Source organism: Hymenobacter terrenus, assembly GCF_000972495.1.
GTDB lineage: Bacteria > Bacteroidota > Bacteroidia > Cytophagales > Hymenobacteraceae > Hymenobacter > Hymenobacter terrenus.
In genome coordinates, this window is record NZ_LATM01000018.1 from 1 (window position 1) to 104,087 (window position 104,087).

The 104,087-nt window shown below is 58.5% G+C and carries 75 protein-coding genes and 3 pseudogenes; 47 read left to right on the forward strand and 31 right to left on the reverse strand.

Translation table 11 applies throughout. The annotated features are described in order from the left end of the window. Window positions 1-554 precede the first annotated feature (554 nt). Complete coding sequence (locus WX88_RS18460; protein ID WP_046245890.1) at window positions 555-914, reverse strand: hypothetical protein; 360 nt, start codon at window positions 912-914, stop codon at window positions 555-557. Window positions 915-1,089: 175 nt separating this feature from the next. On the opposite strand from WX88_RS18460, the gene WX88_RS27975 reads away from it, so the two are divergent. Then, a complete protein-coding gene (locus tag WX88_RS27975) occupies window positions 1,090-2,064 on the forward strand; it encodes a sensor histidine kinase (RefSeq protein ID WP_052732846.1) in 975 nt (324 codons plus the stop codon). Continuing rightward, window positions 2,064-2,816 carry a LytR/AlgR family response regulator transcription factor gene (locus WX88_RS18470; protein ID WP_046245891.1) on the forward strand — a complete coding sequence of 251 codons (753 nt, stop codon included), beginning with the start codon at window positions 2,064-2,066 and terminating at the stop codon, window positions 2,814-2,816. Before WX88_RS27975 ends, WX88_RS18470 begins: the two co-directional genes overlap by 1 nt. Window positions 2,817-2,842: 26 nt before the next feature. On the opposite strand, the gene WX88_RS18475 is transcribed toward WX88_RS18470, so the two are convergent. Both WX88_RS18475 and WX88_RS18480 read right to left on the reverse strand, forming a co-directional pair. Further along, the gene (locus tag WX88_RS18475) at window positions 2,843-3,106 is read right to left on the reverse strand and encodes a 4a-hydroxytetrahydrobiopterin dehydratase (protein ID WP_046245892.1); all 264 of its coding nucleotides are present in this window, start codon (window positions 3,104-3,106) and stop codon (window positions 2,843-2,845) included. 165 nt (window positions 3,107-3,271) lie between these two features. Then, on the reverse strand, window positions 3,272-3,838 hold the full coding sequence (locus WX88_RS18480) for an NADAR family protein (protein WP_046245893.1): 567 nt from the start codon (window positions 3,836-3,838) through the stop codon (window positions 3,272-3,274). A 114-nt stretch (window positions 3,839-3,952) separates the two neighbouring features. Between WX88_RS18480 and WX88_RS18485 the strand changes: the two genes are divergently transcribed. The 7 genes from WX88_RS18485 to WX88_RS18515 all read left to right on the forward strand — a co-directional run bounded on the left by WX88_RS18485 (window position 3,953) and on the right by WX88_RS18515 (window position 14,140). After that, a complete protein-coding gene (locus WX88_RS18485; RefSeq protein WP_046245894.1) occupies window positions 3,953-4,459 on the forward strand; it encodes a hypothetical protein in 507 nt (168 codons plus the stop codon). 73 nt (window positions 4,460-4,532) lie between these two features. After that, window positions 4,533-4,757, forward strand: coding sequence for a hypothetical protein (locus WX88_RS18490; RefSeq protein ID WP_046245895.1), 225 nt, complete (start codon window positions 4,533-4,535; stop codon window positions 4,755-4,757). Between the two features lie 136 nt (window positions 4,758-4,893). After that, a complete protein-coding gene (locus tag WX88_RS18495) occupies window positions 4,894-5,592 on the forward strand; it encodes a metallophosphoesterase family protein (protein WP_046245896.1) in 699 nt (232 codons plus the stop codon). 629 nt (window positions 5,593-6,221) lie between these two features. Continuing rightward, on the forward strand, window positions 6,222-8,756 hold the full coding sequence (locus WX88_RS27980; protein WP_197076843.1) for an autotransporter outer membrane beta-barrel domain-containing protein: 2,535 nt from the start codon (window positions 6,222-6,224) through the stop codon (window positions 8,754-8,756). Between the two features lie 500 nt (window positions 8,757-9,256). Continuing rightward, on the forward strand, window positions 9,257-10,549 hold the full coding sequence (locus WX88_RS18505) for a serine hydroxymethyltransferase (protein WP_046245897.1): 1,293 nt from the start codon (window positions 9,257-9,259) through the stop codon (window positions 10,547-10,549). Between the two features lie 173 nt (window positions 10,550-10,722). Continuing rightward, on the forward strand, window positions 10,723-11,580 hold the full coding sequence (tatC, locus tag WX88_RS18510) for a twin-arginine translocase subunit TatC (protein ID WP_316932337.1): 858 nt from the start codon (window positions 10,723-10,725) through the stop codon (window positions 11,578-11,580). Window positions 11,581-12,160: 580 nt separating this feature from the next. Beyond that, entirely contained in the window at window positions 12,161-14,140 is a 1,980-nt protein-coding gene (locus tag WX88_RS18515) for a sensor histidine kinase (protein WP_046245898.1), read from the forward strand. Window positions 14,141-14,197: 57 nt separating this feature from the next. On the opposite strand, the gene WX88_RS18520 is transcribed toward WX88_RS18515, so the two are convergent. Together WX88_RS18520 and WX88_RS18525 are read right to left on the reverse strand one after the other, a co-directional pair. Further along, entirely contained in the window at window positions 14,198-16,246 is a 2,049-nt protein-coding gene (locus WX88_RS18520; protein WP_046245899.1) for a M13 family metallopeptidase, read from the reverse strand. A 189-nt stretch (window positions 16,247-16,435) separates the two neighbouring features. Continuing rightward, window positions 16,436-18,070 (reverse strand): NADP-dependent glyceraldehyde-3-phosphate dehydrogenase, encoded by a 1,635-nt coding sequence (locus WX88_RS18525; RefSeq protein ID WP_046245900.1) that lies wholly within the window; start codon window positions 18,068-18,070, stop codon window positions 16,436-16,438. A 157-nt stretch (window positions 18,071-18,227) separates the two neighbouring features. On the opposite strand from WX88_RS18525, the gene WX88_RS18530 reads away from it, so the two are divergent. Continuing rightward, complete coding sequence (locus WX88_RS18530; protein WP_046245901.1) at window positions 18,228-18,659, forward strand: hypothetical protein; 432 nt, start codon at window positions 18,228-18,230, stop codon at window positions 18,657-18,659. 342 nt (window positions 18,660-19,001) lie between these two features. On the opposite strand, the gene WX88_RS18535 is transcribed toward WX88_RS18530, so the two are convergent. The 6 genes and pseudogenes from WX88_RS18535 to WX88_RS18560 form a co-directional block, all read right to left on the reverse strand. Continuing rightward, window positions 19,002-19,682: a carotenoid biosynthesis protein gene (locus WX88_RS18535; protein ID WP_046245902.1), complete on the reverse strand. Its 681-nt coding sequence runs from the start codon at window positions 19,680-19,682 to the stop codon at window positions 19,002-19,004. Window positions 19,683-19,745: 63 nt separating this feature from the next. Next, window positions 19,746-21,251 (reverse strand): 1-hydroxycarotenoid 3,4-desaturase CrtD, encoded by a 1,506-nt coding sequence (crtD, locus tag WX88_RS18540; protein ID WP_046245903.1) that lies wholly within the window; start codon window positions 21,249-21,251, stop codon window positions 19,746-19,748. Window positions 21,252-21,380: 129 nt separating this feature from the next. Beyond that, window positions 21,381-21,848 (reverse strand): annotated as a pseudogene (gene tnpA / locus WX88_RS18545) (IS200/IS605 family transposase). Window positions 21,849-22,022: 174 nt separating this feature from the next. Beyond that, window positions 22,023-23,219, reverse strand: a complete 1,197-nt coding sequence (locus tag WX88_RS18550; protein WP_156176269.1) for a class I SAM-dependent rRNA methyltransferase — start codon at window positions 23,217-23,219, stop codon at window positions 22,023-22,025. A gap of 190 nt (window positions 23,220-23,409) precedes the next feature. Beyond that, a complete protein-coding gene (locus tag WX88_RS18555) occupies window positions 23,410-23,850 on the reverse strand; it encodes an SRPBCC family protein (RefSeq protein ID WP_046245905.1) in 441 nt (146 codons plus the stop codon). A gap of 87 nt (window positions 23,851-23,937) precedes the next feature. Further along, entirely contained in the window at window positions 23,938-24,627 is a 690-nt protein-coding gene (locus WX88_RS18560; protein ID WP_046245906.1) for a hypothetical protein, read from the reverse strand. Here WX88_RS18560 and WX88_RS30255 point away from each other — a divergent pair. Continuing rightward, window positions 24,626-25,000 (forward strand): hypothetical protein, encoded by a 375-nt coding sequence (locus tag WX88_RS30255; protein ID WP_156176263.1) that lies wholly within the window; start codon window positions 24,626-24,628, stop codon window positions 24,998-25,000. The genes WX88_RS18560 and WX88_RS30255 overlap by 2 nt on opposite strands. Here the strand turns inward: WX88_RS30255 and WX88_RS18565 are convergent. The 7 genes from WX88_RS18565 to WX88_RS18595 form a co-directional block, all read right to left on the reverse strand. Further along, entirely contained in the window at window positions 24,986-25,210 is a 225-nt protein-coding gene (locus WX88_RS18565; RefSeq protein WP_156176264.1) for a hypothetical protein, read from the reverse strand. The two genes, WX88_RS30255 and WX88_RS18565, sit on opposite strands and share 15 nt — an antisense overlap. A gap of 148 nt (window positions 25,211-25,358) precedes the next feature. Beyond that, a complete protein-coding gene (locus WX88_RS18570; RefSeq protein WP_046245908.1) occupies window positions 25,359-25,706 on the reverse strand; it encodes a hypothetical protein in 348 nt (115 codons plus the stop codon). Between the two features lie 62 nt (window positions 25,707-25,768). Beyond that, a complete protein-coding gene (locus WX88_RS18575) occupies window positions 25,769-28,747 on the reverse strand; it encodes a DEAD/DEAH box helicase (protein ID WP_046245909.1) in 2,979 nt (992 codons plus the stop codon). A gap of 120 nt (window positions 28,748-28,867) precedes the next feature. Continuing rightward, complete coding sequence (locus WX88_RS18580; protein ID WP_046245910.1) at window positions 28,868-30,100, reverse strand: ABC transporter permease; 1,233 nt, start codon at window positions 30,098-30,100, stop codon at window positions 28,868-28,870. Window positions 30,101-30,128: 28 nt separating this feature from the next. Further along, window positions 30,129-30,569 (reverse strand): hypothetical protein, encoded by a 441-nt coding sequence (locus WX88_RS18585; protein WP_046245911.1) that lies wholly within the window; start codon window positions 30,567-30,569, stop codon window positions 30,129-30,131. A 72-nt stretch (window positions 30,570-30,641) separates the two neighbouring features. Next, complete coding sequence (locus WX88_RS18590) at window positions 30,642-31,514, reverse strand: class I SAM-dependent methyltransferase (RefSeq protein WP_231590742.1); 873 nt, start codon at window positions 31,512-31,514, stop codon at window positions 30,642-30,644. A gap of 37 nt (window positions 31,515-31,551) precedes the next feature. Further along, entirely contained in the window at window positions 31,552-31,950 is a 399-nt protein-coding gene (locus WX88_RS18595) for a ribosome-binding factor A (protein ID WP_316932339.1), read from the reverse strand. A 218-nt stretch (window positions 31,951-32,168) separates the two neighbouring features. Between WX88_RS18595 and WX88_RS18600 the strand changes: the two genes are divergently transcribed. The 3 genes from WX88_RS18600 to WX88_RS18610 all read left to right on the forward strand — a co-directional run bounded on the left by WX88_RS18600 (window position 32,169) and on the right by WX88_RS18610 (window position 35,130). Then, window positions 32,169-32,711 carry an RNA polymerase sigma factor gene (locus tag WX88_RS18600; RefSeq protein WP_046245913.1) on the forward strand — a complete coding sequence of 181 codons (543 nt, stop codon included), beginning with the start codon at window positions 32,169-32,171 and terminating at the stop codon, window positions 32,709-32,711. Next, window positions 32,708-33,499, forward strand: a complete 792-nt coding sequence (locus WX88_RS18605) for a hypothetical protein (RefSeq protein ID WP_046245914.1) — start codon at window positions 32,708-32,710, stop codon at window positions 33,497-33,499. Before WX88_RS18600 ends, WX88_RS18605 begins: the two co-directional genes overlap by 4 nt. 191 nt (window positions 33,500-33,690) lie before the next feature. Beyond that, window positions 33,691-35,130: a hypothetical protein gene (locus WX88_RS18610; RefSeq protein WP_046245915.1), complete on the forward strand. Its 1,440-nt coding sequence runs from the start codon at window positions 33,691-33,693 to the stop codon at window positions 35,128-35,130. Between the two features lie 17 nt (window positions 35,131-35,147). Here the strand turns inward: WX88_RS18610 and WX88_RS18615 are convergent, their stop codons facing one another. From WX88_RS18615 to WX88_RS18625, 3 genes are all read right to left on the reverse strand, one after another. Beyond that, window positions 35,148-35,741, reverse strand: coding sequence for a hypothetical protein (locus WX88_RS18615; protein WP_046245916.1), 594 nt, complete (start codon window positions 35,739-35,741; stop codon window positions 35,148-35,150). Window positions 35,742-35,764: 23 nt separating this feature from the next. Further along, entirely contained in the window at window positions 35,765-36,814 is a 1,050-nt protein-coding gene (gene selD, locus WX88_RS18620) for a selenide, water dikinase SelD (RefSeq protein WP_046245917.1), read from the reverse strand. 189 nt (window positions 36,815-37,003) lie between these two features. Next, entirely contained in the window at window positions 37,004-37,537 is a 534-nt protein-coding gene (locus tag WX88_RS18625; RefSeq protein WP_052732848.1) for a DUF2911 domain-containing protein, read from the reverse strand. A gap of 486 nt (window positions 37,538-38,023) precedes the next feature. Between WX88_RS18625 and WX88_RS18630 the strand changes: the two genes are divergently transcribed. From WX88_RS18630 to infB, 3 genes and pseudogenes are all read left to right on the forward strand, one after another. Then, window positions 38,024-38,494: a ribosome maturation factor RimP gene (locus WX88_RS18630; protein WP_231590743.1), complete on the forward strand. Its 471-nt coding sequence runs from the start codon at window positions 38,024-38,026 to the stop codon at window positions 38,492-38,494. 105 nt (window positions 38,495-38,599) lie between these two features. After that, window positions 38,600-39,832: pseudogene (nusA, locus tag WX88_RS18635) on the forward strand (transcription termination factor NusA); the annotation flags it as partial. Between the two features lie 358 nt (window positions 39,833-40,190). Continuing rightward, entirely contained in the window at window positions 40,191-43,271 is a 3,081-nt protein-coding gene (infB, locus tag WX88_RS18640) for a translation initiation factor IF-2 (RefSeq protein ID WP_046245918.1), read from the forward strand. A 190-nt stretch (window positions 43,272-43,461) separates the two neighbouring features. Here infB and WX88_RS18645 read toward each other — a convergent pair whose 3' ends face one another. Further along, on the reverse strand, window positions 43,462-43,908 hold the full coding sequence (locus WX88_RS18645; protein ID WP_046245919.1) for a hypothetical protein: 447 nt from the start codon (window positions 43,906-43,908) through the stop codon (window positions 43,462-43,464). A 224-nt stretch (window positions 43,909-44,132) separates the two neighbouring features. Next, window positions 44,133-44,528, reverse strand: coding sequence for a large conductance mechanosensitive channel protein MscL (gene mscL, locus WX88_RS18650; RefSeq protein WP_046245920.1), 396 nt, complete (start codon window positions 44,526-44,528; stop codon window positions 44,133-44,135). A gap of 240 nt (window positions 44,529-44,768) precedes the next feature. Between mscL and WX88_RS18655 the strand changes: the two genes are divergently transcribed. The 11 genes from WX88_RS18655 to WX88_RS31505 all read left to right on the forward strand — a co-directional run bounded on the left by WX88_RS18655 (window position 44,769) and on the right by WX88_RS31505 (window position 56,356). Beyond that, window positions 44,769-45,560, forward strand: a complete 792-nt coding sequence (locus WX88_RS18655) for an enoyl-CoA hydratase/isomerase family protein (RefSeq protein WP_046245956.1) — start codon at window positions 44,769-44,771, stop codon at window positions 45,558-45,560. A 210-nt stretch (window positions 45,561-45,770) separates the two neighbouring features. Next, entirely contained in the window at window positions 45,771-47,279 is a 1,509-nt protein-coding gene (locus WX88_RS18660) for an oligosaccharide flippase family protein (protein WP_046245921.1), read from the forward strand. A gap of 95 nt (window positions 47,280-47,374) precedes the next feature. After that, entirely contained in the window at window positions 47,375-48,136 is a 762-nt protein-coding gene (locus WX88_RS18665) for a hypothetical protein (RefSeq protein ID WP_046245922.1), read from the forward strand. Window positions 48,137-48,463: 327 nt separating this feature from the next. Then, window positions 48,464-48,718, forward strand: a complete 255-nt coding sequence (locus WX88_RS30260) for a hypothetical protein (RefSeq protein ID WP_156176265.1) — start codon at window positions 48,464-48,466, stop codon at window positions 48,716-48,718. Between the two features lie 178 nt (window positions 48,719-48,896). Further along, complete coding sequence (locus tag WX88_RS18675) at window positions 48,897-49,643, forward strand: hypothetical protein (RefSeq protein ID WP_046245924.1); 747 nt, start codon at window positions 48,897-48,899, stop codon at window positions 49,641-49,643. Between the two features lie 11 nt (window positions 49,644-49,654). Next, window positions 49,655-50,143 carry a hypothetical protein gene (locus WX88_RS18680; RefSeq protein ID WP_156176266.1) on the forward strand — a complete coding sequence of 163 codons (489 nt, stop codon included), beginning with the start codon at window positions 49,655-49,657 and terminating at the stop codon, window positions 50,141-50,143. 297 nt (window positions 50,144-50,440) lie between these two features. Next, entirely contained in the window at window positions 50,441-50,875 is a 435-nt protein-coding gene (gene dut / locus WX88_RS18685) for a dUTP diphosphatase (protein ID WP_046245926.1), read from the forward strand. Between the two features lie 134 nt (window positions 50,876-51,009). Then, window positions 51,010-52,020, forward strand: coding sequence for a sugar phosphate nucleotidyltransferase (locus tag WX88_RS18690; protein WP_046245927.1), 1,011 nt, complete (start codon window positions 51,010-51,012; stop codon window positions 52,018-52,020). A gap of 114 nt (window positions 52,021-52,134) precedes the next feature. Further along, window positions 52,135-53,970, forward strand: coding sequence for a tetratricopeptide repeat protein (locus tag WX88_RS18695; RefSeq protein WP_052732849.1), 1,836 nt, complete (start codon window positions 52,135-52,137; stop codon window positions 53,968-53,970). Next, on the forward strand, window positions 53,963-54,739 hold the full coding sequence (locus tag WX88_RS18700; protein ID WP_046245928.1) for a DUF4292 domain-containing protein: 777 nt from the start codon (window positions 53,963-53,965) through the stop codon (window positions 54,737-54,739). Before WX88_RS18695 ends, WX88_RS18700 begins: the two co-directional genes overlap by 8 nt. Before the next feature lie 24 nt (window positions 54,740-54,763). Continuing rightward, window positions 54,764-56,356, forward strand: coding sequence for a murein hydrolase activator EnvC family protein (locus WX88_RS31505; protein WP_231590744.1), 1,593 nt, complete (start codon window positions 54,764-54,766; stop codon window positions 56,354-56,356). Between the two features lie 283 nt (window positions 56,357-56,639). Here WX88_RS31505 and WX88_RS27985 read toward each other — a convergent pair whose 3' ends face one another. Further along, the gene (locus WX88_RS27985; protein ID WP_052732851.1) at window positions 56,640-57,584 is read right to left on the reverse strand and encodes a GAF domain-containing DNA-binding protein; all 945 of its coding nucleotides are present in this window, start codon (window positions 57,582-57,584) and stop codon (window positions 56,640-56,642) included. A 277-nt stretch (window positions 57,585-57,861) separates the two neighbouring features. Here WX88_RS27985 and WX88_RS32015 point away from each other — a divergent pair, with 277 nt between their 5' ends. The 9 genes from WX88_RS32015 to WX88_RS18755 all read left to right on the forward strand — a co-directional run bounded on the left by WX88_RS32015 (window position 57,862) and on the right by WX88_RS18755 (window position 75,934). After that, window positions 57,862-58,209, forward strand: a complete 348-nt coding sequence (locus WX88_RS32015; protein ID WP_046245929.1) for a Sec-independent protein translocase subunit TatA/TatB — start codon at window positions 57,862-57,864, stop codon at window positions 58,207-58,209. Between the two features lie 17 nt (window positions 58,210-58,226). After that, on the forward strand, window positions 58,227-58,685 hold the full coding sequence (locus WX88_RS32020; RefSeq protein WP_082116143.1) for a Sec-independent protein translocase subunit TatA/TatB: 459 nt from the start codon (window positions 58,227-58,229) through the stop codon (window positions 58,683-58,685). A gap of 27 nt (window positions 58,686-58,712) precedes the next feature. Beyond that, window positions 58,713-60,140, forward strand: coding sequence for an Asp-tRNA(Asn)/Glu-tRNA(Gln) amidotransferase subunit GatA (gatA, locus tag WX88_RS18725; protein ID WP_046245930.1), 1,428 nt, complete (start codon window positions 58,713-58,715; stop codon window positions 60,138-60,140). 360 nt (window positions 60,141-60,500) lie between these two features. Further along, the gene (locus tag WX88_RS27990) at window positions 60,501-62,696 is read left to right on the forward strand and encodes a LysM peptidoglycan-binding domain-containing protein (protein WP_052732852.1); all 2,196 of its coding nucleotides are present in this window, start codon (window positions 60,501-60,503) and stop codon (window positions 62,694-62,696) included. A gap of 116 nt (window positions 62,697-62,812) precedes the next feature. Then, a complete protein-coding gene (locus WX88_RS18735) occupies window positions 62,813-65,083 on the forward strand; it encodes an NADP-dependent malic enzyme (RefSeq protein WP_197076846.1) in 2,271 nt (756 codons plus the stop codon). 253 nt (window positions 65,084-65,336) lie between these two features. Then, window positions 65,337-65,942 (forward strand): Holliday junction branch migration protein RuvA, encoded by a 606-nt coding sequence (gene ruvA, locus WX88_RS18740; RefSeq protein WP_046245931.1) that lies wholly within the window; start codon window positions 65,337-65,339, stop codon window positions 65,940-65,942. 125 nt (window positions 65,943-66,067) lie between these two features. After that, a complete protein-coding gene (sov, locus tag WX88_RS18745) occupies window positions 66,068-73,582 on the forward strand; it encodes a T9SS outer membrane translocon Sov/SprA (RefSeq protein ID WP_231590745.1) in 7,515 nt (2,504 codons plus the stop codon). A gap of 159 nt (window positions 73,583-73,741) precedes the next feature. After that, on the forward strand, window positions 73,742-74,122 hold the full coding sequence (gcvH, locus tag WX88_RS18750; protein ID WP_046245964.1) for a glycine cleavage system protein GcvH: 381 nt from the start codon (window positions 73,742-73,744) through the stop codon (window positions 74,120-74,122). A gap of 33 nt (window positions 74,123-74,155) precedes the next feature. Then, on the forward strand, window positions 74,156-75,934 hold the full coding sequence (locus WX88_RS18755) for a VanZ family protein (RefSeq protein ID WP_082116144.1): 1,779 nt from the start codon (window positions 74,156-74,158) through the stop codon (window positions 75,932-75,934). A gap of 57 nt (window positions 75,935-75,991) precedes the next feature. Here WX88_RS18755 and WX88_RS18760 read toward each other — a convergent pair whose 3' ends face one another. Both WX88_RS18760 and WX88_RS18765 read right to left on the reverse strand, forming a co-directional pair. Continuing rightward, entirely contained in the window at window positions 75,992-76,486 is a 495-nt protein-coding gene (locus WX88_RS18760; RefSeq protein ID WP_046245932.1) for a hypothetical protein, read from the reverse strand. 375 nt (window positions 76,487-76,861) lie between these two features. After that, window positions 76,862-77,761, reverse strand: a complete 900-nt coding sequence (locus WX88_RS18765) for a YicC/YloC family endoribonuclease (protein WP_046245933.1) — start codon at window positions 77,759-77,761, stop codon at window positions 76,862-76,864. Window positions 77,762-78,231: 470 nt separating this feature from the next. On the opposite strand from WX88_RS18765, the gene WX88_RS18770 reads away from it, so the two are divergent. Then, window positions 78,232-81,048 (forward strand): TonB-dependent receptor, encoded by a 2,817-nt coding sequence (locus tag WX88_RS18770; protein ID WP_046245934.1) that lies wholly within the window; start codon window positions 78,232-78,234, stop codon window positions 81,046-81,048. A 93-nt stretch (window positions 81,049-81,141) separates the two neighbouring features. Then, entirely contained in the window at window positions 81,142-82,851 is a 1,710-nt protein-coding gene (locus tag WX88_RS18775; protein ID WP_046245935.1) for a T9SS type A sorting domain-containing protein, read from the forward strand. 418 nt (window positions 82,852-83,269) lie between these two features. On the opposite strand, the gene WX88_RS18780 is transcribed toward WX88_RS18775, so the two are convergent. Next, on the reverse strand, window positions 83,270-84,160 hold the full coding sequence (locus WX88_RS18780; RefSeq protein ID WP_046245936.1) for an IS3 family transposase: 891 nt from the start codon (window positions 84,158-84,160) through the stop codon (window positions 83,270-83,272). Beyond that, window positions 84,157-84,465 (reverse strand): transposase, encoded by a 309-nt coding sequence (locus WX88_RS18785; protein ID WP_046245937.1) that lies wholly within the window; start codon window positions 84,463-84,465, stop codon window positions 84,157-84,159. The genes WX88_RS18780 and WX88_RS18785 overlap by 4 nt, the downstream gene beginning before the upstream one ends. Before the next feature lie 501 nt (window positions 84,466-84,966). On the opposite strand from WX88_RS18785, the gene WX88_RS18790 reads away from it, so the two are divergent. Together WX88_RS18790 and WX88_RS18795 are read left to right on the forward strand one after the other, a co-directional pair. Continuing rightward, window positions 84,967-86,166 carry a glycosyltransferase gene (locus tag WX88_RS18790; RefSeq protein WP_156176267.1) on the forward strand — a complete coding sequence of 400 codons (1,200 nt, stop codon included), beginning with the start codon at window positions 84,967-84,969 and terminating at the stop codon, window positions 86,164-86,166. Between the two features lie 25 nt (window positions 86,167-86,191). Further along, complete coding sequence (locus tag WX88_RS18795; protein WP_046245939.1) at window positions 86,192-87,487, forward strand: lipopolysaccharide biosynthesis protein; 1,296 nt, start codon at window positions 86,192-86,194, stop codon at window positions 87,485-87,487. A gap of 126 nt (window positions 87,488-87,613) precedes the next feature. Here WX88_RS18795 and WX88_RS18800 read toward each other — a convergent pair whose 3' ends face one another. Continuing rightward, window positions 87,614-91,210 carry a DUF7948 domain-containing protein gene (locus tag WX88_RS18800; protein ID WP_046245940.1) on the reverse strand — a complete coding sequence of 1,199 codons (3,597 nt, stop codon included), beginning with the start codon at window positions 91,208-91,210 and terminating at the stop codon, window positions 87,614-87,616. 578 nt (window positions 91,211-91,788) lie between these two features. On the opposite strand from WX88_RS18800, the gene WX88_RS18805 reads away from it, so the two are divergent. Beyond that, entirely contained in the window at window positions 91,789-92,490 is a 702-nt protein-coding gene (locus WX88_RS18805) for a hypothetical protein (protein ID WP_046245941.1), read from the forward strand. 321 nt (window positions 92,491-92,811) lie between these two features. Here the strand turns inward: WX88_RS18805 and WX88_RS18810 are convergent, their stop codons facing one another. Further along, window positions 92,812-96,342 (reverse strand): DUF7948 domain-containing protein, encoded by a 3,531-nt coding sequence (locus tag WX88_RS18810; RefSeq protein WP_082116145.1) that lies wholly within the window; start codon window positions 96,340-96,342, stop codon window positions 92,812-92,814. A gap of 287 nt (window positions 96,343-96,629) precedes the next feature. On the opposite strand from WX88_RS18810, the gene WX88_RS18815 reads away from it, so the two are divergent. The 4 genes from WX88_RS18815 to tssD all read left to right on the forward strand — a co-directional run bounded on the left by WX88_RS18815 (window position 96,630) and on the right by tssD (window position 101,213). Continuing rightward, on the forward strand, window positions 96,630-97,811 hold the full coding sequence (locus WX88_RS18815) for an endonuclease/exonuclease/phosphatase family protein (protein WP_046245943.1): 1,182 nt from the start codon (window positions 96,630-96,632) through the stop codon (window positions 97,809-97,811). Between the two features lie 209 nt (window positions 97,812-98,020). After that, window positions 98,021-99,526 (forward strand): cysteine--tRNA ligase, encoded by a 1,506-nt coding sequence (cysS, locus tag WX88_RS18820; RefSeq protein ID WP_046245944.1) that lies wholly within the window; start codon window positions 98,021-98,023, stop codon window positions 99,524-99,526. A 121-nt stretch (window positions 99,527-99,647) separates the two neighbouring features. Further along, entirely contained in the window at window positions 99,648-100,667 is a 1,020-nt protein-coding gene (locus tag WX88_RS18825; RefSeq protein WP_046245945.1) for a M28 family peptidase, read from the forward strand. A 291-nt stretch (window positions 100,668-100,958) separates the two neighbouring features. Further along, entirely contained in the window at window positions 100,959-101,213 is a 255-nt protein-coding gene (gene tssD / locus WX88_RS18830) for a type VI secretion system tube protein TssD (protein WP_046245946.1), read from the forward strand. 243 nt (window positions 101,214-101,456) lie between these two features. Here the strand turns inward: tssD and WX88_RS18840 are convergent. Next, window positions 101,457-102,344 (reverse strand): annotated as a pseudogene (locus tag WX88_RS18840) (integrase core domain-containing protein). 241 nt (window positions 102,345-102,585) lie between these two features. On the opposite strand from WX88_RS18840, the gene WX88_RS18845 reads away from it, so the two are divergent. Next, window positions 102,586-103,764, forward strand: a complete 1,179-nt coding sequence (locus tag WX88_RS18845; protein ID WP_197076847.1) for an acyltransferase family protein — start codon at window positions 102,586-102,588, stop codon at window positions 103,762-103,764. Window positions 103,765-104,087 lie beyond the last annotated feature (323 nt).

Consider the following 104,087-nt stretch of genomic DNA (forward strand, 5'->3'; position numbering starts at 1 on the left):
AGGTTGTGCTCGAATTCAAGCTCGAAATAGCTCGCCTGACCCAGGTCGAAGCCAGCGCCTTGGTCGCCGCTATTGAGGCCCGCCAGCCCACGCTGCCCAGCTAGCGCCGCCCGCTTACTCCTAACAAAACGCCCCCGTCGTTGCTACGACGGGGGCGTTTTTAGTCCTGGGGTAGCTACCCTTTTTTTCAACAGAATTACCTCATCCTTGGCCAAGTTCAGGTTAGTTGTATCAATAGCACCTTTATAGACAACTATTCGGTGAGTTGGCCCTCTTGGGGAGTTGTTCGCCGATAGCCTCCAGTTCTGTTATCTGCTGCCCATTGACAAAAAGCTTCCAGCGGCTTGGACGCACCAGCTCGTCCTGACCTTCTAAGTGGCCCACAACGAATACTTGCCCGAAGGACATGTTAAAAATGTCAGCGACTTTGAGGGAAATAGTGTTTATATAGGGCTTATAACAAGATTTTTCAAATAATATAGTTGCAAAGCTTCTCTAATGCCCTCTGCTGGTCGATGGTACGCTGAAACTACTAATCAAAGGATGAGCTTGCGCTAGGACAGGATTTCGCACAAGCACTGAAAGAATGAGAAAAGCGTCGCTGAATAGTTCGGGCTCATCTTTTTTTCTGTCCACTGCACGGCTCCACCCAGAATGCTGTGGGTTTCATAGCCGGAATGCGCCTGCCCGAGGCGTTGGTGTGGCCTACGCACCTTGGCGGGCCGGACCAGCCCTGCTTTGATAGGCCGGACATGCTCGTCTTGGCTACGGAAAAGACCCCAGAAAAGGGAGTAGTAAACCTTGGGTGCCGCCGAAGTATCGGCCGGAGTCGGGGCAGGTTGGGCGGTGGCCGGGCGAGCTGCCAGGGTAGCCGCAAAGGAGCCGGCGAACAGAAATAGACGAATAATTCTCATAAGGTTGACTGAGCGAGGGTTGAAACCATGTCCCAAAATTCGACTGGGGCTTACCCGCGTTCTTTTTTCAAATGACCAATGCCCTCCAACTCGTGACCAACGTGCCGCCCTGGCTGTTCAACCGCGTTCGTCATTCTTGTTTGGGGCCCCCGGAGCACTCCCGTAGCTTTACAGTATGAAAATCTCGGACCTTGGGCGGCGGGTGTTGCGCCATGTCGGCGGGTGGCTGCTGTTCTGGGCGCTGTTTTGCCTGGTGCTGTGGCAATCGCAACTCAGCATCGGCGTTGCGATGCGGTTTAGCGCTGGCATCACGCTGGTTAACATTCTGGTTGCCTATGCTCATTTCTACCTACTCGACCGCTTTTTCGCGCTGCGTCGCTACGGCTTTTATGCAGTTGGGCTGGTGCTGACGGTGCTCGGCGGCGGTACGCTCGCATACTTCTGGTTTGCTCATGCTTTCGGTGACCATACTTCCTTCGTGCAGAGTGTCGTCAATACGGGTTCTCTGCTCGCTATGTCCACCACGGCCCGCTACCTGCGCCGCGGCGTGCTGACCCAGCAGGAGCTGCGCGCCCGGCAGCTCGAAACCGAGTTGAGCCTGCTCAAAGCCCAGGTGAATCAGCATTTTCTCTTTAATACCCTCAACAACCTGTACGGCTTGAGCCTAGCCGCTCCCGACCAGATACCCGAGGCCCTGCTCCAGCTGGCCGACCTGATGCGCTACCAGCTTGATAGCTCCCGTCAAAGCACTGTTACGGTAGGCACCGAGGCCGAATACCTGGCCAACTACATCGGCCTGGAAAAGCTGCGCCTGCGGGCCAATACACAGGTGGAGTTTACGGTAGACCTGCCGCGCCCCGAACAGCCGTTGGCCCCGCTGCTGCTGCTGCCCCTAGTTGAAAACTGCTTCAAGCACGCCATTGGCCCGGCGGGCGTCAATACCATCCGCATTCATCTTGCCCAAACCGCCGCGGGCCTCATCCTGCGTACCGACAACAGCATTCCCCCGTCCTTCCGGCCGGCACCGTCGGGCCTGGGGCTGCCCAACCTCCGAACGCGGTTGGCGCAGTTTTATCCCGCCCCGCGCCACCAGCTGGTGGTAGAATCCACTCCTGCTCACTACGCCGCCACCCTATTTCTTGCGCCCTGATGCTGCGTGCCCCAAGCCCCGCGCCCCTGCGCTGTCTGCTGGTTGATGATGAGCCGCTGGCCCACACGGTGCTGTGCGCCTACCTCAGCCGTTTGCCCAACCTGGCCGTCTGGGCCGGTAGCTGCTACGGAGCCGTCGAGGCCCTTACTTTCCTCCACAGCACGCCGGTCGACGTACTATTTCTGGATGTTGACATGCCCGAGCTGACGGGCCTGGAGCTGTTGCGGGCTTTGCCACAGGCGCCAGCCGTGGTGCTGTGTACCGCCCACGCGGCTCACGCACTCGATGCCTTCGACTTAGGTGTGGTAGACTACCTGCTCAAACCCATTCGCTTCGAGCGCTTCGTGAAAACCATGGGGCGGCTGCACGCGGGTGCTAGCGCCGCCCACCACGCGCCGACGGCATCTCCCGCCGCGCTGGCCACCACTGGCCGCCCCACCGATTCCATTTTTCTCAAAACCGACGCGGGCACCGAGCGAGTGCGCTTTACCGACTTGCTGTTTGTGGAAGGCTACGGCAATTTCGTGAAATGCCACCTGGTTTCTGGCTGGACGCTACTCACGGCCGAAACCATGAAGCACCTGGAAAGCCAGCTGCCCGCCGCCCAGTTTCTGCGCGTCCACAAATCCTATCTAGTTAATCTAGCCTCTATCGAGCGCCTCAGTGGCAATGTCCTACTGGTTGGGGCGCGTGAGCTACCGGTGGGCAGCACCTATCGACAAGAAGTGTTGCGGCGCCTGCATTTGCGGTAAAAGACGCGCTGCTGAAGCGCCATTTCTCAGGCTGGAGTGGCCTCTTGAGCCCCGTGTCGCCCTGCCACGGCATCAATAGCCTCCGCCAGCCGATAGTCGCGCTTGGTCACGGTGTTGCCCGCATCGTGGGTCCGCAGCCGGAATTCGACCACGTTATATTCATTGCTGAACCACGGGTGGTGGTCAAGTTGCTCGGCTTCGGCGGCTACGTCGGTGAGGAAGGCGAAGGCAGTTTTGAAGTCCGCGAAGCGGAAGCTGCGGCAGAGGCTGTTGTCGGTTTCAGTCCACATGGTTTAATAGATTACTTGTTTGAGAGCCGTTTCGAGGTCTGCGTACCGTAGCGCGGACTTCTAGTCCGCGACTCCGTCTGACCAACTGACGAGCGGACGCGTGGACTAAAAGTCCGCGCTACGGTACACCAACTTCAAAACTGCTCTGATAAAAACGTACGTGCATTAGGACAATTGGTCGCGCACTTCCATCAGGGCAAACCCCAACAGATTTAAGCCACGCCATTCGGTGGGCTGGGCCGCGTGTGGGGAATCCTGCGCCAGGCCAATGCCCCAAATGCTATCCACCGGGCTGGCTTCTACCAGCACGCGGGCGCCGGTTTGGCGCAGAAAAGTGGCCAAAGCAGGATGTTGCCCAAACTTTAAAGCATTGCCGCGTACGACAATTGCCATCCGGGCGGCGGTCCAGGTTGCTTCATCAAATGGCGCGATTTTGCGGCCCAGCCGCTTGGCGTCGTTGGGGTGCGTGGTGCGAAGAATGGCCGCCCGCGTGTCGTCGTCGCCAAAGAGCCGGGCTTTTTCGGCCATCATATAGTGTTCGGCGGTCGGGTAGCGGGTGCCGTTTTCCTCAAAAGTCGCCGGGTACCACTGGCTGAAACATTCCTTGCCAACGGCGCCGTGCGCTGGCGTGGTATGACCCCAGAAAAACAAGTATTCCGGCTGATGCCCTTGCGCAACAGCCGTTTGCAAGTCGCTTACGGAGCGGATAGGAGGTAAAACTGGGAGGGCCATGAAGACAGGAAAAAGGAGTTTTTAAGCAAACTACGGTCGGGTATGTAAACCCAAAAGGCCAAACTAAAGTACACCTTTCTCTAGTCGCTTCATCACCTCCACCTCCCTGTTCCCATGGCCATCGACCCGAACAATCGCCCCATCCGTGTCATCAACGACGACACCACCAACGAAGAAATGGAGGCCGGCCACCACATTCCCAACGCCGACCCACCCAAGAACGAAGAGCAGCGCGGCGGCTTTGGCAACCGCGACGGCAAAGAAGGCTTCGGCACCGACTCCGCCAACGGTGATACCGCCATTTCCGTAAATGCCAACGCCGACCGCCTGAGCCAAGGCCTCGTTCCCGATAATATCCGCTTTCCCGACGGCCCTCTGGCCGACCGGCCCAACCAAGACCTGCCCGACGAGGACGACCGCGAATTGATACCCCCAAACGGCGGTCCAGTCGACGAGCTTGACGCCCACGACCGGCGCCCGGGCGTGGACGAAATGCTGAACCCTAATTCCCGCGTGGGCATGGGCCAAATGGAGCCCCGGCCCATTCAGCCCATCACCGGCACCGATACCAACGCCGAGCTAACCGACCCCGGTGCCATCGATACCGCCATCGACCAGTAGCAACAGGCTGTTGGTACGGGCATACGAAAGCAAATCCTTATTCCTTCCATCCACATTCTAACCTTTCTTTATCATGCCGTACAAAAGCAATAACACCAACCAGCAATCCGGCGAAAACAAAGGCGGCCCCACGGTAACGGAGCAGCCCAAAGCCGTTGGCAACATGCCCGCCATTGAGCACGACCCCGAGACCGAAGCCCGGCTCGAACAAGAAGCCCTCGATGCCGGCCTACGCCACCCGAACCGCAATCTCGAAAAGCCCGAGACGGGCCGCCCTGCCTACGGTGGTGGCCACTAAGGCGATTAAGCTCTGACCGAAAGAACGTCATGCTGCGCTTGCCGGAGCATCTTTGCCGCAAACTATTTGTGCCGCATAGATGCCTCAGCAAGCGCGGCATGACGTTCTTTTTTCTGATTATCGCTCCCTATTGCTCATGAGCCGCTACGCTACCACCGACCTGCACGGTTGCCTGCACACTTTCCGCTATCTGGTAGAGGAAGAGTTGCGCCTCACTCTGCAGGATGAGTTATACCTGCTCGGCGATTATGTGAACAAAGGCCCTGACAGCCGCGGTGTGCTCGACTATCTCATGCAACTGCAAGCAATGGGCTACCAGGTGCAATGCCTCCGGGGCAACCACGACCATGCCTTGCTTGAAGCCGCCCGGCATCGCTGGTGTTGGGATTGGCTGGGCCCCCGCGGCCGGCTGCCCACCCTGCGCAGCTTTGGCGTGCAGCGCCTGGCCGACATTCCGGCGCCCTACCTCGACTGGTTGGCGGCGCTGCCTTATGAAATTGAGCTGCCCGATTTCGTGCTCGTACACGCCGGTTATGACTTTGCGTTGCCGCCACTCGAAATGCGCCGGGACTATGCCACCATGCTCAACACTAAAAAGTTCGTCTTCGACCCCTCGCGACTCGAAGGCAAGCGACTCCTGCACGGGCACGTGCCTACGCCCACTGCCCAGGTACGCACTAGGGCCGCCACCCACCCCGGCGTGCTGGGCCTTGATACGGGCTGTGTGTATCGGCAAAATCCCGAATTGGGACATTTAGCAGCTCTCAACCTCGATACTTGGGAGTTGAAATTAGTCGCCAATCGTGAGCCTCTATACTCCATTAGCAAGCGTTAAGCACACTTAATCTCACTCATAGTTTTTGAGTTGCTCCGGTCCTTATAGCGTCGGGTTTTTTTTGCATTATGGTAATAATACAGCAGGCGTTTTTTAGCTTTAAACAGACGGGTTTATTATTTAATTTAATTTTATTGCAAGAATAATTATGCTAACAGTATGGCTGCTTATAGCTTGTTTACTTAAAAAAACCATGCTTCTGAGCAAGGTAAAATCAGTTAGTTAAATTGAGAGGATAAAAAAAATAATAGAAGGATTGCTCGAAAAATACGGTAAGTCTGTAATAATGTTGGCCCGAAATTGTATTATCTTATTTGTGAATTGGCTCTCCTATTGTGCGTGGCAAAAACCGCAAGTAGGTTTGATAAATGCTATTCCGTCACATCTACCGCTACCCAAATAAACAGGTGCCCAGAGTTACGACAACTTATATGATTAGCATTATGGGGGGCTGACGCCTTCTGGCAGTGCCTCCCAATAACTCCCTACCTCTACCGAAATCCCTTTTACACAGCGTTCGCAAAAGCGGACACTGATAAACTTTTGATGCGTTTCGTCTCACTTTAAGAATTCCGTTTATTATGAAACACGTTGTACATGCGCCCAGCGAACCTATTGGGCCTTTGCCTATGCATGCATGGTGGGTAAGCCGTCGCGGGCAAGTGATGGGCCTGTTGCTGGCAGCAATGTTACTATTAGGCAGCCGGGCACAAGCCGCAATTATCTATACTGTAGACGCGGGCACTACGCCTACTCTCACTAACTTTCCAACTATTGCGGCCGCCCTCGCGGCTGTGCCCTCGCCCCTCACCGATTCCTACGAGTTACGGTTGCTGGACGCCAGCTATACCGAAAATGTGCTGCTAACCAAAACGGGCTCAGCAGTGAATACGCTCACTATTAAACCGGGTGCTGGCGTTAGTCCGGTTATCATCGGTACGCTCACCTTCGGAGCCGGCAGTGCTTATAATAAGCTGGATGGCAACAACGGCACCGTTCTCCGCGCCTTGAAGCTTGAGCAGCCCAACACGGCGCTACCAACCGTCCTTTTTACGGCGGACGCGTCGAATAACGAGATTCGCAGTGTTGAGGTGCTGGGTTCGAATACGTTGACGAGCAGTGGTGTTATCGTGCTTGGCAATGGCACCGTCAGTGGTAATGATAATAATACGATTACGCAAAGCTTCGTAGGCAACCTCGACCCTATTCAGCTGCCTACTAACCTGGTTTACGCGGCCAACTCAGGTGGTGGTGCCAACGACAACTTCTCCTTGACCAACAACCAGCTGTTCAACTTCACCCGCACCGGCGTGCTGGTAGGTGTTGGTAACGGTAATGAGTGGATTATCTCTGGTAATAGCTTGTACTACAATGCCGTATCCGTACCTACTACCGCCCAGACTGGTGTCGACTTCCGCCCCGGCGCCGGGGCCAACGCCGCTACCATAAGTGGCAACTTCATTGGCGGCCGGGCCGACAAAGCCACCGGCGGCATTTGGACCAATACTGGTAACCAAGACTTTCAAGGTGTCGTGGTTAGCTGTGGTAACAGTGTTTCGCAGACCAATAAGCTGATAGGAAATACGGTGAGCCAAATAAATTTGCCCTCTTCCGGTGGCCAAGCCTTCACGGCACTGAACATAATCGCGGGTCGTTCGGAGCTTACTGGTAATGTCGTGACCAACGTTAGCAATACTGGCGCCGGTGCTGTGAACAGCCTTGTGAGCCAGGCAACCACCATCCTTAAAGGCTTTTCAGTGAGCACCAGCCAACTAATGGTCGTAGCCAATGGCCTAACTACGGTAGAGGGAAACCTGAATATCGCGACCGCTGGCAAGGTTAACCTCACTGGTGGTAATATGCTCGTTAAAGGCAATTTTATCAGTACTGGCGGCTTGTTCACTCAGACTCTCGGCGACATTGAAATCACGGGCGACATGCTGAACAGCGGAAGCTTTGTCTGCACAACGGGCAAGGTAAGGCTGACTGGTGCAGGCGCCCAGAAAGTGAGCGGTGGCATCTACTTTAACTTAGAAGTAGACGGCGGTGGCACAAAGACTCTTACCGGCAATATATTAGTCTTCAATGGAGTGCAGATGATAAACGGCATTCTGGACACGCGTGAGTCTAGTCCTAGTGCGCCTAGTATTGGGTGGACTCTCGAACTCGCGGAGTTAGCTACTCTCAGCGAAACCGACAATAACTATGTATTAGGCCGTGTGGCTGCATTTCGTGAGCCGAAAGCAGGTTTAATAGAAGATTTTGGCGGCATGGGCTTGCTACTGCAACCCGCAGCGGGCTCGACGCTGCCCGGCAAGACCCGCGTGGAGCGCACAACGGGTGATGCTCCGAAAGGCGTTGGAGGGCGCACTGGCATTCTGCGCTATTTTGACATTTCGTCTGAGAACCCCACTGGCTTGAACATCGCCATGACCATCAACTATCTGCCTCATGAACTAAATGGCATTGCCCCCGCTAACCTCATCTTCTTTCAGTCGATAAATAATGGTGCCTCCTGGCAGAACAAGAACATCAGTTCCTCCGGTGCCAATTTTGCCAAGCTGAACAAGGTGACAGAATTTGGACGTTGGACGCTGGGCGACATCGCCAAGCCGCTGCCAGTGGGCCTCACAGCCTTCAAAGCTGAGCGCCAGGGGCGCAACGCTTTCCTCACCTGGTCTACCGCCACGGAGCAGGACAACCGCGGCTTTGGCATCGAAGTCTCACTGGACGGCAAGACGTTCAAGGAAATCGGCTTTGTAGCCGCTGAAGGCAACAGCAGCACTCCCCGCAGCTATAGCTTCGTGGATGTTACCGAAGGCAAAACGGGCGCCCGTTACTACCGCCTCCGCCAGGACGACCGCAGTGGCCCGTCCCACTACTTCAGCCCTCAGAAGCTAACCTTTGATGGTGTACCGGCAACGCTGGCCGCCTACCCCACCCAGTTTGGCGCCGACCTGACGGTGGCTCTGAACCACCCCACCGCCACCACGGCCACCCTGCGCTTGCTCGATGGGATGGGTCGCGAAGTGTGGCGGCAGGAGCAGGCCCTCGTGCCCGGCGCCGCCCCACTGCATGTGCACCCCACTTGCGCCGCCGGCAGCTACATCTTTACGGCTACAATAGATGGGCAGGTGCTGCGCCAGCGCGTTGTGCGGGAGTAATTAGTTAGGCGAATAGTTAGGCGAAAGTCCCGCCAAAATTTCTTTACTGGTAAAAAAGCCTCAGCTATCAAAAGTTGAGGCTTTTTTTATTATGACCAAGGCTCATTCATACTGTAGAAGACCATCGAATTAGTTTTGAGGAGAAACTGACAAATAGGCAAAAGGACCAATTCATACAGAGGGGCTCATAGTCCGCAAGACAATTTAAACTCTGTTTGACTACTTCCCTCTTAGCGCACTGACGGCCACCACCCGTCGGGCTGAAGACCGGTAAGGATTCAAAAGTGGCGACCTCGCCGTGCTAGGATTGGCTTCAGTCGCCGCTCGTTGGGCGTCATTTGCCCATCGGCAACGCATTCGGGCATGTTGAAAATGGCGGTGTAGGTCTGACGACGGCGGGCAGGGGCTGCTGGGCGGGTGCGGCGGCCAGTCGCGCTTGCGCCACAACATTCGGCCGCTGCCTAATTCACCAACTCCGCTCACCTGTTACCTTTGGACTTATGCAAACAGTCGCCCCCGTCCGCCTCACCGACACCGCCGTTTTCGACCTCATCGCCCAGGAGAAAACCCGCCAAACTCACGGAATAGAGCTTATTGCCTCCGAAAACTATGTTTCGGAACAGGTGATGGCCGCCCAAGGCTCCGTGCTCACTAACAAGTACGCCGAAGGCCTGCCCGGCAAGCGCTACTACGGCGGCTGCGAAATCGTGGACCAGGTGGAGCAATTGGCCATCGACCGCGTGAAAGAGCTGTTCGGCGTGGCCTGGGCCAATGTGCAGCCCCATTCCGGCGCTCAGGCCAACGCCGCCGTGTTCCTGGCCTGCCTCAAGCCCGGCGATAAAATCCTGGGTTTCGACCTCAGCCACGGCGGCCACCTCACCCACGGCTCGCCAGTGAATTTCTCGGGCAAATACTTCGTGCCCAGCTTTTATGGCGTAGAAAAAGAAACAGGACTCATTGACTGGGACAAGGTGAAGGAAACCGCCCGCCGCGAGCGCCCCAAGATGATTATCTGCGGCGCTTCGGCCTACTCGCGCGACTGGAACTACGCCGCCCTGCGCGAAGCCGCCGACGAAGTAGGCGCCCTGCTGCTGGCCGACATCTCGCACCCCTCGGCCCTCATCGCCACCGGCCTGCTGAGCTCGCCCTTCGAGCACTGCCACATCGTGACTACCACCACCCACAAAACCCTGCGCGGCCCCCGCGGCGGCCTCATTATGCTGGGGAAAGATTTTGAAAACCCCTTCGGCCTGAAAACGCCGAAAGGGGAAATTCGGCCTATGTCGGCCGTGCTCGATGGCGCCGTGTTCCCCGGCACCCAGGGCGGGCCGCTGGAGCACGTTATCGCCGCCAAGGCTGTGGCTTTCGGCGAGGCCCTGACCGACGATTTCAAAGCCTACACCCAACAGGTAGCGCGCAACGCCCAGGCGCTAGCCGCCGGCTTCGTGGGGCTTGGCTACGACATCATCTCGGGAGGAACCGACAACCACCTCATGCTGATTGACCTGCGTTCGAAAGGCATCAGTGGCAAGCTGGCCGAAAACACGCTGGTGCGGGCCGATATTACCATCAACAAAAACATGGTGCCCTTCGACGACAAGTCGCCTTTCGTGACCAGCGGCATCCGCATTGGCTCGGCGGCCGTAACTACCCGCGGGCTGGGCGAATCGGATATGGCCCGCATCGTGGAGCTGATTGACGAAACCCTGATCCATCACGACAATGACACTCGCATCGGACAGGTGCGGGCCCGGGTGAATTCCTGGCTGCAGGACTACCCACTGTTTGCGTAGGCAGGGCTGAACATTCAGGGGCCGTCATGTCGAGCTTGCCGAGACATCTCGCCCGAAGTGGTAATCAATTGGTTCGAACGATTGAATTATTACTTCGGGCGAGATGTCTCGGCAAGCTCGACATGACGTTCTGATTTTTGCTCTTCAACATTTATCCATACTTATTCTTTTCCGTGCAACCTCAACCGCAACAAGACAAACCGCTGGGCGAACAGCACGAGATGTCCTTCATTGACCACCTGGAGGCACTGCGGTGGCACATTATTCGGGCGGCTATTTCGGTGGTGGTGTTTGCTACCGGGGCCTTTTTTGCCAAAGACTTTCTGTTTCACGACCTGATTCTGGGCCCCTCGCGGCCTGATTTCTGGACGTACCGCATGTTTTGCAAGTTTGGGCAGCTGGTGCACGCCCCCGATTTGTGCATCGACAAAATCGGGTTTGTCATTCAAAACCGCGAGATGAGTGGGCAGCTCACCATGCACATCAGCACCTCATTCATGGTGGGCATCGTGCTGGCTTTTCCCTATCTGTTCTGGGAAATCTGGCGGTTCGTGAAGCCCGGCCTCTACCCGCACGAGCGGCAGAATTCCCGGGGGGCAGTATTTTTCGTGTCGGTGCTGTTCATGCTGGGCCTGTTGTTTGGCTACTACATTGCCGCCCCGCTCAGTATCAATTTTCTGGCTGGCTACGTGGTGGACCCCACCATCGAAAACCAGATTGACATGCAAAGCTACCTGAGCACGCTCACCACTATGAGCCTGTCGTGCGCTTTCGTGTTTGAGTTGCCCATGATTGTGTTTTTCCTGGCTAAAGCTGGTTTGGTGTCACCGGAGCTTATGCAGTTGTATCGCAAGCATGCCATTGTGGTCATCCTGATTGTAGCGGCCGTCATCACGCCCCCTGATATCTCGGCTCAGATTATTGTCACCATCCCCATTTTGCTGCTTTACGAACTTAGCATCCACATTGCTCGCGTAGTGCGGCGCAGTGACACTGCTCGCCTCAATGCCACGCTGAATAATAATGCGTAGGACGTAGCAGCTGATGTATTCATCAGACCCTACAATCCTCAACTCAAACTATGAAACATGCCCTCGGCTCGGCTTTGCCCACAAGGAAATGTTCCGTATTGAGCCCAGCGACCGGGGTTGCGAAGTTCAAGGCGTATTCTGCGGATCCGCTGGATTATTCTGACGTAACGCTCTCAATGACGGCGGCTGCGGCCGCTGATCAGTTCGCGGCCGGAGTTCTTCTTTGTGAGTCGGCTACTGGCGTTTGAGTTGCTGTCAATAAGCACGTCGGGTTGCGCGTTGTCATTGCGTGGCTGCCTGGGCTTACCGCCTTAGCACAGCCGCATAGCGAAGCCAATGTGTTGTGTATTAAAGCGAATTGTATTGACAAAGTGTCTTTCTGAGAAATTGTATCAGCTTTTCTGAAGGCAGAGTTCGAAGGCGGGCTACATCAGCACCATGTATCTAAAATAAATTGCTGAGGGCGCTTTCGTGAAGCTTTGAATAAGAGGTAAGCAGGTAATAATAAATATTATATTTCCCCTGAAATAGTATTAAAGCGTGAAAATTGGTTTTGCATGGCTTATCTTTGAATAGCATTATGCAGCTAATTATGACGCGGTCCGGATTTTTGCTGTTATGGCTTACGGCTGTGGGGTTGCTACTAGGACGTGCAAATCCAGTGGTGGCGGGCCGGCCATCGCCCATTGGTACGGAGGTGTTGCGCCAGAAACTGGCCACGCGCCTACCCGACACGACGCGCCTACGCCTACTGACTGCCATGTGCTACACTCTGCACACCGAACAGCCGGTTCGCGCCCTGCCGTATGGCGAGGCCGCTGTAGCTCTGGCCCGCACGTTTCCCACCGATGAGCAAGGACCGGGCCTGTTGCCCAGTTTGTTGGTTCTGGCCAGTTGCTACGCTAATCTGTCGAACGGTCCGGAGGCTCTGACTCTGCTTTCCGAAGCCCAGGTGCTGGCCCGTCGCCTGCACAACTCCGATGCCTTAACTCGTGCTTACACCGCTCAGGGCAGTATTTATCACGAGCGGGGTGACTCTACTACTGCTTGGCGCCACTACTACCAGGCCCTACGACTAACCTCGTCGGCTAGCGTGACGGTCCGGACCCGCATGAAGCTGTTGGGTAACATGGGCAGCCTGCTGTACTTCCGTCAACAGTATCAGCAGGCCATGCATTTCGATTCGCTGGCGCTGGCGCTGGCCCGCCGCGAGCGCGACTCAACGGCTCAGTCAACCTACCTTTCCAGCCTGGCCACTTCTCAGCTCCGGGTAGGAAACTTGCCCCGGGTAAAACGGCTGCTCACGCAGGCGCTGGCCATTAGCCGCCGCCAGAACGCAGCGCGCAATCAGGCCGACCAACTGGTGATGTTTGCCTTATACTACATCCAAACCGACCAAACGGAGCGCGCCGATGCCGCAGCGCGCGAAGCCCTGCGCTTGGCACGCCAAAGCAACTACTTGGAGCGGGTGCTCGATACCTACAGCATTCTGGCTGCCGAGGCTGCCGAACACAACAATTATCGCCAGGCCTACGAATGGAATCAGCGCTACGTGGAGCTGAACGATACACTCAACAGTCGCCAAACCACCCAGACCCTGGCGGCGGCCCAAGTCAGCTACGAAACCCAGGACCGGGCCCGGCGCCTGCGGCAGCTCACCAAGCAGCACGACGAGCAAGTGTGGCACAGCCAGGTGCTCGGCACAGCCGTAGCAGTGCTGGCCTTGGGCCTGCTGGTATCCGCTTACTTCTACCGCGACCTGCGCCGCAGCCGCGCCGCCCTGGCCGCCAACAACCAGGCACTGGAGAAGGTATCGGCGGAGCTGCGCAGCGTGGCCGTGTTCAAAGACCGGCTGTACGCCATTGTCGCGCACGACCTACGCGGGCCCGTGACGGCGTTTGCGGGCGTCACCAGTCTGATTGATTCCTACATCGCCCAGAATGACCAGGATGGCCTCGCCAGCTTGCCCGCGATGGTCCGGCAAGCGGCGGATAGCCTCAACCAACTGCTCGACAACGTTCTGAACTGGGCCGTGAGCCAGACCGGCGAATTGGACTGTCGCCCCGCTCCGTTGCGGGTGTCCGACTTATTCGCTGAGTGTCATGCCTTGTATCAAACCACGGCCGCTGCCAGCTGGCAGCATATTACTATGGCCGCCCCCGCCGACTTATACCTGATGGCCGACCACAACATGGCTCGGACCATACTGCGCAATTTGGTGGGCAATGCACTCAAATTCATGCCATCAGGTGGGCACGTGCACCTGGATGCCACCGTCGACCCGGACGACCCTTATACGGTGCTACTCAGCTGCACCGACACCGGGCCGGGCATGAGTGTTACCACTGTTGCTTCGCTTATGAGCGGTCCGGCGCTGCCCGAGCCCAGCGCTGCCTCCGCACCGCGGGCTACGGGCCTAGGACTGGGCTTGGCGCTGTGCCGGGCTTTCGCGCATCGGCACGGCGGCACGCTGGTTATTCAAAGTCGCCCCGGTGCTGGCACTAACATAACGGTGAGTCTGCCAGCCGTAAGGAAAGGGGGTAGTTTAGTTCGGCGATAAAAGCAGCCCGACCAACTCCCTTCCTCAGATGAAGCGGAAGTTGGTCGGGGTCCAGACTTACCAAATTACCACGCGGGTCGAATCTGGCCGGTAGAGCTTTTGGCCGGGCTTGACGCCAAAGGCTTCATAGAAAGCCGGCACGTCGGCCATGGGGCCGTTCACACGGTATTGGGCGGGTGAGTGCACGTCGGTGAGCAGCTGCGAGGCCAGGCTTTCGTCGCGCACGTGCATCTGCCAGCCTAAGGCGTAGCCCAGGAAATAGCGCTGCACGGGCGTCAGGCCGTTAATTTTCTTGCCCTCTTTGTACTGCTTGGTTTTCTTGAAGGCATCGAGCCCAATGACGATGCCCCCGAGGTCGGCAATGTTTTCACCAGCCGTGGCTTTGCCGTTGATGTGCAGGGAGTCGAGCAAAGTATAGCCATTGAACTGCTTCACAATGCCATTTACGCGCTGGTTGAAGCGCTGGCGGTCTTCCTTGCTCCACCATTCGTGCAGGTTGCCGTGGGCGTCGTACTGGCTGCCTTCGTCGTCGAAGCCGTGGGTCAGTTCGTGGCCGATGGTGCTGGCGCCCGCGTAGCCGTACACTAGGGCATCGTCGGCATCAGCGTCAAGCAGGCCGGGCACGGCGAAGGCTGCGGCGGGCAGCACAATCTCGTTGTTTGAGCCGTTATAGTAGGCGTTGTAGGTCTGCGGGGTCATGCCCCACTCGGTGCGGTCCACGGGCTTGCCCAGCTTGTTTAGCTCGTAGCGGTACTGCCACTGGTTGGCGCGCATTACATTTTCGGCCAGGGAGCTGCGGTCAATTTTCAGGGCCGAATAATCCTTCCACTTATCGGGGTAGCCCACTTTGGGGGTGATTTTGTGGAGCTTGTCGATGGCCACCTTTTTGGTGGGTGCGCTCATCCAGTCCACTTTCTGAATGTGGTCGGCGAAGGCCGCTACCACGTTTTTTACCAGCGTGTCGTAGCGAGCTTTGGCTTCGGGTTTGAAATATTCTTTCACGAAGAGCTGGCCCAGAGCTTCGCCTAGGGCATCTTCCTGCATGTCGAGCACGCGTTTCCAGCGCGGGCGAATGGCCTTAGCGCCGCGTAGCACTGTGCCGTAGAAATGGAAATTTTCATCTACGAACGGCCGGCTGAGTGTGGGCGCGAACGTGCGGGTCACCTGCCAGGTGAGGTAGGCCTTCCAATCGTCCAGCGGAGCGGTTTTCAGCAGCTTGCCCGCCATTTGATAAAACTCCGGCTGGCCCACGATGACCGTATCCACATTCGAAAATTCCATCTGGTTAAACCAGGTTTTCCAGTTGAGGCCCGGCGTGAGCTTGTTGAGCTGCGTGATGCTCATTTTATGGTAGTTGGCATACGGGTCGCGCAGGTCTTCGAGCTTGCGGGAGGACTTCGCCAGTGTGGTTTCCAGTGCCATTACCCGGGCGGCGTTGGCCTGGGCCGTGCTGAAGTCCTGGCCCAGCAGCTTGAAGGTGTTGGCCACGTGCTTCAGGTATTCGCGGCGGATGTTCTTGGTGCGCGAATCGGTGTTGAAGTAGTAGTCGCGGTTGGGCAGGCCCAGGCCTTCTTGGTTCAGGTAAAGGGCCATTTTCTCACTGTTCTTGGCATCCTGATATACGCCGGGGCCAATGAGCGCGCGCACGCCCAGCGGAATTTCGTGGGCAATAACACCCGGCACCTCGGCCACCGTTTTCATGGCCGTGATGCGGTCCAGCTCTGGCTTGATGGGTGCGGTGCCCAGCTTGTCCGCTTTCACCGAGTCGAGCCCGACGGCCCAGAAATCCCCGATTTTCTGCTGGTTGCTGCCGGGCGTTGCCTTAGCTTGGGCCGCTTCCAGGCTGGTTTGGCGCAGGCGGGCATAAATCTCATTCTGCACCTCTTTGCCAATGCCCCAGTTGCTTTCCGACGCCGGGATGGGGTGATTCTTCAACCAAGTGCCGTTGGCGTAGGTGAAGAAGTCGTCGCCGGGGGCTACGGTGGTATCCAGGGCGGCGTGCAAAATATCGGGCTTGCCGCCGGTGCTGGCCGTCTTCAGCGAATTGGATGGGCAACCGGTGACGAAAGCCGCCAGCAGCGGCAACAGAAAGAGAGGTTTTTTCATGAAAAAGAAGCTGGATATTTTAAAATAAAGAGCGTCATACTGAGCTGGCTGAACCGAAGGTCGGCGTAGCCAAGAATCTCTACCACGATAGTAACCCAATGATAGGATTAGTTGCGCGGCAGAACTACTTGGCTACGCTAACCTTCAGTTCGGCCAGCTCAGCATGACGTTCTTTACATGTCCGGTTTCCTACAGAATAAACCGCGTGCTCAGGAAGCTGCTCTCCTGTCCGTCCACAATCTCATTGAGAAGGTGCTTGTTAGCGTCGGTTTGCTTGGTGGCCACCACCGTGCGAATGCTGAACGAGCGCAGCGCGTCGTAGACTGACAGCGTGCCCTCGGCCGAGTCTTTGCGGCCGGTGAAGGGGAAGGTATCGGGCCCGCGCTGGCACTGGGCGTTGATGTTGACGCGGCTCACCTGGTTCACGAGCTGGTCGATGAGGTCGGCCACTTCCCGCGACTCGGAGCCGAAAATGCTCACTTGCTGGCCGTGGTCGGAGTCGATGATATATTGGATGGCTTCGTCGACGTGGGCGAACGAGGCCACCGGCACCACCGGCCCGAACTGCTCTTCGCGCCACAGCTTCATGCCTTCTTTCACGGGGTACACCAGCGCGGGGTACACCAGCGGACCCGCCGCCGTGCCACCGCCTTCGTTCAGGATGCGGGCGCCCTTCGACTGGGCATCGACCAAGCATTCGGAGAGGTAACTGGGCTTGTGCGGCTCGGGCAGGGGCGTGATGTTGACGCCCGCCTCCCAGGGCATGCCGGGCTTGAGCTTATTGATTTCGGCCCCGAGGCGCTGCACAAAGTCCTCGGCAATATGCTCGTGCACCATGAACAGCTTGAGAGCGGTGCAGCGCTGGCCGTTGAAGCTCAGCGAGCCCAGCAAGGCCTCCTTCACGGCCACTTCCAGGTCGGCATCGGGCATGACGATGCCCACGTTCTTGGCATCGAGCCCCAGAATAGCCCGCAGGCGGTTGGATTTGGGGTGCAGCTTCTTGAGCGAGTCGGCCACGCGGCTGCTGCCGATAAGGCCCAGCGCGTCAATCTTGCCCGACGACATGAGGGCCGGCACCACGGCATTGCCCCGGCCGTACACGGTATTTACCACACCCTTGGGAAAGGCTTCGGTGAATGCCTGGAGCAGCGGAAAGTGCAGCAGCGTACCGTGTTTCGGCGGTTTGAAGAGCACCGTGTTGCCCATAATCAGGGCCGGAATCAGCATGCAAAAGGTCTCGTTCAGTGGATAGTTGAAGGGGCCCATGCAGAGCACCACGCCCAGTGGCGAGCGCCGAATCTGGCCAATAATGCCTTCCTCAATGGTGAAGCGCGACGAGTCGCGGTCCAGGTCCTTGAGGGAGTTGATGGTGTTGCGGATGTAGTCGACGGTGCGGTCAAACTCCTTCTCCGAGTCGGCGGCCGACTTGCCGATTTCCCAGAGTAGCAGCCGCACGATTTCGGCCTTGCGGGCCACGATTAGGCGGGTGAATTTCTCCACGGCCGCAATGCGGTCGGCCACGCTCATGGTCGGCCATTCGCCGCGGCCGTGGTCGTAGGCGCGCACGGCGGCATCGAGGGCCTTGAGGCTTTCGGCCTCGTCGAGCAGCGGGTAGGAGCCAATGATGCGGGGCTTGAGGCTGCCGTCGGGCTGGCGCTCGGCCATGGGCGATACCACTTCCTGGGTGGGGCCGGCCCACTCGCGCAGCTCGCCGTCGAGCAGGTACTGGCGCTGGTGCAGGGGTTCGGGCAGCCGCCAGGCTTCAGGAATGGCCGCCTCATTGGGCGGGAAAAGTTGGGTCAGGCTTTCGGTGGTGACGGGCATAGTCGGGGACAGAATGTGCGGTGCGAACCTACGCACAAGTGCATGGGTACGGAAATGTTCGGTGGCCGGTCTGGTGCCGGGCGAGGCGGGACGGCACCGTTTGGGCGGCCCGAATGCCCATAAAAAGCTATGTTGCCACTGCATTAACTTTCCGCTCATGCCGCTTCGCCTCCTGCTCTTGCTCAATTTCGCCGCCGCCGCCTACCTCACCGGTCTCATCTGGACGGTGCAGGTGGTGCATTATCCGAGCTTTGGGCTGGTGCCCAAAACTGCCTGGACGGCCTTCCACGCGGCCCATACCCGCCGCATGAGCTACGTGGTGATGGCGCCCATGGTGCTGGAACTAGGCTTGGCCATCTGGCTGGCCTGGGCCGGGCGCAGCGTGCTGCCGGGCGGCGCCGGTTGGTGGAGCCTCGGCTTGGTGCTGCTGATTTGGGCGGCCACTTTCTTCATCTCTGTGCCCTTCCACAACCGCCTCGAAGGCGGGTTCGACTACATTGCCATCGACGGCCTCACGCGCACCAACTGGCTGCGCACGCTGGCCTGGACGGCGCGGGCCATGTTGCTGGGCTGTCTACTGGTGCGGTAGAGAGCGGGGCGCCTGTCGCATATTAGGGGCTATTAATTCCCACTGTCAGAGATGAAAGTTCAGGCAATGTCACCATCTAGCGGGTGAATGCAGAGGCATGTCGACTACTGGCGTGGTAGCGGAAGCAAGAAGCGGTGCTACTTGTGGCACCATGTAAGAAAAGAGGGTGTAAGATTTATTTTTCTTACGCCCTCTTTTCTTACACCCCCTAATAATGGTTGTCAACGCTGAGACTGTTACGATGCGTGCGTACTCCCACTAGGCGTTTAGGCGTTGGGTTGCAGGCAGACGTAGTGCTTGAGCATGCCCGCATCCACACTGGATACCCTGCTAATTGCTATCCTATTTAATCGTGCCGAGCAGGAAGAAAAAGAGTAGCTGCGTAAGGTAAACCAGCGGTACCAGGGGGTTCACCTTGGGAAAGGTGGTCCGGTTGAACAGCATTTGCAGCACGCAGGCCACGATGAACCAGTCGCGGAAGTTTTGGAACGGAATCACATTGGCCGACCAGTGCCAGAAGTCGTACTGGCTGGCTACCGGCTCCAGACACAGATCGAGCCCTACCATGAGCAGGGCCGCCAGGAGGATGCGGGGTAGCTCGGGCAGAGGCAGGTACCGGGCCAGCATACCGCAGACATACGTCAAGACCAGCCAGTTGAGACCGATGAGGGGTGGCACGCCCACGAAGGGCTGGGCATCGAAGAGCTTAAACCCAAGGGTGTCGCCGTAGGAATAGTGCCCAAAAATCCGCCCGGTATTCACGCCGATAAATTCCACCCCAATCCCGAGCAGCACGACGGTGATGCAGAAGCCCCAAAAGCTGGCGTTGCGCTCCCGCTGAAACAGCAGCAGCAGCAGCGCCGTGAGCAGCAGCGTGAGCGGCGTAAAGCGCAGGTAGAAATCTGGATTTTTGGTAAAAGCCAGTCCCATGAAGCCGGTGACGTGAAACAGCAGCACCAGCCCCTGGGCCACGCGCAGCCGGCGGGTTTTCGCGGCCGGTAGCGGCTCGGTGTAATCAACCATATTGGAGAATGAAGAAGAAGCAGGGGAAGAAGGAAAACTTATTCATTCTTTATCCCGGCTTGCTCATTCTTCATTAATTAAAGACGAAACGATTTTGGCCGATAGCAGGCACAGCGGAATGCCGCCGCCCGGATGCACCGACCCGCCGCAAAAGTACAGCCCCTCCAGCCGCCCCGAAAAATTGGGGTGTCGTAAGAACGCCGCCAGTGCATTGTTCGAGGAGCTGCCGTAGAGTGCCCCGCCAAACGACGACGTATCGGCGGCGATGCCGGGGGGCGTCCACGCCTTTTCGGCAGCAATCATTGGCTCGATGGCCGTGCCCAGTGCCTGGCTCAGCTTACGGAGTACTACGCGGCGGGTTTTCGCGGTCAAGGCGTCCCAATCCTGGCCCTGGTCGTGGGGCACGTTCACCATCACAAACCAGTTTTCGTGGCCGGGCGGTGCGTCGGTGGGCGTTTTTTTGGAGGTGACGTTGACGTACACCGTCATGTCGTCACCCACGGTTTTTTCCTGAAAAATGGCTTGGAACTCGCGCTCATAATCAGCGGAGAAGAAGATGTTGTGCAAATCCAGCTCGGGAAACTCGCGGGCGATGCCCCAGTAAAAAATCAGGGCCGAGGAGGAGCGGGGCTGGGCCAGCGTGCGCTCGGGGGCCGGCTGGCCCGGCAGCAGGCGGCGATAAGTGGGCATCACGTCCATGTTGCTCACCACCCGGCCAAAATCATACACGTCCAGGGCCGTGCGCAGGCCCGTTACGCGGCTATCAGCTACGATAATCTCCTCCACCGGCTCATTGTAGCGAAATTTCACCCCGAACTCTTCGGCCAGCCGCGCCAAGCTTTCGGCAATGGCATAGATGCCGCCTTCGGGATAAAACGCGCCGATGCCGTGCTCCAGGTGCGGAATCATGCTCAGCGTGGCTGGCGCCTGGTAGGGGTCCGAGCCGTTGTAGGTGGCGTAGCGGTCGAACAATTGCACGAGGCGTGGGTCGTTGCCAAAGGCTTTGGCGTGGCGCTGGTGCATGGTGCCCAGCAGCCCCAGCTGTGGCAGCGCGGCCACGGCCTTTAGAGTTTCGGGGCTGAGGTAGGTGCCAGCCTTGTGCAGGGACTTGTGCAGAAAGGTGCCGGCCGTGGCGTCGTACGCTTTGCCGCTGCGGGCTAGAAACTGCGTCACAGCCGCGGCGGGGGCACCGAGTTTGGTTTCTACTTCCGCGGCGAACTTTTGCGCGTCGGCCCAAGCGGTAAGGAGCGTGCCATCGGCAAAAAAATAGTTGGTGATGGGGTCGAGGCGCTCGTAGCGGAAGTACTCGGCCGGCTCGCGGTGGGCCAGGCGGAAAATATCGTCGACCAGCTGCGGGAGGGTGAAGAGCGACGGACCGGCATCGAACCGGTAGCCGCCGGGCAGGCTGAACTGGTGCATCTTGCCCCCAAACGTGCCGCTGGCCTCGAATACGGTAACCGCGTTTCCCGCCACTGCCAGCCGTACTGCCGCCGCCAGGCCGGCAATGCCCGCGCCGATGATGGCCACGGGTTGTTTGGGAGTGTATTTTTTATTCTTAGCTGATTTCATGCGCTGCTAACAGCCAATGCGAAAAGAGGCATCAAAATGAGTCCCGGAGGGGCAGCCCGTCGGTACCTAACCGAACGCTTCGAAAGAACATAGCCCCAGCGGGGCGACCCAACTGTTGGTACGATTTGCTCAATCCTCTAACTCACGAAACAGGTATTTGTCTTCGTATGAAACCTGAAACTTATCCAGCAGGAGCTGATATTCCTACCGGAAGCTTCGGATAGTATGATGTTCCTGCTGCCGTTCGATGTACGTGATAACGGCGGGGAGCTGCGAGGCGGAATACGAGAAAGCACCAAATCCTGCCTGCCAGGCGAAATTGCCTGGGAGCCACCGTTGCTCGTTGATGAATTTCGACGAAACGGCTTTTACGTCACGTATCAAGTCAGACAAGGCCGCCATGTCAGGTCGCAGGCCGATGAGCAAATGAACATAGTCTGGCATGCCATTGATGGCTAGTAATTTTTGTCCGCGCTCGGTGATGATGCCGGTGATGTAGCGGTACAGCCGTTCCGCGTGCACGACCGGAATGCAGGCCGCCCGGTATTTCACGGCGAACACAACGTGCAGGTGAATTTGCGTGTAGGTGTTGGACATGGCGCGGGCGGGTTGGGGCGCCCCTCCGGGGCTTTTGTTCTTTTGGAACGCTGGCTTGGCTACCGATGGGGCGCCCCGCTGGGGCTTTTGTTCTTTTGGAACGTCGGGGTTAGCTACCGATAGGGCGCCCCTCCGGGGCTTTTGCGCAGAATATCTATCTGCTGCTTTGGGGTTCTACTCCACGGCTAATACTAGCCCCTTCAGGTACGCGCCCTCGGGGTGGAAAAGGCTTACCGGATGGTCGGCGGGCTGGGTGAGGCGGTGCAGGATGCGGGCGGGGCGGCCCGCTTCGATGGCGGCGGCCAGCACGGCGCCTTCGAATAGCTCGGGGCTTACTACTTGGGAGCAGCTGAAGGTGAACAGCAGCCCGCCCGGCGCGAGGTGCGCGATGCCGGCCGCGTTCAGGCGCTTGTAGCCCATGAGGGCGGCGTGACGGGCGCCCATGTGCTTGGCAAAAGCGGGCGGGTCGAGCACCAGCAGGTCGTACTGGGCCGAGTGGTTTTTGAGGAAGCCCAGCACGTCGTCGGGGTAGGCGGCGTGGCGGTCGGCGTGGCTCGACAGCTCGGCGTTGCGCTCGGTGAGGGCAATGGCTTTCTTACTCGAATCGACGGAATGTACCAGCTCGGCGCCTGCTTCGAGGGCGTAGACGGAGAAGCCACCAGTGTAGCAGAAGGTGTTGAGCACGCGGCGGCCGGGCGAGTAGCGGGCCAGCAGGGAGCGGTTGTCGCGTTGGTCGATGAAGAAGCCGGTTTTCTGGCCCGTTTCCCAATCGACGGCGAACTGGTGGCCATTTTCCTGCACGAGGTGCTCGGCGCCGGTGCTCGCGCCGAAGAGGTAGCCGTTCTGGGCGTTGGGCACGGCGTTGCCGGGCACGGTTTCGGCGCTCTTGTCGTAGATGGCGCGCAGCTTGTCGCCAAACACGGCTTGCAGGGCGGCCGTGATTTCGGGGCGGGCGCGGTACATGCCCACGCTATGGGCCTGGACGACGGCCACGTCGCCGTACACGTCGATGATGAGGCCGGGCAGGCCGTCGCCCTCGGCGTGCACGAGGCGGAACACGTTGGTGTCGGCGGTGCCGGTGAGGCCCAGGCGCTGGCGGAGCTGGTAGGCTTCGCCGAGCTTTTTCTGCCAAAACTCGGGGGTGGGGAGGGCGGCTTCGGCCCCGAAATCGAGCATGCGCACGGCAATGGAGCCGCTGCCCGAGAAGTGGCCCACACCGAGCAGCTCGCCGTCGCTGGCTTCGACGCGCACGGGGTCGCCCTCGTTGGTTTCGCCCTTCACGCGGGCAATGGCGCCCGAGAATACCCACGGGTGGCGGCGGCGCAGGGAGTGGTCTTTTCCGTTTTTGAGGACGATGGTGGCGGGGTTCAGCATAGGTGGGCAAAGGTACGGCGCCTCTGGTGCGAACTTTGCGACGGCTGCGCTCCCGTACTTGTTTTCCAGGTCCAGCTCGCCGTTGGTCGCGTACTGGTGCTGGCAACCGTAGCGCGAACGCTATATTCCGCGTCCCCGAACGATGCGAGCGGCGCGGGGACGCGAACTACAAAGTTCGCGTTACATTTTACTGGAACCAGTGCCGGTAGATGGGCTTACGCCAGGCAAACTGCGCCCACATGGCGGGGTAGAGCAGGGCGTCGAGCAGGGGCGAGGCGGTGCGGTATTCCAGGTTATCCACAATGATGCTGGTGCCGTTGGGGCCAGGCTCGATGAGGTGGCGGTGGCGCCAGTAGCGCAGCGGCGGGGGCAGCAGCTGGCCTTCATCGACGAAGAACTGGGTGCCGTCGGGCAGCTGGCCGTCGTCGACAATCAGCGAGGTCCAGCGTAGGCGCTTTACCAGGGTGTTGAGCTCGATGTCGACGTGGTCACCAGTGCGGCAGCCGTCGAAGCGCAGCACCCGCAGCCTCGGGAAGGGCGGGGCCAGGGCTTCAAAGAGGGCGCGGGTGAAGCCGGCCATGACCTGGGCGGGCGGCTGGGCCACGGCGGTGCGAAGGATTACCTGCATGGAGGGATGGGCAAGGGAAGTAACATAACGCCCGTTTCCGGGTCGGGAAACGGGCGTGGAAAACCGGGAGCCGAATGGGCAAGGGTATTACGGGATGGGGTTGACGGAGATGTCGGTGTGAGAGCCGGGCAGGTCGATGACGGTGCGGGCGGCCGTGACGCGGGCGTAGAACTCGGGATTGGAGCGCTTGTACTTGCGCAGGGCGCGCTGGAGGCGGTCTTTCAGCAGCCCGGAAATGAGGGAGAAGCGCTGGCCGGTGCTCAGGCTCACGGCCTGGCCGGTGGTGTTTTGCTGGCGAGCCGTGTTCTTTTTGCCCCCGAAATCATTGATGGCCTGACGCAGCTCCAGCTGGCGGGCGGAGGAAATGGCGAGCTTGCCCATGGCCGCACCCTGGGTATCGGCTAGTTCGAGGAGGTGCTCGGTCACGTCGACGAGGCGGGTGCCGCGTAGCTTCACGAGGTCGTTGGCGGCGTAGTTGGACTCGGCTTGCAAGGTGTGGCTCTTGATTTTGGTGCCGAAGGAATAAAGGTCGCCGGCAATTTCGGCTCCGATGTCGCTCAGCAAGACTTTGGCCTCGGCTTTGTCGTTGGTAGCGCCGCCCTTGCGGGGGCGGACGCCATCTTTGCGCAGAGGCTTGAGGATGACCAGGTGCTCGTGCAGCTCGGCTGCGATTTCCCGCATTCCCTCATCTTCCTGGTAAATGGTCGGGTCTTTTTCCAGCTCGGCATCGACGTTTTCGTAAGCCGTGAGGCGGTTGGACTGCTTGGCAGTAAGCATGAGTAATGGGATTGGGAATGAGGGAATCAGCCGCGGCCGGGCATCCGGACCGCGCCAGACAATAGTACGACGCTACCCCGGTTCCTGCAACCCCCGGCGCGGGCGCGGAAGCCCCGGCGGCAACGCGAAAACCCGAGGCACGCGGGCGGAGCCGTTGGCGCGGGCACGGAACCGCCCGGCGGGCGGGCGAAACGGCGGGGCGGCCGGGCGAATGCCGTGGCGCGGGGGCGAAAGCTGGTGGCGCGAGGGCGGCGCTTCGGGGCGGGGCAGCGGGGGCCGGGGCGCGGGCGCGGAAAGGGGTGGCGCGGGCGAAATGCGTTTGGGCGCGGGCGCGGAGGAATCAGGCGGGCTAGAAAACTTACTCAGCAGCTAGCAATGCTTTCAAGTAAGCCCCGACTTGCTGATGAAATGCTCGGAAACTGTCAGAGACTTCTGCTAGCCATGCAATGCGCTCCGGACTGAGCGTATCCAGCAGTTCCTTGACGATAAGCTCCCGACTCTTGGTCTTATCGGCATAAACGGCATTTTTAGCTTGGTCTTTTGGCTTGCGCTCAAGGGCATCTCGTTCCGGGTGTTGCGCCAAGTATAGCAACCAATGCTCCACGCATTGCATCGGTAGCGTACGGCCGTGCCATTCAGGTGGGCGTGAATTGGGGCGGGTGCAATGGTATCGGCAAACGAGTCGTAACCAATGGCCAGCAACATGGTATCAGCTAGGAAATAGTCGCCAGTCAAGGCCACACACGAGTGGAGTCTTGGTGCTGTTGTACACGCACAGCTTTTTCCCGATACCGGTGGCGCTCTTCCCGATTAACCCACACCGTTAAGCCGAGTGCGCAAACCCCCAGCAAACTCAGTACTGCAGCGGGAGTAAGCAGCAAGGCAACGACCAGACGTCTGGAAAGCGGCACTGGCTGCGGCGAGTTGCGGATGCTTTGCCAGGCCTTCAGCCCTGCCTGCGTAAGGTGCCATAGCACGATGATGACAGCCAACGCAAATGAGGCGGCCAAGAAGGCTATTAGGTAAAACACCCCCTGCATGAAGTCCGAGTCAATGAATTCGAGCAGTAAAGGCGACATAGCGGGCGTTGGTAAAACAAGCTGAACCTAGAGTGAAAAGTCTTGTGCCTTCGGAGCCCGCTCTACCCCAGCAGCTCCTCAATATCGGCCCGCGTGAGGTGCTTAATCACGGCTTCATCCGTGGCAATCAGTTCGCTCACCAGGGCTAGCTTGCGGCGCTGCAAGGCCAGGATTTTCTCCTCCACCGTGCCTTGGGTGATGAACTTGTAGGTGAACACCGGCCGCTGCTGGCCAATGCGGTGGGCGCGGTCCACGGCCTGGGCCTCCACGGCGGGGTTCCACCAGGGGTCGAGGATGAACACGTAATCGGCGGCGGTGAGGTTGAGGCCCACGCCGCCGGCTTTGAGGCTGATGAGGAAGATTTTCAGGTCCTCGTCTTCCTGGAAGCGCGCTACTTCGGCGGGCCGGTCGCGGGTGGCGCCGTCGAGGTAGGCGTACGGGAGCTGGCGCTCATCGAGGGCGGCGCGCACCAGGGCCAGGTGCTGCACGAATTGACTAAAGACTAGCACCTTGTGCCCCTCGGCCACCACGTTGCGAATCATGCGCAGTACCTCGCGCAGCTTGCCCGATTCGTGGGAGTAGGTTTCGTCGGCCAGGCGGGGGTGGTTGGCAATCTGGCGCAGGCGGGTGAGGCCTTGCAGCAGCAGAAACTGGGTGCTGGCCGGGCCGTGCTCGTCAAGGTTGCGCAGGATTTTGTTGCGGTAAAAGCTCTTCGTTTCCTCGTAGGCGTGGGCCTGCTCCTCGGTCATGGGGCAGTAGCTGAGCTGCTCGGTTTTCTCGGGGAGCTCCTTGGCTACTTGCGCCTTGTGCCGCCGCAGAATGAAGGGCTTGATGAGGGCGTGTAGGCGTTTGGTGCGTCCTTCGTCCTGGTTTTTCTCGATGGGCTTGAGGAATTCCTTGCGGAAAAACGCCTGCGTACCCAGCAAGCCGGGGTTGATGAAAGACATCTGCGACCACAGGTCCATGGTGCTGTTTTCTACCGGCGTGCCCGTGAGAATGAGCCGGTGCTTGGAACGCAGCTGCCGCACGGCCTGCGAAGTGGTGCTCGACGGGTTTTTGATGGCCTGCGACTCGTCCAGAATCACGTAGTCGAACTTATAGCTGGCCAGTAACTCGGTATCGAGGCGCACGATGCCGTAGCTGGTCATCACCACGTCGTAGTCGGCAAACCGGTCGGGGTTTTTGTCGCGGTAAGTGCCAGTGTAGGCCAGAATGCGCAAGTCGGGCGTGAACTTCTGGGCCTCGTTCAGCCAGTTGAACACCAGCGAAGTAGGCAGCACCAGCAACGAAGCCGCACCCTGCGCCTCCCCGCTTTCGCAGCGTTGCTGGAGCATGGCCAGGGTTTGAATGGTCTTGCCCAGGCCCATGTCATCGGCGAGGCAGCCACCGAAATGGTAGTCCTGCACGAAGCGCAGCCAGTTGTAGCCCGCCTTTTGGTAGGGCCGCAGCTCACCGAGGAAACCGGTGGGTAAGGGGTGGTCTTCCACTTCGGCGAAGTCGCGCAGCTTGGCCAGCTTGCGGCCCATGCGCACGGTGGCCAGCTCGTTGCTTTGCAAGTCGGCTACCAGTGCCAGGTGGTGGCGGCGTAGGTTCAGTCCTTCGGCCGACTCTTCGCCAAAGGCAAACAGCTCCAGGTAGTCCGTAAACCACTCCTCGGGGATGATGGCAATCTGGCCGTTGGGCAGCTTGAACTCACGCCGTCGCTGCAAAATGTGGCCGCGTAGCCGGATAAACGGTATTTCAATATCACCGAAGCGCACCGTGCCGCGCACGTCGAACCAGTCGCCGGCTTCCTGAATGCCCACGTGCACGCTGGTCGGGCCGATGAAGTAGCTCTTGGTGGCGGTGGATGCAGCTTCCACGGTGTAGCCCAGTTCGGTGAGGGCGGGCGAGTTGTCGTGCAGCCATTTGAAGGCCTCGCTTTTGGGCAGGGTGGCGTGGCCGTTTTCCACAGTGAGCTGACGGTCCCGCAGCTCCGCTACCGTGGCCTGCTCCTGCTCCGGGTTGCGCAGCAAGCGGTGGAACACGTAGCTGTCGGCGGTTTTTTCCAGTCGCACGCTCACCGGTTTATCGGTGCCTAGTGACATCAGATGTGGCCCGTAGCGGAAGCTCAGCTCGAAGTAAATTTGCTCAGCTTCGGGGCCGGTAAGCACCGGCACGGCGGGCTTAGGTAGCGGAATGCGACCCCGACGGGGGGGGCCCGGTGGGCGCACGGGTGCTTCGGGCACGGGCGCGGCCGGCAGCGCATCGCTAAACGTGAGCCGGGGCCGCGCCACGTAGCGCTCCGACCGAATATCGAAGCCGCGTGCGTGCACCTCAAACGATTCCATAAGCGGCGCCACAAACTTCTGGAAGTAGCTCTCCTCCACCTGCCGGGGCACCACAATGAATTTCTTCTTCAGAAATGGCAGCAGCTTACGCCCATCTACCTCGGTGCGGAAGGAGTACAGCAAGTCGCCGAGCAGCAGCCAAGCCGGCTGCAAGCACACCAGCACCGCATCCTTATATTGGAAGTCAAGCCGCTGGTTTTGATACTGAATAGTAGGGAAATAGTGCGTGCCGTCTTCGTTGCGCCGGAAGTGGAAGAGGATGGACGCCTTGGTAGGTGCCAAGCCGATTTCACGCCACGTCGGCTCGCCATCACGCCCCATAATGAACACGCGCTTTCCCGCCAGCCGCGCCAGAATGCTCGCCATGCGCGCTTGCACATGTCGGGAAATGATTTCCTGAAGGGGCTTGTCGCCCTTCTCCGCGTTATAGGTCTTGAGAAAGAATTCGGCCGTCGCGATTTTGCGTGGCCAGAACTCTTTCACCACCGCTTCCTGCTGAATCTGGTCGCACAGCTCCACAAGCTCAAAGTCAGTGGCATCGAGCCCCTCGGCGAACTCATGCGCGTTCTTCCCCGACACAGTTTGGTGCTGAAGCGTGAGCTGGCCGCGCGGACCAAGCTGGACCACGTAGGCCGCGAACAGGTGTCCGAGGAATTCGTGCTCGAAAAGTGAGTAAACGATTTGAAATGGTTCTGCGGTAGAAACTTTCATAGCCGGGCATGCGGAAGGCGCAAGATAGGGCTGAAAGCGGATATGAACACGGGAAAACTTCGCCGCAAACGTATAGAATTACGGCCTTGACATTTCAGGAGCCAAAAAAGCCCGTTGGCCTTACAAATTCTCCCGTAAATCCAACTTGCTTGCATTCAGCGCCGGGCGAATGCTTACAGTTAACGTAATGATAATGATAGACAGACAGGTAAAGACGAGGTCCGAAAGCTGCATTTTTACCGGATACGCGTCAACCACGCTTGTTGCCATGCCCATGCTCACAAACCCAAATTGCTTTTGGAACCAGCACAGCGTCACGCCCACTACCAGTCCTACCACGGCCCCCACCAACGCCACGATGGCGCCCACCATCAAAAAAGTACGGCGTACGATGGTCTCGGTGGCGCCCATGGCCAGCAGCACCGAAATGTCTTTTTTCTTATCAATAACCAGCATCGACAGGGAGAAAAAGATGTTGAGCGAGGCAATGAGCAAAATTAGGGTGAAGGTGATAAATACGAACAGCTTTTCCACCTTAATGGCTTTGAACAGGCTCACATGCTGCTCGTCGGAATCCTGCACCTTGAAGCCGGGTCCGAGCTTGCGGCGCAGCTGCTCCTTCACCTGCTCAATCTCGAAGCTCTGGCTCACTTTTATATAAAGAGCGGTGCGGCGGCTGCCGTAGTTGAGCAACCGTTGGGCGAAGGTGAGTGGCACGAAGATGTAGCTGTCGTCGATGTGTTGCTCGATGAGAAACACGCCACCGGCAATTAAGTCCTGCTCGTTGAAGGCCTTGTCGGGGTCAATTTGCAGGGTCTTTTTGCCGGGCGTATTGCGGGGATACAACAGGCGTAGGGGCGCCAGGCGGTTGTTGAGCGTGATGCTGAGTTCGTGCTGCACGCCGGCTCCCACCAAGGCCAGTTCCAGGCTGTCGCGGCGGAGGCGGTGGTCACCCTCACGGATGTTGGCATCAATCGCGCTTTGGCCGAAGTAGTTATCGGAGAGGCCTCGCATCTTCACCACCATCTGGCGGTCGTGGTATTGCAACAGGGCGTTGTCCTCAATGACTTCGGTGAGCAAGGCTACGCCGGGCATCTTTTGCAATCCCATCAGGAAGGCGCGGTCCACGTCGAAGGCCTTGCCCTTGGTGGCCGAAATGACCAGGTTAGGGTCTGATTTTCCGTAGAGCGTGCGCACTAAGTCTTCTAACCCATTGAATACCGACAGGACGATGATGAGCGCCGCTGTGCCCACCGCCACTCCAACCATCGAAATGTTGGAGATGATGGTGATGATGTTGCGCTTATTCTTAGAGCGGAAGTAGCGCTGGGCAATGAGAAAGGAGACGTTCACGGGAAAGGGTAGCAGGCAATGGAACGGGCTAGCTGGCCTGCCGCATCAGTCCGTCCATCAAATCTTCTAATCGTTTCAGCCGTCCTTCGTGCTGTTTCAGCACCACTTCGGATAAATCCCGGATGTCTTTTTTCATGCCCCGGATTTCATCCAAAAAGATGATGTTGAACTGGTCCTGACGCTCATTGAACTTCTCTTGGCGCTCATTAAATTTCTCCTGGCGTTCGTTGAACTTCTCCTGGCGCTCAGCCCACTCCAGTAGCCGCTGATTGAACAGGCTCTGTTGCTGCTGGAAGCGCTGGCTATCCTGCCGGGTGCCGCGCACTTCCCCCACGAGTTCGAGCAGCAAAGTATTCGTAGTAGCCGCCTGGGTCTCCTGCTGCTCCATGCGGCTAAGCAACGCTTCCATAAATGTCTGAAAATTGCTGGGGTCCATGTAGCGAGCGGTAAGCAAGGAGGGGTGAAACAAACACAAGGAAGAACAAGGTAAGCGCTTTATACGCGACGACAAGCGAAACAACTCCAGCCGCTACCGTCGGCTTTATTTCCAAGCCTTCACAATAAGGCCGGTGCCGGAATCGTGAACGGTGCGCGCGTCAAGCCAGTTCAGCAGCAGGCAGAAAGGGAACGTAATAGCGTAGTAAAACGGCAACAGCAGGAAAAACAGGCGCGACTTGCCTAACATCAGAATCGGGTATTTCATGCTCAGGCGCCACGAAATCTGGCCTGGCTCGCCGTACGCGTAGCGCGCCTCAATGCGCTCAAAGCCAGCCGTGCTCAGCTTCTGTTGAATTTCGCGGATGTTGTAACCGTCGCGCACGTGCTCTTCGATGAAACTGGTTTCGCCGTCGTCGTGCACATCGGAGCCGCCCTGGTCGCTGGGCGTGGAAATGAGCAGCATGCCGCCATTCTTCAGCGAAGCATGGATGTTGCGAAACACCTCCACGTCCTCCAGAATGTGCTCCATCACATCCACCGACAAGGCCAAGTCAAAGGAATTCAGCTCTTGGTACAGCACCAAGTCCTGCACGGCAAACTGCACGTTGCTGCGCCCAATCTGCCGAAAAAACTTGTTGGAATCAGCTACTTGCTCGTCCTTCACGTCCACGGCCAGAATGTTCCACTTTGAGCTTAAGCTGCTGAGCCAGTAGGTGTATTGCCCATAACCAGAGCCGGCGTCGAGGATGTGCAGCGGCTCCTGGGTGCGGCCTTTGGCCCAACGGCGCAGTTCCCGATGCACATGCCAAGTGCGCAGCAGCAGCAAATCGAGCAAATGATAAAACAGTCGGCGCAGCCACGGTGTGCGGTTAAATACCTGGCCGAGTGTCTTCTTAATTGGGTCGTAGTACAATGTGGAGAATGTGCTGATGTGAAAAATGTGCGAATGGTGAAAGGCCGGCGGCCGGGTAGGCATATCCGCACACTTCCACATTAGCACATCAGGAAGGTTCTCATTCGCCCTTAAAAAGGCGCGGTCGACTGGGCTTTTCTTCGTTTTCGTCGGGAGTATCCTTGGGGGCGGGGGGGATGTCAAGCGTACCCAACACTTGGTCCATGTGGGCGGCGTAGGCCGCGCTGTCGTCGTGAAAAAAGATAAGTTCGGGCACTACGCGGGCCGTCTGCCGGATGCGCTTGGCCAAGGCCTGCCGGATGGCTTTCCCGTTTTCGCGAATGATTTCGAGGCGGTCGTTGGCATCGGCCCCGAGCAATAGGCTGAGGTACACGCGAGCTTGGCCCAGGTCGGGCGTCACTTTCACCATGCTGATGCCCGGCGCCAGGCCGCCCCCAAAGAGGTGCGGCAGGTCGCGCTGTAGCACAGCGGCCAATTCCTGCTGGAGCAGGCTAGCCATTTTTTGTTGTCGTTTACTTTCCATAATTAAGCTGCAAAGGTATGGTTTCGATGATTGGCGTTGGTAGCGCAAAAGTCAGCCCTCGATACGGTCCTACTACTTAAACGTAAACCGGCAAATTTGCACCTGCAGGCTGGGGCACGGGCGCTGAAAAATATTTGTTCACCTCAACCAACCTTTTAGCAGTTAACTGACACTTTGAGGCAAATCCAGTTTTAGTGACCGACCCTTCTTCCGCGGCTGCATCCGACGATTTGCTGCTAGCTGGCTGCCTGGCTCAGGACCGCACGGCTCAGTACCAACTCTACCAGCGGTATAAAGCTGCTATGTTTTCTTCCGCTCTGCGTATTCTGCGCGACCGTGAGCTGGCTCAAGATGCCTTGCAGGAGGCATTCGTGCAGGTATTCCGGCAGCTAGCCAAGTTCCGGCGCGAGTCAACACTGGGCGCCTGGATTCGTACCATTGTGGTGCGGCAGGCCCTGCAATTGCTGCGGCGCGAAAACTCGATGGAAGTATATGACCCGTTGCGCCACACCGAGCCGCAGGTGGCCTGGCACGACAGCCTCACCGGTGAGGCCTTGGACAAAGCTATTGGCGAATTGCCCCCGGGCTATCGGAGCGTTTTCTGCCTGATTGAGGTTGAAGGATACTCACACCGCGAGGTTGCTGAGTTGCTGGGTATTTCCGAAGGAACCAGCAAATCGCAGCTCTACCATGCCAAGAAGCAACTGCAAATTAAACTTCATCACCTGTACGCATGAGCCCTACGCCCGAACTGCCCGAACCCGGCCGGCCGAATCTGCGCCGGGCTATTCATTCACTACCCGTCCACGAACCTGACGCGGCACTGTGGCTCCGTATTGCTACTCAGCTCGCAGCCGAGCAGGCCATTGCCCATGCTGTAGCGCAGCTCCCTACTCATGAACCCGACCAGGAGCTATGGTCGCGCATCACTACTCAATTAACGCTAGAATCTGTCGCCGACCAGCCCCTAACTTCCTGGCCAGCTCTCCCAACCTACGAGCCGGATGATGCAGTCTGGGATACAATTGCTGCTCGTCTCGATGCCCCAACCATTGCTGCGGAGCCTAACCAGCTGCCCCAACGCTCGGTGGTGCGGCAGCTATGGCCCGTGGCCGCCGCGCCACGCCGGCTCATGGCCCTGGCAGCCAGCTTGCTACTACTGGTGAGCCTGGTATGGTGGCAGCGCCCGACATCCAGTACCAATGGCCCCCGCGAAACAGTGTCTTACACCCAGGAAATCGTGACCGAAGCTGTTCCCACGGCCCTAGCCCCTGCCCCTGACCCACTGGAAGCCGAAGGCCGGGCCTTCATCGACTCCAAGTGCTCGACTCTCCCAGCGGTGTGCCAGTCAGGTGACTTTCAGTCGTTGCGTGGCCAACTCGATGAGCTGGAAACCGAAGAGCAGCGCCTGCTGCGAGACAGCCAGCGGTTTGGCAATAGCCCGGAACTGGTCCGCCACCAAGTGCGTGTTGCCACGCTCAAAGCCACGGTCACCCGCGAGCTTATTCGTCTGTTGATATCATAACAGTTTTGCTTTCAGCGTCTATTTATTAGGGCTAGTATCCTCTGGTGGTACTAGCCGTTGGGCCCCTCTCCTGGAGGGAGGTGCAGCCACGAGAATAGCCCTATCCCAAGCAGTAGTAGCCAATAGTGAGCAGTGGGATAGGCTGAAGAGGCGAGTTGTCGTGCAACTTTGCACTTCCAACACTCTTCCTCGTGCTTCGCTTTTTCAAAAGCTCCCTTCCTGCTCAACTTCTGGCCCTATTGGTGCTGGTGCTAGCCCTGCGCTTGCCGCTACTTTGGTTCGGCCTGCCCCTGACAGCCGCCGAGTTGCGGGCTCTGCTGGTGGGCGAGCGGCTGCGCGGCGGCGCCATGCCCTACCGCGACCTCTACGACGGCACCGCGCCCCTGGCCGCAGCTACGTTTGCGGCACTTGATGCCGTACTATCCCGGCCTGTCTGGCTCTATCGGATTTTCGCGCTGATCCTGCTGCTGGTGCAGGCGCTACGTCTGAATGTGGTGTTCAACCGCTACGATGTGCACCCGGAGCGCGGGTATATTGCCGCGCTTACTTACCTGGTGGTGGGCAGCGTGAGTACCGATTTAGATGCGCTGTCGCCACTGCTGCTGGGGCATACGTTTATTGTGTTCGCGTTGAGCGCGCTACTGCCCACTTCCCGCGAGGGCTACGACAATCGCCGGCTGTTTCGGGCTGGGTTCCTGATTGGGCTCGGGGCCCTCTGCTACTTGCCGCTAACCCTGTTCTTGATAGTGGGACTGTTTGCGGTAATCATTTTCGCGGCTAATTCTTTTCGAAGCACGCTGCTGCTACTGTGCGGGTTTTCCTTTCCGTACGCATCGATAGGTACCTTTTTCTTTTACATCGGTGCCGTGCCAGGGTTTGTGCAATTTCACCTGCAGCCCGGCCTCACCGATTTGATTACCAGTGGACTGCCAGCGGGCCTGCAGCTGCGTCTGCTCATCGTTCCCAGTGTAGTGCTGGTGCTGGCCTTGCTGCGTTCGTTGGGCACTTCCTTAGGCCTGGTATTTCAGGTGAAATTCCGGCAAATGATGATGGTTTGGCTGGTGGTAGCCATTGCTACGGCGGCGGTTGAGCGCGGTGCGGCTCCGGGAGTGCTGGTGCTGCTGCTACCTCCGCTGGCGTATTTAAGCCTCTTTCTATGGCAGCGCTATCAGCGGGCTTGGATGCTGGAATTGTTACTGGTAATAATTTTTAGCGCGGCGGTGGTGCTGCGCTACCGGGCCCAGGTACCGGGCCTCGAAGCCATTTTGCATATGCCCGCCGAAAGCCGCTTCGGCCTGCAGCCCGACCCGCGCTACGCCGCCATCCACGACCATACGCTGCTCGTTCTCGGCCCCGACGACCGCGCCTACTTCAATAACCACCCCGCCACGCCCTATCTCGACTGGACGCTGTCCCAGGCCGATTTCGGCCATTTGATGGAGTACGCCGCGGTGGTGCGTATAGCCCAAAAGATGGGCCCTACGCCCCCCGATTATCTCATCGACCAAAGTGCCAAAGTTCCGCGGCTGAAGCAGTTGCTGCCGGGTATATTCGGCCTCTACGAACTTACAAGCACACCTGGCCTGTATCGACGCCGCCAGCCTGGCTCAGTATTTTCAGGTAATAAGTAGCACCTAACCACGCTTCTCTACACCCAGCACCAAGCGTGGGCACGTTGCTCGGTGGGCACATTGCGCAGGAACACCGCCAACGGCTCCAGGTCCGTTAGCAGCGAGGTGAGCACGATGGTGCGGCCGTCGGTGAGGTGCAGGCGCAAGTAGTTGTATTTGGCCCAGAAGGTGCGGCGTGCACTGCACGTAACTCGCTCCACGCCGGCTAGGTCGCGCCGCTCAAAAGCCACCCGCTGCCCGCCTTCATACACTTCAAACCGGTTTTCGATGGGTTGGAAAGCCAGGACAGTTTCGTGGTTCAGCCCCCAATAGCGCAGATGCAACAGCAGCGCTGGTCCGCTCAGCATCAGCGTAAAAACCAGGAACCCCATCGTCAGAACCCACTCAAACCGGCTGATTCCTGCCCCACCCATTGCTGCGGCTGGCACCACACTCAGCCCGGCTCCCAGCGCCAGCAGCGGCCAGAATAGCAACCGTAGTTGCCGGGCCACCGTCGTTTGGTAAACATGAGTACGCTTCGAAAAAAGTCCTGTTAGCCAGCGAGCAGCACCCAGTACTAATAAAAGAACCACCGCCGCTTCTAGGAGCGGGCGGATAAAGGAAGATTTCATAGCTTAAAAAGTACGCCCCTGCTCTAGGCGCCAACCTGCACCCAGGCCTCGTGGGCCTCGTGGGCCCGCAGCCGGCCAAAGCTTTCCAGCGTCAATCCATGTTGTGCAAACACGGCTAACACCGTCTCGCGTCCTTCCGGCGCCACGCACACCAGCAGGCCACCGGAAGTCTGCGGGTCGCACAGCCAGGCCCGTTGCTCATCGCCTATGGGCCCTACCTTGTGCCCGTAGCTGGCCCAGTTGCGGCTCGTGCCACCCGGTATGCTGCCTTGCCGCAAATATGGCTCGGCGGCTGCAATGCGTGGCACTTTCAAAAAGTCAATTTCCGCCGTCAATCGGCTGCCCTCACACACCTCTGCCAAGTGCCCAAGCAGTCCGAAGCCGGTCACATCCGTAAGAGCCGTCACGGCGGCTAGCTTACTCAACTCCGCCCCAATCTTATTGAGCTGCATCATCTGAGCCGGGGCAATAGCCGCATCTTCTTCCCGCAAAATGCCTTTTTTCTGCGCGGTAGTTAGAATACCCACACCTAATGGCTTGGTCAAATAAAGCTCCGAGCCGGCTGTGGCCGTATCATTTTGTTTCAAATTAATAATATCTACCATCCCCGTTACGGCCAAACCGAAAATTGGCTCCGGCGAGTCAATGCTGTGGCCACCAGCCAGCGGAATGCCCGCTTCGGCACAAATGCTGCGAGCACCTTCCAGTACGCGGCGCGCCACTTCGGGGGGCAGCTTGTCCACGGGCCAGCCCAGCACGGCAATGGCTAGCAGCGGCCGCCCACCCATGGCGTACACATCCGAAATGGCATTGGCCGAGGCGATACGGCCAAAATCGTGTGCATCGTCCACAATAGGCATGAAAAAGTCAGTCGTCGAAATCACCGCCTGCCCGCCGCCAATATCGTACACCGCCGCGTCGTCGCGGCTGGCGTTACCCACCAACAGCTTATCGTAATGGGGCTGGGCAATGCTGGTGTGCAGCATTTGATCGAGCACTGCCGGCGCGATTTTGCAGCCGCAGCCCGCGCCGTGGCTATACTGGGTAAGTTTATAGTCTGGTGTAGGAGTCATATGATTACAAAGGCAAGTCTGTCTGCTGGTATTGGACTACAAAAGTCCGCAAAGAGTTTTGGAGTGGTCGGCTGGGTCGTTGTAACCAAGCTCAACAAATAAATAACGAGGGACGAAGCCTGTAGCACGTTGCCATCAGCCTTCGTCCCTCGTTATTTATTTGTTGAGCTACCCGGAGGATATCCGCGGCTATTTCACCGCAATGGGTGCCTCCAGGTTTTCCCAGCGCAGCACCAAGCCTTTGGGTGTTACTTCGTAGGCCAGTCGCTCGGTCATGGCCGCGGTCTTTCGCGGTGTCACCGTCACGCGCAGGGCATCTTGTTTCTCGTCGTATTTAAACGCGCCCCACTGGTTCGGCACCTTGTTGAAAATCACAGTCCACTGCTTCTCCGTCGGGAGTACAAAGAAGCCGTACTTGCCAGCGGGCAAGGCCTTCCCCTCCACCGTCACCGGCTTGCTGAATTCAACCGTCGTGGCCTCGTTGGCCCCGGCGCGCCACACTTGGCCGTAGGGCACTAGCTCACCCCAAATAGTCCGGCCCTTCACCGCCGGGCTGCTGTAGCTTACCGTCACATCGGCAGCGCCAATTTTGCCAGTAGCCGTGGCGGCAGGGCTGGGTTTTGCCTCTTTGGCTGCCTCAGTTTGGGCGTAAGCCGTAATAGTAGTAGTCAGGACCGTGGCGAGGCCAAAGACAACATTACAGAGCAGTTGTTTGGTAATCATTGTTTGAGAGTTGAAAATGATGAAAATTTAAGTATTGAATTAGAACATCGACAAAGCCTCGTGGCGAGTTGTGAACTCATGCCGAAGTGTTGTTAAGCACTTGCTTGCCTTATGAACCCTACGTGCTCTGGCTGGGTTTTCAATGTCAACAAACCGCATCAATAGTTGCTTGCCTTAGCTTGATGGTGTGGTGTCAAGCTATCAAGTAACTAGTGCAGTATCGAGGCCGGTCTGTAGCCAAGCAATAACGCGAGCTTTCACAGTCTGTGCGCCCGCGTGCTGTGTTGAGATTCGCGGCCTAAAAGGCCGTACACCCGTGCAAAAATCCTGAAACCTCTTTAACCGATGCGGTGCGGGCGTCTTCCTGAAAATGGCATTCCTTGCATTCCGCCGCCCATTGTCGTATCTTTGCCCCTGAAGTTGGTATTCGCTTTAGCAAAGAGGGGACGCACAGTCCCCTCTTTTTTTGCCCTGATAGTTAACCCCATGTCTTTCGACCGTACCCTGCTGCTGGAAATGCTCCGCGACGCCATCGGTGACCAGGAACTGTTCATCGTGGGCCTCACCGTGTCCGATTCGGTGATGCCGAAGGTGACCGTAACCCTCGACGGGCCCGAGGGTCTGGCCATTCAGGCCTGCGCCACCATCAGCCGCCGCCTGGCCCGCCGCATCGACGAGCACTACGGCGAAGATGCGGCTTATTCCTTGGAAGTCACCAGCCCCGGCGCCGACCAGCCCCTCACGGACCCGCGCCAGTATCCGCGCCACATTGGTCGCTCCCTGGCCCTGAAGCTAGCCGATGGTACTGAGAAAACTGGAGTACTCACTGCCGCCACGCCCGAAGGCGTGGAAATTGAAGAAGTCATCAAACAGAAAACCAAGAAAACCACCCTGCCCGCCGCCTTCTATTCTTTCGGGGACATCAAGGAGGCCAAGGTTGTTATTTCATTTAAGTAATTGCTGAATTGTCAGATTGACGGACCGTTGAATTGGAAGTATAGCATAAGAAGAAAGCTCAGTTCATCAATATAACAGTTCGGCAACAAAGCCATCCAAATCCCAATGAATAGCCACGAATTAATCGAGTCCTTCAGCGAATTTGCCCGGAGCAAGAATATCGACCGGCCCACGATGATGAGCATCCTGGACGACGTGTTCCGCACCATGATTCGGAAGAAGTACGACCAAGACGAAAACTTCGATGTTATCATCAACCCCGACAACGGGGACTTGGAAATCTGGCGCAACCGCGAAATCGTGGACGACAACTCTGAGGATATCTGGGACCACGACAAAATTCCGCTGGCCGAGGCGCAGAAAATAGAGCCTGACTTTGAAGTAGGCGAATCGGTGGCCGAAGCTGTGAAGCTGGAAGATTTTGGTCGCCGTGCCGTGCTGATGGCGCGCCAAACGCTGATTCAGCGTGTGAAAGACTTGGAGCGCGATAACCTCTACCAGAAATACAAAGACCAGGTTGGCGAAATCGTGACCGGCGAAGTGTACCAAGTGTGGAGCCGTGAGGCCCTCATCATGGACAAGGACGACAACGAACTGGTGATGCCGAAGTCGGAGCAAATCCCCAAGGACCGTTTCCGCAAGGGCGACACCGTGCGGGCCGTGGTGCACCGCGTAGAAGTCATCAACGGTACGCCCAAAATTATTCTTTCGCGAGCTGCGCCAGCCTTTTTGGAGCGTTTGTTCGAACTCGAAGTACCGGAGATTTATGACGGCCTCATCGTCATCAAGAACGTGGTGCGTGAGCCCGGCGAGCGCGCCAAAGTGGCCGTAGAGAGCTACGACGAGCGAATTGACCCCGTAGGCGCCTGCGTCGGCATGAAAGGCAGCCGCATTCACCCGGTGGTGCGCGAGCTTGAAAACGAGAACATCGACATCATCAATTACACCGACAACCTAGAACTCTATATTGCTCGGGCACTATCGCCGGCCAAAGTGGGTTCTATGAAGATAAACCAGGAAAACGGCCGGGTTTCGGTATTCATGAAGCCCGACCAAGTAAGCTTGGCCATCGGCCGCGGCGGTGCCAATATCAAATTGGCGAGCCGGCTGGTGGGTATGGAAATCGACGTGTTCCGCGAAGCTATTGACTACGAGGAAGATATTTCGCTGGACGAATTCCAGGACGAAATCGAGCCGTGGGTATTAGCCGAACTGAAGAAAATCGGTTTGGATACCGGCCGTGCGGTATTAGCGGTGAAAAAAGACGACATCGTGCGCCGCACGGAGTTGGAGGAAGAAATGGTGGATGATGTATACCGGATTATCCGCCAAGAGTTTGCCGACGACGAAGACCTTGACGACAACTCGCTGGAAACAGCCAAAAACCGGGTTGCGGCTGGTAAAACAGCTGAAGCGAAAGCCAACCCAACGGACGGGGAAGCTGCTGTTACTCATGCATCGGCTACCGCTACCACACCTGAACACACCCCTTTGGTGGCTGAAATGACCGAAGAAAATAACCCCACAACTGAGGAAGCGGGCGCCAGCTCTCCCGCCGAGTCAGCCCAATGACGGCCGCGCGGCCGGTACGGCAAGGGTAATAAATCGTGCCAGTCGGTGCGATTTACGCCCGGCTGGCAAGATTTAATGTAATACCTTTGCAATTAGAAGCGTATCGTACGCGAGAAAAGATAGAATGGCGGAAGCAACCCCGAAACGGCTACAACAGGCGGCCAAAGACCTGAATATTGGAATGGACAGGGTGGTCGAAGCCCTGGCCAAGAAAGGTATACAAGTAGAGAACAAGCCGACCACCAAGCTCACTGCTGAGCAGGTGGCTTCGCTTGAGAAGGAATTCGCAGCCTCTGCTCATGACCGGCAAGAAGCCCAGAAAGTCATTCAGGCCAAGCGCCAGAGCGACCTTGAATCGGCTCCAAAACCCGCTGCCCCGGCTCCCCGCCCGGTAGTGCAGGCAGCGCCTGCCCCCGCGCCACGGCCTGCTGCACCAGTAGCTCCCGTAGCTGCTGCGCCCACGCCAGCTCTTGCACCGGTAGCCCCTGCGGCACCAGTTGCCGCAGCCTCGGCGCCCGCACCCCAGGCTCCGGCAGCACCGGGCCTGAAAGTGCTGGGCAAAATTGAACTGGATAGTAAGGGGCGCGTGGTGCCGCCTCGGCCCGCCCCAGTAGTTCCGCCTCCCGTAGCCGCACCCGCTCCGGTGGCTCCCAAAGTTGAGGCTCCCGTTGCGCCTGCTCCGAAAGTAGAAGCTCCAGTGGCTCTGGTCCCGGTGCATACTCCAGCGCCAGCTCCTGTTGTTCAACCAGTAGCCTCAGCTCCGATAGCCCCTGCCGCTCCAGTGGTGGCATCGGTACCTGCTGTTCCGGCTCCGGTCGCTGCGGCTCCGGCTGCTCCCGTAGCTACGCCGCCGGTCGCTCCGGCAGCAGCAGCCCCTGCGGCCCCGGCCGAAGCTGCTGCCCCGGAAGATACTAGCACCATCGTCGCCAAGTCGGATACGCTCAAGGGCCTCACGGTGCTGGGCAAAATCGACTTGTCGTCTATCAACAATGACCGGCGTGGTCCGGGCGGCCGTGGTCCCCGTCCCATTGCTTCATCGGATGTAAGCAAGCGCGGACTGCCCGCTGGCCCCGGCCAGAAGAAGCGCACGCGCCTGCCTGGTCCTCCCGGTAGCACGACCAGCCCACCCAATCCTGGCTATCAGGGCAACCGTCCGGCTGGGGCTCCTGGCCAAGGGGGGGGATATCAGGGTAACCGTCCTGGTGGCGGGCAAGGCCAGCGTCCGGGTGGTCCTGGGCAGCGTCCGGGCCAGACCGCGGCTCCCAAGCCCAATGCTCCCGCTCTCACGCCGGAACAAGCTGAAAAGCAGATTCAGGAACAGATCAAGGCTACGCTGGCAAAGCTTGGTGGCAACAAGGCCACTGGTCAAGCCAACCGCGCTAAGTATCGTCGTGACAAGCGTAGCATGCTGGCTGAGGACCGCGAGGCCCTGCGCGCACAAAACGAGCTTGACGCCAAAACCCTCAAGCTCACCGAATTCATCTCGGCTAACGACTTAGCCTCGTTGATGGATGTGAACGTGAACGAGGTTATTAAGGTGTGCCTGGGTATGGGCATGTTTGTGTCCATCAACCAGCGCCTCGACGCCGAAGCTATTACGGTGATTGCCGACGAGTTCGGCTTCGATGTAGAATTCCTGTCGAAAGAAGAGGAAGAAATTAGCATCGATGCCGGTGACAGCGAAGAAGACCTGCGGCCCCGTGCTCCCATCGTGACCATCATGGGTCACGTCGACCACGGCAAAACGTCGCTACTTGACTACATCCGTGATGCGAGTGTGGCCAAGGGCGAGGCGGGCGGCATTACGCAGCACATTGGGGCCTACGAGGTACGGACCAAATCTGGACAGCCGATTACCTTCCTTGATACGCCTGGTCACGAAGCCTTTACGGCTATGCGTGCTCGTGGCGCTAAAGTAACGGACATCGCCATTATCGTGGTAGCGGCCGACGACTCGGTGATGCCGCAGACGAAGGAAGCCATCAATCACGCGCAAGCCGCAGGGGTGCCGATTATCATCGCCCTCAACAAGATTGATAAGCCCGCCGCTAACCCCGAAAAAATCCGCGAGGAGCTTTCCCAGATTAACATTCTGGTGGAAGAATGGGGTGGTAAATACCAGAGCCAGGAGGTTTCGGCCAAATCGGGCATTGGGGTGGAAGACCTGTTGGAGAAGGTACTGCTGGAAGCGGAACTGCTGGAGTTGAAAGCCAACCCCGACCGCAACGCCATCGGTACTGTTATCGAGGCCTCCCTAGATAAAGGCCGGGGCTACGTAACCACCGTGCTGGTGCAAACCGGAACACTGAACGTGGGTGATATTATCTTGGCTGGACCGCACTTCGGGCGCGTGAAGGCCATGACCGACCACCGCGGCAAGAAGATGAAGTCAGCGCCGCCGGCTACGCCGGTGCAGGTGCTTGGCCTTACGGGTGCTCCGCAGGCTGGCGACCGTATTCAGGTAATGGAAACGGAGCGTGAAGCCCGCGAAATTGCTACCCAGCGCTTGCAGTTGGCGCGTGAGCAGACCATCCGCACCAAGAAGCACATCACACTGGATGAAATCGGCCGCCGCTTGGCTATCGGTTCGTTTAAGGAACTCAATATCCTGGTGAAGGGCGACGTGGACGGCTCGGTAGAAGCACTCTCCGACTCGCTACTTAAGCTTTCGACACCGGAAGTGAAGGTAAATATCCTTTCGAAAGGGGTTGGAGCTATCTCGGAAAGCGACGTACTGCTGGCTTCGGCTTCCGATGCCATTATCATTGGCTTCCAGGTGCGGCCCTCGCAGAGTGCCCGCAAGCTGGCCGAGCAGGAGCAGATTGATATTCGCCTCTACAGCATTATCTACAATGCCATCAATGAGGTGAAGGATGCTATGGAAGGCATGCTGGCCCCAACGGTGCAAGAAGTAGTGGTGGCCAACGCCGAAGTTCGCCAAGTGTTCAACATCACCAAAGTCGGCACTATTGCGGGCTGTATGGTGACGGAAGGCACGTTCCAGCGCAAGACCCGCGTGCGGGTAGTCCGCGATGGCATCGTGCTGCACACTGGCGAGATTCAGGACCTCAAGCGTTTCAAGGACGACGTGAGCGAAGTACGCCAAGGCTACGAATGCGGTATCTCCATTAAGAACTTCAACGAGTTGCAGGAAGGCGACAACATTGAGGGCTTCGAGGAGAAGGAAATCAAGCGGACCCTCTAAGGACCACAGATTACACGGATTTTAGCGAATTGCATGGACTTTTTTGGTTCCGCTTCGACCGATAAATAGTAGTAGAAACAAAAGAGGCTGCTCAATTTGAGCAGCCTCTTTTGTTTGATGTAAGAACTGTATGCGTGACCGGAGCTACAATAAAGCGGTGTAATCCGCTACAACCGGTGTAATCTGTAGTCTAGAAGAACAGGAACTTCTTCTTTTGCTTGTGTTTGTGCACTAGCGGCTTGCCGGCGGGGTTGGAGGCGCCAACGGGGTGGCTCATGCCGCGCTTTTGTTCGGCGAAGCCGGCTTTGGCTTTGAACTTGCGCACCATGAATCCGTTGCCGCTGCGGTTGGAGTCGAACTGACGCTCGGGGCCGCCGTTGCGACCGCCGAAGCTAGTGTTGCCCGTGCGGGCCTCCAGCAACTCTAGCTGCTGGTCGCGCTTGATTTCATCGGGGGTCATGGCGGCGCGGCGCTGGTTGCGGGCCAGTTCCTGCGCGTTATTGCCATTGCGGCGGGCACCTTCTTCGCTGCTGCCTTGCTTGATAGCGGGGAAGGCGGGGCCCGTTTGGGCGTGGGCCGCGGGGGCGGCAAGAAGACTTAAGCCGCTCAGGAGGGCGGCAGCAAACCATACTTTCATGCGGGACAAATGCGGGGGTGGAGGAGGGAAAGTAACGGCCTAACGGTCGGAAGAAGCGAGTGGTTCAATGGGGACCGTTGGTCGCTACCAATATTGCGTTGGCCGCCCCTAAGTTCGCAACTTATTTTGAATCGAGCGCTTACCTGCCTTCAATAAAATGACAACTTGAAGCCCGAAACACGGAAATGCCGCCTATTAACTCGGTAGACAGTGGTTTTTTCACGCTAAACGGGGCCGGTGTTTTGGGCGCGACCGGCGCGCAGGGCATCGCGGATTTCCGCGAGCAGAATTTGGTCTTTGGTGGCCGCAGGTTCGGCGGCAATGACGGCGGGGGCGGGCTTTCTGAGGCGGTTGGCGGCCTTCACAATCAAAAACACGCAGAAGGCGATGATGAGGAAATTGAGTATCGCACTCAGAAACAGGCCGATTTTCATCGGTCCAATCATGATGCGGGAGTAGTCGCCGAGCCGGCCCGTGGCCAGGCCCACGACGGGCATGATGACATCGTCGGTGAGGGAGGTCACGATTTTGCCAAAGGATGCGCCGATGATGACCCCAACGGCCAGGTCGAGTACGTTGCCTTTGGAAATAAACTCTTTGAATTCGGAAACAAAGCTCATGGCAGTAGTGGGTAAGGGTTGGAAATGACGGTGGGCTTGTTGGGGTAAATCTATGTAGTAGAAAACGAACTTATTTGCGGAGGTACGGTGGCGAAGTACTGGCGGGTAGGCTTGCTCGCCGCTGCTTTTTCGGCGGACTGGGGGCTACGGCCGCGGAAGGACGTAATCGGCTTGGTCGGCCCCGCCGGGCGCGTGCGTTATCTTTGGCGGGACCAATTTATTCGCAGCCTCTTTCTCGCCATGTCAGCTTCCTACGAAAACCTGCTTTACGACCTGGATACCGCCAGCGGCATCCTCACCATTACCATCAACCGCCCCAGCAAGCTCAATGCCCTGAACGCGGCCACGATTGACGAAATTGATACGGCCGTGCAGCGGGCGCTCGACGAGCCGCAGGTGCGCGGCATCATCGTGACCGGGAGCGGCGAAAAGGCCTTTGTGGCCGGAGCGGACATTGCCGAGCTGGCGGCCCTCACGCCCGCGCAGGCGGCCCGAGCGGCCGAGCGCGGCCAAGAAGCCTTCTGCCGGATTGAGGAGAGCACCAAGCCGGTGGTGGCCGCCGTGAACGGCTTTGCGCTGGGAGGCGGCTGTGAGCTGGCCATGGCCTGTCACATGCGCGTGGCGGCCGATAATGCCCGTTTTGGCCAACCGGAGGTGAATCTGGGCCTGCTGCCGGGCTACGGCGGCACCCAGCGCCTGCCGCAGCTCATTGGCAAGGGCAAGGCGATTGAGCTGCTGCTGACGGCCGACCAAGTGAAGGCCGACGAGGCCTTGCGCCTGGGCCTGGTCAACCACGTGGTGCCGCAGGCCGAACTGCTGCCGTTTTGCCAGCAGCTGCTCACCAAAATCCTGGGCAAGGCGCCCCTGGCAGTAGGCATGGTGCTGGAATGCGTGAACGCGCATTATGCCAAAGATGCCGACGGCTACGCGGAAGAGGTGAAAGCCTTCGGGCGGGCGTTTGAGAGCGATGATTTTAAGGAGGGAACCACGGCGTTTGTGGAGAAGCGCGCCGCCGTGTTTACCGGTAAGTAGGACGAAGCCTTTGCTTCGTTCCGTCGCCGCTGCGTGGCGAGGGCGGAACTGCGGCTTGTTGGGGCAAATGCGGGCTGGGATATCCGGTGAGTGGCGAAGCAAAGGCTTCACCCCACATTTTCTGCCCGGTGAGTGGCGAAGCAAAGGCTTCGCCCCACATTTTCTACCCGGTGGATGGCGAAGCGAAGGCTTCGCCCTACATTATTCTATATGAGTGTAGCGAAAAGATTAGCGTCGCAGACGGCGGTGTATGGCGTGAGCAGCATTGTGGGCCGGGTGCTCACGTATTTGCTGGTGCCGGTGTACACCAAGGCGTTTGCGGCGGCGGAATATGGGGTGGTGACGGGGCTGTATGCCTACGTGGCGTTTCTGAACGTGGTGTTCACCTACGGCATGGAAACCACGTTTTTTCGCTTCGCCAACCGGCCGGGTACCGACCGGCGGGAACTCTACGACCGGGTGCTGAGCCTGCTGCTGGTGAGCACCGTGGTGCTCACGGCCGGGCTGATGCTACTGGCCGACCCCCTGCTGGCGCTGCTGGAGATTCCGCCGGGGCACGAAGAGTACGCGGTGTGGGTGGCCCTGATTCTGGGGCTGGATGCGCTGACGGCCATCCCGTTTGCCCGGCTGCGGCTGGAGAACAAGGCGCGTAAGTTTGCCGGCATCAAGCTGGTGGGCATTGTGGCCAACGTGGCGCTGAACCTCTTCTTTATTAAGCTGTGCCCGGCCGTGGCCGGCGGCAAATGGCTGCCGGCTTTGCAGCCGCTGGTGGCGCGGGTGTACGACCCGACCCTGGGGGTGGGCTATGTGTTTCTGTCGAACCTGTTTGCCAGCGGGCTCACGCTGCTGCTGCTGGGGCGCGAGCTGCTCGACTTCCGCTTCCGGCTGAGCCTGCCTTTCCTCAAGCCGCTGCTGCAATATGCCTACCCGCTGATGCTGATGGGCCTGGCGGGCATGGTGAACGAGACGCTGGACCGCATTCTGCTGCCCAAATGGCTGCCGGCCAACTTTTACCCCGGCCAAAGCAGCCTCACGGCCGTGGGCATCTACGGGGCGTGCTACAAGCTGAGTATTTTTATGTCGCTCGTCATTCAGGCGTTCCGCTACGCGGCCGAGCCGTTCTTCTTTGCCCAAGGCACGGACAAGAATTCGCCGGCCACGTTTGCCATGATTCTGAAGTGGTTTACGCTGTGCTGCGCCGTTATTTTCGTGGGCATCAGCCTGAATGTGGAAGACTTCGGCCAGCTGTTTTTGAAGCGGCCGGAGTACTTGCAGGGCCTCGTGGTGGTGCCGATTCTGCTGCTGGCCAACCTGTTTTTGGGCGTATACTACAACCTGTCGGTCTGGTTCAAGCTGACGGATAAGACCTATTACGGCACCTACATCGGGGCGGGAGGGGCGGTGCTCACCATCGTGCTCAACTTCTTGCTGATTCCGGTGCTCGGCTACCTGGGCTCGGCTATTGCCACGCTGGCCTGCTATTTTATGATGGCCATGCTGTGCTGGCGGCTGGGCGAGCGGTATTTTCCGGTGCCCTACCCGGCGGGGCGGCTGGGGCTGTGGCTGCTGGGGGCCTCGGCGCTGGTGGCGCTGGGCTGGTGGGTGCAGGTGGAGGGCTGGTGGGCCCGCCACGCCTGGCACGCGGGGCTGACGGCGCTTTTTTTACTGGTGCTGTATGCCGTGGAGCGGCCCCGGCGGGCGGTGGCGCCGGCCGGTTAGCGCCGTTGGGCCCTGGGGTGCGGTATTGGCTGGGGTTAGTGATTGATTTTCAAAATTTATCACTTCCTTTAGTGCTCACCTAACCGCTATCGGCCATGACGCACTACCAGGAAGACAAGTACGAGAACTTCATGAACTACTTGCGCGCTTCGCGCTCGGCGCTGGCCGCCTTTGCCGACTTCACGGTGGCGGCCGTGGGTGGGGCGGAGGTCGATGCCTTTATCGGGGCCCAGCTGCCCGGCCTCGTGGCGGCCCGCACCAAGTTTCGGACCGGCATAGTGACGCGCATTGCGGGCAGCGGCAGCAGCCAAACCGGCACCGATGCTGAGGAAACGGCCTTCACGGAGTTCAAAGCCTTCATCACCGACACCGACGTTCGTCACCTGCAACCCTACTTTCTCGACCACCCGGCGGCCGAGGCCACTTTCTACCCCGACAAGCTTTCGGGCCTTACCCAGAGCCCCAAGCGCAAGCGGCTGGCCCGCCTCACGGCCTATACTCAGGCCTTGGAAGGGACGCCCCAGCTCCCGACGATAGTTGTCACCGACGGCCCTCTTCAACAGGCCCGCACCCCCACCAGCCTGCCCGCCCACCTGGCCACCACGGCCCGTGCCTTGCTCACGAGCTACGAGGCCGCCGCCACCGGCAAAACCAAGAGCCGCACCGCCCTCAACGACAGCATCGTGGCCCAGGGGCCCGACTTCGACGCCTTGGCCGAAGCCCTCTGGGACGTGCACACGGCCGCCCTCTTCACGCACCGCCGCGACCCATTTCAGGCCCGCAAGTACTTCGACTACGCCAGCCTGCCCAACCGCAGCAGCTCCACTTCCATCAACCAGGGCCCCCAGCCCGCCTAGCGCCCGCGCCGCCCTTCCGGCACGCCTCGCCGCGTGCGGCAATATCCCGCCAAGGCCTTTGGAACTCTCTGCCGCGCGCGGCAAGGCTCCACTAAGGCCTTCGGGATAGTCTGCCGTGTGCGGCAATACCTCCTCAAGGCTTTCGGGATGGCCTGCCGCGTGCGGTTGACGGTTCCGAAGGCCTTGGTGGGGTATTGCCGCACGCGGCGGGGCTGGCTCACGGAAGGGTGGTTGTGCGTAAGCCATCATTTGCGCTTTCACGGCTATTTTTGAATTGTTTGTAAAGTCAATCTTACTGTTTCACCATAAAGCTGCTTCGTAATCTCCATGAAAATACTCTTCGCTTCCTTGCTTGCCCTCGCTCCTGGTATGGGGCTGACCCAGGGAACAACCCCAGCCAAAGCCGCACCAGCACCCAAGCGCCAAACTATCTTATTGGCAGCGCCTGCTCCCGCCGCCCCAAGCGAATCTAAGGTCGGGCCTAACGCGGTGCCTGCGTTGACGGTACCCCGCTCCCAGTACATCACGGAAAACGGGCGCATCGTCGGCGGTAAGACGACGATAAGCCGTAGCAAGAAGTAAGTAACGGAAGGACACGCTGCCCAGAAGCCTTTATGCGAGGAGGCTGGTGCGGCTGAGTTGGCTAGCAGTGGTGTTCCAACTCCACCAAGAATCAGGTTGCCCGGGCAGGTTGCTATAAACAGATGTTTATTTGCTCAGCCAATCCCCTCGGGGAGTCACTCTCTCTACCACCCGATTCATGCCTGCCCTCTTTCATAACCTTGCCGATGCGGCTGACTACCTGAGCGAAGCTCCCGGAATAATGGACAGCTTTGGCGACTTCAGCAGCAAGAGCACCCCCTGGTTCTACTCCCTCAATCCACACCTGGCCGGCGGGGTTGGGCGCCCCAAGCAGTTTTCGAGCTGGGAGCACTGGCACCGCTTCTCGATGAACCAGAAGCTCTACCTGTGCCGCCAGGCCGGCCTGAAGTCGAACGCCATCGCGGAGAATAGCGACACCCTGAACGAGCTTCGCGAAGCGTGGGCCGCCTGGCCCGCCGGCTACTACGTGGTGAACTGGGCCACGACTACCGAGCACGGCTCAACCTGCAACATCTTCCTCGGCGAATGCCTGACCCTCTGCGGGTATGAGCACCAGGCCCAGCACGGAGGCAAGTACCTCTCGGCCCAGAGCTACTGGCAAAACCACAACCGCGGCTTCGTGCACGAGGTAGCCAAGCGCCCCGGCAACATCAAGCGGGGCATGATCATGAGCTACAACTACGGCGCAGGAACCTTTCACCTGGAAGTTATCACAAGCGGGGCCGTCGGCGAACCGCACCTTTGGGGACTGTACTCCAGCCCTGAGAAAACCACGTTCAAATCGCGTGGCGGCGGCCGTGGCAATGACACATTTGGGTTCACTCAGGACGGTGTTGAGCGTCAAGGAGGACTAGGGCGTAGTCTGAGCGACTCCCAACTGAAAATATTCCGCCTGAACCATTAAGCTGTCCTAGGATGCGAACTGCTTTATTGAGTATCGTCAGCGTGGTCGTCGCAGTGTTGGGTGCTTGGCTCTTCGAGTTGTTACTCTATCAAATCATTCACATAGATGGGATGGGCTCAAGCTACGCCTCGGGGAACTACCCACTTCCCGACATCCGCCAGACTTACGTCTTCGGCTATATGCTCGCTTTTATTCTGGCCCTGCTGTTGCGCTGGCCGGTCTCCACTCGGCGGCAGGTAGTCGTCTCGTTACTGGTCTTACTGGGTGCCTTTGCGCCCCTGCTGACCATTATTTTCAGTTACTATTTCCATTCGCAGTGGGCCCTGGCTGATATTTTCGATAGGGAAAAGCTGGCGCTGATAACGCTGCTGATGGCGCATAGCATAGCCTTGCTGCTGCTCAATCTTATGCTTTACCTCAGAAGAGGCGTGTGGCCCGCTACCCGCCGTACCATTCCGGCCCCGGCCAGGTCGGGGCCGTCGGGTAGTAATTGTCGTTAGCTCATACCTGCCGCCGATTCGTGTAGTGTAGGCGAATAATAAGGTACTAGCCGCCTGTTTGCCTTTGACCGGTTAAGGCGGCGTCCGGGCAAGGGAGTTATGCCAGCAAGATTCTGTGAGCTTCATAGCGGATGAAAGCGGCAAATTATCAGCGTACTACTTGGTGCGCCTGGTTCTGCTAAGGCGCTTCCGGCACCGCGCGCCGGCTCTTGAGCAAAGCCTCCAGGCCGCGCACAATCTTCATTAGGGCGTAAACGGCGGGCTCCTATCTTTGCTTGCCGCTTCTACTTTTGCCTCATGCAAATCCCCGTCCTCAACCGCTCGCATCACCCGTTGCCGGAATATCAGACACCCCATGCGGCGGGCCTCGACCTGCGGGCCAACCTGGCGGCCCCCGTGACGCTCGGGCCGTTGGAGCGGGCCCTGATTCCCACGGGCCTGAGCCTGGAGCTGCCGGTGGGCTACGAGGCGCAGGTGCGGCCCCGCAGCGGCCTGGCGCACAAGCACGGCATTGGGCTAGTGAATAGCCCCGGCACGATAGACGCCGATTATCGCGGCGAAATCAAGGTGTTGCTCGTGAATTTATCCAACGAGCCGTTCGTGGTGAACGACGGCGAACGCATTGCCCAGCTGGTCATTGCCCGGCACGAAACCATTACCTGGCAGCCCACCGCCGTGCTCAGTGAAACCCGACGGGGCGCAGGCGGGTATGGGAGCACGGGAAAAAGCTAGCGCCCCGTTTTTAGCGGCCCAAGCTCAGGCGTCTGGTGCGGGCGGCTGGGCGGCAACCCAACCGACGGCCTCGCTACTTCATATCACACAACAGCAGCATATTCTGATAACAAACAACCGACAACTCTTACAGAATGAAAATTATCGTCCCGATGGCCGGCATGGGCAAGCGCATGCGCCCCCACACCCTCACTGTTCCCAAGCCCCTGATTCCGATTGCCGGCAAGCCCATTGTGCAGCGCCTCGTGGAGGACATTGCCAAAGTCTGCGGTGAGCAAGTGGACGAAGTTGCCTTCATCATCGGCCGCTTTGGCGAAACGGTGGAGAAAAGCCTGGTGAAAATCGCCGAATCGGTGGGTGCCAAGGGCACCATCGTATACCAGGATGAGCCGCTGGGCACGGCCCACGCCATTCTGTGCGCCAAGGAGTCGCTGACTGGCCCGCTCGTAGTTGCCTTTGCCGACACCCTGTTTAAGGCCGATTTCACGCTGGACTCTTCGGTGCCCGGCACCATTTGGGTGCAGCAGGTCGAAGACCCCCGGCCCTTCGGCGTGGTGAAGCTGAACGAGCAAGGCCAGATTACCGAGTTCGTGGAGAAGCCGCAGGACTTCATCTCCGACCTGGCCATCATCGGCATCTACTACTTCCAGGACGGCGAGTACCTGCGCACCGAGCTGCAATACCTGCTCGACAACGACATCAAAGACAAAGGCGAGTACCAGCTCACCAATGCCCTGGAAAACATGAAGAACAAAGGCACGGTCTTCGTGCCCGGCCGCGTGACCGAGTGGCTCGACTGCGGCAACAAAGACGCCACGGTGTTCACCAACCAGCGCTACCTCGAATACCTCAAGGAGCGGGGCGAGTCGCTGGTGGCCGAGTCGGCCACCATCACCAACTCGGTGCTGCTGGAGCCGGTGTACATCGGCGAAAATGCGGTGATTACCGATTCGGTAGTAGGCCCGCACGTATCGCTGGGCGACCACGCCAACGTGCGCGACTCGCGCCTGTCGAACTCCATCGTGCAGCAGTCGGCCTCGGTGCTAAATGCCGTCATCACCAACTCCATGATTGGTAATTTCGCCACCGTAGCCGGCACGCCCGACGACCTGAGTCTCGGCGATTATAACCAGCTGCGGGTGTGACATTTTAACGCGGAAATACGTTATTAGCGACGCGGCCTTCTGCGGAGGGCCGCGTCGTTGGTTATTATTACCCGTAATTTCGTAAACCGGGCCGGAGGCGCGGTTTTATTGTCTATGCGTCAAGTCGTTCTTACTCTGTTGTTTTGGTTAGGGCTAACGGCCCTGAGCTATGCCCAGCCCACGGGAGGTACCCCCGCGCCCCCCGACAAGCTGACGCGCAAAGAGCGGCGGGCCCTGGAAAAAGAACAGCGGGAACTCGACAAGAAACTAGCCGAAGCCCGGGCCAGACGGGCGGCCTTGCGCTCGACCCTGATGGCGCGGCTGACGGAGCGCGAGCGCGAGCAGAGCGAGGCGCTGTTCGTGGAGGGCGTGAAGTACATTATGCTCGAGGACTATCCCAAGGCCCTCGAAAACCTGCTGAGAGCCTACTCGCTCAACCCCGACAACGCGGCCATCAACTACAAAATAGCTGAGGCTAACCTGCTGAGCGGCAACCTGCGCGACGCCACCAACTACGCCGACGCTGCCACCCGCCTCGACCCCAAGAACGCCTACTACTACCTGCTGCTGGCCCAGGTGCAGGCCACCCAGAAGCAGTATGATGCCGCCACCAAGACTTACGCGTCGCTCATCAAAGAGGTGCCCAACTCGGGCAGCTACCTGTTCAACCTGGCCGACCTGTATCTGGCGCAAAACAAGCTGCCCGAAGCCCTGACCACGCTCAACCAGGCCGAGAAAGAGTTTGGGCAGGTTGATGAGATTTCCTTCAAGAAGCAGCAGATCTACCTCAAGCAAAACAAGCTGGACCTGGCCCTGGCCGAGGGTGAGAAGCTCATCAGAGCCAACCCTACCGAAAGCCGCTACGTGCTGGCCCAGGCCGAGATGTACGCCAGCAACAACCGCCTCGACGACGCCGTGCGCGTGGCTCAGCAAGCCCTGCGCCTCGATGGCGACAACCCGCAGGCCCACATGGTGCTGGCCGAGGTGTACCGCCAGCAAAGCCAGCTCGAACAGTCGGACGAGCAGCTCAAGCTGGCTTTCGCCAGCCCCTCGCTGGAAATCGATGACCGGGAGCGGATTCTGGTGGGCTATATCAAGCAGCTGCCCCACCCTAAAGAATCGGTAAACCAGCTGGCCCGCACCCTGGCCGCCGCCACCATCAAAGCCTATCCCAAGAATGCCCGGTCGCACTCATTGGCCGGCGACATAGAGACGCTCACCAACCACAAGAAAGAGGCCCGCAATGCCTATTTGCAGGCGCTGCGCTACGACAACTCCAAGTTTCAGACCTGGCAGCAGGTCGTCCTCATTGATGCCGAGCTGAACCAGACCGACTCCTTGCTAACCCATACCGACCGGGCGCTGGAGCTGTTTCCTAACCAGTCGTCGCTGTGGTTCTACAACGGGGTGGCCTACATGCTGAAAAAGCAGCCCCAGAAGGGCGTGAAAGCCTTGGAGCACGGCCGCAAGCTGGTGATGAACAGCCCCGAGCAACTGGGCCAGTTCGACGCGCAGCTGGGTGATGCCTACCACGAGCTACATGAGTACGAGAAATCGGATGCCGCCTACGAAGCCGCACTGGTAAGCGACCCCGACAACGTACAGGTGCTGAATAACTACAGCTACTTCTTGTCGTTGCGGGGCGTAAAGCTGGAGCGCGCCAAGCAGATGTCGGGCAAAGTGGTGAAGCAGTTTCCCAACAACGACACTTATCTCGACACCTACGCCTGGGTGCTGTATAAGATGAAGGATTACGAAGGTGCCAAAGCTAATCTGGAAAAGGCCCTGCAAACCACCAAAGACGCGTCCGTTGTTGAGCACTACGGGGACGTCCTGTTTCAGCTCGGCGAAAAAGACAAAGCCGTGGCCGAATGGCAGCGCGCCCGCAAAATGGGCGTTGCCTCGGACCTACTGGAGCGCAAATTGAAAGACCGCAAACTGTATGAATAAAGTGAAGCTGCTGTTGGCCCTGGGGCTGCTATTGGGGAGTTGTACGCGCAAAGCCGTTCCCACCACATCGAGCAACGCCCCCGGAACCTCCACGCCGGTTGCTGAGCCCAAGGTGCGCGCCACCAACACCACCTTCCTGTTTCTGAATGCCAAAGGCAAGGCGCAGTTCAATATGAAGGGCAACAAGCAAGGCGCCAACCTAGCCCTGCGCATGCGCCGCGACAGTATTATCTGGCTATCGGCTTCCCTGGTAGGCATTGAAGGCGTGCGGGCCATCCTGACCCGCGATTCGGTGCGCGTGCTGAACCGGCTGGAAAAGACCTATTTCTCGGGCGGCTACGACTACCTGAGCAACATCCTGAACGTGCCCGTGAGCTTTGCCCAGATGCAGGCCCTGCTGCTGGGCGACTACCTGCCGGGCCCCGCCGGCACCACGCCCACAATAACCACCGAAGAGGCCGGCCGCCAGCGCGTCACTTACCCATTGGGCGGCGTGCTCATCGAGCGCCTGCTACAAGCGGGCACCGGCCGTGTGCAGCAGATGAAAGTGAGCGACGAAGCTAGCAAGCGCAGCCTCACCGTCGATTATACCGATTTCCGGCCTTTGGAGGAGCAGGAAAAGCTGCCGTTTGCACACGCCGTTTTTGTTCAGGCGCAGCAGGCATCGGGCGTGGTGACGGCCGCCATCAACTACAATAAGGTAAATACCGGGCGCGAGCGGTTGGCTTTTCCCTTCGCCGTGCCCAAAGGTTATAAGCGGCAGAAGTAATTTGCAGCTTTCGAACAACGCACGTTGAATAAGCAGGTAGTAACGGCTGATAAAGCAGGTAGCAGAGGAGCCGTCTCCACTGCGCGGCGCGGCCGTGAGCATTGGTTGCTACTAGGCCTGCTAAGCCTGCTGTGGCTGAGCGCACCCGTGGCCGCGCAGCAGCGGCAAAAGAAGCAACCGGCCAAAACTACCAAAGCCAAAACCACCAAAGGCCGGACGCCTGCCCGGGCCACCCGGCCCCGCGCCACCAGAACGACCCGCCCGGTCCGCACCAAAAGCAAGGCCCAGCTGGAGCGCGAGCGGCTGGCCAATCTGCGCCAGATTCAGGAAACCAGCCAGGCGCTGAATCAAACCCAGGAGAAGAAAAAGGTGAGCTTGGGCGAGCTGCACGCCATCACGGAAAAGCTGACGGAGAAGAAACAGGTAATTCAGGGTATTTCGACCCAACTGCACGGCATCGAAACCAGCGTACACCAAACGGCCACGCAGGTGCTGCAAACCCAGAAAACCCTGGCCCAGCTAAAAGCCGAATACGCCCAGCTGCTCTACACCGCGTCGAAAACGGCCAATGGCTTCAACCGGCTGATGTTTCTGTTTGCGTCCGAATCGTTCAACCAGTTTGCCCTGCGGCTGCGCTACATCCGGCAGTATACCGAGGAGCGTCAGCGGCAAGCGGCGCGCATCATGGGCACGCAGTACCGACTGCACCAGCAGCTCTCGGGCCTCACGCAGCAGCAGCGCCGTAAAAGCAGCCTGCTCCACAACCAGCTGAATGAGAACCGAAACCTGCTCACCCTGAAGTCTAAGCAGGATGACATGGTGCAACAACTCAGCCAGCAGGAGCAGGGCCTGCGCCATGAGCTGGAAGAGCGTCGCCAGGCTGTGGTTCGGCTTGACAACCTGATTGCGGAGCGGGTGCGGGAAGAAATTGCGCGCGCCGCCCGGGCCGCGCGGCTGGCTGCGCGGCGGCAAGCTGCTGTAGCCGCGGCCCGGGCCGCCCGCCGGGCCATCGCCACTCGTGGCAGCGCTGCCCGCCCATCCCGCGGCACTGATGCACCCGCCAGCGCTTCCGAAAGCAGCTCCGAAGGTGCTGCTGACGATGCTACCGCCGCGCCCGAATCCGACGCCCCCGAAACCGCCGCCGAAGCTGCCGCCGACCGCCGCGCCGTACGCATTGCCCTTACCCCCGAAACCGCCCTGCTGTCCTCCTCTTTTGCGGGCAACCGTGGCCGCCTGCCCTGGCCGGTGAGCCGGGGCTTCATCAGTCAGCGCTTCGGGCGGCACCCCCACCCGGTACTGAAAAACGTGACGGTGGAAAACCGAGGCATCGATATCCAGACTGGGGCTGGCGAATCGGTGCGGTCCTGTTTCGATGGTAAAGTGCTCACCATCGCCAGCATCGCGGGCATGAACACCATCGTAATGATTCAGCACGGCGACTTCTTCACCGTGTATGCCAAGCTGCGCTCCGTGAGTGTGCGCGAGGGGCAGCGGGTAAGTGCCCGCGAGGTAATCGGCACCGTAGCTACGGATGGCGAAGGCACCTCGGAGGTTCAGTTTCAGATATGGCACAACTCGGCCAATCTAAACCCCCAAACTTGGCTCGGCCACAAGTAGCCAACCACCCCCATGCGAGATGCTTCGGTCCCGCTCAACATGACGGGTTGAAGTGGGTTAAAGCAAAAAAACCCGGGCCAAAGGCGCGGGTCTTTCTGAGCTATGAAAACAAACTTAGCTGTCGGCAGAAGTAGCTACTAGCGAGCTTCAACCGATAACCGAATCAAAGGTGAGGCTTATCGGACTGGCCTGCTTGGTATTTCGGCGAATTGATGCTTCAGCCCGATGAACGGCGATTTTATTCCGGCGTAAATTCCGATGTCAATTCAAGATAGCACCAGGCTCATACTAAGTTTAATCTTCCGAGGAGCCCCGCCTTGTAGGAACTGCCAATTGGAACCCGTACTGGGGTGCGTGTCAGCGTAGCATCACGCACTCCATCAAGCAGTGCCACATCGGCCTCAATGGACACAATGCGGTCGAGACGCACGATGTATTTGCGGTGCACTCTGGCGAAGTCCCGGACGGGTAATTTGGTCTCGAGGTCTTTCATGGTGCCGTACACCGTGAGCCGTTCGCGGGTGGTGTGCAAATTCACATAATCGCCCAGTGCTTCGACGTATTGCAAGTCGGCGGTGGCCACGCGCACCAGGCGCTGGTCTTGTTTGACAAAGATTTCAGTGCGATTATTTGCGTAGAGGGCATCGCCTGCATTGTTAGCCATGCGCAGCACGCCGTCCAGCTTCTGACGCTCGTCTTCGAGTTGAAGGCGAATCCGGCGCAATTCCAGATGTGCCATCACTTGCCGGGCCAGAATGCGTAATGCCTCGCGCTGGTCAGAAGAAAGCTCGCGGGGCACGGTGTCGAGGGCACACAAGGTGCCCAAGGGCTGCCCCTCGGGCGTGAGCAGTGGTGCCCCCGCATAGAAGCGGATATTGGGCTCGCCCGTCACCAACGGGTTATTGGCAAAACGCTCGTCCGTGGTAGCATCGTATACTTCGTATACGTCGGTGGCTCGCATGGCGTACTGGCAAAATGCGTGTTCCCGCGGTGTCTCTTTGGCCTCCATGCCAACATTGGCTTTAAACCATTGCCGCTCTCCATCAATCAAAGAAACCAGCGACATGGGCGTGCCGCAAATGAAGGCTGAAAGCTGAGCCAAATCGGTAAACACCTGCTCCGGGTCAGTATCAAGTATCTGATAGCTGTGGAGTGCCTCGAGGCGCTCCACTTCATTTACTTGACGCAGATTGGAATCGGGCGGGGTGGTGCGCTTAGGTTGTTTCACAGCTTAATATAAAGTAAATTAATTCCTGTTTAAGCCTATGTTGTGGATGGCAGACTCGGGGTGAAAAGGTTAGCAAAGCTAATCTGTGCGCGCAAGTATGCTGTGTTAGCTCCCGCCCAACTCTTGTTGCGCCCCGTTAAACGCGTCCAAACTGCCTGTAAATGCACCGCTTCATCAGTTAAAACCTCGCTATTGGGTATCTTTGATACTCCAAAAGGCATTCGGCTGCGTATATCTTACTTTATCACCCTAACCGGGCCCAGGCGCCCACTCTCTCATGCTCCATTCCCTGTTCCTAATTGGTACTTTCGGAACCACCGAAATACTGCTTATCGTATTCGTTATTATTCTCTTGTTTGGCGCCAAACGTATTCCTGAATTATTCAGAGGCATGGGACAAGGCGTGCGGGAGTTCAAAGACGCTAGCAGAGAGGCCGAGAATCAGCAACCGCAGTACCGTGACCAACCTACTAATGCGCCCGTGCAGCCGCCCTATCAGCAGTCTTCACAGCAAGGTTACGCTCAGCAACAGTATCCTCCACAGCAAGGTGTTCCACAACAGGGTTACCAGCAGCCTGTACCACCTGTTTTCAACCCCAACGACCCTAACAACCAATCGCGCTAGTGGGCGCAACTTGAATCATGCAAAGTCCTTTCTTTCTCTTCATAGAGGGTGTCGGCGGCTCCGAAGTGGTGCTCATCATGGTCGTTATCCTCATTTTCTTCGGCGCTGATAAGATTCCCGAACTGGCCCGAGGCTTAGGCAAAGGCATCCGCGAGTTCAAAGATGCCAGCACCGAAATCCGCCGCGAGTTTGAGCAAGCTGGCCAGCCCACGCAGCCAAATTCTAACTACGGCTCTCAAAACCACTACCCGGCTCAGAATAATTATTCCGCGCCGGTTGCCGAAACCGGTTCGGGCTTCGACCCTTGGGCGACTCCCGCTGCCGCATCAGCACCTACCACCTCGGGTCCAGACCATTCCTTCGAGCACAAAACCACTGAGCCCGCCCCGCCCGTGGCCCATTCGCTGCCACCTAATCTCGCGCCCGAAGGCACTCAGCCCCGGCAACCCTATATTCCAGCCTCTCCCGACGCCTAAATCGGTAACCTAAAATCTGCAAGTAGTTTGAAGCGTTTTCAGTCTTTATCCGAAGTTCGTAACGAGCTGGCGGCGGGCACCACGTCCTGCCGTCAGCTCGTTGAGTATTATCTGGGCAACATCGAGCGCCAGCAGCACCTCAACGCCTTTCTGGAAGTGTGGGCCGACGAAGCCCGTGCCCAGGCCGATGCCGTAGATGCCAAACTGGCCGCCGGCACCGCCGGGCCACTGGCCGGTATGGTCATTGGTATCAAGGACGTGCTAGCCTATGCCGGGCACTCGCTGCAAAGCAGTAGCCTCATGCTCGATGGTTTCAAGTCGCTCTTCACGGGCACGGCCGTGCAACGCTTACTTGATGCTGATGCCATCCTCATCGGCCGCCAAAACTGCGACGAGTTTGCAATGGGCGGCTCGAACGAAACTTCTTACTTCGGCCCCGCCCGCAATGCCGCCGACCCCGACCGTGTGCCAGGGGGCTCATCGGGTGGTTCGGCGGTGGCCGTGCAGGCCGACATGTGTCTCGCATCAATTGGTTCCGATACGGGTGGTTCGGTGCGCCAGCCGGCGGCCTTTTGTGGGGTCATTGGCCTGAAGCCGACTTATTCGCGCATCTCGCGCTATGGGCTTGTGGCATTCGCGTCGTCGTTTGATCAGATTGGGCCCATTACCCGCTCGGTGCAGGATGCCGCCTTGCTCCTGGAAGTAATGGCCGGTGCCGATGGCATGGATAGCACCGCCAGCCAGCGGGAAGTGCCCGCCTACAGCCAGCAACTAGCACCTGCTCCACACTACCGTATCGGCTACATTGCTGATGCCATCAATAGTGAGGGCCTGAACCCAGAAATTAAGGATGCGCTGGAAAACCAGTTGGAGATACTGCGTGGTCAGGGCCATGTGGTAGAGGCCGTGGATTTCCCGTACCTCGATTTCATGATTCCGACTTATTATATTCTCACCACCGCCGAAGCCAGCTCCAACCTGGGTCGCTTCGATGGCGTGAAATATGGCTACCGTGCCCCGGATGCCACAGACTTGGAATCACTCTACAAAAAGAGTCGTGCCCAGGGTTTTGGGGCCGAAGTGCAGCGGCGCATCCTGCTCGGCACTTTCGTGCTGAGCGCTAATTATTACGACGCGTATTATACCAAAGCTCAGCGCGTGCGCCGGCTGATTAAGGAAAAAACCGACGAGCTGCTTCGGCAATACGACTTCCTGGTGCTGCCCACTACCCCCACCACGGCCTTCAAAATCGGCGAGAAGCTAGACCCGGTTTCCATGTATTTGGCTGACATTTTCACGGTGCAAGCCTCATTAGCCGGTGTGCCTGCCATCTCGGTACCAGTAGGGGAGGACGCAGTTGGTCTGCCCATCGGCTTGCAAGTCATGGCCGGCGCTTTCCGCGAGGCCGAGTTGCTGGCCTTTGCCAGTCTGCTAACGGAAGAAGTGCTGGCTTAGCGGAGTCCAGCAGAATTTGGTGCTGAATGAACTCAATTAGCACCAAATTCTGCTGCTTCATGGGTAAGCAGTTTTGTTAAAACTATATCAGGTGACTTGGGTGAACATACCAAAGCCGGTTGTGGCGTGAACAGAATAGCGGCATCTTACAAGGAGGGAGCCTGATTATCCTCCCAATACAACGCGTTGTAGCTGCTCTTTTCCTTTGTAAAACAAGGATTCAACATTCCTGCTAGCTGTTTAGCTCGTTTGTTTTTGAAAGTGGATTTCGGGTCGAATAATGTCTCCCGCGGTAGGTTTCGTTGAAAAACGTAAATCGTTACCTACACAACTTGTTTATATCCGCCCTATCTTAGTGCTATGAAGCAAGGGATTAAGCAAGCGAAAACTTCTCTGCGCGGCCAATGCTGGTGGGCGCTGGCGCTGCCTTGGCTGCTGCTGCAAACGACTGAAATCAGGGCCCAACAGATTTCGCCATCTGACACCGTAGGCGGCGTAAAGGCTCCCATGCCGGCCCTCTTGGGCGACACCGTGCGGGTACGCCTCGAATTACAGCCCGACTCGCTGGTGGCCGTACCCATGACTCCAACTACCGTCGACTCAGCGAGGCTGGAGTGGCTGCGTACTCCGCCTACTATGCGCGAAATAGTGTGTGACCGAGTGAGTTGCTTCGAAACTGATGTGCCGCACCAGTTCAATAACTCGGTGATGGCCTACGTAACCTTGTTCACGGCCCGGAACCGCAGCTACATGCAGCGCGTGCTGGAGCGAGAGAATTTCTACTTCCCCATCTTCGAGAAATACCTGGCGCAGTACAACCTGCCTATTGATCTGAAATACCTGGCCGTAGTTGAGTCTGCCCTGATTCCGACAGCTAAGTCGCCGGTGGGAGCCACCGGCCTTTGGCAGTTTATGGGCCCCACGGCCAACGACTTGCGCTTGAAACGCGACGAGTGGATAGACGAACGGATGGCGCCCGAAAAAGCCACCGAAGCTGCTTGTAAACACCTGCGTTACCTCTATGGTATCTTTCACGATTGGGAGTTGGTGCTGGCAGCCTACAACTGGGGCGCTGGTAGTGTGCAGCGCGTGATGCGCCGCACCGGCAAAAAAACTTTTTGGGACCTGTACCCATATATGCCGGCTGAGACACGGAATTACGTGCCCACGTTCACGGCAATTATGTACAGCATGAAGTACGCCGAGGCCCACGGCTTGCGCACCGATAAGCTGAGCTACCAATACGCGGAGCCGTTGGACACACTGGGCCTGCGGGGCCAAGCCTTCGACCTGCGCCGTCTGAGCCGGGCCTGTGGCTACGAAGATTCCCTGTATCTCACGCGCTTCAACCCAGAGCTGCGGCGGGCGGCACTACCGGCTGGGTATCGGCCGTACGTGGTACGTTATCCGGCGGCCGCGGCGGTGCATTTAGGCGATGTAGACCGGAAAACCTTACTTGAATACTGTCAGCCCGCCGCCGCGTTGCCCCAAGCCTTGGTACCCTTGCCCCCGCGGCTTGAAGGGGTGGAACCTTGGGTAAGCCGCGAGGTGCTGGCTGCCACCGAAGGACCACGTGCCGACGAGAAAACCGCGGCCCCACGGTTCCGGCGGGTGCCGCACAAGGTGCGTCGGGGCGAAACGCTGGCCAGTTTGGCCGAGCGGTTCGAGGTAAGTCAGGCGCAGCTGCGCCGTTGGAACGAACTGCCCAAGGGCCGGCCGCTGAAGCCTGGCAAGCGGCTGGTGATATTCGTGCCGCTACCTGCCGCCGCGCCGCGCCGCACTCCTGCTGCTCCCGTGGCCACAGAAGAGCTGCCGATGGTTGCCGCCGCGCCGCACGCAGCGCGCCCGACGATTTCGGCCGAGGAGACAGCGGCCCGGCGGGAGCAGGCCGAGGCTAATGCCCGCGAAGTGGTACGCTTACAAGAGCTGAGCCAGCAGGAAAAAATGCAGGAAGCTCGTTTGGTTGCTATCCGACAGCGGCAGGCAATTCAGCAAGCTGCCGCCGAGGCGCAGGCTCGCGCAGCGGCCCGTCGCTTAGCGCAGTCTCAGACCTTGGCGCAAGTGTCGGGCCCGGCTGTAGAAACCCAGCACAATGAGGCCAGGACCGTGGCGCCAACCCCTGAAATAACAGGCGAAACAGAGGTGTCGGCCGAAGCTGGCGCTATGCCTTACACCGTGCGCAAAGGTGACTACCTGACCAAGCTGGCCCGTGAGCACAACTTGAGCGTGGCCCAGCTCATGGCCTGGAATAACCTGGAATCAGAAAACGTGGTCCCCGGCCAGCGACTGGTTTTTAGGGCGCCCGCAGATGCCGATACCGCTCCGGAGCCCCGAAAGCAGCGCAAGGCTTCGGCTAAGGCAGTAGCTGTTGCAAGCCCTCGGGCCACTGCAAATAAGCAGGTTGGGGCGCCACAGGTGCACCGGGTGCAGCCGGGTGATACGCTATTTAATATTTCGCGCCGCTTTAAAGTGAGCGTGCAGCGATTGCGCGAGGTAAATCATCTCACTTCCGATGAGGTGAAGCTGGGCCAAAAGCTGGTGGTGCCGCAAGGGTAGGCTGCTGAAAGTGACTAGATGTAAAACAAACTGGGCCTTGCTGCGCATTTCGCGGTAATTTCGCCTTGCACGGCTGCGCTGTCTGCGTGGCCGTTTTCATTTTCGAAGAATTCCCAATGCTGAAAATAAACAAACAGGACGCGCTCAACTACCATTCCCAGGAGCCCGCTGGCAAGCTGGAGGTGGTGCCTACCAAACCCATGAGCACACAGCTCGACCTGGCCCTGGCCTACTCGCCGGGCGTGGCCGAGCCGTGCAAGGAAATTGCTGCCAACCCCGATGATGTGTACAAGTACACGGCGAAGGGCAACTTAGTTGCAGTTATTAGCAACGGCACGGCGGTGCTGGGGCTGGGCAACATAGGCCCGGCCGCCTCCAAGCCGGTGATGGAAGGCAAGGGTGTACTGTTTAAAAAATTCGCGGGCATCGACTGCTTTGATATTGAGATTGACGCCAACGACCCGGACGAATTTATTCGCATCGTAAAATCGCTGGAGCCCACATTTGGCGGTATCAATTTGGAGGACATTAAAGCACCGGAGTGCTTTCGGATTGAAACTGAGTTGCGGGAGAAGATGAATATCCCGCTGATGCACGACGACCAGCACGGCACGGCCATCATCACGTCGGCAGCACTCCTGAACGGGCTGGAAATCGTGGGCAAACGCATTGAAGAAATCAAGCTGGTGGTGAGTGGGGCCGGAGCAGCGGCCGTGTCGTGCCTGCGGCTGTACTTGGCCCTGGGCCTGCATAAGGACAATGTAGTGGTGTTCGATAAGGACGGCATCATCAATGCTCAACGGACTAATCTGGACCCCATTCAGATGCAGTTTGCCACCAGCCGCAACCTCACCACGCTGGAAGAAGCCATGGAAGGGGCCGACGTATTTCTCGGACTCTCGGCGGCCAATGTGCTACCGGCCGGTTTGCTTCTGCGCATGGCCGCTAATCCCATCGTATTTGCTCTGGCCAACCCCGACCCCGAGGTGAGCTACCAGCTGGCCATGGCCACCCGCGACGACCTCATCATGGCTACCGGTCGCTCCGACCACCCCAATCAGGTGAATAATGTGCTGGGCTTCCCCTACATTTTTCGGGGGGCACTGGACGTGCGGGCTACCGAAATCAACGAAGCTATGAAGCTGGCGGCGGTGCACGCGCTGGCTCATTTAAGCAAGGAGCCGGTGCCCGAAATGGTGAATAAGGCATACGGTGACAATACTTTAGCGTTTGGTCGAAACTATCTCATTCCCAAGCCACTCGACCCGCGTCTCATTACCAGCATCAGCCCGGCGGTGGCCAAAGCCGCAATGGAAAGCGGCGTGGCCCGCCTGCCCATTGAAGACTGGACGGCCTACGAGGACCAGCTCCGCGCTCGCTTGGGGGTGAACCAGAAGCTGATGAACCGCATGACTTCTGCTGCCAGGGCCAACCCCAAGCGGGTGGTATTTGCGGAAGCCGATAACTACAAAATTCTTAAAGCCGCTCAGATTCTGCGCGATGAGGGAATTGCCTTTCCCATCCTACTTGGCCCGCAGGATAAAATTGAAACTATTGCCCGTGAGAACAGCCTGGATTTGGAAGGTTGTGAAATCATTAACATTTTGAAGCAGGACGGCAAGCGTGACGAGTACGCCCACCTGCTGTATCAGAAGCGCCAACGCCGGGGCATGACGCTCTACGAAGGCCGCCGCCTCATGCGCGAGCGCAACTACTACGCCGCCATGATGGTGGAAACCGGCGAGGCTGACGCCTGCATCACTGGTCTTACTAAGGACTACGGCAAGAGCATTATTCCGTCGCTCCAGGTAATTGGCACCGAGGAAGGCGTCCGCCGGGTTTCATCGATGTACATCATTCAGCACAAGAAGGGGCCATTTTTCTTTGCGGATACAACAGTGAACATCAACCCGACAGCGGAGGAAATGGTGGAGATTATCGGCCTCACCGCCCGTGCTGTGCGGTTCTTCGATACCGAGCCGCGCATGGCGGTTATCAGCTATTCCAACTTCGGCTCAAACTCCGGGCCACTGCCCGAAAAAACCCGCCGGGCCACGGAGCTTGCCAAAGCCCGTTTCCCCAACCTGCTGATTGATGGGGAGATGCAGGCCAATGTAGCGCTCAGCCCTCAACTGCTTCAGGAGCACTACGACTTTTCACCCCTCGCGGGCAAAGGCGCCAATACGCTCATTTTTCCGAATGTAGAATCGGGTAACATTGCCTACAAGGTGCTTCAGGAAATAGGTGGTGCTGAAGTGATTGGCCCCGTATTGATGGGCATGCGTAAGCCCGTACACATCCTGCAGCTTGGGGCATCCGTGCGTGACATCGTGAATATGACCGCCATTGCTGTGGTAGACGCGCAGATGGGCCGCAAGGCGCTGTAGAGAAAGGTTCTAAAAAAGTGATGCCAAGCGATGAGAAGTCTATCGTCTGGGGTAGCAATTCAACCAAGTAGGCTGCTACCCCAGACGAGAGACTTCTTATCGCTTGGCATGCCGTTATTGCTGATTCCCTCTCATTTTCTTCATTTTGCCCAATATTTTTGGCTAAGAAGACAGTATTTTTGGGAAGTAAAAACCCGTCGCTAGTGTTGCCTAGCCACCAAAGAATTTCGTTTGTTTCCCCTAATTACGGTCTATGATTGCTTACCTCGACGGTAAACTCGCTTACAAAGATGCCACGCTTGCCATCATGGATATGGGCGGCGTTGGTTATGAGGTCCGCATTTCTCTGGCCACTTACTCCAAGTTGCCGGCCGAAGGCACTACCACAAAAATTTATACTTACCAACACATCAAGGAAGATGGACAAACCCTCTACGGCTTCCTCGACCCCAACGAAAAAGCGCTGTTTATGCAGCTCATTGGAGTGTCAGGCATTGGGCCGGGTACGGGCATCGTGATGGTGAGCAGCATGAGCGTAGGCGAAATTCGGGAGGCAATTGTGAACGAGAACGTACGGGCCATTCAAAGCATCAAAGGCGTAGGCCCTAAGACGGCTCAACGCGTAATTCTGGAGCTAAAAGATAAGTTGCGGAAGGACGAATTACTCGCCAAAGCAGGTGTTGACACCGTGCCGCTGGCACGCCAACACAATACGCGGCGCTCGGAAGCGTTGCAAGCATTGGTAACCTTGGGCTTTGCCCGCGCCGCTGCCGAGAAGAATCTGGACCAGATTCAGCAAAAGCACGGTGGGGAGCTGAGCGTTGAGGAATTGATTAAATTTGCTTTGAAGTCGCATTGAGTTATGGCGTGAATTCTTGGATTCGCACCATTGCACGGATGATTGTCTCACGCGACTCGCTACCTATTTGAAGTGCCGTGCCTGACATGGGCCTAACCTCCCATGCCACTATTCATTTATCCTGCTTGAAATCCGGTCAGAAATTACTCCCCGCGTCGGTTGTTGTAGTTGCGTCGTTGCTGACGTGGTGGGCCCAGGCCACACCACTAGCTGGCGCACGCCTAACCAGAGCGTTGCTCCGTGCCAGCCGTGCGCTGGCTTCCGATACTCCCCGGCCTGGTGGCGCGGTGGTAGATACTACGGGTCCTTATAAGCCCAGCCGCCGCCCGCGGGTGCGGGCCCACGACCGTCCGGGTAGCCCTTTTGGGCCGGGCCGTCGGGAGTCTCCGTTGGTGCTACCGTTGCCTAAAAACGTAAAACTTGACGTCACGGTTGACGATAGTCTGAAAAACTTTGACGTTAAAGAGAAAGTAGGAGCCAATATTGATTACCGTGACCCGAGCGTGCTCTCTTACAAGGAGTACGAGCAGTTCCAGCAGCGCCAGGCCATCAGCAATTATTACCGGGACAAGGCCAAGGGCGGCGTTACGGGGCCCGCGGCAGCGGCCGGCACGCCCCAAGCCCAGCGCTTGATTCCCAAAATTTACCTTGGGCCCATTGCCAACCGTATTTTTGGTGGCAGCTATGTCGATATTCGGCCGGCGGGCTCGGTCACCCTCAAATTTGGTGGGCGGTTTAATAAGAACGAAAACCCAGCCCTAACACTGCGCCAGCAAAGCGTGGGCGACTTTTTGTTCGAGCAAAACATCAACGTCAACCTCACGGGACAAGTTGGCACCAAGCTCAAACTGGCGTTCAACTACGACACCAAAGCGTCGTTCGACTTTGATAACCAGATTAAGTTCGACTACGCGGGCGAAGAGACGGACATCGTCCGGAAAGTAGATCTGGGCAATGTGAGCCTGCCGCTCACTAACTCCCTGGTGCAGGGTGGGCAAAATCTGTTCGGGATTAAAACCCAGTTGCAGTTTGGGAAGCTCGGGGTGACGGCCGTGGCTGCCACCGTGCGCGGTACTGCCGACGAAGTTCGCATTCAGAATGGTGCCCAGAGCCGGCAGTACGAAATCAAAGTGAGCCAATACGAGCGGGACCGGCACTTCTTCCTGTCGCAGTTTTTCCGCGACAAGTACGACCGGGCCCTGCGCAACCTGCCTACCATTCAGAGCGACGGGGTGTCCATCACCCGCGTGGAGGTGTACGTGACCAACGACAACCGCACTACCGAAAGCCTACGCAACGTGGTGACGCTGATGGACCTTGGGGAACCTTTTCGCCTGTATCAGGAAAAATACCGCAGGGGTAGTCCAACTGCGCTGTCACCAGCCAACAACGACGCTAACGACGAGTTTCGCACCGTGACGGGCGGCACCCGCGATAACATTGGCGTAGATAATTTTTTGCAGGGTGCCCAGGGCCTGACCAAGAACGTTGACTTTGAGCGGGTGCGGGCCCGTAAGCTCGACACGCGCGAATACACCTTCAATCCGCAGCTCGGCTATATCTCCCTGAACACGGCCCTGCTGCCCGACCAAGTACTAGGCGTGAGCTATGAGTACCTCTATAATGGCAAGACCTATAAAGTGGGAGAATTGTCGGGCGACTATAACAACGTAGGTCCAGAGGATGTCATCTTCCTGAAGATGCTGCGGGCCAGCAACCCCGGTATTGGCGTGCTGCCGACGGATCGGCCCGATCCGCAGAACCCTGGCCAGACGACAAGGAACACACCGACCTGGGATTTGATGATGAAAAACATCTATCCTCTGAACGCCTCGCAGTTGCAGCGCGACAACTTTCAGCTGCAAATCGTTTATAAAGACGACGAGACGGGGGTGGATTTGATTTCGCTGAAGGAAGGCGCCCGCCTCACCAACCGGCCCCTGATTGAGGTGCTCAACCTTGACAACGTTAATTCTAACAATGACAAGCTGCCCGATGGCAATTTCGACTTCTTCCAGGGCATAACGATTGACCCTGAACTGGGGAAGGTTATTTTCCCGAACGTGCAGCCGTTCGGCTCCTACCTGCGCAGCCAGCTCACGGGCGAACAAGCGCTCATCGACAAATATGTGTACTCGGAGCTGTATGACCAGACCCAGAGCGATGCCCAGCAGCGGCAGGAAAAGGATAAGTTCTTTCTGCGCGGGCGCTTCCAGGGTGGGGCAGGCTCCGACGAGATTACCCTTCCCGGCATTGGCATTGCGCAGGGATCAGTGCGAGTGCGCTCGGGCTCGACGCTGCTGACGGAGGGCGTCGATTACCAAGTATTTTATGATCAGGCTAAGGTAAAAATCCTGAACCCTGCCTACCTCAACTCGGCCAACGAGCTGCGGGTAGAATTTGAAAAGAACGCCCTGGTGCAGGTGCAACCGCGCCGGCTGGTGGGGGCTCGCCTCGACTACCAGCTGAACAAGGACGTGAATATTGGCGCTACGGCGCTGCACTTGCTCGAAAACCAGGCGCCGGGCATTAACCGCGTAAACATCGGCGACGAGCCGGGCAACAACACCATCGTCGGGCTGGATGGTAGTATTCGAAAGGACAGTCGGGTGCTGACCAAATACCTCGACAAGCTGCCCTTTATCTCGACGAAGGAGATTTCAACGGTAGCCTTCAGCGGCGAGTTTGCCAAGCTGCTGCCGGGCCGCTCCCAGTTGGGTAACGGGGAAAATGGGGTATCGTACGTCGATGACTTTGAGAACTCGCGTACACCCTACACCTTGGGCGGGCTGGCCTCAATTCCGGCCTGGCGCCTGGCGTCGACACCGCTGCCGGTGCGGGGCAGCACGGCTGTGGGCCTGCCTTACAATTACCAACGCGCCAAACTGGCCTGGTACACCGTGGACCAGACCTACTACACCAGTGGGCCGAATGTACCGGGCAATATCTCGGCGGGTGACCTTGTGAACCATTACACCCGGGGTGTGCGGCGTGATGAGGTGTTTCCGAACAAAGATTTGGGGTCGAGCGGTAACGGCTACGAGTACACGTTCGACATGGCTTATTTTCCGCAGGAGCGCGGCCCCTACAACTACAACCCTAACATCGACCCTTCCGGTAAATTATTTACGGGTGCCGATGCCACGGCCGCAGAGCTGCGCAATAAGTTTGGGGGCATCACCCGCGCCATTACGTTCGATACCGACTTTGACAATGCCAACATCGAATATCTGGAGTTCTGGATGATGGACCCGTTCCTGAAAGTTACCAATCCCAGCGCTCCCGATTCCCGGGTAAGCATCACCGACCAGGACGGCAACGACAAACCCACCACTTCCGGCGGCGACTTGGTTATCAACCTCGGTAACGTGAGCGAAGACGTGCTGAAAGATGGCAACCAGCACGAGTTTGAGAACGGCCTGCCCATCAGTGATGACCCGCAGGAAGTGGACGAAAGCAGCAACCCGACGGTGTGGGGTCGCGTCACGCGCCAGCAGTTCCTCACCGATGCCTTCAACGCCGCACCGGGGGCCCGCCAGCGCCAAGACGTGGGCCTCGATGGGGTGAACAATGACAATGAGAAAGCGCAGACGCAGTACGGCGCGCAGTATAATGCGCTGCCCGACCCCTCCGGCGATGACTTCCGCCACCACCTAGACGCGAGCTACGACCAGAATGACAGTAAGATTCTGGGCCGCTACAAAAACTACAACGGCTACGATGGCAACTCGCCCGAAAACAGCCAGCTCAGCTCGACTGCCTTTCCTGATAAAGAAGACCTGAACCGTGACAACGTGGTGCAGGATGTGGAGCGCTACTACGAGTACCGGATGAATCTCGCCCCCGGTGGCCTCGATGTGGGTTCAAACTATATCATCGACAAAGTCACGAACAACGTGAACGGCGACAACGTGACGTGGTATCAGTTCCGCATTCCCGTGAGAGAGTACAACACCGTGCAGGGCAATGGCGGCTTACCATTTGGCTTCAAATCGATTCGGTTCCTGCGCATGTACATGACGGGGTGGCGGGAGCCAGTAGTGCTCCGTATGGTGCAGCCCCAGTTCGTGGCCAACCAGTGGCGGCGGTTCCTTACTCCCATCGTGGGGCCGGGTGCTCCGCCCTGCGTAGGCTGCCTCACCGATGCCACAGCCTTCAATATTTCGACGGTGAGTGTGGAGGAAAACGGGGTGGCCGTAGCCAGCGGCCCAGGTAAGATTCCTTACATATCGCCGCCTGGCATCCAGCGTGACAAAGAGTATGGTAGCAGCAGTGTCTCGCGCCTGCAGAACGAGCAAAGCCTGCGCCTGGCAGTGGTTGGTCTGCGCGACGGTTATGCCAAGGCTGCTTATAAGAACATTACTATCAATATGCTGCGCTACAAGCGGCTGCGCATGTTCCTGCACGGTGATACGGATGACTCAAACACCAAAAGCGGCGAAGTTCAGGCATTCATTCGCATTGGTACCGACTACACTCAGAACTATTATCAGTACTCGCTGCCACTGAACCTGACTCCTGCCGGCACTACGAACCCCGAGGAAGTGTGGCCCAGCGCCAATACCATTGACGTGGCGTTTCAGGACTTTATTGATGCCAAGGCCAAGCGCAATCAGGGTAATGCTATCAACGTTCCATTCAGCGTGACGTTGCCCAATGGTGGCACCATCACGGTAGTGGGTAACCCCGATTTTTCGGCGGTGCAGGGTGTGATGATTGGGGTGCTGAACCCTTACACTGATGGCGTCGAGATTTCAAATAAGACCGTAAACCTCTGGGCTGATGAATTCCGGGTGTTTGACTTCGAGCAGCAGGACGGCTATGCTGCTACCGCCCGGTTCAACATGAAGCTGGCCGATTTGGCCAACGTCACGGCGACGGGCAGCTTCACCAGCGTGGGCTTCGGCGGCTTGCAGGACAAAGTGCAGCAACGCTCAACAGACAATGTATTCCGGGGCGACCTGAATGCTACGGTAGCCGTTGAGAAATTTCTGCCTGAAAAGCTGAACCTCCGCGTGCCGGTGCTGCTGCAGGTCGGCCGCGAAAGCCGCTCCCCGCTTTACGACCCACTCGACCCCGACACCAAGCTTGACCAGAGCCTCCAGAAGTTTGTGCGTGATGGCAGGCCAGATGAGGCAGCCAAGGCCGAATACCGTAAAAAGGTTACTGACCAGACCACCAGTCGAAGCATTTCGGTGCTGAACGTGCGCAAGGAGCGCGGTACTCCCAAGCCCAACGCCACACCCACCACGCCCAAGCCCTGGGACATTGAGAACCTAGCCCTTAGCTATTCCATCACCGACCGGCTGCACACCGACATCCGCACCGAGCGCGACTATACTCGCTCCTATACTGCGGCCGTGGCCTACGTGTACCAGACTACGCCCAAAAACTACACGCCGCTGAGCAAGATTAAGGGATTGGACAATCCGTACCTAAAAATCTTCCAGGACCTGAACTTTACACCGCTGCCCTCGCGCTTCTCTTTCCGTACTGACCTTGACCGGCGCTACAACGAGCGGTTCCTGCAGCGCGTAGTGAACCCAGGCGAGCTGCCCGTTAGCGCCGGCGCGCCTATTGTGCAAAAAGCGTTCTATGTCAGCCGTATCTATGACCTGAAGTGGGACCTGACCAAGAGCCTGATTTTCGATTATACCGCCACCAACCGGGGCGTAGTAGATGAAGGCCCCGGCCGCACTATCGGTGGAAGCGATGAAGCCATTCGTAACCGTAGCCAAGTGCAGAAGAACCTATTGCGCGGCGGCCGAACCACCAACTTCAACCAGACGGCTGCGCTGACGTATCGGCTGCCGCTCGATAAGTTTCCGCTCACCGACTGGCTGAGTGCCGATACCCGCTATGCCGCCAACTACACTTGGCAGGCGGCCTCCACGGGCCAGCGTGTACTTGTCGACCCGCTTGGTACCGACACCACAACTACCCAGCTCGCCTTGGGCAACACCATTCAGAACAACGCTGAAATCACTGCCAACGGCAAGATTGACCTGGTGAAGCTTTATAACAAGGTGAAGTTCCTAAACATCATCAATAACGCGCCGGCTCCGGGGAATAAACCCAAGGGTGGCCGCGCTGATATCCTGCGCCGAGCCTTGCCTGACCAGAATCCCCAGGCAAAAACTCCGGCCGAGCCCGATACCACTCAGGAGAAAAACCGTTTCCTGAAGGCCGTGCTGCGCTCGCTGATGACCGCCCGTTCGATCAATTTCACCTTTGTGCAATCGCAGGGTACCCTGCTGCCTGGTTACCTGCCCAAGACTAAAGCGTTTGGGTTAGATAATGATTTCTCCGCGCCGGGGCTGCCGTTTATCCTAGGGCAGCAATACGACCTGAATACCCTCTACAACCGGGCTAGCAACAACGGCTGGTACACGCCCCAGAGCGAGTACTTGAATACCGCGTTCAGCTCGCTGCTCACCCAAAACCTGACCCTGCGCACTGCCTTGGAGCCCTTCCGCGACTTCAACATTCAAGTGGATGCGCGGCAGCAAGTGGCTCGCAACCGCGATGCCTACTACCGTCGGCGGCTGAATGAGGAGACGCTGACGCCTGAACTTGACCCCGCTACTGGCCTGCCGGTGCCCATCGTGGCCCAGTCGGTAGGGACGGGCTCGTTCAACACGTCCACCATCACCATCCAAACGCTGTTTGGCGACCTTGGGGCCAATGGTGAGACGTCGAAAGCCTTTGACCGGTTTGTTAAAAACCGCCAAATCGTTCAGGAACGGTTGACCGAGCTGAACCCATCACCCGGGGGAACAGGCTACGGCTATAACTCGCAGGATGTGCTAATGCAGAGCTTCGTTGATGCCTACCAGGGCCGAACGTCGGACGGTTATAAAGATCAGAAGTTCGACCTGTTGAGTATGATTCCCCTGCCCAACTGGCGCGTCGACTATAACGGCTTCGCACAACTGCCCCTCATCAAGAAGTATTTTAGTTCATTCACCCTCAATCACGCTTATGCGTCGACCTACAGTGTGGGCAACTACACTACTTCGAATAATTATTCGAGCATCACTTCAGCACCAGAATTTCCATACGAACGCAGCAACGGCCAGTACATCCCCTACAACGTGGTGGGTCAGGTGAGCATCGTGGAGCGCCTTTCGCCGCTGATTGGGGTAAATTTCCAGACCGTAAGCAAGCTCACTGGCCGCCTTGAATACCGTACCGACCGCTCCGTGCTGCTGAATATTACCAACGCGCAGGTAACGGAGCTGTCCACGACCGAATTCGTGATTGGCTTCGGCTACGCGTCTAACAGCCTAAAACTGCCCTTCCGCGTGGGTGGCGAGCAGCGGGTGCTGAAAAACAATCTTACTGCTCGTCTCGACCTGAGCATCCGCGATAACATTACGGTGCAGCGTAGCATCCTCGACTCGGTAGACCCCAGCGCCGCCACGCCCATCCTTCCTGCCAATGTGGGGCGTCCTGAAAGCACGATTACCAATGGCTCGAAGACCTTCCAGCTACGGCCTACCATCGATTACCTGTTGAACACCCGTCTCAACCTACAGCTGTACTACAGCCAGACCGTCACCACCCCGCGCATCAGCAATGCCTTCCGCAATTCAGCTTCCGAAGGCGGCGTGCAGCTGCGCTACAGCTTGGCGCAATAAGCGAATGAGTAGAAAATGAGTGAATAGGTGGTAAGTTGGCGCAGAAATATCCCGCGGCTGCTTCCGCTAAATTTCGACTGCTTGCTTTGGCTTGCCTACTTTTGAGCTGTCGTGAGTTTTTTTGCTCCTTCGCTCATTCACCCTTCACTCATTGAACCAATGAACCTGCCCTCCACTCTGCATTATACTAAGGACCACGAATGGATTCGCGTTGAAGGTGATATCGCCTATGTAGGCATCACCGACCACGCCCAGAAAGAGCTTGGCGACATTGTTTACGTCGACATCGACACCCTCGACAAAGAGGTGGCCCAGCACGACGTGTTTGGCACAGTAGAGGCCGTCAAAACGGTTTCGGACCTGTTCAGTCCCATCACCGGCACCGTGCTGGAAGTGAATGCCAAGTTGGCCGATGCTCCTGAAACCGTTAACTCTGACCCCTACGGCGATGGCTGGATGGTGAAAATCTCCATTGCCAATCCCGAGGAATTGAAAGACCTGCTGAGCGCCGAAACGTACGGTGAGTTGGTTGGCGCGTAAAATCGCAGTACCTGCTTTAGCTTGTGCGTCGTGATGCCGACTCCTTCTCGCCTACCGCACAAGCCAGAGCCGGTACTGCCCCCCGGTCGTCCTTACGCGGCATTGCCCTTGCTCTGGGCCGCCGTAGTACTGATACTGACCCTTACGCCGGCGAATGAAATGCCACACACGCCCAATTGGGAGCTGTTGTCTTTTGACACAGCGGCCCATGCGGGCGTGTTTGTTGTATTAGCGGGCCTAAGCTGGTTCTCCGTAAAGCGGCAACGCCGCTGGCCCCGTTTGGCTCGCCACGCTGGGTTGGTCGTGTTTGTGGGCAGCACCCTCTTTGGAGGCCTGATAGAAGTGCTGCAAATGACCATGCGGCTGGGCCGGCACGGCGACTGGACCGATTTGCTCAGCGACGCTATTGGCGCGGGCTTGACAGTCGGCCTGGCCACGGCGTGGACGACCCGCCAACAGCCCCGCACGCGGCCATTGGCTTCTATTATCTGGTTTGGAGTAGTGCTGGCTGGCGCCGGACCCACACTGGCGCACGCTCAGGATATGCTTCGCGCCCGTCGCACCATCGAGAAGTTGACCTCACCTGCCCTGCATGGGCGCGGCTACGTGCAGCAGGGCGAGCACAACGCCGCTGCCTACCTTCGTAGCCGCCTGCGCGACCTGAAACTGGAGCCCTTGGCACCCAATTACACTCAGTCCTTTACTCTGAATGTAAACACGTTTCCGGGCAAGGTTAAAATGACGCTTGTGGAACCAGCCCCGGCGATTCGTGCGACCGTACTTACACCTGGCACTGATTTTATCGTCCTGCCAGATGCAAAATCAATCAACGCAACCGAATTATGGGTAAGCAGGCTTGACACTGTAGACCTTGCTACTAATGAGACTCAGTTAACTTGGCTCAAAACCTTGCGGCAACATCCGGCAAGTGGGCGAGCTGTTTTATCCACGGCCCGCGTCCAAACGAAGTACCCTAGTCTGCCTCCTTATCTCCGGCAAGCCATTGATTCGTCGGCTGTGCATCTGGAGCTAGTGCCTAAGCTAATCGCGTCGCTCAGCTCTGAGCAAGCTAATCAGACTAAAATCGCCGTGCTGGAAAACGCCAAATACTGGACGGCTGGTGGGGGAACTCTGAAGCTGCAGTTACAAATCGAAGCAGACTTAAAACGCAATTATCAAACCCAGAATCTCGCCGCCCTCATCCGCGGCACTGCCCAGCCCGATTCCTTTTTAGTTGTCTCAGCTCACTACGACCACCTCGGCATGATGGGCAAAAACGTGTATTTCCCCGGGGCCAATGACAACGCCAGCGGCGTAGCCCTGCTTCTGGAGTTGGCAGCCCACTATGCCCTGCCCAAAAACCGGCTAGCTTACTCCATCGTTTTTTTGCTCTTTGGGGCTGAGGAGGCCGGCTTGGTTGGTTCCAGCCACTTTGTGGCTCACCCGTTGATTCCGCTCAAAAGTATCAAGTTCCTTGTCAATCTCGACCTGCTGGGTACCGGCGAACAAGGGGCTACCGTTGTTAATGGTCGTGTATTGGAGGCACCTTACCGCCGTTTGGTCACTCTCAACGAGGCGCACCATTATCTTCCGCAGCTAGCACCGCGCGGCCGCGCCGCCAATTCTGACCACGCGCCGTTTTTTGAAGCGGGAGTACCCGCATTTTTTATCTATACCCGTGGTGGCAGCACTGCCTATCATGACGTCAACGACCGGCCCGAGGCCCTGTCGCTGGCTGGTTTCGCGGGAGCATTCGGGCTGGTGCGTGACTTTATAGGTGAGTTAGGGGCTGCGCCAACCCCCAAAAAATAAGTCGGTAGCCGAACCTGTGTTCGACTACCGACTACTTGCTGCTGATTACCTGAGAATTTATCCCTTGGCTTTCAACGAAAGCATGATTTGCTTGGCAATGGGCTCCCACTCGGGTTTCTGGCGGTCGGCACAGTTGAAAGTGCAAATCATCAGCTTGCCTTCCACGTCGGTGAAGAATACCAGGGTGTACACTTCGTGGCCCATTTCAGGCTTCATGAACTCAAGGTAGCCCACTTTACGGTTGTTGATATTCTTCACCCCGTCGCCAAACCAGGTTGCTTCCTTGTATTGCTTGTGGTAGGTCTTGCTAAATGAGCCAGAGTAGATGTCAACCATATCTTGGTCGGCATCATTGTCGCTGTAGTTGAAGGCGAGGCTGATAAGGTTGTTATTGGTGAAAATAACGCTCGGACGGCTTTGGGCCTTCGCGTAAGCAAAGTCCATCTGCTGCTCGGTCATTACCTCAAATCCCTTGGGAATCAGGATTTCCACTCGCTCGCTGAGCACCCGCTTCTTCACCAACTCAATTTCAGTAACAGGACGTGCAGCCATTAGCAGCAGTCCTAGAACGCAGAGTAAAAATGTAGATTTCATACAGATTCGGGATAAAAAATGAGTAACTGCTATTTGCATACCCAAGTTAGATACAATAATCAAGTATCCAACTTCCAGGGGACAAATATTGCGATTTTTTTTGAGATTACAACAAACAAGTTGCATCACGGTGTAATAACATTCTAACTATCGGAAGGTTGTGTCTGCAATAAATATAATCTGAATCATGCTTCAAAAATCTCTGCGGGAGGTGTTGCGAAAACGTTTGGTTGAAGAAATACCTCGCAAAGTGCAAATAGCATTCCTGATTTTGGAAAAACACGCAGATAACCTGCACGTGATTGGCTGAAATCGTGCCAAAACGAGTTGCCTTCAAAGAATATTATTTAGTTGCTCTTTTATTTTTTCCAACTCTTCCTTCATCCCTACCACGAGGTGTTGCATGGTTGCATCGTTGGCTTTGGAGCCGATAGTGTTGATTTCACGGCCAATTTCCTGGGCTAAGAAGCCGAGCTTTTTACCCACTGCTTCATCTGGTTGGTGCACCGCCTGCTCGAAGTAGGCCAAATGCGCTGCCAAGCGCACTTTCTCTTCGGCAATATCCAGCTTCTCGATATAGTAGAGGACCTCTTGCTCAAATCGAATCGGATTGAATTGCTCGTGACTAGTGAGTTCGGCTAAATGAGCCGCCAAGCGCTGCCGTATGTGCTCGATACGAGCAGGGTCGTGCTGCTCCACCGCAGCCAACTGTTGGCGGATGACTGCCACGTAGCTGAGGATTTCGGCGCTAAGTGTGCTGCCTTCGTCTTGCCGGAACTGTTGGATAGCTGTTAGAGCTTCTATTAGTAAGGGCTGCAGTTCAGACCAAGCTACGTCTTCGGCGATGGGCTCGGCTTCGCGGGCTTCGGCGGCGCTGGGAATGACGCCGGGCAGGCGTAAAGCAGCCAGTAGGGTCGCTTCGCTAGTGTGGAGCCCTAGACTCTGAGCCACTTCTTTAAGTTCGTGGAAGGTCGCCATCAGGGCTTCCTTATTGAGAGGGTTGGTGATACGGGCCGCCGCCGGACGCACAAAATCTAGGTTGAGGTTGACCTTACCGCGCAGCAAAGCTTTGGCTACCGTATTGCGAATTTCGACCTCGTGCGGCAGCAGGAAGCGTGGCAGCCGTAGAGTAAGGTCCAGGGTCTTGGAATTGATAGACTTTAGCTCGACGGTGGCCGTGTAAGAGTCGGTTTCGCGGTGAGCTTGGCCGTAGCCAGTCATGGAGAGAAGCATCAGTAATTAGCTGAGTAAGGCGTGCTTGCTACTGTTACAGCGCCCGCTGTAGCAGCTGTTTCTAATCTAGCTTGAAACTGCTGGTTTTAAGTCTAAAATGAGCAAAGTATAATAAATCCAGCAGCCAGCAGCTAAAAACCAGCAGAATAATTACTACTAACTGGTAGCGCAAAGGAAGGGCATTTATGGCGGACTAAAAATCAGGGCTAAGAGCAATAAGTGATGGTAGCCATTGATTAGTAAGATAAGGAATGTCTAGCTTGTTATAATGTTCTATTAAACTGACACTGATACTGCAAAAGATAGGTTGAAAAGTGACCAAACCCCTACTGCAAAAAGGCCGCAAAAGTAGGTGTTTCAGTTAGTTCGCAAAACAGCTGAGCCTTGCCATAACAATAGCGTAATTCACCGGCTATGTTGCCGTAACAGGCTCCCGGTAATTTTGTGGCATCAAACCAACTTGCTATTGTATGCGTCTTTTCTTATTGGGGTTCTTTTTATTGTGGATAAATACGTTGGCTTTCGGCCAGCAAGGGACACTAGCCGGGAAAGTAACAGATAAAAAAACTAAAGAGGGCGTTATCGGGGCTACCGTACTCGTGACGGGTACAACCCAGGCTGCTCCCGTGAGCCTGGACGGTAGCTACTCGTTGCCCCTCGATGCAGGCACTTATAATATCACGGTGACCTATGTCGGCTACAAGCCACTCACGTTCCCCGGTATCGTGATAAAAAGTGGAGAGACTACTACGCTGAATGGCACAATGGAGGAAAGCGCCACCAGCCTCACCGAAGTAACAGTAACTGGTGTCAAGCAGACTGGCACTGAGGTCGCTCTAATCCAGGACCTGAAAAAAAGCGAAGTAGTAGTGAGCGGCATGAGCAGCGACCAGATTGTAAAGTCGTTGGACCGTGACGCGGCCGAAGTAGTGAAGCGCATTCCTGGCGTCACGATTCAGAGTAACAACTTTATTGTAATTCGAGGCTTAGCCGAGCGATACAATACTGTGATGCTGAATGATGTTCTCACGCCGTCAGCTGAAGTCGATACCCGCTCGTTTTCCTTTGACATACTGCCCAGCTCGGTGATTGACCGAGTGCTGATTTTTAAGTCGGGTTCGCCAGAGTTACCCGGCGAGATGGGCGGCGGCGTGGTGAAGGTGTACACTAAGAACAGTGTGCTGGAAAATTCGACTAGCTTGACTGTGTCGGGCTGGTACCGGCACAACACGACATTCAAGGATTTTCTGACTTCGCCTAAGCGCGGCGACGGAGGGTTGCGCACGGAAACGATTGGCTACGACGGCGGCGACCGGCAACTGCCCGACAATTTTCCGGACCGGGTTGAGCGTCAGCCAATTTCTTTTAAAAACATCTGGTTGCCCCGGTCATTGACGGCTCTGCCCGACCTGCGTATCTCGCTCGGCTTGGCGCGCAAGTATGAAATTGGCAGTGTCTACCTGAGCAATGTCACGTCGCTCTCCTATTCCAACACACGCGAACAATATACTAACCTTCGTCAGCGCTTTCTGCGCGAATTTGACCCCGAAACCAATCGTCCTGCCTTGCAGTGGACGTACGACGATACGCAATCCAACCAAGCCGTGCGCGTGGGGGTAGTTCATAACTGGCAGGTGCGCTTAAACGACCGTAACCGCTTGGAGTTCCGGAATTTCTTGAATCAGTACGCTACCGACGAGGTGGCGCGCCGCGTGGGTCAGACCCTAGACCAGGGCTTCGAGCGCAACGACAACGCCCTACACTACCAGAGTCGCACCGTGTACTCCGGACAGCTATCGGGAACGCACCAAACCGGGAAAAATGACCGCAGCACCATTAATTGGGCCAGCGGTTATAACTACGTTTTCCGCGACGAGCCCGATTATAGCCGTTATCGCAACCAGCGCCGCATCCCCGAGCCCGGCCTGCCCACGCGAGAATTCCAGGTGGTGATTCCGCCCGTCGGTAACTCATTCGATGCCAGTCGCTTCTTTTCCGACCTGCGCGAAAATACCTATATGGCCAATGGGCAGTTTGAACGCAGCATTCCGGGGCGAGACACTACCAAAGCCAACACCTATAAAGTGCGCGTCGGATTTTACGCCGAGCAGAAGGAACGTACCTTGCAGAACCGCGTTTTCTCCTACATTGTCGGCCGGGAGTCTACATTTAACAGGGCTCTGGAAATCCTGCCGATAGACCAGATTTTTGCTCCGCAGAATATTGATCCTGTAACCGGCTTTGTGCTACAAGAGGGCACTACCGGTGAAGACCGCTATACGGGTCGCAATACGTTGATGGCTAGCTATGTGGGGATAGTGGCTCCCATATCCGATAAGTTCAGCATTTCGGGCGGGGTACGGGGCGAATACAATCGCCGGTATTTGAAATCGGGCAATCCGCTGCGAGCCCCTTACCGCGAGAACAAATTTATTCCGATGCCTTCGGTGAACGCCACTTACAACTTCAACGACCGTTCGCTGCTTCGCCTAGCTAGCTCAGTAACGGCCAACCGGCCGGAGTTTCGCGAAATCGCCTCTTATGAGTACTTTGACTTTATCAACAACGCGGTGGTGCGGGGCAACGACTCGCTACGCACGGCCACCATTTACAACGCCGACCTGCGCTACGAGTTCTACCCCACGCGCTCGGAAATGATTTCGTTTGGGGTGTTTGGAAAGATTTTCCGCAATGCCATCGAGCAGACCACTTTGTCGGTAGCCACCGAGCAACTGAACGTAACCTTTCAGAACGCCGACCGGGCCATTGACCTCGGCGCCGAAGTTGAGGCGCGCAAGTCGTTGCGCGACCTGACCGAAAACGTTTTCCTGCAACGCTTCTCGGCAGTGGTCAATGCCTCGCTTATTTACAGCACCGTGCGCCTGACTGACAATTCGCGCAACCGCGACTTCGCCCTGAACGACCGTCCCCTACAAGGACAGTCGCCCTATGTGGTGAATGCGGGCTTGTTCTATCAGGACGACGAAAGCCGGCTCCAGGTCTCAGCCCAGTATAATGTAGTTGGACAACGCATCCGCTTCGTAGGCGACCAGCGGAACAACTACTCCATTATCGAAATGCCGCGGCATGTGGTGGACTTGGCCGTCACCAAAAGTTTTGGCAAGCACCTGCAAATGCGGGTGGGCATTCAGGATTTGCTTAACCAGCGCTACCGGTTCCTTTACGACTACGACGGTAACAGCAAGATTAGTGGCAATGAGGACGGCTCATTCGCCTCCTATCGCCGCGGAAGCTACTCTACGTTTGGCCTGACGTGGAATTTTTAAATAAACTAATCTTAACAAAACCCTAACGGCGCGGCGTTGAACTGCCCGTACACCCAACTCAATTACTTTTCTCTCCCTTTTTTCAACATCCCCATGAAAAAAATTGTATTAAGTGTATTAGTGGCCGTTGCAGCCGTTGCAGCTCGGGCACCCCAGGCTCAGGCGCAGACGGTCTGTCCAGCCGCGCCGGCCCCCATTACGGTGTCGGGTTCGATTACGGCACCAAATACAACGTGGTCGCGCAACAACATCTACGCGCTTAGCGGTTTCGTATACGTGCGTAGTGGCGCAGTACTCACTATCGAGCCGGGCACCATCATCAAAGGTATCAAGTCGGCAGCGACCCCTGCGGCGCTCATCATCGAGCCAGGTGCTCAGATTATCGCCAACGGTACCGCCTCGCAGCCCATTGTATTCACCTCCAACGAGCCGGCCGGTTCGCGGAGCCGTGGCGACTGGGGCGGTCTGGTGTTAGCCGGCCGCGCGCCAATTAACGCCACCGGGGCGCCCACCATAGAAGGGGGTATTGGCACCACGTATGGCGGTAACCTGCCCAATGACAACTCTGGCATCCTGCGCTACGTGCGCATCGAGTTCCCCGGCATTCCGCTGAGTACGGCGGCCAACTCGGAAATCAATGGTCTGAGCCTATATGGCGTGGGTGCTGGTACTACCATTGAGTACGTCCAGGTGCATTCGAGCGGCGACGATGCCTTTGAGTGGTTTGGCGGGAACTCGAATGCTCGCTACCTGATAGCCAACGCGACGACCGACGACGATTTTGATACTGATCTTGGCTACACAGGCCGTGTGCAGTTTGCCGTGACCGTGCGCGACGCGGCCGTGGCCGACGTATCGGGCTCGACAGCATTCGAGTCGGACAATGACCAAGGGGGCTCGGTGGCCACGCCGCAAACGGCCCCGGTATTCTCGAATGTGAGTGCTTTCCTGCAAGGCACCACGCTCAACGCAAACTACACTCGTGCGCTGCACCTGCGCCGCAATACTGCCATCTCGATTTTCAACTCCGTGTTCACAGGCTGGCCCACTGGCCTGTTCATTGATGGTGCCACATCGCAGGCCAGCGCCACTGGCGGCTCGTTAGTGCTGCGCAACAACGTACTGGCTGGCATAACCCAGAACTACGGAGCCAACCCCGCATCGGGCTTTAACCACCAAAGCTTTTTTGAAGATGCGTCGCGTGGCAACCAGGTGTTTTCGGCCATCAGCGCGCTGGGCTTGAACGCCGACAACTTCAATGCCATCAACTCAAACGGGACGCCAAACGGAGTGCCCGAGTTCGCTCTACCAGCTGCTTCGGTATTGGCTAGCGGGGCATCGTTTGCAGATGCCAAGCTGACCGGTGCTGGCAACGGCGGGCCGAACAGCACCTTCCAAGTGGTGAACTACCGCGGCGCTTTCGGCCCGGCTAGCACGGCTACCAGCAACTGGGCTACTGGTTGGACAAACTTCAATCCCCAAATCTCGTGCTACAACCGCCCCGGTATAACCCTGAGTAACCGCGAAGTGGTAAACGCCCCGTTGCAGTCCCTCACCGTGTCGCCTAACCCAACTAGTGGCAACGCAGCCACTCTGGGCTTTGATGTTAAGCGTACTACTACTGCTACCGTGCGTGTACTAGACATGATGGGCCGCCGGGTAGCCACTGTGTTGGAGGCTGGTAAACTGACTGCCGGCCCGCAAAGCTTGGCTTTGCCGACTACGCTGGCTCCCGGCGTGTATGTGGCAACAGTAACCACGGTCGATGCCCTGCAATCGGTTCGCTTTACCGTGACTGAGTAGTCTCTTTTATAGAAAACTGTGTGTTTAATGAAAGCCGATGCTGTTTTGAGTGTCGGTTTTCATTAAACCATAATTAGAAAGCTTGGAAATGACCAAGCTTTTTTTGATCTTATTGTATAATATAATTAATATAATAAGATTAAAAAAAGCTTGGTCATTTCCTTTCAGTATGATCAATCCCTACAGAGAATTTTCGGGAGCGCGCTACCTGACGCTGCTGAGTATTGTCACTTGTCTCTTCGCTACTTCGGTGAAAGTTCAAGCACAAGCTAGTGAAAAAACCGGGCTTACGCCCACTACGCCAAGTGCTTCGATGGCCATATCTTCTGAGGCAATAGCTGCAGCGCCATTGATTTCTAATAAAATCCAGTTTCACGGACAAGTACCCTGAGGTGGTCGGGTGCCAGTGGACACGAAGCTAAGGTAGGTTGAAAAGATAGTGGAGTTCGAATTCGAGCGGGGTGCAGTAGCCCAAGGCGGAGTGCAGGCGTTGGGTGTTGTAGTAGTGGTCGAGGTACTCGGCCAGTTCGACGCGGGCTTCTTCCAAGTCGGCAAAGCAGGCACCACGCGGCAACAGTTCGGTTTTGAGCGTACTCCAGCCGCTCTCGGCCAGGGCGTTGTCGTAGGGGTTGCCGGGCCGGCTCAAGCTGGCAATGGCCTGGGTACGCTCCAAGAGCTGGGTGAAGGCGTCACTGGTGTACTGGCTGCCGCGGTCGGCGTGCACGAGCAAGCCGGGCGGGGGCTGGCAGACTGCAACAGCCCGGTTAAAGGCGGCCAGAATCAGGTCCGTGTGCAGCGATTCGCTCACGTGCCAGCCGACGACGCGCCGAGAAAAGGCATCGCGCCAGCAAGCCAGATAGGCCCAGTGCCCCGTGGCCAGGACCAGGTAGGTGATATCGCCGACCCAAATGTGGTTGGGGGCCGTGGCGGTGGGCCAAGTGGCTAACTTGTTGGCGGCGGCTACGGCCTGCGGGTCGGGCTGGGTAGTGCGCGGCGGCCGGGAACTGGTGCGGGTGCAGAGGGCCCGTAAGCCGCTGGCGCTGAGCCCGCCGCGCAGCCGCTGCCGGCCCACCTGATGACCTTCGCGGCGCAACTGGGCGCGTAGCCGGCGCTGGCCATAGCGGCCGGCATGGGTGGTAAACACGCGCTGGGCCGCCACTTGCCACGCGGGAAGTGGGAGCTCGGCCGCCGCTGCGGGGGCACGTTTACACCAGGCGTAGTAGCCGCTGGCACTGACGCCCAGCAACTGGCACTGCTGCCACACGGGCCAGCAGGCAGCATGTAAGGCAATGAAAGCGAAGCGTTTCATCGGCCCGTCGGTTGCGAAAAGATGGTCAGCGCTTTTTTTAAAATGTCGCGCTCCATTTCGGCGCGGGCCAACTGGGTCCGCAACTGCTTGTTTTCCTGTTCCAAGACGTCGCTGCCCGCGGGGCGGGCGGCGTGCGCTCGGGCGGCGCGCACCCAGCGCCCCAGCAGCGCTTCGCTCATGCCCAGCGCTTGCGCCACCCGCGTCGCCGCCTGCCCGTCCTGGGTGACGCGGCGGACTGCCTCGACCCGATAGGCCGCATCATATTTTCTTCGCTGCCGTTTGCCGGCTGGTTTTTCTGCTTCCATGACAGGGGAAAGTTACTTTCGCCGTGTCCAATTTTACCCGACCACCTCAGGTGTAAACCAGGCAGGTCTTAAGCCAATAGCTCACCATATATGGTACAGTGCGGACAATAGCCGCATTGTACCGACGTCAGCAATTGAATAAAAAGCCTACCCCATCATGGGGCAGGCTTTTTATTCAATTGCTTTTTCCTGGTTATTACTAGTCTGGTGGAAACAAAGCTTGGCAACCTCGGAGCCAAAGCTACCGGTATTATACACATGAAGGATATCATCTAAATTTCGCTGGATAGTATCAAATTTAACAAATTCCCTAAATAACAATTAGGGTCGCCAATACTTCCTGCTCAACGCATTCAACGGCACCATTTCCACCACTTATAATTACCCGGCCTCTAACTTCAGAAAGTCCGCTACCTATTTCAGCGACTAGCCGGCGGGATAGAATAGAGGGATAAGAAGCTGTCCCAAACTGTACCTTGTGTCAAATTTCTCATTTCTCCTTTGCCCTTAAAATCTCTCCGCATTTTGATGTTGCCCAAGTGGTACCCGCACCGCTACGACGACCAGGATGGCGACTTCGTGGGCCGGCACGTGGCGGCCATCGCGGCGCACGGTGGCACGGAAGTAGCCGTGTTGTTTGCTGCCGTGGCGCGGGGGGCGCTGCCGGGGCTGATTGATGCGGAGGAGGATTTTAGCGGCTCCTGGCCCACGCTGCGCTATTACTACCGAGCCAAGCCAACCGGCCTGACCCTGCTGGATAAGCCGTTGAAGCTGCTCTTGTACTTCTGGTGTCTGCTGCGGGGGTACCGGCGGCTGCGGAGGCACTGGGGCGGCCGGCAGCCCGATTTAGTACACGTGCACGTGCTGCTCCGCACGGGACTTTTTGCCTGGGCGCTGAAGGTTGGGCGGGGCATTCCGTTCATCGTCACTGAGCACTGGACGCGCTATTTGCCGGGGCGGGTGGCTAACATTGGTTGGTTGCGGCTGGTGCTGACGCGGGCCGTGGTGCGACGGGCAGCGGCGCTGCATACCGTATCGGATAACCTACGCACTGCGCTGGCCGCTCTGGGCGCGAGCAATCCGCAGTCGGTGGTGATACCAAACGTGGTAGATACCGAGGTTTTCCATCCGGCGCCGGTGGTGGCCCTGGCTAAGGAGCCGGTGCTGCTGCACGTGGCAGCTTTCAACGAGGCGGCCAAGAACCTGTGCGGGCTGTTGCGGGTGGTGGCTACGTTGCGGGCGCGGGTGCCGGGGCTGCGACTACGCATTGGCGGCTACGGGCCCGATGAGGCGCAGGTGCGGGCCCAGGCCGCCGCGCTGGGATTGGTGGCCGATGGCACGGTTGTCTTTCTCGGTAAGCTGGCCCACACCGCCGTCGCCGAAGAAATGCGCCACGCCGCTTGCTTCGTACTGTTCTCTAATTTTGAAAACCTACCCTGTGTCCTTATTGAGGCCCAGGCCAGCGGGTTGGCGGCAGTAGCTACGCGGGTAGGGGGTGTGGCGGAGCTGTTGCCGGATGATGGCCGTTTTGGGCAACTCGTGGCGGTGGGAGATGAAGCGGCTCTAGCCTTGGCGCTGGAAAAGGTGCTGGCCTCGAGATATGATACGGCAATCTTGCGGGTCAATGCCGTGGCCAAATTCAGTGTAGCAGCCGTGGGAGCGGCGTTTGGAAGGCTCTATCGGGAGGTGTTGCCGGGGTGATGAACAGCAAACGCCCCTCCTTACCATGATAAAACGCATTCTCCAGCACTTCGCGGCGCGGGTCCTTACGGCGGGGCTGAGCTTTGTGGTGGTGTGGCTCACGGCGCGGTATCTGGGGGCGGCGGGGCGCGGGCAGGTCAGCTTGTTTTTCACCGATATGGCGGGGCTGGTGCTGCTGGCGGGGCTGGTGGGCGGCTCGTCGCTGATATACCTGGTGCCGCGGCGCAATGTGTGGCACCTGCTGCCGCCGGCTTATGGCTGGGCGGGGCTGGTAAGCGTGGCCGGGGCGGGGGCTGTAGGCCTGCTGCGGTCGGTGAGCCTGGAATACGTGCTGCATCTGGCGGGTATCACGCTGGTGCAGGTGCTGCTGTCCATCAACCTGTTTCTGCTGCTGGGACGCAGGCGTGAGCAAGCCTACAACGTGCTGACCATGGTGCAGGCGGCGCTGCTGGCTGGGGTGTTGGCGCTGGCTTTTGGCGCGCTGCACTGGCTTAGCATTAGGGCGTATTATTATGCCAACTACGTGGCTTATGGCTTGCCGTGGCTCATTAGCAGCGCGCTGCTGCTGCGCTTGCCCGATGCCTGGAGGAGCCGGCGCCCTAGCCGTGCGCGCCGGTTTGGCCGCGCTCGCCGCCGGGCCGCGGCCCGCGAACTGGCGCGCCACAGTCGGGGGGCGCATCTTTCCAACCTCCTCACGTTTGCCAATTACCGGTTCGGCTACTACGCCGTGGCCTACCTGGCCAGCGCTGGGGAACTGGGCGTTCTGTCGGTGGGAGTGGCCTTGGCCGAAGCCATTTGGCTGATTCCGCGCAGCACCAGCCTCATGCAGTACGTGGCCCTGGTAAACGCCACCGACAAGCGCGAACAGACCTACGCGGCCTTGCGGGGCAGCCGGCTCACGCTGCTGGCTACGGCCGGTGCGGTGCTGGTGCTGGCGGCCGTGCCGGCGGGGTGGCTGGCCGCCATTTTTGGACCCGAGTTTGGGGAGGCGCACGGCGTCATTCTGGCGCTGGCTCCTGGCATTCTCATCAATGGGGCAGGTATGCAGGCCAGCACGTATTTCAGCGGCATGGCCCGCTACCGGACCAACACGCAAGCCGCGCTGCTCGGCTTGGCTGTAGCTGGGCCTGGGTCGCTGCTGCTGGTGTCACGCCTGGGCATTGTGGGTGCGGCCTTGGGCATGACGGCCTCCTACGCGGCTAGTACTGCCTACCTGTTCTGGCATTATCGCCGGGCTATTGCTGCGGAGTGGGGCGACCTGCTGCCCGGCTGGGGCGACGTGCGGTGGCTGGCTAAAAGAATGATGAAGACTGAGGGCTGAACGCGGGCCATTCAGCTTGCCGCAGTTTGAGTAAATGCGCGGTTCCGCTCACTTCACCCCGGCCCCTCTCCGCAGGCTTCGCGCATCAAGAGAACCGGGGGCCGGGAGTGAACCATATTCACCCCCCTACCGCACTACTTCGACCCAGCCTTTTACGCGGCGGCCGTCGGGGTAGGAGAGGAGGTAGTAGTACACGCCGTCGGGGAGGCCGGGGGCATTCCAGTCGTCGTGGTAAGTGGCCGATTCGAACACCTGCTGGCCCCAGCGGGAGAAAACTTGCAGGCGGGGCGGGCAGTCGGGGCCCAGCTTGAAGTACTCGTTTTGCTCGTCGCCGTTCGGGGTGATGATGTTGGGCACCTTGCGTTCCTTCACCTCGACTACGGGCGCGGGGGCTTGGGTTTCGCAGCTGTTGGAGTTGTAGCGCACCCGGACGCGCGGCTGGTAAGTGCCGGGAGTGGCGTACGTATGCGTGGGGCTGGCCTCGCCGGACTGCGTGCCGTCGCCAAAGTCCCATACCACCGTCGTGAAGGAAGCACTGCTGGGGTTCGTCAGCCGGAAGCGTAGGGTGAGCGGGGCCAGGCGGGTCTCGGCGCAGGCCACGGGCTCCCATTGGGCTGATAAAGCCGGGACTGCCGCCACCGAGATGCGCCGCGTGGCCGTGCCCGAGCAGGCGCCATTGGTCACGGCGTAGGTCAGGCTGATGGGGGCAGTGAAAGTAGCGGGCGGCGTGAAGAAGAAGCCCGTAGCCACGCTGCCGCTCACCCCCGGCCCGCTGAAAACACCACCCGCCGGGCTGCCGCGCAACGCAAAGGGCTGGGTGCTGCCGGGGCACAGTACGGTATCGGCCGCCAAGGTCACAGTTAGGCCATTTGTTATGGTTACCGGCTGGGTGGCTTGCACGATGCAGCCGCTCACGTTGAGGGTGTATACTAATTGAAAGGTGCCCGGCGCGATGTTAGGCGAGAAAAAGAAGCCCGTCACGTTGTTCCCGCTCACGCCGGGGCCGCTGAAGGCGCCGCCCGCCGGCGTGGCCGTCAGGCGGACTAGCGGCAGGGGCGGGGCGCCCGGTGCCGGCGCGCAGTAGGACGGTTGGGGCAGCGGGGCGAAGCTGACGGTGGGCAGGGCCGTCACCGTCACGCGGCGGGTGCCGGTGGTGGTGCACAGGCCCGTGCTGAGTACCGTGTAGGTGAGCGTCTGCACGCCTACTAGGGCGGTCGAGGGGGTGAAGACGAAGCCCGTGGCCAGGCTGCCGGTCACGCCAGGGCCCGTCCAGACGCCGCCCGCGGGGCTGCCGGTCAGAGCTTGGGGGCCGGCGGTGGCGCATACCGCCTGGTCGGCGCCGGCGTTGGCGATGCTGGGCTGAAAATCGAGCATGAATGCCGCGTTGTTGCAGCCAATGCTCAGGCCGGAGTTGGTGTTGTTGGTGAGGGAGTAGGTGTTAACTCCGGCCGGAATGGGGAAGCCGATGGTCGAAAAGCACGAGCACACGGCCTGGTATACAATGCCGCGCGGGTCGAAGCGGGAGGTGCCGCCATCCACGTGCTCGCCCCCGGAGCCGGAGGCCGTATTGCCGTAGTACGTGCCATATTCGAGACTCGTGAGGCCGGCGGAAAACTGCGCCAGGTAAAAGTCGTTGCCGTCGGTAGTGGTTTGGGCGGCGCCGGGCGTGGTGGGCAGGCCCACGGTAGTGCCGTTGGCTTCCAGGTAGCTCGGAAAGCCTGGAGTGCCTCCCATGTTCACCATGCCGCCCCAGCCGCACACGTACACCCGGTCGCAGCGGTCCACGAGGAAAGCAGTGGGGTCCAGGCTCACGCCCCCCCCGTTGGTGGTGCTGCCAAACACGGTCGAAAATACGCTCTGGGTCAGGTCGGCATTGAGCTTCTGAATGAACTGGGTGCCGCCGGGTGTGTTGTACAGGCCGGTCGTGACGGGGAATGGCCCCAGGGTCTGGCCCAGCAGGTATACGCCGCCATCGGTTCCCAATTGCAGGAAATAAGCTTGGTCGTAGTTGGGCGTGCCCACGTACGTGGCCCGCAGCAGGCTGGTGCCCCCGGCCGCGATGCGCGCCGCAAATCCGTCGACGTTGCCGGGGCGGGTGGGGCGATAGGCCCCCGTCGTCACCGGCAGATTCGGGCTCAGCGTGCCGCCCGCCACGTAGACGTCGCCACTGGTTGGTTCGAGCTGAATGGAGTACGCGGCATCGCCGCCCGACCCGCCGAGGTAGCTGCCCCAGGTGAGGGCCGTGAGGGCAGGGGTGAGCTTGCACACGACCCCATCGGAGGTGCCACCGTTGTAAGTACCGTCGAAGCCCCGGGCCACCGGGAAGTTGTTCGATGTGGTGTGGGAGGCGATGTACACGTTGTCCGCCGCGTCCACGATGATGTCGCCGCGAAATGGGTCGCCGTAGTTGTGCGCCAGCTGCAACGTCGAGGCCAAAGGCGACAGGTTGGGATTGAGCGGCAGCAGGCCGTCGTTGCCGGAGCCGCCCAAAAACGTCGAGCCCACCAGGGCCGAGCCCCCGGCATTTAGACGGGTAATGATGAGGTCGGAGCCGGTGAGCGACTCGAAGGTCGCGCCGAAGCCAAACGGGGCGGTCAGACTGCCCCCCGCAAATGTGCGCTGCAAGGCGCCACTCGTGGTCGGGTAGTTGGCGGAGCCCGACGAGCCCAGCACCAGCAATTCGCCCTGGCTGTTCACCACCAGGCTGTGCGGAAAATCGGCGCCGCTGCCGCCCAGGTAGGTGGCCCACACCCGCGCCGCCGGCCCGCTCACGCTGGTGTTGTATTTGATGAGCGCGATATCAATTTGGGCTGCGAAGGAAGTTTGAAAAGCCCCCGGACTACTGGGGTAGCCGGGCCCGAACGCAATGCCGCCCGAATACAGGTTGCCCTGCGCATCATAGGTAGCCGTGAAGCCCCAGTTGTCGGTCGTCGAGCCCGAATAGGTAGCAAATACCACCACCGGGTCGATGGTGAGGGGGCGCGAAGTATCGTATTTGCCGAGGGCAAAACGTACCACGGACCCCGCCAGCACGTAGCGGCAGGCCACGGGATGGCGGCGGCCGGCGCCATCGGTCTGCCAGGCCTGCGGGGCGCGCTCCATGATGGTGCCCACGCTGGTGCGCACCACCAAATTGCCCTTGGCATCCAGGGTCAGGCCCTCGGCGCCCTCGTGCCGCAGGCCAATGGCCGCGGGCTTGGCGCCGGGGGCCAGCTCGAAATCATATTCCAGGTGCTGGTCGGCACTCTCGTACACCCGCGCCGCCACGCCCGGCCACAGCCCGGCGTAGTGCAGCTCACGAAAGCTGCGCACGTCGCTGGCCCAGTGCTTGGGGTCGGCCCCGAGGAAATAGTTGCGGTGCTCGGCAGTCGGGGTTTCGGCCGTAATGGTGGCGGGGGCGGCCCCCGCGAAGCGGAGCGTCAGGGCGTGGCCGCGCATGGGGCCGTCGGGCTTAGCGTGCTGGCCTTGGGATGAAGGCGCGTGCCGGTGTTGGGCTGGCCCGCCCTCGGCGAGCAGGGCAAACGTGAGCCCATCGGCTTCGGCAAAAAGCCGGCCGCCCGGCAAGGGCGCCGCGTAGCGGGCGTGGGCATCCCACTGACCCTTGTTTTCGATAAATTCGAGCGTGTGGCTGGCGGGGCCATTGTGCTCAATGCCTTGAGCCGAGGCACCAGAAGAGAATAGGCCCCCGAGGGCCACACTGCCAAAAAGTAATAGTTGCTTCATTAATATAACGAAAGGCCGTTCAGTAAAGGTAAAGTCTTGTAATGTTCCTGAAGCCATTTGAGGCCGGTGTACCGTAACACAAACCTGGCCGTTTGCGTCCCCGCGCCAGTCGATTCATACGGGTATTGTGCCGGGACGCGACCTACCACATTTGCGCCACACTCAGAGGCTGCCGTTACTGCTCCCGCGCCTGCCGTTGCGGCCCACGAGCCCCCCAGACGACCATCGGCAGCCCCCAAACGACCATCGGTAGTCCCCAAACACCCATCAGCAGCCCCCAGACGACTATCGGCAGCCCCCAAACGACCAGCAGTAGTCCTCGGACGAGTACCGGCAGGGTTCGAACGGGTAGCGGCAGGGTTCACGGCAGGAGCGGTGGGGGACGAGGGACCAACGGCGGCCGGCCGGCGGGAGTTGCCCCCGTTGGCCGGAGCAGCCACGGGGCCCGATGAAGCCGGCCAGTAGCAACTAGCGAATTATTGTGCTATCTTCCTGACATCGCAGGTCCTACCGGCCACCAAGGTTCTGGTACGGGTGCCCCCTGCGGGCCGCATCTCACCCCCTTTTTCTTCCCGCCAATGAAAGACCAGGAGCCCCAACGCAACGGCAGCTTCGCCGATGCCGACCTCGCCACCGAGTGCAGCGAAAAACTCGCCGCCCTCACGGCCAACCTCGCTGCCTTGGGCGTCGAGGGACTAACGGCAGCCATTCTTACGGATTTTGGCCAGGCCATAGCGGCTTTTCAGGCCCTGCCAACGGACGAAAACATGCTCTACACCATTGGCATCAGCACCGGCAAGCGCAACACGGCCTTGGAAGCCGCCCGCACCGCCCTGCGGCAGGTGGCGCAGCCCATTGGCCGGGCCTACGGCGACCAATCGCCCGAATACCGCAGCCTGGGCATCGGCGAGCTGACCCGCAAATCGGTGCCCGACACCTTGCAACTCCTGCTCACGGTGCCCGCCATCGGGGCCGCGTTCGTGCAAGACCCCAAAGCCGTGGACCAAGGCTTTTCCGAAACCCGCCTCACCGCCCTGGCGCCCCTCTACGCCGAGCTGTTTAAGTGGGAGGGCAAGATGCACACCGCCGAAACGGACCGCACCACCGCCACCCGCACCCGCGTGCTGGCCTACAACGCCCTCAATACCCTGTGCAGCAGCCTCTGCGCCCGCGGCTACGACCATTTCGTGGAAATCGACGCGGCCAAGGCCCACCTCTTCGTGCGCAACCCCGCCAGCGCGGGCAATGGTGGCGCCGGTGGTGCCCTGCCGCAAACCTAAAGCCGGAAATCAACCCCCGATAACCGGGCCGGCCGCCACGGCCGGCCCGGTTTTTTGCGTCCGGGCAGGTGCCCGTTCCCAGCCAAAGTAGGCCCAACCCACGCGGATCAAAACTGTCACGCAGCGCGTAGAAGCGGTCATGCTGAGCGGAGCGAAGCATCTCGCGTGCATGATAAACCACTTGTCAGAAGAGTAGTGGTGGCACGCGAGATGCTTCGGCTGCGCTCAGCATGACTGTTCTGATTCGCTCAGTATGACCGTTTTCTGGGGGCGGGGGCTTTTGGGGGGCTTGGCTGTGCCAAATGGTCCGCCGCCGGGCCGCTAGCGGCGCACTTCCACCCAGCCTTTCGCCCGGCGGTCGTCGGCATCGCGGAGCAGGTAATAATAAATGCCGTCGGCCAGGCCGCTGGCGTCCCAGTCGTTGTGGTAGTCGTTGGATTGATACACCCGCTGGCCCCAGCGCGTGTACACTTCCAGCGAGGCCGGGCGGCAGCTGAAGCGGGGCCGGAACGTTTCGTTGAGGGAGTCGCGGTTGGGCGTGATGATGTTCGGCACGAACACCTCGCCCACCTCCACGGGCGCAAAGCCCGTGAGCACCTCGCAACTGCCGTAGCGGGCCGTGAGGCGGATGTTGTAGGTGCCGGGTTCCAGGTAGCGGTGCGTAGGACTGACCTCAGTACTAGTCGGGCTGCCATCGCCAAAATCCCAGCGGTAGGTGGCATTCGGCGCCAGCAGCACCGGCGTCAGGGGGCAGTCGAACGGCGCCAAGCCGGCGTAGCGCGGCGCGGCGGCGCACACGGGCAGGTTTAGGGGCACGTTCTGGGCCGAAGTAGGGGCCAGCACCACCGTGCGGGTGGCGGTGGCCTGGCAGGAGCCCTGGGTCACGGTGTACGTAAGCGGGAAAACGCCGCCCTGATTGTTGGTATTAGGCGGCGTGAAAAAGCCGCTGGCCGACACGCCCGTGCCGCTCCAGGTGCCGCCGGCCGGCGCGAAACCCCGCAGCTGGAAGGGCTGCCGCAAATCGGCGCAAAGCGTGGTATCGGGGCCAGGCGTGACGGCGGGCGAGCGGCTCACCACCACTTGCTGGCTATTGCTCCCGCAGCCCAGCGAGTCGGCAACGGTATAGGTGAGGGTGTGGGTGCCCGCGCCCGCGGTACCGGGGTCGAAACGCCCGCCCGCCACGCCCGGCCCGCTGAAGGTGCCGCCCGCCGGAGTGGCTGCGAGGGCCACGGCTCCCTGCGTGACGCACTGCGGCGGCACCGGCGCGAAAGCCGGGACCACGGGCGGCGCCACCACGTAGCGCACCGTGCGGGTGCTCTGGCAAATACCCGTAGCCGCCACCGTGTAGCTGATAATATATTGCCCCGGTCCCACGGCGGCGGGCACGAAGCGGAAGCCGCCGGCGGGGGCGGCCTGCACGCCCGGCCCGCTCCACGCGCCACCGGTGGGGGTGCCGCCCAGGGCCACGGGGCCGCCATCCACGCACACGAAGCGGCGGGGGCCGGCATCGGCAATAGTCACTTCGAAGTTCATTTTGAAGGCGCCGTTGTTGCAGTTCATGCTGCCGTTGCGGATGGTGTAGCTGCCCGCGCCCGGCGGCAGCGGAAAGCCCTGGGTGGCGCCGCAGCTGGCGCACACGGCCTGGTACACAATGCCCCGCTTGTCGAACCGCGAAGTGCCCCCATCAACGTGCTCAGCCCCGGCGCCCTGCTGCCCGAAGAAAGTAGCGTATTCCAGTCTCGTCATGCCGGCTTCAAACTGGGCTAGGTAAAAATCGCTGCCATCGGTGATGCGCTGCACGGCGTTGCCGGCAACGGGCAGGCCGGTGGTGCTGCCGCCCAGCCAGTTGCCGCCCAGGTCGTTGTCCTCACCGCCCCAGCCGCTGATGTACACCCGCTCGCAGTCATCCACCAGAAACGCCGTGGGCACCAGATTAGGGCCGCCGCGGACGCCGGTGCGGTTGCCAAACGCGGTGCTGTACAGGCTGGCCGTCAGGTTCGGGTTCAGCTTCTGAATAAACAGCGAGCCATTGGCCGTGCCATACCGGCCCGGCGTGATGGGAAATGCCCCCAGAGTTTGCCCATACAAATACGCATTGCCCGCCGCGTCGAGCTGGAGAAAATGAGCTTGGTCGTAGCCGGCAGTCCCAACGTAGGTGGCGCGCTCCAGCGTGCGGCCATCGGCACTAATTCGGGCCACGAAGCCGTCGGCCCGGCCGCCCGGCGCGGTGGGCAGGTAGGCGCCGGCCGTGGTGGCAAAGTTGCCCGATGCCGTGCCGCCGCACGCGTACACCCGTCCCTGGCTGTCGCGCTGCACCGAGTAAGCCGCATCGGCGAGATTGCCGCCCAGGTAGCGGGCCCACACCACCGCGTTCAGCCCCGGCGACAATTCGCACACAAGCGCATCGGGCGCGCCCCCGCCGTTGATGGCATTCACCGCGCCCGGAAAATTGGCAGAGGTGGTGTTGGAGGCAATGTAGACGTTGCCAGCACCATCGAGCAGCAAGTCGCTACGAAAAGCATCGCCGTAATTAGCCGCGATACTGTTCTGGACCAATATGCCATCGTTGCCGCTCCCACCCAAGTAGGTGCTGGCCAGCAGCGCGCTGCCGTTGGTGCTGAAGCGGCTCACCACCAGGTCGGAGCCGTTGGGCATCTGGAACTGCTGGGTGCCCGGGTCCACCGCGGTGTTGAAAGGGTTGAGCCGGGAACCACCCCCGAAACTGCGCTGCAAAGCGCCCGCCGTGGTGGGATAGTTCGAAGATGATGTGCTGCCGAGAACCACCAGCTCATTCTGCGCATTCACTACCAGGCTGTGCGGGAAGTCGGCGTTGTTGCCGCCCAGGTAGGTGGCCCACACCCGCGCCGCTGGCCCACTCACACTGGTGTTGTACTTAATAAGCGCCATGTCGACGACACTGCTAAAGCTGGTGCGGTAGGCGCCGGTGGTAGCCGGAAACGAGCCCCCGGTATCAAACACGATACCACCGGAGTACATGTTGCCCGCGTTATCGTAAGTAGCCGTGAAGCCCCAGTTGTCAGCCGTCGAGCCGGTAAGGGTCGAGAACTGCACGGTGGGGTCGATGGTGAGGGCGCGGCTGCGGTCGTAGCTGCCGAGGGAAAAGGTGAGGGTGCTGCCCGTCAGCACGTAGCGGCAGGCCACGGGCTGGCGCTGGCCGGCGGCATCGGTTTGCCAGGCTTTGGGGGCCAGCTCGGTGGTGGTGCCCACGCTGGTTTTCACCACGAGGTTGCCGGCCACGTCCAGCGTCAGGCTGGTGGCACCGTCGTAACGCAGGGCCACGCGGGCGGGGTTGGCGCGGGGGGCCAGCAGCACGTCGTACTCAAGGTGCTGCTGGGCATTCTCATACAGCGTCAGGCCGATGCCGGGCCACAGCTCTTCGTAGCGCAGCCGCCGGAACGCGCCCACGTGGCTGGCCCAACGGCGGGCGTCGCTGCCCACGAAATAGTTGTATTCCCCAGTGGTAGGTGTTTCTGCCGTGAGGCGCACACGGGGGCTGGCTTTTTCGAAATGTACCGTGTAAGCATGGGCCGCAATGTCCGCAGGAGTACCCGTAGGCGCGGTTTTGGTGGCCGCCCCGGCATGGTGGTGGCTTAGTATGGCCGGGTCCAGAAAGGTGTAGGTCAGGGCGTCGGGCTGCACGAAGAGGCGGCCGGCGGGCAGCGCGGCTTCATAGCGCACGCGGCCTTCCCACTGGCCTTTGTTCTGAATAAATTCCAGACTGGGAGTGTCTGGTCTTTCAGGCGCCGCATGCGCGGGCGGTGCCAGGGATAAGCTAAGTAAGGGCAGCAACGCCAAAACAGGTCGGCAGATAGCGCGGAAAAGTTGGGCCATATCAATGCCAAAGGCACAAATGAGTGAAATCAATCAGGCAGGCGGGGCCCGGTAGGCACGCCGATGTCCGATGGACGCAGGCAGGAACGGTCGCGGCGCAAAATTCGTGCGAGCCTATGCCAGGTGAACCTTGCCGATTTCATCAAAGATTGGCTACATCGGCAATGCTTGAGTCGCGAGTTGCTCAAGAATTGGGGTTGTCCTGCCAAAGGGTAAAGATAATTCAACCGTCAGGTCGGCCGGCTTCCGCCCGTGCCGTTACCTTTGCCGGCTCTGTTGTCTGTGTCGTGCGCCGCTCGTTTGCTTTCAAAATTACCGTACTCACCCTCATCTGGCTGTTGCTGGCCATTGCCTGCGCGCAGGTGCCGGCAGGGGCGTTTTGGCCAGTCCTGTTTGGGGCTCTTACCACGCCGGTAGCCTTGGTGGCCACGGCCTTATTGGCGCTGTACTGGCTGCGGCGCAATTGGCGGGTGGCCCTCCTGCCGCTGCTGGCCCTGGCCCTGACGTGGCCCCACGTGCAGCGTGGCTTCGCCCTGCACATTCCGCCTGCTGCTCTTGAAGAAGCAAGCACGAGCGAAGAATCGGGAGCAAGCGCAATACCTCGTTCTTCATTCTTCACGCCGCATCCCAAAGAAGTAAGCTTTCTTTCAGCCAACGTGCGCATCTTCAACGTATACGCGCAGCTACGGGACCCCGACTTTGCTTCTTCCAAAGGCTTTATCCGCTGGCTGGCCCAGAGCCCGGCCGACGTCCTCTGCCTCCAGGAATACTATAACGAGCCGGGCGGCTCGAAAGAAGACGGCGGTGTATTCCGGACTGAGCACTACCTGGGCCGTGCCAGTGGCCGCCACGCCTTCGTTTCAACCAGCCTCACTAATGGTATTGGGGCCGAGTTTGGCATGGCCATTTTCTCGCGCTTTGTTATTGTCCGGCGCGGTACCATTCCCTTCAACCGGCTCTCGCAAAACCATGCCATGTGGGCCGACCTTGCCCGCCCCGCCACCCGCACTGGCGGCCCGGCCGATACCATCCGCGTCTTCAACGTGCATCTGCAAAGCATGAGCATGGCCGATGCCGACATTGCCGCCGCCACCCAGAGCCGCACCGGCCTGCGTCAAAAAGCCCCCAATCTGCTGCGCCGCTTCCGTAACGGCGCCGTGGCCCGCGCCACCCAAATTGATACCGTGCTGGCCCATGTGCGCCGCTCGCCCTACCCCGTGCTGCTCGCCGGCGACCTCAACGACCTGCCCTATTCCTACGTCTACGACCAACTGGCCGACCGCCTCCAGAACGCCTGGGCCACCGTGGGCCTGGGCATCGGGGCCACTTACAATGGCCGCCTGCCCGGCCTGCGCATCGACCAGCAGTTTGCCAGCCCGCAGTGGCAGGTGCTGGGTTGTCGGGTGCATCGCGAAATCCGCTGGAGCGACCATTTTCCAGTGGAAGGATTGTATGAGTTGCACCGTTGAACAACCAGCGTCCCCTCCTTGCCAGGGAGGGGACGCTGGCGCGAAGCACTAGCCGGGATGGTTGAGTCGTTGAATGATGGCTGAACGTTGCAGTAATCATCGTTCGGATGTCGTTCAACGGCTCAACCACCCCAGCCGGCGCTGCGCGCCGGCGTCCCCTCCTTGGTAAGGAGGGGAGTTATCGTTTTCTCCCCCGTTACCTTTGTGCTATGCCCCTCTCGCTCTACAATACGCTTACCCGCAAGAAAGAAGAATTTCAGCCGTTGCACCCGCCCCAGGTAGGTGTGTATCTGTGCGGCCCCACCGTGTACAGCGAAGCCCACCTCGGCAATGCCCGGGGGCCGGTGGTGTTCGACGTGCTAACGCGCTACCTGCGCTACCGCGAATACCGGGTGCGCTACGTGCGCAACATCACCGACGTGGGGCACCTCGAAAGTGACGCCGACACTGGTGAGGACAAAATGGCCAAAGCCGCCCGTGCGGCCCGCGTCGAGCCCATGCAGGTGGCCCAGGACTTCACCAATCGCTACCGCCAGCACATGCTGGCCCTCGGCTGCCTGCCGCCCGACATCGAGCCCCAGGCCAGCGGCCACATCATCGAGCAGATTCAGATGATTGAGGAAATCATCAGCAACGGCCTGGCCTACGAGGTCAACGGCTCGGTATATTTCGACGTGCCCCACTACAACGACGAGCAGCAGCGCTACGGCAAGCTCTCGAACCGCAGCATTGAGGACCAGCTAGCCGGCACCCGCGCCAACCTTGAAGGCCAGAGCGAAAAGCGCAGCCCCCTAGATTTTGCCCTCTGGAAAAAGGCTTCGCCCGAGCACATCATGCGCTGGCCCTCGCCCTTTGGCGAAGCTCCCGGTGAGGGCTTCCCTGGCTGGCACCTCGAGTGCTCTGCCATGAGCCGCAAGTACCTGGGGGTGCTGTCCGACATTCACGGCGGTGGACTCGACCTTATGTTTCCGCACCACGAGTGCGAAATTGCGCAAAGCCAGGGCAGCCACGCCCACACCGACGAAGCACGCTTCTGGATGCACCACAACCTGATAACGGTGAACGGCACCAAGATGAGCAAGAGCCTCGGCAACTTCATTCTGCTCGGCGACTTGTTCCGGGGGCCTACCGGCGGCCTCGCGCAGGGCTACTCACCCATGGTGGTGCGTTTCTTCCTGCTGCAAGCCCACTACCGCTCACCCGTCGACGTAACCGATGATGCCCTGCGGGCTGCCGGCAAGGGCTACCGTAAGCTGATGAACGGCCTGCGTCTGCTCGACAAGCTGGTGGCTAGTGCCGGGGAAGCCGCTGGCAGCCCCACCGCCGCCGACCAACTGCTGGCCCTGGCTGATAAGCCCGCCAGCTTTCTCGACGATGACCTGAATACGCCCCGCGCCCTGGCCGCGCTCTTCGATTTGCTCAAGCGCTTCAATACCCTGGCCACGACTCCTGCCGCCCTGGCCGAAGTAGGGGCCGCGGCGCTGACTGCCGCCGCGGCCAGCTACCGCACCATGGTGCAGGATGTGCTAGGCCTGCAGGATGAGCCCCGCGCCAACGCTGAGCAATTGTTGAACCTCACCCTCAGTTTCTATTCCGAAGCTAAAGCCGACAAAGCCTACGACAAAGTTGACCTCATTCGCGCCGCCCTCAAGGACCAGGGTATTGTGATAAAAGACACCAAAGCCGGCGTAGAGTGGGCCTACAGCGAGGAGTAAGGTGTAGCGCGAAGCTCCAGCTTTGCGTCCCGTTGGTGCCGCTACAATGCAATGCTTTTAGCTGTGCCAACGTTCTGTTCAATGACGCACGAAGCTGGAGCTTCGCGCCACTGGTTCTCGCATGAAACTTCGTTTTCCTTTTGCCGCGCTAGTCGGTCTCCTCGTCCTCACCGGCTGCCCGGATAAAAAGCGGGCTGAAAATGCCGAAACCAGCACCCCGGCCGCACCTAAGCTGCCCAAGGCCCCGGTTTTTAATGCCGACTCGGCCTACGCCTTCACGGCCAAGCAGGTGGCCTTCGGCCCCCGCGTGCCCAACTCCAAGGCCCACGTTGCCTGCGGCAACTGGATGGTGGCCAAGCTCAAAGGCTACGGTCTGAAAGTGGTGGAGCAGCCGTTTGAGGCCATGACCTTCGACGGAACCAACATCCACGCCCGTAACATCATTGCCCAATACCAGCCTCAGGCCGCCCGCCGCGTGGCCATCTTCGGCCACTGGGATACCCGCCCTTTCGCCGACAATGACAAGGTGAAAAAAAATGCCCCCATGGATGGCGCCTCCGACGGGGCCAGCGCGGTGGCCGTAGCCTTGGAAATGGCCCGCGTGCTCAGCCAGCAGCCCGATAGCCTGGCCCCCAATGTGGGCGTCGACTTCATCTTTTTCGACGCCGAGGATTGGGGCCACGACGAAACAACCCAGGCGGACCTCAAAAACCAGCTCGCCGGCAGCAGCACCGATTCGTGGTGTCTGGGCTCGCAATATTGGACCACCCACCTGCTGCCCGCCAACTACAAGCCTGAATACGGCGTGCTGCTTGACATGGTGGGTGCCAAAGGCGGCGTCTTCACCCGCGAAGAAACATCGCGCAATTACGCCCGCGGCCCGCTCGATAAAATCTGGAACACCGCTGCCCAACTCGGCTACTCCGATTTCTTCCGTTTCCAAGATACCGGCGGCATTACCGATGACCACGTGTATACGAACAAGGCCGGCATTCCGACGCTGGATATCTACCACTATAATAACAGCTCCGATATCTTCCCCGCCTACCACCACGCTACCACCGACAACATGAGCATCATCGACCGCAAGACCCTGAAGGCGGTGGGACAGACCGTATTGCAGACGCTGTATATAGACTAACGGTCGGTTTCAAGAATAGTAGAAGCGCATAGTATGCTGGTAGAAGCTTTTCTACCGCGTAAGCGGTTAGTTGCTATTACACATAAAAGTACTTTCGCCTTGTCCGCATTACTTCTTAAGTAATTGTTATCATTTTTCGGATACGCCTGAGCTATCAGGGAACAGCGTCGCTCTGTTACTGGTAAGGCGTTGAAGCCAACCATGGGACAGTTGCAAGTCGGAGAATAGGCTTCTGTTGCGAGTAAGTTGAGCTCTATTACTAGCCCAATAGTTCATTCTACAAACTATTCGATGGCATCTTCCTACGCTGAGCTTCATCTGGAGGGGTTCGCCTTCCCAGTGCTGCGCTGCAGCTACTGCTTCCACCAAGTCACCGACGAGCGCGGCCGAGCCATGGCCAAAGTGCGGCACGAGCCCCTGCATTTGCACCTGAATGTGCCCGACGCCGGCAGTGAGTTGCTGCTAAACTGGGCCATAACCCCATTCAAGGCTTTGGCTGGTCGATTATTTTCTACAGTGACCAGCAGGTGCGCCTGCCGCAGGTGAGCATCAGTTTCGCCGCCGGACAGTGCGTGGGCTATAACGAAGCCTTTGATGACGGCAATACGGAGACCGGCGCCTATACCTGCACCTTGGCCATCACGGCTCCAGCGTTTGAGCTGCATGCGGGTGGTAGGCCGGCGACAGCGATAGCCGTCGCCGCGCTACAGAGTCTCAACCCAGCAACGCCCGCTCCTATGCTCGGGCTAACGAGCGCACCAGAGAATCTCTCCTGCTTGGCTCGATGATCTAGCAGTATAGTTCCAGCGTGAGATGAGCCGGGTTTCTGATAAAGACAGTTGAGTTCTTTTGCCACTGAGCACAGACAAATTCGGGCGGCGTAAGCCCGTGCGCAAGGTCTTGAGGCGTTTGGCGTGGTTGTAGGCCAGTAAAAAGGCTTGCAGATGCTGGCTAAGTTCGTCCCTAGTTTGGTAGTGCTGCTCCGCCGCTTCCTTAATCGTGCGATTCATGCGCTCGACCTGGCCATTGGTCCAACGATGAGTTGGCTTGGTGAGGCGGTGCTCCACGCCATGCTCCCAACAGATGCGGTCAAAACGGTACCCGCTGGGCAGGACCGACGCAGAAATTTGACCGCCACGATGCATTTGGCGCGGGGATGCCGTTCAGCAAAGGCTACCTTACTGGTGTGGTCAATGGCCACAAAAATGCGCTTCAAGCATTTGGGCTGTACTGGCGGCCTTCTTCGGTCTGTACTTCAGCAAAATCGACGTGCAGGTAGCCGATGGGGTAGTCCTTGCATTTCTTTTTCGGCGGGCTTTGCCACTCCTCGCTCAATGGCAGGCGGCTGATGCCATGGCGCTGGAAACAGCCGTACAGCACCGAGCGAGACAGGAGCGGAATCGTGGCCTGCAGCGCGTAGAGGCAATTGTCCAGCGGCAGGAGCATGTGCCGACGAAAGGCCTCCGATATGGCCTCCTATTCAGCGATAAGCACCGTCGAAGCAGACTCGGGACCCATCCGAACATCTTGGACAGTGGGACGCTTGCGCCACTTGGCCACCGTTTTCGGGTTGATGTTGTAGCCGGCGGCTAAGCTTTGTAAGCTTTCCTGGCCGTGTTGGATAGCGCGCCGTACTGCATGCGTTGTGCGGGCGCTGCCGTGGAGCATGTGTCCCATAAGTCTGTGCGAAATTTTAGCCCGGAAAATACACCATCACACACTGGAACTATACATTTAGTACAACGCCGAACGGCGTCGTTTTTTACTTGGTTGCCTTGCTATCAACCACTCCGGGACTTGATTTAAAACCACGTTCCAAGTATGTCCGGTTTAGCTATACCACTTCAAATTCTCAATGAGCGCGTATCTTTGGAATGCTACTGCACAATTAGACGTCCAACTTTATTCTCTTTTCGCTTTGCCTGATTCATCTGCTCCTACTGCTGTCACAACAGCCCCTATTCAGTATTTTGAGCCACTAGATATCGTTCGGTTCGTAGCTGCCACCATGATTTTGGTTACACACAGTTTTGGTCCTTGGTTGAATGTGCCGGCTGTACATGACATAACAGTCGACACTGCAGGACAGGAGGTTTGGTTGGTCCGGATGCTCACAAATACCGTTGCGAACTTTAATATTGGAGTTGATATTTTCTTTTTGATGAGCGGCTTCCTTATTACCTACCTGCTGCTAGTAGAGCGGCAACGGTATGGGCGCATTGATATTGGAAGTTTTTATATGCGGCGTGTGCTGCGCATCTGGCCGCTCTACTATTTCTGCGTGCTCATGGGTCCTGTTTTAACTCATTTTTATCGGGAAAAGGCCGTGAATTTACCTATGTTCCTCGTGTTTCTAGGTAATTTCGATCTAATGAATCACGATTGGGGTTCCACAGCCATAAATCATTTATGGTCTATCTGTGTAGAAGAGCATTTTTACCTAGTGTGGCCAGTACTTATTGCGCTGGTTCCAACACGCTATCTTACTACTGCCTTTTCCTTTGTTATTTCTTCTAGCTTTCTCGTGCGTTTATACTATCACTTTTTTGTGGAGTATCCATGGTTGAAACTTTACCTAAATACATTTTGTCGTTGGGACACCTTGGCTATAGGCTCACTATTGGCTTATTTGTATTTCTACCGATTGTTAGCTCCACAAGTGCCGCGAGCCATTCGATTATTAATTTATGGTTTGACTTTTTTACTGTTTATTAACGATAAATACGGAAAATGGGATGATGTTTTTTTAGTAACTGTCAAGAGGTACGTTTATATTAGTGTTATAGCCTTTTTCTTAGGGAATATTCTTTTTAATCCTAATTCATTGATACGTTGGCGAGGGCGCTCTGTTTTTCATTACTTTGGTAAGATTTCTTACGGTATATATATGTATCACGGATTTATTATATTTTTTATTGTCCGAGAGTTTCCTGCATTGTATAATCGTTTATTTATTGTGTGGGTACTATTAATTACGTTACTAGTATCAGCTTTGTCATATGAACTGGTGGAAAAACCTTTGCTACGTTTCAAGAGGCATTTTGATGCTTTTCGCTTGCGGCGTGTTGGGAATGCCGCAACAGCTATCCTAGCATAGATAAGCCAAGTTGCGGTGTAGTAGGCGCACGAAAGCCTGTTCGGCAAGACAGGCTAGGTTTGGGCGCTCTGACCTCCCTAACAGACTCCTAACTATGCGCGGACAGTTGCCATGCACTGCTTTCTTGATGATTTGCTCACCCTCACCTGCTAGTCATGGGCGCGACCGGCCGCCACACGCCGTCGTCCAATGGACGCACATGTGCTGACCACGGCCTTGGTAGCGGTCCGCTTTCTCTGGGGCAGCTTCCGTACCGGGCCAACGCTACCGGAGCAGTACTAGCAAACCCAAGTTGCGGCCTATAAGCCAACTTGGTCTAGGAC

Bases quoted from the DNA above. Each gene is read 5' to 3' on its own strand.
- WX88_RS18665 (WP_046245922.1), top strand. From the start codon at position 47,375: ATGACGCACTACCAGGAAGACAAGTACGAGAACTTCATGAACTACTTG.
- WX88_RS18780 (WP_046245936.1), bottom strand. From the start codon at position 84,160: ATGAAACGCTTCGCTTTCATTGCCTTACATGCTGCCTGCTGGCCCGTG.
- WX88_RS18605 (WP_046245914.1), top strand. From the start codon at position 32,708: ATGAGCCCTACGCCCGAACTGCCCGAACCCGGCCGGCCGAATCTGCGC.
- WX88_RS18655 (WP_046245956.1), top strand. From the start codon at position 44,769: ATGTCAGCTTCCTACGAAAACCTGCTTTACGACCTGGATACCGCCAGC.
- WX88_RS18625 (WP_052732848.1), bottom strand. From the start codon at position 37,537: ATGATTACCAAACAACTGCTCTGTAATGTTGTCTTTGGCCTCGCCACG.
- WX88_RS18615 (WP_046245916.1), bottom strand. From the start codon at position 35,741: ATGAAATCTTCCTTTATCCGCCCGCTCCTAGAAGCGGCGGTGGTTCTT.
- WX88_RS18495 (WP_046245896.1), top strand. From the start codon at position 4,894: ATGAGCCGCTACGCTACCACCGACCTGCACGGTTGCCTGCACACTTTC.
- WX88_RS18735 (WP_197076846.1), top strand. From the start codon at position 62,813: ATGCTGAAAATAAACAAACAGGACGCGCTCAACTACCATTCCCAGGAG.
- WX88_RS18695 (WP_052732849.1), top strand. From the start codon at position 52,135: ATGCGTCAAGTCGTTCTTACTCTGTTGTTTTGGTTAGGGCTAACGGCC.
- WX88_RS18480 (WP_046245893.1), bottom strand. From the start codon at position 3,838: ATGGCCCTCCCAGTTTTACCTCCTATCCGCTCCGTAAGCGACTTGCAA.
- ruvA (WP_046245931.1), top strand. From the start codon at position 65,337: ATGATTGCTTACCTCGACGGTAAACTCGCTTACAAAGATGCCACGCTT.
- WX88_RS18560 (WP_046245906.1), bottom strand. From the start codon at position 24,627: ATGCTTACTGCCAAGCAGTCCAACCGCCTCACGGCTTACGAAAACGTC.
- WX88_RS32020 (WP_082116143.1), top strand. From the start codon at position 58,227: ATGCAAAGTCCTTTCTTTCTCTTCATAGAGGGTGTCGGCGGCTCCGAA.
- tssD (WP_046245946.1), top strand. From the start codon at position 100,959: ATGGCATCTTCCTACGCTGAGCTTCATCTGGAGGGGTTCGCCTTCCCA.
- WX88_RS18795 (WP_046245939.1), top strand. From the start codon at position 86,192: ATGATAAAACGCATTCTCCAGCACTTCGCGGCGCGGGTCCTTACGGCG.
- WX88_RS18760 (WP_046245932.1), bottom strand. From the start codon at position 76,486: ATGGCTGCACGTCCTGTTACTGAAATTGAGTTGGTGAAGAAGCGGGTG.
- WX88_RS30255 (WP_156176263.1), top strand. From the start codon at position 24,626: ATGAGTAATGGGATTGGGAATGAGGGAATCAGCCGCGGCCGGGCATCC.
- WX88_RS18645 (WP_046245919.1), bottom strand. From the start codon at position 43,908: ATGAAAGTATGGTTTGCTGCCGCCCTCCTGAGCGGCTTAAGTCTTCTT.
- WX88_RS18595 (WP_316932339.1), bottom strand. From the start codon at position 31,950: ATGGCTAGCCTGCTCCAGCAGGAATTGGCCGCTGTGCTACAGCGCGAC.
- WX88_RS18515 (WP_046245898.1), top strand. From the start codon at position 12,161: ATGCAGCTAATTATGACGCGGTCCGGATTTTTGCTGTTATGGCTTACG.
- WX88_RS18525 (WP_046245900.1), bottom strand. From the start codon at position 18,070: ATGCCCGTCACCACCGAAAGCCTGACCCAACTTTTCCCGCCCAATGAG.
- WX88_RS18530 (WP_046245901.1), top strand. From the start codon at position 18,228: ATGCCGCTTCGCCTCCTGCTCTTGCTCAATTTCGCCGCCGCCGCCTAC.
- WX88_RS32015 (WP_046245929.1), top strand. From the start codon at position 57,862: ATGCTCCATTCCCTGTTCCTAATTGGTACTTTCGGAACCACCGAAATA.
- WX88_RS18775 (WP_046245935.1), top strand. From the start codon at position 81,142: ATGAAAAAAATTGTATTAAGTGTATTAGTGGCCGTTGCAGCCGTTGCA.
- WX88_RS27975 (WP_052732846.1), top strand. From the start codon at position 1,090: ATGAAAATCTCGGACCTTGGGCGGCGGGTGTTGCGCCATGTCGGCGGG.
- dut (WP_046245926.1), top strand. From the start codon at position 50,441: ATGCAAATCCCCGTCCTCAACCGCTCGCATCACCCGTTGCCGGAATAT.
- mscL (WP_046245920.1), bottom strand. From the start codon at position 44,528: ATGAGCTTTGTTTCCGAATTCAAAGAGTTTATTTCCAAAGGCAACGTA.
- WX88_RS18470 (WP_046245891.1), top strand. From the start codon at position 2,064: ATGCTGCGTGCCCCAAGCCCCGCGCCCCTGCGCTGTCTGCTGGTTGAT.
- WX88_RS18520 (WP_046245899.1), bottom strand. From the start codon at position 16,246: ATGAAAAAACCTCTCTTTCTGTTGCCGCTGCTGGCGGCTTTCGTCACC.
- WX88_RS18675 (WP_046245924.1), top strand. From the start codon at position 48,897: ATGCCTGCCCTCTTTCATAACCTTGCCGATGCGGCTGACTACCTGAGC.
- cysS (WP_046245944.1), top strand. From the start codon at position 98,021: ATGCCCCTCTCGCTCTACAATACGCTTACCCGCAAGAAAGAAGAATTT.
- WX88_RS18825 (WP_046245945.1), top strand. From the start codon at position 99,648: ATGAAACTTCGTTTTCCTTTTGCCGCGCTAGTCGGTCTCCTCGTCCTC.
- WX88_RS18765 (WP_046245933.1), bottom strand. From the start codon at position 77,761: ATGCTTCTCTCCATGACTGGCTACGGCCAAGCTCACCGCGAAACCGAC.
- WX88_RS18475 (WP_046245892.1), bottom strand. From the start codon at position 3,106: ATGTGGACTGAAACCGACAACAGCCTCTGCCGCAGCTTCCGCTTCGCG.
- WX88_RS18570 (WP_046245908.1), bottom strand. From the start codon at position 25,706: ATGTCGCCTTTACTGCTCGAATTCATTGACTCGGACTTCATGCAGGGG.
- WX88_RS30260 (WP_156176265.1), top strand. From the start codon at position 48,464: ATGAAAATACTCTTCGCTTCCTTGCTTGCCCTCGCTCCTGGTATGGGG.
- WX88_RS18810 (WP_082116145.1), bottom strand. From the start codon at position 96,342: ATGGCCCAACTTTTCCGCGCTATCTGCCGACCTGTTTTGGCGTTGCTG.
- WX88_RS18800 (WP_046245940.1), bottom strand. From the start codon at position 91,210: ATGAAGCAACTATTACTTTTTGGCAGTGTGGCCCTCGGGGGCCTATTC.
- WX88_RS18805 (WP_046245941.1), top strand. From the start codon at position 91,789: ATGAAAGACCAGGAGCCCCAACGCAACGGCAGCTTCGCCGATGCCGAC.
- WX88_RS27990 (WP_052732852.1), top strand. From the start codon at position 60,501: ATGAAGCAAGGGATTAAGCAAGCGAAAACTTCTCTGCGCGGCCAATGC.
- WX88_RS18505 (WP_046245897.1), top strand. From the start codon at position 9,257: ATGCAAACAGTCGCCCCCGTCCGCCTCACCGACACCGCCGTTTTCGAC.
- crtD (WP_046245903.1), bottom strand. From the start codon at position 21,251: ATGAAATCAGCTAAGAATAAAAAATACACTCCCAAACAACCCGTGGCC.
- WX88_RS18590 (WP_231590742.1), bottom strand. From the start codon at position 31,514: ATGCCTACCCGGCCGCCGGCCTTTCACCATTCGCACATTTTTCACATC.
- WX88_RS18575 (WP_046245909.1), bottom strand. From the start codon at position 28,747: ATGAAAGTTTCTACCGCAGAACCATTTCAAATCGTTTACTCACTTTTC.
- WX88_RS18755 (WP_082116144.1), top strand. From the start codon at position 74,156: ATGCCGACTCCTTCTCGCCTACCGCACAAGCCAGAGCCGGTACTGCCC.
- gcvH (WP_046245964.1), top strand. From the start codon at position 73,742: ATGAACCTGCCCTCCACTCTGCATTATACTAAGGACCACGAATGGATT.
- WX88_RS18490 (WP_046245895.1), top strand. From the start codon at position 4,533: ATGCCGTACAAAAGCAATAACACCAACCAGCAATCCGGCGAAAACAAA.
- WX88_RS18680 (WP_156176266.1), top strand. From the start codon at position 49,655: ATGCGAACTGCTTTATTGAGTATCGTCAGCGTGGTCGTCGCAGTGTTG.
- WX88_RS18700 (WP_046245928.1), top strand. From the start codon at position 53,963: ATGAATAAAGTGAAGCTGCTGTTGGCCCTGGGGCTGCTATTGGGGAGT.
- WX88_RS18630 (WP_231590743.1), top strand. From the start codon at position 38,024: ATGTCTTTCGACCGTACCCTGCTGCTGGAAATGCTCCGCGACGCCATC.
- WX88_RS18785 (WP_046245937.1), bottom strand. From the start codon at position 84,465: ATGGAAGCAGAAAAACCAGCCGGCAAACGGCAGCGAAGAAAATATGAT.
- WX88_RS18770 (WP_046245934.1), top strand. From the start codon at position 78,232: ATGCGTCTTTTCTTATTGGGGTTCTTTTTATTGTGGATAAATACGTTG.
- selD (WP_046245917.1), bottom strand. From the start codon at position 36,814: ATGACTCCTACACCAGACTATAAACTTACCCAGTATAGCCACGGCGCG.
- WX88_RS18555 (WP_046245905.1), bottom strand. From the start codon at position 23,850: ATGCAGGTAATCCTTCGCACCGCCGTGGCCCAGCCGCCCGCCCAGGTC.
- WX88_RS18660 (WP_046245921.1), top strand. From the start codon at position 45,771: ATGAGTGTAGCGAAAAGATTAGCGTCGCAGACGGCGGTGTATGGCGTG.
- WX88_RS18460 (WP_046245890.1), bottom strand. From the start codon at position 914: ATGAGAATTATTCGTCTATTTCTGTTCGCCGGCTCCTTTGCGGCTACC.
- WX88_RS18535 (WP_046245902.1), bottom strand. From the start codon at position 19,682: ATGGTTGATTACACCGAGCCGCTACCGGCCGCGAAAACCCGCCGGCTG.
- WX88_RS27980 (WP_197076843.1), top strand. From the start codon at position 6,222: ATGCATGCATGGTGGGTAAGCCGTCGCGGGCAAGTGATGGGCCTGTTG.
- WX88_RS18485 (WP_046245894.1), top strand. From the start codon at position 3,953: ATGGCCATCGACCCGAACAATCGCCCCATCCGTGTCATCAACGACGAC.
- infB (WP_046245918.1), top strand. From the start codon at position 40,191: ATGGCGGAAGCAACCCCGAAACGGCTACAACAGGCGGCCAAAGACCTG.
- WX88_RS18690 (WP_046245927.1), top strand. From the start codon at position 51,010: ATGAAAATTATCGTCCCGATGGCCGGCATGGGCAAGCGCATGCGCCCC.